Source organism: Methylobacterium terrae, from assembly GCF_003173755.1.
In the GTDB taxonomy this organism is placed as follows: Bacteria; Pseudomonadota; Alphaproteobacteria; order Rhizobiales; family Beijerinckiaceae; genus Methylobacterium; species Methylobacterium terrae.
Window position 1 is genome coordinate 2,294,552 of sequence record NZ_CP029553.1, and the last position, 109,894, is coordinate 2,404,445.

Here is a 109,894-nt window from a genome sequence, read left to right on the forward strand (position 1 = left end):
CGCGGGCGTGGCGCGGGCCTCCGAGGACACGGGCGCGGCCGCGCATCAGGTTCTCGCCTCGGCCTCGGAGCTGTCGCGCCAGTCCGAGCACCTCTCGGCGGAGGTCCACCGCTTCCTCGCCACCGTCCGGGCCGCGTGAACGGCACGCGCGGGTTTCGGAGGCTCACGGGCTGGAGAGCCTCCGAACGGCCCTCACGCCCCGATCAGATCGCGGATGCGGGCCGCCAGCATGTCCACCGCGAAGGGCTTCGTCAGCACCGCCATCCCCGGCTCGAGCTGGCCGTTGCTCAGGAGGGCGTTCTCGGCGAAGCCGGTGATGAACAGGACCTTGAGATCGGGGCGGGTCACCCGCGCCGCGTCCGCCATCTGGCGGCCGTTCAGGCCGCCGGGCAGGCCGACATCGGTGATCAGGAGGTCGATCCGGGCGTCGGATTGCAGGATATTCAGGCCGGCGCCGCCATCCGTCGCCTCGACGGCCGCGTAGCCGAGGTCGCCCAGGACGTCCGCGACCAGCATGCGCACGGTCGGCTCGTCGTCCACGACCAGCACGGTCTCGCCGGCCGCCGCGACGGGGTGCAGGCGGTTCTCCGCCGGGGTCTCGTCGGCCTCCGCCCGGCCGCGATGGCGCGGCAGGTAGATGCTGACGGTCGTGCCCTCGCCCTCCTCGGAGTGGATGCGCACCTGCCCGCCGGATTGCTTGGCGAAGCCGTAGATCATCGAGAGGCCGAGGCCCGTGCCCTGGCCGAGCGGCTTCGTCGTGAAGAACGGGTCGAACGCCTTGGCGATCACCTCCGGGGGCATCCCGGTGCCGGTGTCGGAGACCGCGAGCGACAGGTACTCGCCCTCCGGCATGTCCTGCCGCCGCGCCGCCTGGCCGTCGATCCGGCGGTTGCCGGTCTCGATCGTGATGCGGCCGCCGTCGGGCATCGCGTCGCGGGCGTTGATGCACAGGTTCAGCAGCGCGTTCTCGAGCTGCGAGGGGTCGACGAGGGCCGGCCACAGGTCGGGCAGGAAGACGGTATCGATCCGGACGCTCGGCCCGACCGTGCGCTGGATCAGCTCGATCATGCCGCCCACCAGCGCGTTGACGTCGGTGGCCTTGGGATCGAGCGTCTGGCGGCGCGAGAAGGCGAGCAGGCGGTGGGTCAGCGCCGCCGCCCGCCGCGTCGCCCCTTGCGCCGCGACCATGTACTTCTCGACGTCCTGGAGGCGGCCCTGGCCGATGCGGGCGTTCATCAGCTCGAGCGAGCCCGAGATGCCGGCGAGCAGGTTGTTGAAGTCGTGGGCGAGGCCACCGGTGAGCTGGCCCACCGCCTCCATCTTCTGCGACTGGCGCAGCTGCTCCTCCGCCTGCATCAGATCGGCGGTCCGCTCCGTCACGCGCTGCTCCAGGGTGCCGTTCAGCGCGCGCAGCTGGGCGAGGGCGCGGTCGCGCTCCTGCTCGACGCTGCGGCGCTCCTCGACGTCGAGGAGGACGCCGGGGAAGCTCAGCGGCGCCCCGTCCGGGCCGCGATCGACGCGGCCGTTGGCCTCGATCCAGTAATAGTGCCCGTCCGCGCGGCGCACTCGGTACTGGTGGGCGTAGGCGCCGCCCCGCGCGATCACCTCGTCGATCGCCGCGGCGAGCCCGGCCTGGTCGTCGGGATGGACGGTCGCGACGATCTGGGCGAGCGGGATGCCGTCCCGGCCCAGCGCCGGGTCGAGGCCGAAGGCCCCGGCGAAGCCCTCGTCGACGGTGAACCGGTCGCCGGGGATGTCCCAGTGCCAGGTGCCGATGATCGCGCCGGCGGCGAGGGCGAGCTGCACCCGCTCCACGTTCTCGCGGGCGACCGCCTCGCTGGCGCGCAGGCGCTCCTCGGCGCTGCGCCGCGCGGTCACGTCGTTGAAGATGATGGCGATCTGCCGGTCGTCGGGCTCGCCGACCGGGACGGCCCGGACGTCGAACCAGCGCTTGAACGCCTCGGCATAGTTCTCGAAGTTCGTCGGCTCCCGGGTCTTGGCGACGCGCCCGTAGGTCTCGAACCAGAACCGCTCCAGGTCCGGGGCGAACTCGGTCACCCACTTGCCGCGCAGGTTGACGCCGGCCTCGCGCTCGAAGGCCGGGTTGGCCTCGAGGAAGCGGTAATCCACCGGCCGGTCGTCGGCGTCGAACTTGACCTCGACGATGGCGAAGGCCGCCTCGATCGTGTCGAGGATCGTCCGGAAGCGCTCCTCGCTCGCCCGCAGGGCGGTCTCCGCCGTGCGCAACCCGGTCATGTCGAGCATGGCGCCGATCATGCGCACGGCCCGGCCGCCGGCGTCCCGGATCACGTGGCCCCGGTCGAGCACCTCCGCGTAGGAGCCGTCCGCGCGGCGGAAGCGGTACTCGTCGGCCCAGGCCGCCTCGGCGCCGTCGATCACCGCGTGGATGGAGTGGTCGATGCGGGCCCTGTCGTCGGGGTGGATCTGGGCGATCCACCAGTCGCCGGTCGGCTCCACGCGGTCGAGGGCGTGCCCGTAGGCCCGGGTCAGCGCCTCGTTCCAGAGCACGCCGTTGGTGGTCAGGTCCCAGTCCCAGATCGCGTCGTTGGTCGCCCGGGCGGCGAGCCGGTAACGGGCCTCGGTCTCCTTGAGGGCGATGCCGGCCAGGTGCTCGCTGGTGCGGTCGCGCATGATCTTCACGAAGCCGGCATGCGCGCCCGCCTCGCCGCGCAGCGGCATCAGCTCGCCCGAGGCCCAGAACCGCCGGCCGCCCTCGCGCATGTGCCAGCGCTCGTCGGACGCGCGCCCCTCGCGCAGCGCCTGCCGCATCTCCCGGGCGGGGCGGTCCTCCGCCCGGTCCTCGGGCGTGAACAGACGCTCGGCGCTCCGGCCGCGCATCTCCGCGGCGGTCCAGCCCATCACGTGCTCCGCACCGGGATTCCAGTCGGTGATGATGCCGGCGGGATCGGTGACGATCATCGCGACGTCGACCGCGCTGTCGAAGATCGCCCGCTGGCGCGCCTCGCTGCGGGCCAGGGCCGCCCGGCTGGCCTCGAGGGCCGCCGCCAGATCCTGCGGAGCGTCGGACGCCTCGACCGCCCGGGGCCCGGGCTGCGCGGCGTCCGACGCCGCATCGATCCCGGCCGCCTCCAGGACCCCGCGCAGGCGCACGACTTCCGCTTCGAGCGCGTCGCGCGAAAGGGTTCTCAGCACGTCCCCGGACACTGGTCAGCCTTTCCTCAGGGGCACGCTTCTACCTGCAACCTCCAGCACGCACAATCAGATCGGACGAGCCCGGTATCCGGCGAAGTCGCTACCGCTTCGCCGGAACGGGCCGCAACATCACTCGTTTGGGGCCGGTTTCGATCGCCGCGCGATCGGCGGCCGTGCCGGATCGGACACAGGTCGCGCCACGGGTTCGCGGGGCGGGGCGGCACCCCCGCGGGCGGTCCGCGGCGTCTCGCCTCCCGGGTACGACGCGGGCCATCCGGCCTCCCGGACGCCCATCAACGCCGGCAGGCGGCCCTGTCGCGACCGGACCCGCCGGGCGTCAGCCCCGCGCCGTCCTCACGGCTGCCACTGCTCGAACGCTTCGCGCAGCACCTTCTCCCCGGCATTGCCCTTCTCGAAGGTCAGGATGGCCCGGTTGCCGTTGGCGTAGCGGATCGGCAGGTCGATCCAGTTGCGCTTGAGCAGGAGGTCGGTGTTGCGCTCGATGTCGGCCTTGAGGTTCGAGAGGCCGATCAGGAACAGGTTGTCGCGCACCGGGACCGGCAGGCCGGAGACCGGCGAGCCGCGGCCGGTCTCGTCGTCCTTGAACTGGATCAGGCCGACGTCGCGTACCGTGCGGTTCGGATCGGTCGAGGTGAAGGTGAGCTCGAGGATGTGCGAGGCCGGCAGCGTCGCGTCGGTGTTGCGGCGCAGGACCATGGCGAGGCTCAGGCCCGCATCGGGCACGTCGACGGTCGCCCGCACCACGGTCTGGAGCGGCTGGCCCTGGCCGGCATTGATCGCGTCGAGGCGCCAGACCACCCGGGCCTGCGTCGCCTTCGGGGCCGACCCTTGCGGGCCGTTCTCCTCGTAGAGCGTGCCGCGCTGGGCGACCGCGATGTCGGGCGTCGGCGAGGGACGGGCCGCGCCGCCCTGGGGTGCGGCGGCGGGCGCGGGCGCCGGGGCGGGGGCCTGCGGCGCCCGCTCGCCCCCGACCCGGTCGGCGAATTTCGAATCCTGGTTCTCGGCCGGCCGGTTGGGGCCGTTCTCGGCAAAGCCCGTCGGCAGGGCGGCCGGGTTGTCGCGCAGGGACCAGGCGGTGACCGCGATGGCGCCGACCACCGCCGCCAGGACCGCCGCCACGATGCCGTTGCGCACGAGGCGCGAGCGGTCGCGCTTTGGCGCCACCACGTCGAGGCGCGGGCGCTGCGGGGCGGCGAGGCCGGAATCCGGGTTCGCCGGCTCCTCGGCGGGCTCCGGGTTGCGCGGCCGGACCGGCGGCAGCTTCAGCTCGACCGGGGGACCGGCCTCGGGCAGGGCGTCGGCGTGGTGCGGGGCCGGCGCCTCGGGAGGCGACGGCTCGGGCAGGACGGCGACGGCGCGAGGCGGCGCCGGCGGCTCCTCCGGCGGCGTCTCCGGGACCGTGGGCGGCTCGGGCGGCTGCGGTGGTGCGGGTTCCGGCTCGGGCAACCCGCCATGCTCGATCTCGAGCCGGGCGATCGCCCGGTCGAGGGAGACGCGCTCCGCCTCGATGTCGGCTTCCGACAGGGGCGGGTCGAGGGAGCGGAGCTGGCCGATCAGCGCCGCGCGGGCGCGCTCGTAGACCGTGTGCCGCAGGTCGGGCGAGCGGTCGGGCAGGGCCTCGAGGGCGCGGGCGAGCAGGGGATAGTAATCGGCCATGGTCGCCGCATGCCTTGTCGTGCGGGGCGGCGGGCGTCAAGCTTCGCCCGCCGGGAACGCGGCGAAGTCCGCTCAATCCTCGAAGGGGTTGTGGACCAGGATGGTGTCGTCGCGCTCCGGCGAGGTCGAGAGCAGCGCGACCGGCGCGCCGATCAGCTCCTCGATGCGGCGCACGTACTTGATCGCCTGGGCCGGCAGGTCGGCCCAGGAGCGGCCGCCCGCCGTGGTCTCGCTCCAGCCCTCGAAGGCCTCGTAGATCGGCTCGACCCGGGCCTGCTCGGCCTGGCCCGCCGGCAGGTGGTCGATCTCGCGGCCGTCGAGGCGGTAGCCGGTGCAGATCTGGATCGTCTCGAAGCCGTCCAGGATGTCGAGCTTGGTGAGCGCGATGCCGTTGATGCCCGAGGTCCGCACGGTCTGGCGCACCAGGGCGGCGTCGAACCAGCCGCAGCGGCGCTTGCGCCCGGTGACGACGCCGAACTCGCGGCCGCGCTCGCCGATCCGCTCGCCGATCGCGTCGGTGAGCTCGGTCGGGAACGGCCCCTCGCCGACCCGGGTGGTGTAGGCCTTGACGATGCCGAGCACGTAGCCGATCGCCCCCGGGCCGAGGCCCGATCCCGTCGCTGCCTGCGAGGCCACGATGTTCGAGGACGTCACGTAGGGATAGGTGCCGTGGTCGACGTCGAGGAGCGCGCCCTGCGCGCCCTCGAACAGGATCCGCTTGCCGGAGCGGCGCGCGTCGTCGAGGAGCGACCACACGGTGTCGGCGAAGGGCAGGATCTTCGGCGCGATGGCGAGCAGCTCGGCCTTCAGCGTCGCGCCGTCGATCTCGTCGATGCCGAGGCCCCGGCGCAGGGCGTTGTGGTGGGCGAGGAGCCGCGAGATCTTGGCGTCGAGCATCTCGGCATTGGCGAGGTCGACGACCCGGATCGCCCGGCGGCCGACCTTGTCCTCGTAGGCCGGGCCGATGCCGCGCTTGGTGGTGCCGATCTTGAGCACCGCGTTCGAGGTCTCGCGGAAATGGTCGAGCTCGCGGTGCAGCGGCAGGATCAGCGTCGCGTTGTCGGCGATGCGCAGGTTCTCGGGCGTGATCGCCACGCCCTGCTGCCCGATCTTGGCGATCTCCTCGACGAGGTGCCAGGGATCGACCACGACGCCGTTGCCGATGACCGACAGCGTGCCGCCGCGCACCACGCCGGACGGCAGCAGCGACAGCTTGTAGGTCACGCCGTCGATGACGAGGGTGTGGCCGGCATTGTGCCCGCCCTGGAAGCGCACCACGACGTCGGCCTGCTCGGAGAGCCAGTCGACGATCTTGCCCTTGCCCTCGTCGCCCCACTGGGCGCCCACGACGACGACGTTCGCCATATCACAAATACCCGTCCCTGCCCGCCGCGCGAAAAGCCCCGGCGCGTGCAAGGCGCGGGGCTGATCGGCTTGCGGATGGTGTCACGCGTGTGCGCTCTTCGGCGATCCCGGCCGGGAAATCAAGCGACGGCCGGTGGATGCGCCCCGCGCAGCGTGCTTGGTACGCTATTTGGCCTGGGTGTTCGGGCCCTGGCCCGGCAGCTCGCCCGGCTTGATCACCGGGGTCGAGTTCGGGGTCGGGTCCGGCGGCCGCACCGCCATGTCCGGGGCGCCGGTGGCCGGCGGCTTGATCACGCCGTCCGATTGCTGGAGCTTGTCGCTCAGCGTCGAGCCGGTGGTGTCGGACTTGTCGGCGTTGGAGGTCGCGTCGCCGGGCCGGACCTTCTCGGGGATGGTCTGGTTCAGGGGCGGCAGGTTCGGGTCGCGGGTGCGGCCCTGCAGGGGCACCTCGGGCGACTGGGCGAGGGCGGCGGTGGCGCCGGCGACGATCGCCAGCACCGCCAGCCCGCCGCGCATCAGCTTGGTCATCGGGTTTCTCCTGAGGATGGAGTCTCCTCAGGGAAACCGGGCCGGCACGAGAGGGTTCCGGCCCCGCTTGGCTTTGCGACCGGTCCCACCCTGATCCGCTGTCGCGCTTCGTCTCCCGACGGCGACGCTCTAGGCGGCCGCTCGCTCCAGCGGCCGGATCTCATCCATCTCCTCACCGATCGCGTTGCGGGCCGTCAGAAGATCGAAGCGACTCTGAAGGTTCACCCACACCTGTGGGTCCATCCCGAAGTAGCGTCCGAGCCTCAAGGCCGTATCGGCGGTGATGCCGATCTCCTCGCGGGCGATGCGCTCGATCCGCGTGCGCGGCACGCGGCACGCCTTCGCGATCGCATACGCCGTCAAGTTCAGCGGAACCATGAATTCCTCCCGCAGCACCTCGCCCGGATGCATCGGTGGCAGGACGGTCTCGTTCTCTGTGCTCATAACCGTTTGGCTCCAAAGGAGTAGGGCGCTGCCCAGAACGGCGGTCGTCAGTGATAGTCCACGATCTCGACGTCTTCCGGTCCGGTCTCGGTCCAGCGGAAGCACAGCCGGAACTGGACGTTGATCCAGATGGCGCGCTGCCCGGCTCGCTCGCCAATCAACGGGTGCAACTTGTCGCCCGGCGGGGCCTTCAAGGCGTCGAGCGAGGTCGCCGCGTCGAGATAATTGAGCTTGCGCCGGGCCGTCTTGAGAATGGCAGCCGGGATGCCCTTTGGGCTTCGCCCCTCGAAGACGTCCCGGGTCCAGCTATCGGCAAAGCTGCGGATCACGATACGACGCCCTCGCCGACGAATGATATCGCAAAGTGATACGTTCTGGTCAAGGAGAAGGTATCGCTAGGCGATACCAACAGCGTCGCCGCTCGCACCTGTGCGTGCCGCACGTCATAGAAATGCCCGAGGATGTCCCGGGCATTCCGGAGGCGGATCAGACCCGATCCGCTGGCCGGCCGTCGAAGGCCGTTGGAACGATGCTCAGCCGGCCTTCGCCATGTCGAGGTAGAGGTCGCGCAGGCGCCGGGTCATCGGCCCGGGCTGGCCGCCGCCGACGCGGGTCCCGTCGATCTCGACCACCGGCATCACGAAGGCGGAGGCCGAGGTGAAGAACGCCTCGGCGGCGGAAAGCGCCTCCTCGACCGTGAAGGCGCGCTCCTCGACCGTGAGCCCGTTCTCCTCGGCGAGCCGCATCACCGCCCGGCGGGTGATGCCGGGCAGGAGCGCCGTCGAGAGCGGGCGGGTGACGATGCGGCCATCCTCGGTGATGATGAAGGCGGTGGACGAGCCGCCCTCGGTCACGAAGCCGTCCTCGTGCATCCAGGCTTCCGCGACGCCGGCGGCCGCGGCCTGCTGCTTGGCCAGCACCTGGGCGAGCAGCGCCACCGACTTGATGTCGCGGCGCTTCCAGCGCAGGTCCTCGACGGTGATGACCTTGGCGCCGCGCTCGGCGAGCGGGTTCGCCGAGACGTTCTTGGCTTGGGTGAACATCACCACGGTCGGCGGCGTGCCCTCGGGCGGGAAGGCGAAGTCGCGCTCGGCGACGCCGCGGGTCACCTCCATGTAGACGAGGCCTTCCCGCAAGGCGTTCCGGGTGACCAGCTCCTCTTCCAGGTGAGTCCACTCGGCGATGGTGTGGGGGTTGCGGATGCCGATCTCGCCGAGCGAGCGGTCGAGCCGGGCGAGGTGGGCCTCGTTGTCGACGAGACGCCCTTCCAGCACCGCGCTCACCTCGTAGATCCCGTCGGCGAACAGGAACCCGCGGTCCATGATCGGGATCGTCGCCTCCTCGAAGGGCACGAAGCGGCCGTTGACGTAGACGATGCGGGACATGCGGGTCTTCCTCTCGCGGGACCGGGTTCCCCGGCCGTTCACGAACAAGCCGCCCTTGAAGCACCAGCCGGAGCCCGGCGGCAAGCGCGATTCCGGCCGCCCCGCCTTGCACGATTCGTGCACGCGAGCCGCGCGCGCGGCGGTTGCGCGGGCTGCCGGCCACGACCTATCGTCCGCCGGACACGAGAGGAAACGACATGCGGCTCACCCCCGACGCGAAGGGCGTCTTCCCCATCGCCCCGACCCCCTTCCACCCGGACGGCCGCATCGACGAGGCCTCGGTCGACAGGATGACCGATTTCTACGGCGAGATCGGCGCGACCGGCCTGACCGTCCTCGGCATCATGGGCGAGGCCCCGAAGCTCGACGGCGCGGAAGCCGTCGCCGTGGCGTCCCGGGTGATCCGGCGTACCAGGCTTCCCGTCGTCATCGGCGTCTCGGCCCCGGGCTTCGCCGCCATGGGCTCGCTCACCCGCGCGGTGATGGATGCGGGCGCGGCGGCCGTGATGATCGCGCCCCCGCCGTCCCTGCGCACCGACGACCAGATCGTCGGCTACTACGCCCAGGCCGCCGAGGTGATCGGCCCCGACGTGCCGTTCGTGATCCAGGACTATCCGCTCACCTTGAGCGTGGTGATGACGCCCGACGTGATCCGCCGCATCGTCACCGACAACCCGAACTGCGTGATGCTCAAGCACGAGGACTGGCCGGGGCTCGAGAAGATCTCGACGCTCCGCGCCTTCCAGCGCGACGGCTCGCTGCGGCCGATCTCGATCCTGTGCGGCAATGGCGGCCTGTTCCTCGACTTCGAGTGCGAGCGCGGCGCCGACGGCGCCAATACGGGCTACGCCTTTCCGGAGATGCTCGTCGACGTCGTGCGCCTGAGCGCGGCCGGCGAGCGCGAGCGGGCCCACGACGTCTTCGACGCCCACCTGCCGCTCCTGCGCTACGAGCAGCAGCCGGGCCTCGGCCTCGCGGTGCGCAAATACGTGATGATGCGCCGCGGCATCCTGGCCTCGGACGCCCAGCGCAAGCCGGGGGCCGGATTGTCGGCGACGGCGAAGGCCGAGGTGGATTTCCTGCTGGAGCGGCTGGGGCGGCACGATCCGCGGGCGCGGGTCTGACGCTGGCCTCAGGCAGCGTCCTCGAGGTGGATGCGCAGGACGGAGCCCGCGGCGGTCGCGATATTGACCCGTGCATCGAGCGAGACCGTGTCGAGCTTGCCGCGCATCCAGTCGTTGAGCCGCGGGCGTGTCAGGTTCAGGCGGGCTGCCGCCTGAACCTGGGGCAGCGCCCAGCTGCGGATCCGCTCGCGGATCTGAAGCAGCAGGTCTGCCCGGGCGGTCATGTTCGCGGCCTCCACAGGGTCGTCGGCCAGGGCGTCGAAGGCGCTCGCGAAGGCTTCCGTGGTCATCGATGTGCCTGCCTAGCCTTGAGTGCTAGGTTAGGCGGACTCGTTCGATTAAAAAACTGGCTCCGAAATCCTGTTCACTCTTCTCATCCTGAGGTGTTGGTCGATTGAAGATCGACTGATCTCTAAGTGGGCTCCAGATGCGTGCGTGATTTCTGGAGTTCTCCTTCGAGGCCGGCCGATCTTCGATCGGCCGGCACCTCAGGATGAGGTCGTGGATGGACTATGCTGCGTCGCGGTACGGAGCTTCAGCTCTCCGAACCGAACACCCGCCGGAAGATCGTGTCGACGTGCTTCAAGTGGTAGCCGAGGTCGAAGCACTCGGCGATCGCCTCGGGCTTCAATGCGGCGGTGACTTCCTGGTCGGCCTGGAGCAGGGTGAGGAAGTCGCCCTCGCCGCGCCAGACCGGCATCGCGTTGCGCTGGACGAGGCGGTAGGCGTCCTCGCGCGATACGCCGGCCTGGGTCAGGGCCAGCAGCACCCGCTGCGAGTGGACGAGGCCGCCGAGCCGGTCGAGGTTGCGCTGCATCTGCTCGGGGTAGACCAGCAGCTTGTCGACCACGCCGGTGAGGCGGGCGAGCGCGAAGTCGAGGGTCACGGTGGCGTCCGGGCCGATCATCCGCTCGACCGAGGAGTGCGAGATGTCGCGCTCGTGCCAGAGCGCCACGTTCTCCATCGCCGGCAGCGCGTAGGCGCGGACCATGCGGGCCAAGCCCGTCAGGTTCTCGGTCAGGACCGGGTTGCGCTTGTGCGGCATCGCCGAGGAGCCCTTCTGGCCCTCGGAGAAATACTCTTCCGCCTCCAGCACCTCGGTGCGCTGGAGGTGGCGCACCTCGATCGCGAGGCGCTCGATCGACGAGGCGACGACGCCGAGCACCGCGAAGAACATCGCGTGGCGGTCGCGCGGGATCACCTGGGTCGAGACCGGCTCGGGCGTCAGGCCCATCTTCTCGGCGACGTATTCCTCGACCCGCGGGTCGATGTTGGCGAAGGTGCCGACGGCGCCAGAGATGGCGCAGGTCGCGATCTCGGCTCGTGCCGCGACGAGGCGGGCGCGGTTGCGCTCGAACTCGGCATAGGCCTGGGCGAGCTTGAGCCCGAAGGTGACCGGCTCGGCGTGGATGCCGTGCGAGCGGCCGATGGTCGGGGTGAGCTTGTGCTCGAAGGCCCGGCGCTTGAGCGCGGCCAGAAGCCCGTCGATGTCGGCGATGAGCAGGTCGGCGGCGCGGGCGAGCTGCACGTTGAGGCAGGTGTCGAGCACGTCCGACGAGGTCATGCCCTGGTGGACGAAGCGCGCCTCGGGCCCGACGATCTCGGCGAGGTGGGTCAGGAACGCGATCACGTCGTGCTTGGTGACGCGCTCGATCTCGTCGATGCGCGCGACGTCGAACACCGCGTCGCGGCCCTTCTCCCACACCTTGGCGGCGGCCTCCTTCGGCACCACGCCGATCTCGGCGAGCGCGGTCGTGGCGTGGGCCTCGATCTCGAACCAGATCCGGAAACGCGCTTCCGGCGACCAGATCGCCGTCATCTCGGGCCGGCTGTAGCGGGGGATCATCGTCGGGGCTCCTGGCTCACGGGCGGGATTGGGATGCCGCGACGGCTATGGGATGCGGGGCGAGAAGGCAAGGAAGGGCAGGGGAGAGCCGGAGGGCCATGCCGGCCGCCCGGCCTGCGCGGGCTCGCCTTGCCGCGATCATCCACCGGCATCGTTTCGGCGTCGATCACCCGGACGCACACTCGCGATCCGCCGCCGCGCTCAACTTTCGGCTGCGTTCGATAAAATTTTAGCCGGGCGGTCAGGCCGGTCTCAAGTCGCGGGCAGCACTCTGACGGCGTCGTCCAGCGGGGCGCGCGTTGAGTGGGATCGGGGCTCGAGATGGTTGATCGTCTGTCGTTCGGTGCGGGTTCGCTGCGCAAGATCGTGATCGCGGCCGCGGCGGCCTTGCCGTTGATCGGCCTGCAGGCTCCCGCGCAGGCGGGCGACGGCGGGGCCATCGCGGCGGGCATCATCGGCGGGCTGGCCCTGGGCGGACTTGCCGCCGCGGCCGCGGCGCAGCCGCGCTACGCCTATCCCTACCCGGCCTACGGCTACCCGGCCTACGGCTATCGCCGGGTCTACTACGCGCCGGCCCGGGATTGCTGGATGCAGCGCCGGCGGGCCCGCGACGATTTCGGCAACGTCTATTACCGCCGCGTGCGCGTCTGCGGCTGAGGTCGCCGGGGCGCGCCCGAGGCGCGTCCCGCGCGGGAGGGCAGGCTCCTGATGCGGGTCAGAACCGCATCGTCAGCCCTCCGTTCACCGCGTAGCCGTCCCCGCCGGTGCGCGCGAAGGTGGTGCCGCCGGTGAGCGTCAGGCTCATCCCCGGCGTCACGTCGGCGGAGAGGCCCGCCTCGACGAGGCCGTAGGTGCCCCGCGCCCCGCGGCCGAGCGGGGTCAGGATCGGCAGCAGCGGCGTCGAGGTGAGCGAGGTGACGAGCGTGCGGCCGCCGTCGAGGAATTCGTGCTCGGCCGTCACGTTGACGAAGGCCCGCACCGGCAGGCCGACCAGGCTGAAGGGCGCGGCGCGAAGCTGGACGCCCGCCCTGCCGACGAGCGACTCGAGGCTGGTGGCGCCGACGGCTTGCGTCAGCACGGGGTCGCCCCGCTCGGTATAGGCGCCGACCCGGGTGGTGGCGTAGGTGAGGCCGACGATCGGCCCGAGGCGCACGGGCCCGAACGTGTCGAACAGGTAGCCGGCCTTCGCCGCCACCGCGACGCTGTCGCCGCCGGTCGCGCCGTTCAGCGGATCGATCACGCCGGGGCGGGTCACGGAGTAGTCGTGGCGGCCATAGGCCAGCACCGCGTCGGCGAACAGGTTCTGGCCCGTGAACGAGCCGTAGGCGGCAAAGCCGTAGCTGTCGACGTCGATCGAGCCGGCGCCCCCGCGAAGGTTGGCGTGCGGGTTGGCGTAGTTGAAGGCCAAGCCGAAGCGCACGCCCGGCATCGGCGTGGCCTCGAGGCCGATCGTGCCGCTCGGGCTGTCGTAGTCGTAGCCGGTGGCGAAGCCCCGGGTCGCCCGGCTGCCGCCGGCGTAGCCCCCCTGGCCCCACACGATGAGCGGGCTCGCGGGCGCCCCGAGCGGCGCGACGCCGCTGGTCCCGAGCGCGGCGGTCGTCTCGCCCGGAGCGGGGGCGAAGAGCCGGTAGGCGTCGAGGCGCTGGAGCAGGGCGCCGGCGAAGCTGGTGGTGCCGATTTGGCCGAGCTCGGCCTGGGCGGCGATGCCGTTCGGCGCGGCGAGGGCGTTCGCCATGTAGCGCGACAGGACGAGGTAGCCGCCCTCGGTCAGGTGCACCCCGTCGAGGGAGAGGTAGGTGTTCTGCACCGCCTTCGGCGCACCGATGCAGGCGGCGACGAGCGCGCACGGCGTGCTGGTGTTGGTGAATCCGTAGCGGCCCGGATCGGCGATGATGCGCTGGAAGATCTGGCCGTTGTCGAGGAGGAAGATCCGGGTGCCGGCGGCCGCGTAGGGCGCGAGGCCGGCCTGGAGCCCGTCGAAATAGGTGCGCGCGAACAGGTCGGCGGCGGCGGCGTTGCCGGAGGCCGCCACCCGCGGCAGGCCGTTCAGGGTGGTGAAGCCGTTGAACACGATCGTGCCCGCGCCGGCGCCGACGAGCTGCCCGACGCTGCCGACGGCGTTCGCCGCCGAGACCCGGCCGAGGAGCGGCGCCTGGGCGGCGGTGAGCCCGGAGAGCGCCGCGCCGATGCCGTCGTTGCCGCCGATGTTGACCGCGACGAGGTTGCCGGGGCCGAGGCGCTGGCCGCTCGCCAGGAACGCCGCAACCTCCTGGGTCAGGCCCGGCAGCAGGGCCGAACCGACATTGCCGGTGCCGGTCTGGGCGCCGCCGACGGCGTAGTTCGCGACCGCCGCATCGGGCAGGCCGTAGATCGCCTGCAGGCCGTCGACGAAGTTGGCGCCGTTGGAGTAGCGGCCGTTCACGTAGGGAAAGCCGAGGGGCCGGCCGGTGAGGCGCACCACGTTGCCGGTATCGGCGTAGCTGTCGCCGAAGACCGTGAGCCCGGTCACCCCTTGCGCGGCCGCGCCCTGGATGCCCGCCAGCGCCGTGCCGGCGAGCCACGCCGCGGCCATGCCCGCCCGGAGGCGCCCGATTCCCTTGCCCATCTCACGCATCCCCCGAGGAGCCGGCGGCATTGGGCTGCCGCTTCGTCGCCATGATTGGGGCAGAGCGGGGGCGGCCCGGTCAAGGTTCGGGCGGCCGAGTTACGAAGGCGAAAAGGCGAGAGGCCCGGCCTGTGGCCGGGCGGCGACAGGCGCGGGGCCGCCTCAGGCCTCCTCCACCCGGGCCCAGCCGTTCGGCATCAGCCGCTCCTGGGGGGTGAACTTGGCCTTGTACTGCATCTTGCGCGAGCCCTCGACCCAGTAGCCGAGGTAGAGGTAGGGCAGGCCGAGACCCCGGGCGCGCTCGATGTGGTCGAGGATCATGAAGGTGCCGAGCGAGCGGTCGGCCTCCGCCGGGTCGTAGAACGAGTAGACCATCGACAGCCCGTCGGCGAGCACGTCGGTGAGGCAGACGGCGACGGGCGCGCCGGTGCCGCGGCCGTTGATCGCGGTGTCGGGCCCGCGCCGGCGGTAGACCACCAGGTGGGTCTCGACGTGGCTGTCCTCGACCATCATGGCGTAGTCGAGCACCGTCATGTCGACCATGCCGCCGTCGCCGTGGCGGGCGTCGAGGTAGCGGCGGAACAGCGCGTACTGCTCCGAGGCCGGGCGGTTGGCCTGGGCCTGCCCGACGAGGTCGCGGTTGCGCTTGATCACCCGGCGCTGGCTGTCGCTGGGCTTGAAGTCGTCCACCACCACCCGGACCGAGATGCAGGCCCGGCAGGTCTCGCAGGCCGGCCGGTAGGCGATGGTCTGCGAGCGACGAAACCCCCCTTGCGTGAGGATCTCGTTGAGGTCGCGGGCGCGCCGGCCGACGAGGTGCGTGAAGACCTTCCGCTCCTGCTGCCCGGGCAGGTACGGGCAGGGCGAGGGCGCCGTGAGGTAGAACTGCGGTGCGTCCCGCGGATGGCTCGTCACGCTTCGTCGTGCTCGCAGGCAGGGGGCCGACGGAACGCCGCCGGGACGGACAGGATAGCACCGGCGCCGCCGGCCTCAACAGGGTCGGGCGGCGGCGACGACGAATCCCGCCGAATTAAGCGCGGCGGGGCGCCGAAGGTTGCACCCTCACGCGTCGCGCACCACCGCGAGGTCGATGACGAGGTCGTGGCCCATCCGCCGGTCGGAGCGGAGCACGCCGATGCCGATGTCGAGGAGCCAGAGCAGGAAGGTCGAGAGCGCGAGGTAGAACAGCAGCGCGTGCACCGAGGCGGTGATCCAGTCCACGGGTCCGCCGGTCGTCGCCCGCACCGCCCGCAACGACATGAGCCGCATGCCGAGCGTGCTCTGGCGCGGCCCGCCGACCGTGATCGCGCTGTAGAGGATGCCGCTCGCCGGCAGGACGGCGTAGAGCACCCAGCCCACCCCGAAGGTGATGACCCCGAGGAACGAGATCGCGAGCCACAAGAGGCAGCTGAAGCCGAAGATGAACACGATGTCGAGCAGGTAGGCCATGAACCGCCGCGACAACGAGCCGTGCGCCACCAGCACCGGCGGCCCGGCCCAGCCGGGACCGGACGGGGGCGCGTAGCCCTGCTGGTAGGAGTTGCCAGGATGGGGCCCGCCATAGGGACCGCCTTGCCAGGAATTCGCCATCGCTTCGTCTCCACCGCCTCGCCACCCGATAAGGTGGGCGTGGCGGCAGGCCGTCTCAAGGGTGACGATGCGCGGGATCGCGCCCGGGAGGCGCGATCTCGCACCTGCGTCATCCCGCATCCGTTCGGCAATCCGGTCGCGGCGTGCCGCTGCGCACATTGCTGTAGAGTTAGCGGGATTAAATTAAATTATACTTGATGTGTGTGACCGCACATCAGTCTAACTCACCGTCATCTAGGTTCTCGACATGGCAATTGGCAGGTCCCGCCGCACGGGACGCTCGCCGCAGATCGAGGATCGACCCATGAGGACGCACCATCTCGCCACGCTCGTCGCCGCCACCCTGGCGCTCCCCCTGCTCGCGGCGGGCGCCGCCCGGGCCGATGGCGGCGGCGGCGGGCGCATGCCGGCCGGAGGCGGGCACATGAGCAGCTACGTCAACGATCCCTACCACGATCCGCGCTCCGCCTACTCGCAGCGGCGCGGCACCGGGCAGCTGCTCGGCGCGCCGATGATGGCCGATCCGGGATCCCGTCTGCTGCCGCGCGGGGCCGGGGTGCCGGCCTGGGCGGTGCAGCCCGGGCGCCGGTGACGGGAGCGGTGCCGGCCTCCGCAGGAGGGCGGGCCCCCGGAGAGACGAGGAGCGCGAGAGGGGATTCCATGCCTCTCTCCGCATCGCCGGAAGCAGGATCGCGCTGCATCCTACGTCGTCCAGCCGCCCTGTCATCCATGGACATCCGACAATAACGACGTCCTTCGACCGGCGTTGTCGTGAGCGACCTTGCGCAATGGAGGCGGCATTGACATTCGATAACTAACAGAAATCTCAGAACAATCATCGGGCCGCGAGCACGGCTGCTGAAACTCGGGGAGGAAGGCATGGAGATGCCGCATTCGAAGGCCCGGCGACGGGATCGCCGGACGGGCGCGAGCGTCGGTCCCTCCGGCCCGCCGGGGAAGGATGCTCGTCGCGGCGGGGCCCGCGAGGGTCGACGGCGGATCCTCGCGGTCGCCTGCCTCGCTTCAGCGATGCCGTTCGCGGGCTCCGGACCGGCGCTCGCGGGATCCGCCGCCCAGCCCGGGCAATCGGTCGGCCTGCCGGTCGGCGCGCAGATCCCGCACGGCCTCTACCTGATCACCGCGTCGAATTTCGGCGTGCGCGACACCGCCCCCGGCGTGACGCCCCTCAACGTCAACACGATGACCCTGGCCTGGGCGACCCCGTGGGACCTGCTGGGCGGCCGGGTGCAGCTCTTCGCCGGATTCCCGTACTCGGCGGTCGGCCCCCAGAACAGCGACTGGCAGAGCGGCTTCGGCCAGCCGCTCCTCGCCGGCCAGCTCGCCTGGGATCTCGGCAACGATTTCGGCTTCAGCTACCTGCTCGGCGGCTACTTCCCGAGCCAGACGGGCTTCACGACGCAGGTCCCGTCCCTGACGCACCGCTTCGCGCTGAGCTACGTCGGCAACGACTGGAACCTGACCGGCCACCTGTTCTACGGCCACTTCCTCGGCGACCGGCCGCCGCCCGGTGTCGCGACCTATCCCGACTACATGAACCTCGACCTGACCGCGACGAAGAAGTTCGGCAAGTGGCAGGTCGGCGCGGTCGCCTTCGCCTCGACCGACCTGCCGACCGGCGTCGCGGGCGACCGCGCGCAGGGGCAGATCGCCGTCGGGGGGCTCGTCGGGTACAATTTCGGCCCGGTGAACCTCCAGGCCTTCGTCACCCGCGACGTGATCGACCGCAACTACGGCGGCCGCGACACGAGGGCGTGGCTCAGGGCCGTGATCCCGCTCTACCAGGACAAGCAGGAGGCCGCGCCCGGCCGCACCCTGGTGACGCGCGAGCAGTCGCGCTGAACGGCCGGTCCGCGGCGGCGGGGTCACCCCCCCGTCGCCGCGTTCCCGTGCGGCCCGATGCGGCGCGGCTCCAGCCCCTCCTCGCGCAGGGTGTCGAGGATCTCGGCGGTGTGGCCGGGGCCGCGGGTCTCGATCGTCACGTCGATCGAGACGCTCTTGGCCGGCACGTCGAGGTGCAGGCGGCCGTGCGAGACCTCCAGGATGTTGGCCCCCAGCTCGCCGAGGCGCCCGGCCACCCGGCCGAGCACGCCGGGCCGGTCGCTCGCGGTCATCCGGAACGAGATGATGCGGTCCTCGCGCTCCAGTTCGCGCACCATCACCGAGGCCAGCAGCCGCGCGTCGATGTTGCCGCCGCACAGCACGAGGCCCACCGTGCGGCCGGAAAACAGGTCGGGCCGGGCGAGGAGCGCCGCGAGGCCGGCCGCGCCTGCGCCCTCGGCGAGGCTGCGCTGGAGCGTGGCGTAGTCGTGCACCGCCCGCTCGATCTGCGGCTCGTCGACGAGGACGATCTCGCGCACGAGGTCGCGGATGATCGGCAGGGTCAGGCGGCCGACGGTCTTGACCGCGATGCCCTCGGCCAGCGTCGGGCCGCCGATCGGCCGGTCCACGCCGTCGATGGCGTTGAGGAACGAGGGGTAGAGCGCGGCCTCGACGCCGTACAGCGCCACCCGCGGCCGCAGGCTCGCGCCGATCGCGATGCCGCTCATCAGCCCGCCGCCGCCGATCGGCACCACCAGGCCGTCGAGGTCGGGGGCGTCCTCCAGCATCTCGAGGGCGATGGTGCCCTGGCCGGCCATCACCAGGGGGTCGTCGTAGGGGTGGACCAGGACGTATCCGTGCGCCTCGACGAGGCGATCGACGGCGGCGGCGGACTCGACCAGGGTCTCGCCCTCCAGGACCACGGTGGCGCCGTGGGCGCGGGTGTTCTCGACCTTCACCAGCGGGGTCGTCGCCGGCATCACGATGGTGGCCGGGATGCCGAGGCGGCGGGCGTGGTAGGCCACCGCCTGAGCGTGGTTGCCGGCCGACATCGCCACCACGCCGCGGCGGCGCTCGGAGGGGTCGAGCGCGCTCAGGTGGTTGACCGCGCCGCGCTCCTTGAAGGCCCCGGTCGCCTGCATGTTCTCGTGCTTGACCAGCACCCGCGCCCCGGTGAGCTCGGAGAGGCGCGGCGCCGGCACGAGCGGCGTGCGCAGCACGTGGCCGCGGATGGTGTGGGAGGCCCGGACGACGTCGTCCGGGGTGATGGCGTAGGGCTGGCTCACGCGCGGGCTCTCCGGGGCTGCGGCACCATAGAGGCCGCCCCGCCTCGCGTCAGCCCGCCCCCGGCTCGGCGAGCGCCGCGTCCGGCGTGTCGAGGTAGTAGTGCTTGAGCAGGTAGAGCGCCGCGCCGCCGATCGGGCCGCGGTCGCTCGTCAGCCCCGAGAGGTCGGTGCGGCTCATCCCCGAGAACTCGCAGACCGCGTAGCGCGGCAGCGGGGTGCGGCCCTCGCGCTCCTGCGCGAAGTCGATGCGGATGCTGCGTTCCTGCGGCCCGGAGCCCGTGCGCAGGACCGTGATGCGGGCGCCCGCCGGCACCAGGGTCGGCAGGGCGCGGCGGCAGGTGCGGGCCTGCTCGGGATCGGGGCGGCCCGCGCAGGCGCCGAGGCTCGCGAGGGCGGCGAGGGCGGCGAGCCTCGCCCTCGATCCCGGTCTCAACCTTGCCGCAGCCGCTCGGCGACCCGCGGGGCGAAGTAGGTGAAGATGCCGTCGGCGCCGGCGCGCTTGAAGGCGGCCAGGCTCTCCATCATGGCGCGCTCGCCGTCGAGCCAGCCGTTCTGGGCCGCCGCCGCGATCATCGCGTACTCGCCCGAGACCTGGTAGGCGAAGGTGGGCACGGAGAACGTCTCCTTCACCCGGCGGATCACGTCGAGGTAGGGCATCCCGGGCTTGACCATCACCGAGTCGGCCCCCTCGTCGAGGTCGAGGGCGACCTCGCGCAGGGCCTCGTCGGTGTTGCCGGCATCCATCTGGTAGGTGCGCTTGTCGCCGACCAGCGTCGCGCTGGTGCCGATCGCGTCGCGGAACGGGCCGTAGAAGGCGCTGGCGTACTTCGCCGCGTAGGTCATGATCTGCACGTCGCGGTGCCCGGCCCGGTCGAGCCCGGCCCGGATCGCGCCGACCCGCCCGTCCATCATGTCGGAGGGGGCGATGATGTCGGTGCCGGCCTCGGCCTGGATCAGGCTCTGCTCGACGAGCAGCGCCACCGTCTCGTCGTTGACGATGACCCCGTCCTCCAGGAGGCCGTCATGGCCGTGGCTGGTATAGGGGTCGAGGGCGACGTCGGTGATGATGCCGATCTCCGGCACCGCCTTCTTCACCGCCCTGACGGCGCGGCAGACCAGGTTGTTACGGTTCAAGGCCTCGGAGCCGGTCGCGTCGCGCAGCGACGGCTCGACGAAGGGGAAGAACGAGATGGCGGGGATGCGCAAGGAGGCCGCCCGCTCGGCCGCCCGCACCGCCTCGTCGACCGAGAGGCGCTCGACGCCCGGCATCGAGGCGACCGGCTCGCGCCGGCCCTCGCCCTCGATCAGGAAGATCGGCCAGATCAGGTCGTCGACGGTCAGCGTCGTCTCGCGCACCAGGCGGCGCGACCACTCGGCCTTGCGGTTGCGCCGCGGGCGCTGGGTCAGCGCCAGAGAGGCCGGCTCGGTCCGGGCGGCTTCCCGGGCGAGCGGCCGGGGCATCGGCTGGATCTGCGACATCCGGGGTCGGGCCTCCTCGTGGCCCGCTCCGCGCCGGGCCTGGTTCACGTCGAATTCGTCCAATCCGCAGGTAGCACGTTCCGGCAGGCGCCAGAACCCGGGCGGAGGTGCAGAGAAGGGCCGCGGGCGCATGGCAGGGCCGCGGCGGCGCCCGCGCCGGTGATGCAGGTTTGTCTGGGAAAAGAAGAGGCTCAAGTTTCCCCTCTCCCCGCGGGCGGGGAGAGGCCTGAGCTCCGAAGGGGCTCAGGGAGCCCACAGGGCGAGGGTGAGGGGGTGTTTCCGGAGGAGCCTCACGCGTCGAGACCCCCTCACCCTCGCTCCGGCTGCGCCTCCGCTTGCTGCATCTCCTGAACGGAGACGCAGCCCTCTCCCCGCCCGCGGGGAGAGGAGATTAACCCGCGCCCTTCTTTTTCCCCTGACATCCCGTGCCGTTGACGCGGCAGGCCGCACCCGGTTAACCGCCCTTAACCGGGAGGGTGCATCATGAGCGACGCGGGCGTGACGGCGAACGACGCGGTTCTGTGCGAGCGGCGGGGCGCGGCCGGGCTCATCACCCTGAACCGGCCAAAGGCGCTCAACGCCCTCAACCTCGAGATGGTGCGCGCCCTGCGCGGGGCCCTCGACGCCTGGGCGGCGGATCCGGCGGTGACCCGGGTGGTGGTGCAGGGCGCCGGCGAGCGCGCCTTCTGCGCCGGCGGCGACATCCGCCGCATCCACGAGGAGGGCAGCGCCGGGCATTACGCCGAGGCCGAGACCTTCTTTCGCGAGGAATACGAGCTCAACGCGCTGATCCAGCGCTACCCCAAGCCCTACGTCGCATTGATCGACGGCATCGTGATGGGGGGCGGCGTCGGCGTGTCGCTGCACGGCTCGCACCGGGTCGCGGCGGAGCGCACGGCCTTCGCGATGCCCGAGACGGGAATCGGCTTCTTTCCCGATGTCGGCGCCACCTACGCCCTGCCGCGGCTGCCGGGCTTCGTCGGCACCTATCTCGCGCTCACCGGCGAGCGGATCGGCCAGGGCGACGTCCTCGCCTTCGGGCTCGCCACCCACGCCGCGCCCGCCGCGCGCTTCCCCGAGATCCGCGACGCGCTCGCCGAGGGCGGCCCGGTCGAGGCGGCGCTCAGGTCGGGCGAGCGGCCGGCTCCGGGCCCGCTCCACGCCGAGCGGGCGGTGATCGACGCCTGCTTCTCGGCCGACAGCGTGCCCGAGGTGCTGGCGCGCCTCGACGCCGACGGCTCCGCGTTCGCGAACAAGACCGCCGCGACGATCCGCACCCGCTCGCCCACCAGCCTGACCCTGGCGCTCGCCCAGATGCGCCGCGGTGCCTCGCTGTCCTTCCCCGAGGCGATGCGCCTCGAGTACCGCATCCTGTGCCGGATCCTGCGCGGCCACGACTTCTACGAGGGCGTGCGCTCGGTGCTGATCGACCGCGACGGAAAGCCGGACTGGCGGCCCGCCACCCTGGAGGCGGTCGCGATGGCCGACGTCGAGGCGCATTGTGCGCCGATGGCCGGCGAGCCGAGCTTCACTTAGGCCATGCGCTCCCTCAGCAAGGTCCGGGGCACGCCCCGGCGGGCGGTCCCCGAGGAAGCGGCCGACCGCATCGAGCGCCGGGCCCCGCGGCCCGAGACGCGCTGGGACGTGGTGCTGGTGTGGCTGATGCGGGTCGTCGCCGTGGTCTGGATGGTCAAGGGCCTGAGCGCCTGGGCCGAGATCCTCGGCGCCCGCCCCAACGCCGCGCCGTTCGAGACCGCGCCGATCGGCCGGCAGGCGGTGATCGTCTATTTCGGCGTCATCAACCTGCTGGCGGCGGTGGGCCTGTGGCTCGCCACCGCCTGGGGCGGGGTGGTCTGGCTGCTCGCCGCCACCTCGGCGATCGTGCTCGCGCTCCTGACGCCGCAGCTCCTGCCGATGTCGCTCCCGAGCCTCGCCTTCGACGGCATGATCATCCTGGTCTACTTCACCGTCTCTTGGCTGGCCTCGCGCGAACTACGCTGATCCTCAACCTTTCTCGAAAGTGAACGATTGGGTTCATCTTCGGTTTACCGACAGAGGTAAATCGAGAATTTATCCTGTCGTTTAAACTCACATTCACGGGGCGCGCCTAATTTGAACTCATAAGCGGAGCGGGACGAAACCGCCGAGCACCCCCGTACAGAGTGAGGCGTTCCGATGAAGACCCAGGCGACGAAGGTGGCGCAGACGATCTCCGCTCCCGAGACCGAGACCGCCGTGCGCCCCCACTACCTCGAGGCCCTCCACCTGGTCGAGCGGCTGCACCGCCGGCTCCTCGACGTGATCAAGGACGAGTTCGAGCGCCGTGGCCGCGAGGACGTCAACAGCGTCCAGGCGCTGCTGCTCTACAACATCGGCGACAAGGAGCTGACCGCGAGCGAGCTGCGCACCCGCGGCTACTACCTCGGCTCGAACGTCTCGTACAACGTCAAGAAGCTGGTCGAGACCGGCTACCTGCACCACGCCCGCTCGAAGACCGACCGCCGCTCGGTCCGCATCAGCCTCACCGACAAGGGCCACGAGGTGCACGAGATCGTCCGCGGGCTCTACGAGAAGCACGCCAAGACGATCCAGCCGATCGGCGGCATCTCGGAGGACGATTTCGGCCGCCTCAACCAGGCGCTCGCCCGCCTCGAGCGCTTCTGGACCGACCAGATCCGCTACCGGCTATGAGGCGAGGACGCGCTCCCGGACCGACCGGATCCGCACCTGCCTCGCAAGGGTCAAATCCCATCGCCCGAGTGATCGCGCGACCAAAATTGAGATCCACCGCATCATCCCCGGGGCCGCGAGAGCGGTGCCCCGGGATCGTCCGTTGGTTCGGTGACGGGGCGGGCGTTCATGCCGCCGGAGCGCGTCCGGCAGGTTCCGCGACGCGGACCGGTAGAGGGTCGAAACGAGCCTCGATCGTCAGCCCCGATACGAGGGCCTCGGCAGGGCAGGGCGAGCCCGGTCGCGGCCGTTCCGCCATCCGCGCTCGACGCCCGCCCTAGTTCAGCAGAGCCCGGCTGCGGCTGTCCCGCGCCCGCACGGACGCCATCGGCAGGCGCAGGACGCGGCGCTGGTGCTGGTCCTCGACCCGGACGGCGCTGCGGGTCCAATCGCAGGCGACCTCGCGATCGTCGAGCAGGCCGGCCGCGAGCTTGGCCGCCACTTCCAGCGCGTCGGCCAGGCTCGACAGCTCGACCCCCTCGGGGTCGATGATCAGGCGGCGTCCCGACTGGAAGTGGAAATAGTAGACGGTCATCACGGGCCCGGCGGCGATTCGTCAGGTTCTATGACACAGAATCGGATCGAGGGCGAACCCTCCCGCATCAAACCTGGAGATCCCGCGCATCTTCAGAGATGTGGAGGCCGCTCCGGGTTTGTAAGATCTTGAAATAATTCCTCTGACCGAGATCGACGACTTTGCGTCATTTTCGAGTGCGGCTTTCGGACCGGCCAAATAAGAAAGCCGCCCGAAGGCGGCTCTCCAACGTCCGTCGAGGTCGCCGGCAGGTCAGGCCCGCAGGCGCGTCCGGACCTCGCCGAGGCTGCGGCGGACCAGATCCTGGGCGGCGTCGCCGCTGACCTTCTCCCGCAGGATCGTCTCCGAGACGCGCACGGCGGCTTCCGCTGCGGCGGCCCGGACCTCGGCGGCGGCCTGCGCCTCGGCCTGGGCGATCTTCGTCTCCGCCGCCTTGGTGCGGCGGGCGACGAACTCGTTCAGGCGGGCATGGCCCTCGGCCGCGGCGGCCTCGGCCTCGGCGCGGGCATTGGCGACGATCTCGGCGGCCTCGCGCTCGGCCTCCGAGCGGCGGCGCTGGTAGTCCGCCAGCACGGCCTGGGCCTCCTCGCGCAGGCGACGGGCCTCGTCGAGCTCCTTGCGCACGCGCTCGCCGCGCTTGTCGAGCCCGCCGATGATCTGGTCGAACAGACCCATCTTCCAGGCGATGCCGCAGAACACCACGAAGGCGACCGCGACCCAGAACTCCGCATCGAACAGCATGATGGTGATCTCCTGCGGGCTCAGTGCGCGGCCTGGGGCCGCGACGCGGCCGTGCGGTCGTAGGCCGCCTCGACGGCGCCGCGCTCCGGCGCCTGGCCGGTGAGGCGCTCGACGATGGCGGTCGCGGCGTCGGCGGCCACCTCGCGCACGCTGCTCATCGCGGTCGCGGTGCGGGTGCGGATCTGCCCCTCGGCCTCGGCGAGCTTGGTCGCGAGGTCGGCCTCGAGGGACTTGCGGCGGGTCTCGGCCTCGGAGGCGAGCTGCTCGCGGGTGGTCTGGGCGATGCCCTTGGCCTTGTCCTGGGCGTCCTTGAGCGCGCGCTCGTAGGTGTCGCGGGCGCTGTCGGCCTCGGCCTTGGCGCGGGCGGCCTGGTCGAGGTCGCCGGAGAGGCGGGACTGCCGGTCGTGCAGGATGCCGGCGATCTGCGGCAGCGCGATCTTCGACATCAGGTAGTAGAGCAGGCCGAAGGCGAGCGCGAGCCAGAGGATCTGCGCGACGAACGTGCTGCTCTCGAACGGCGGGAAGCCGCCGCCATGCTCGGAGGCCGGCTCGTGAATCATCCCCTCCTTCAAGGGGGCGGGTGCGTGTGGCTGCGCCATGGTGTCGTCCGGGTGTGGGGGAGACGAAGCGCTCCCGCCGAGCGCTCGGCCGGGCCGGCCGTCGCGCCGCCACGCCTCGCGGGCGGCGGCTGCACGAAGTGGTGTCGGGTGCCCCTAACGCACGCGCACCGGAGCCTCGTGTGAAGGCCCGGTGCGCGGGTGGACCACCTCGTTTCGGTAATCCTCGCCGGGATTAGACGGCGAACAGCAGCAGCAGCGCGACGAGCAGCGAGAAGATGCCCAGCGCCTCGGTCAGCGCGAAGCCGAGGAGCAGGTTGGCGCGCTGGCTGTCGGCCGCGGAGGGGTTGCGCAGGGCGCCGGCGAAGAACTGGCCGAACAGGTTGCCGAGGCCCACGGCGGCGCCCGCCATGCCGAGGCAGGCGAGGCCGGCGCCGATGTACTTCGCAGCAACGGGATCCATCGTGATGCTCCTAAGGTCGTCTAGTCGTCTGGCGGGGATATCCGGCCGCGACACGGCGAACCGGGGTGGGAAGCTCTGGGGCTATCGCGGGCGGGGGAGGGGCCTCGCAGGAGGCCCCGTCCCTCTAGTGGCCCGGATGCAGGGCGTCGCTGAGGTAGATCGAGGTCAGCGTCGCGAAGACGTAGGCCTGCAGCACCGCGACCAGCATCTCGAGGGCCGTGACGGCGACCGAGAGGGCGAGGGGCAGGGGCGAGAGGATGCCCCAGACGCCGGCGGCGAGCAGGGCCGGGACGAAGCCCGCGAAGATCTTCAGCGCGATGTGGCCCGCCAGCATGTTGGCGAAGAGACGGACCGAGAGGCTGATCGGACGCGAGATGAACGACACGACCTCGATCACCACGATCAGCGGCTTGAGCCAGCCCGGCACGCCGGGGGGCACGAACAGGCCGAGGAAGTGGGTGCCGTGGGCCATGAAGCCGTAGATCACCACGGTCAGGATCACCACCAGCGCCAGCATGAAGGTGACGATGATGTGGCTGGTCACCGCGAACGCGTAGGGGATCATCCCGAACAGGTTCAAGAGCAGGATGAACATGAACAGGGAGAAGACCAGCGGCACGAAGCGCTCGCTGCCGTGGCCGGCCGACTGGTGCACGGTCTGGCCGATGAACTCGTAGAACACCTCGGCCAGGGACTGCGCCCGGCCCGGCACCACCGCGCGGCTCTTCGTGGCCCAGATCGTCAGGAGCGCGATGAGCCCCACGGCCAGGAACATGTACAGCGCCGACTGGGTGAAGGCGATGTTCTGGTGGCCGATATGCCCGAACGAAACCAGCGGCTTCAGCTCGAACTGGTGGATCGGATCCATCTTGACGGCCATGCCGGTCCCGCCCCCTCGTGTGTCGCCGCCGCGGGCTTCTCCCGCCGCGCTGCCAATCCGTGCAGGCGGATGCACGGCATCCACCGGATGATCAAGACCCTGGCGGGCCTTTCTTCGTGTCCACGCTCGGAAAAAATCCGGAAACGCGCATCACGTTGTAAATTCCGGCCGCGAAGCCCAGGACGAGCAGGACGATCAGGCCCCAGGGCTTGGTGCCCAGGAGACGATCGCAGCCCCAGCCGAGGAGGCCGCCCGCCAGCACGCCGGCCACGAATTCCGTGGACAGCCGCATGGCGACGCCGAGGGACGAAGGCCCGCCGCTCCCTTGACGCGACGAAGGATCGGGAGACGCCGCGGGGCGCTTCCGGTCGATCTGCATCTCGAGACGCTTGAGCCTCGCGGAGAGGTCGTCGTCGGGGGAGGAACCCTCACCGGTGCCGTCCTTCCCTCGCGGGTCGTTGCCGCTCATGGCGAAACCTCGCGCGTGAAGGACGAGGAGATCCGGTCCGGCTACCCCCGTCGAGCGGGCGCACCATAGTTTCGCCCACCTTGGGTGTCAAGGCACCCCGAAGCGGCGGTAAGTCATTGGACTTTCGACTGATTTCGCACTGCACGCGCCGCCGCGGTCAAACCGTCTCGGCCAGCCGCTCGGCGGTCGCGAGATCGACCGAGACGAGCTGCGACACGCCCCGCTCGGCCATGGTCACGCCGAACAGACGGTCCATCCGCGCCATGGTGATCGGGTTGTGGGTGATGACGATGAAGCGGGTGTCGGTGTCGCGCGCCATCGCCGAGAGCAGGTCGCAGTAGCGCTCGACGTTGGCGTCGTCGAGGGGCGCGTCGACCTCGTCGAGGACGCAGACCGGCGACGGGTTGGTGAGGAACACCGCGAAGATCAGGGCGGTCGCCGTGAGCGCCTGCTCTCCCCCTGACAGCAGGGTCATCGTCTGCGGCTTCTTGCCCGGCGGCCGGGCCAGGATGTCGAGGCCGGCTTCCAGGGGATCGTCCGAATCGACGAGCGTCAGTTCCGCGGTGCCGCCGTTGAACAGGGTGGTGAACAGCCGCTCGAAATGCCCGTTCACCGCCGTGAAGGCGGCGAGCAGGCGCTCGCGCCCCTCGCGGTTGAGGCTCTGGATCGCGCCGCGCAGGCGCCGGATCGCCTCGATCAGCTCGTCGCGCTCAGCACCCAGCTCGTCCCGCCGCCCTTCGGTCTCGCGCAGTTCCTCCTCGGCCCGCAGGTTCACGGCGCCGAGCCGGTCGCGGTCTGCCTTGAGCGCGGCGGCCCTCGCCTCGACCGAGGTCACGTCCGGCAGGGGATCGCCGGGCGTCGCTCCGGCGAGGGCATGGAGGCCTTCCGGCGTCGTCTCGAGGGTGTCGGCGATGGCGCGCACGACCTCGGCGAGGCGCCGCTCCAGCGCCTCGTGGGCGGCCGCCGCCGCGCCCCGCGTCTCGCGGGCGCCCGCGAAGGCGTCGAGGGCCCGGCGCGCCCGCTCCTCGGCCTCGGCCAGCGTCCTCTCTCCGGCGGCCAGGCGCCCGCCGGCCCGCGCGCGGGCCGCGCCGGCCTCCTCGGTCGCCGCGTCCAGCCGGCGGCGCTCCTCGGCGTAGGTCTCCGGCGCCTCGGCCAGCTCGGCCTGCTCCTCCTCGGCCGCCGCCAGGCGGTCCCCGAGTTCCTCCAGCACGGCATCGGCCCGCTCGGCCCGCTCCTGCCAGCGCGCCCGGTCGGCGTTGAGCGCCGCGCGGCGGGAAGCGGCCTCCTCGGCGGCGCGGGCGAGCGCGAGCCGCGCGGCCCGGGCCTCGGCGGCGGCGAGCCTGTGCGCCTCGGCCTCGCGGCGGGCGGCCTCGACGCGGGCGCTCAGGTCCTCGGGCTCGTCGAGGGCGGCCAGCGCCTCCTCCGCCGCCTCGGCCGGGCCGCCGCCTCCTCGGCGTCGGCGGCGACGCGATCCCGCGCCTCGGCGAGGGCGGCCCGGCGGGCGGCGGCCTCGGCCTCCCGGCGCTCGGCATGGGTCAGGGTCTCGCGGGCGCCGTCGAGGGTGCGCCGGGCGAGGCGCGCGCCCTCGACGGCGCGCAGCTCCGCGGCGGCGGCCTCCCGGGCCCGGGCCTGGAGGGCCTCGTAGGTCTCCCGCGCCGTTTCCGCCTGCTCCCGGGCGAGGGCGGCCGCCTCGTGCAGCGTCTCCAGCCGGTTGCGCTCGGAGAGCCGTCGCGCCGCCGGACGCGGCGCCTCCGCGGCGGCGGTGAAGCCGTCCCAGCGGAAGAGGTCGCCGCGCTGCGTGACGAGGCGCTGGCCCGGCTGCAGCCGGGCGCGCAGGGCGACCGCCTCGTCCTGAGCCACCACCCCGACCTGGCGCAGGCGGCGGGCGAGGGCCGGCGCGCCGGAGACCAGCGTGGCGAGCGGCCGGGCGCCGTCCGGCAGGGCCGGATCGGTGCCGGGATCGGGGGTGAGCGCCCAGTGGGTCGGGGCTTCCGGGTCGGTCGCGGCCTCGAGGTCGTCGCCGAGGGCCGCCGCCAGGGCGGCCTCGTAGCCCGGCGCGACGGCGAGCGCGTCGAGGACCGGGGGAAAGCGCGCCTCCGCCGCCGGCGCCACCAGGCGGGCGAGGGTGCGGGCCTCGGTGTCGAGCCGTGCGGCCTCGCGCTCCGCCGCCGCCAGGACCGGCCGGCCCCGCGCCTCCGCCTCGCGCGCCTCGGCGACGGCATCGCGGGCGGCGCTCGCCTCCGCCTCGGCGCCCTCGGCCGCCTCCTTGGCCTCGTCGTAGGCCTCCCGCAGGGCGGCGAGCCGCTCGGTCTCGCCCCCGCCGGCAGCGCTCGCCTCCCGGGCGAGGCGGGCCTGCTCGGCGGCGAGCCGCCCGGCCCGGGCGCGCTCGTCGGCGGCCGCGCGGACCAGGGTGGCGCGCCGTGCGGCGTCCTCGGCCTGCGCACCTTGCGCGGCGGAGAGCGCCGTCTCGGCGGCCGCGAGGCGGGCATCGGCCGCGGCGGCGAGCGCGTCGGCCTCCTCCCGGGCCGCTTGTCCCTCCTCGGCGTCGCTCAGCGCCGCCGCCTCGCCGTCGAGGCGCTCCAGGGTGGTGCGCGCATCGTCCCGCGAGGCGGCCTCGCGGGCCAGGTCCCGGCGCAGGTCGGCGATCCGGCGGCCGAGGTCGCGCAGGCGCTCGACGCTGCGGCGCTCCTGCGCCTCGAGCTGCGCCGCCGCCAGGGTCAGGCGCTGCAACTCCTCGGCAGCAATGGCTTGCGCCTCGCGCAGGCGCGGCAGGGCGGCGGCGGCCAACCCTTGCGCGGTCGCCGATTCGACCTGCTCTGCCTGCGCCGCCGCCAGCCGGTCGAGGGCCTGGGCGAGCGCGCCCTGCGCCGCCATCACCTCGCGGCGGGCATTCGTGTGGCCGATGAGCAGCAGCAGCGCCTCGTGCCGGCGGATCTCGGCGGCGATCGCCCGGTAGCGCTGGGCCGAGCGGGCCTGGCGGCGCAGCGAATCGACGCCCGCGGTGATCGCCGTCAGCACGTCCTCGACGCGGGCGAGGTTGTCCTCCGCCGCCCGCAGCCGCAACTCGGCCTCGTGCCGGCGGGCATGCAGCCCGCCGATGCCGGCGGCGTCCTCCAGGATGCGGCGGCGCGCCTGGGGCTTGGCCGCGATCAGCTCCGCCACCTGGCCCTGGCGCACCATGGCGGGGGAGCGCGCGCCGGTCGCGGCGTCGGCGAACATCAGCTGCACGTCCCGCGCCCGGACCTCGCGGCCGTTGACCCGGTAGGTCGAGCCGGCGCCCCGGTCGATGCGGCGCGACACTTCCAGCGCGTCGGCGGCGTTGAAGGCGGCGGGCGCGGTGCGGGCGCTGTTGTCGAGCGCCAGCGTCACCTCGGCGTGCGAGCGCCCGGCCCGCCCGCCGGAGCCCGAGAAGATCACGTCGTCCATGCCGGAGGCCCGCATGCTCTTGTGCGAGCTCTCCCCCATCACCCAGCGCAGGGCCTCGACGAGGTTCGACTTGCCGCAGCCGTTCGGCCCGATCACCCCGGTCAGCCCGGGCTCGATCAGGAACTCGCTCGGCTCGACGAAGGTCTTGAAGCCGACGATGCGCAGGCGCGTGAATTTCATGAGGGGGCGCGGTGCGCGGGTCGTGTGGGTTGCCTCTCCCCGCGGGCGGGGAGAGGGCTGTGTTCCCGTTCAGGGAACGCAGCGAGGCGGCAGCCGACGGTGAGGGGGAGTGTCCGGAGGAGCCTCATCCGGAAACACCTCCTCACCCTCGCCCTGCGGGCTTGCTGCGCCGACGACGAGGTCGCCGCAGCCCTCTCCCCGCCCGCGGGGAGAGGGGGAGGCCCGTGTCCTACTTGAACTCGCGTGAATGCATGGTCGTGGGAGGAGGACGCAGACGCCCCGCCCTCACGCCCCGACGATCGGCTTGATCACCTTCTCCATGCCCTCGATCGTCATCTCGCCCTGGTACTTCTGGCCGTTGATGAAGAAGGTCGGCGTGGCGTTGACCTTGAAGGTCGTCATCGCCTTCTCCTTCACGGCGTTGACCGCGTCGTAGAGCTTCTGGTCCTTCAGGGTCGCCTCGAACTTCTCCTTCGAGAAGCCGGCCTGGCGCATCATCTGCTCGAGGGCGTCGAGGGGCTTCGGCACGAAGGCCCAGTTCGGCTGCTGGTCGAACAGCATGTCGGTGATCGGGTAGTAGCGCGCCGCGTTGTCGGCCCGGGCCAGCATGAAGGCCGCGGTGGCGAGGGGGTCGAGGGGGAACTCGCGCAGGGTGAAGCGCACCTTGCCGGTATCGATCCAGCGCTCCTTGAGCTTCGGCCACGTCTCCTTGTGGAAGGCGGCGCAGTGCGAGCAGGTCATCGAGGCGTACTCGATGACGGTGCAGCGGGCGTTGTCGGGCCCGAGCCAGACGTCGCCGAGGGGGCCGGGCTGCATCAGGCCGTCGACCACCGGACCTTGGGCCAAGGCCGCCTGGCTGAAGGCGGAGAACGGCAGGGCCGGGGCGAGCAGGGCCGCGCCGAGGGCCGAGCCGGTGAGTGTCAGGGCCTCGCGACGGGTGAGCATGGCAGGCGTCCTCGTGAGCGGTTGCGGAGGGTCCGCATTCGTCAGTGCGGTAGAATCCCGGCCGCCTCGTGGCAAGCAGCCGGCGCATCAACAGCCCGCGACGCTTCCGCTTCGCTGGTGCCGTCGCATGCCGCGACGGCGTCCGGCGCATGGGCGCCGGCGCCCGCCCCGTCGGGCTCGCGGCCGACGCGCGGGCCGTCGCGCTCAGCGCGCGCGCTGCGCGCCCAGGACCGCGAGGCCGAGCCGGTCGAGGGCGTCGCGGAGCGCTGCCTCGCTCACCGTGGAGACGGCCAGCGCGACCTCGCCCCGGCGCACCGGGTCGAGGGGCGGGGGGGCGGCCTTGCGGCGCTGGGCCTGGGCGACCCGGTCCTGGCGCATGCGGATCTTGCCGACGCAGGCCCAGCCGTAATGGCGGTTGATGCGCTCGATCACCAGCGGCACCAGGTGCTGGAGTTCGAGGGCGAAGGCGCCCTCGACCCGTACCGTCAGGGTGCCGGGCTCCGGCCGCTGCTCGCGCGATGCCCCGCGCCGGCGCGGCCATTCGAGCTTCTCCGGCTGGCAGGCCTTCGCGAGGCGCTCGCCGACGATCTCGGCCCAAGAGGCCAGGATGTCGGTCGAGGCGAAGCCCTGGGCCGCGAAGACGGGGCCGAGGGACCGCTCGATCAGCTCGCTCAAGGGTTTGGGCCGCGCCATCGCCCGTCCGTCCTGAAGAATCGCCGTGTCCGGCGTGAAGCCCCGACAGGTAGAGCCTCCGCGTGAGGGAATGCTTAACCCTCGCACCCCGCGCCCGCCAGGACGATCCGCCCGGCCCGGTTGTCCGCGATCACGGCCCGCGAAATCCCGCTCCCGCCGCCGCGGAAAACCGGGTAAGGCGGACCGCATGGTAGCGCCCGCCGCGTCGCACTCAAGGCCGGATGCCGCCGACCTCCTGGTCTGGTACGACCGCCATCGCCGCGCGCTGCCCTGGCGCGCGCTGCCCGGCGTCGCGCCCGATCCGTACCGGGTCTGGCTGTCCGAGATCATGCTGCAGCAGACCACCGTCGCTGCGGTGAAGCCCTACTTCGCCCGCTTCCTGGAGCGCTTCCCGACGATCGAGGCCCTGGCGGCGGCCCCGGAAGAAGCCGTGATGGGAGCCTGGGCGGGGTTGGGCTACTATTCCCGCGCCCGCAACCTGCATGCCTGCGCGCGTGCGGTGGCGGAGGCCGGCCGCTTTCCCGACACGGTGGAGGGCCTGAGGAAGCTGCCCGGCATCGGCGCCTACACGGCCGGCGCCATCGCGGCGATCGCCTTCGACCGGCCGGCGGCGGCGGTGGACGGCAACGTCGAGCGGGTGGTGTCGCGCCTCTACGCGATCGAGACCCCGATCCCGGCCTCGCGCCCCGAGATCCGCCGCCTCGCGGAAAGCCTGGTGCCGCAAGAGCGCCCGGGCGACTTCGCGCAAGCCGTGATGGACCTCGGCGCCACGCTCTGCACCCCGAAGCGGCCGGCCTGCGCGCTCTGCCCCTGGATGCAGCCCTGCCGCGCCCGGGCCGAGGGCCTGCAGGAGACCTTTCCGCGTAAGGTGAAGAAGGTGGCGGGCGCGCTCCGCCGCGGCGCCGCCTTCGTGGTGCTGCGGGCCGGCGACGACGCCCTGCTGCTGCGCACCCGGCCGCCGGAAGGCCTCCTCGGCTCGATGGCCGAGCCGCCGACGAGCGAGTGGCGGGCCGATTACGACCCCGCGCAGGCCCTCCTCGACGCCCCCCTCGACGCGCGCTGGAAGCGGCTGCCCGGGATCGTGCGCCACGTCTTCACGCATTTCCCGCTCGAACTGACGGTCTTCCTCGCCCGGGTCGGCGCCGGCACGCCGGCGCCGGAGGGCATGCGCTTCACGCCCCGCGCCGGCCTCGAGGCCGAGCCGCTGCCCGGGGCGATGAAGAAGGTGCTGGCCCACGCCCTGGAGCAGAAGCTGGCGGCGCCCCCGCCCGCGCCGCGTCCTCCGCCGGAGCCCGACCTCGCGACGCTCCCCGAGCCCGAGCCGACGCCGCGGCGGGCGCCGCTGCCGAAGGTGCTGTCGCGCCGCCCGGCCTCGGCCGCCCCGGTGGTCAGGGCGCGAGATCGGCCGAAGACGCGGTGAAGCGGTATCCGGTGGTGGGGCGTCAGCGCCACGCCCCGGCCCTGGTGCCGGCTCCGCGAACTTGCTCTACCTCGTGGCTCGCGTGGCGCTCGCGCGGCGCGGACACCGTACGAGAGGGAGATCGCCACCGATGCTGAAGCTTGTCGCGACGATCGCGTTCGTCCTGTCGGCGACGGCCGCGCAGGCGGTCGAGTACCGCTGGACCGACGGCTTCGGGCAAGGGACCCTGGAGGCGAAGATCGTCAGCCGGTCCAAGGACGAATTGCTCATCTATTGCGGGTCGGGCCAGGAGGCGCGCCCGGTCGGGATGTTCTTCACGATCGGCGGCAAGCAGTACCGCAGGAGTGAGAGGACGTACGTCCAGTTCGTGGTCGATGGAAAGAACCACCCCTTCGAGTTCGCCGAGACCCGCTACGATGCGTCCGGACGGGGATTCTACGGCAACTTGTCGCGGTTCGTCGCCGCTCTCGCTCGATCGAAATCGCAGACGTTCCTCTTCGAAGTTCCGGAAGAGAACATCTCGCGATCCCTGTCCCTGTTGAATGCCGCCGACGCCCTCGGCCGGTCGCCCGATTCCATCATCGACGGTTGCAAGTAGGAGGGCGAGGCGCCGGCACCGGGGTTCCGCGATCGGTCCCCGCCGTGCCGGCGCCGGTGTCGTTCAGGCGCCGGCGGCGAGCCAGTTCTTGAAGCGGCGGGCGAAGTCGTGGGCCGTGCGGTCGAACAGGTCGTCCATGCCGCCGGCGGTGAGCGCGCCGTCCACCACCACGCCGAGCACACCCTGGCCTGCGATCTGCATACCGTAGTCGCCGGAATAGACCGTCAGAACGGCGCCGGTGCGGGCATCGACGATCTCGATGGTCGCGCGAATCGTCGGATGGCCGCTTCCGATGACGCGGAGCACCGCGGAAGGGATGTCGACCCGGAGCAGGGTGACGACGAGGCGGGTCGGCCGCGTGCCCTCGGGCCGGGAGGCCAGCGCTCGCTCCAGGGCCGTCTCAAGGCGCTGCCCCGCCCTGTCGCGGATGGCGGCCCGAGCCTCCGGCGTCTGCACCAGCGCCGGATTGGTCAGCGACAGGTTGCGGCTGCGCAGATATTCGTCCTCGCCCTCGCTCCAGTTGAGCGTGGCGCCGGCGGTGCGCACCTCGATCCCGGTGAAACGCAGCTGCGCCGTATCGGCCAGTGACAGGCGGTTCGGCGCCACGGTATTGCACGCGGCCACGCACAGGCTCGCCACCACGGCGAGCACCCACGACCATCGACCCATCGTCGGACCCTGCTCCCTTCTCGCGCCGCCTCGCGCGGTCGCGGAGAACAAGAAGTTTCTGACGTTGGGTCAATCGGCAAGCGAAGTGTGTCGCACGTGTTGATCCGAGACGCGCCCGTGGCCGGCAGGCCACGGGTGCGTCCCGGCAACTCCGCCGGTCAGGCGGCCGAGCCCATCCCGGCCCGCATCGTGCCGCGGAAGTCGTCGATGCAGACGAGGCGTCCGCCGCGCTCGGCGTGCCAGAAGGTCCAGCCGTTGCAGGCCGGCAGGCCCTGGACGAGGGCGCCGATCTTGTGGATCGAGCCCGAGGCGGGGCCGACGCCCAGCGTGCCGTCCGGGCGGACCAGGGCCTTGTGGCGCCGCCGCTCGTCGGTGAGCGTCTCGCCGGCCCGGACGTGGCCGGCCTCGAGCAGGCTCAAGAAAGGCACCCGCGGCTCGGCGCGCTTCGTCGGTGCGGTGAGGAGGGCGGCGCGCGACAGGGGCTCGATGCCGGCGATGCGCTCGCGGGCGGCCGCCGCATAGGCCGGCTCCTGCTCGATGCCGATGAAGTGCCGGCCCAGCCGCTTGGCGACCGCGCCGGTGGTGCCGGTGCCGAAGAACGGGTCGAGCACCACGTCGCCGGGATTGGACGACGACAGGATGGTGCGGGCCAGCAGCGCCTCGGGCTTCTGGGTCGGGTGCAGTTTCCGCCCGTCGTCGCCCTTCAGCCGCTCGTCGCCGGTGCAGAGCGGGATAAACCAGTCCGAGCGCATCTGCAGGTCGTCGTTGCCGCCCTTCAGCGCCTCGTAATGGAAGGTGTAGCCCTTCTGCTCGCTGCGCGAGGCCCAGATCAGGGTCTCGTGGGCGTTGGTGAAGCGCTTGCCGCGGAAGTTCGGCATCGGGTTGGCCTTGCGCCACACGATGTCGTTCAGGATCCAGAAACCAAGATCCTGCAACGCGCTCCCGACGCGGAAGATGTTGTGGTACGACCCGATCACCCAGAGGGTGGCGGTCGGCTTCATCACCCGGCGGCAGGCGGAAAGCCAAGCGCGGGTGAAGGTGTCGTAGGCCTCGAAGCTGGCGAACTGATCCCAGTCGTCGTCGACGGCGTCGACGGTGCTCTGGTCCGGGCGAAGCAGGGCGCCGGCACCGAGCTGGAGGTTGTAGGGCGGATCCGCGAAGACCAGGTCGACGCTGGCCGGCGGCAGCCGCTCGAGGGCGGTGAGGCAATCCCCGAGGATGACCTCGTCCAGGGGAAGGCGCTGTGCGGGGGTAACGAGACCCATCCGCGGCGCCGACACCACTCGCCCGGTACGCGAGACTTGATTCCGGGCGGCGGTGCCGGCGACCGCGGTACGCGGGGAAGCCATGGCAAACACCGGTTACGCGACTGACCACCAGACATTGCGGCGGCTACGGTAAAGGTCACGTTTCCCGCAGACACGGATTGCGTCTCGAAATGGGGCTGCACTTCTTGCCTAGTCGTCGGGCGGGCGGGAAAATCCGTTAACGAACGGCTACGGATCGCGGGTGCGATGGGCCTTCATCGTTCCATGGTCGCCGTCGCGGGCATCCGCCCCCAGGGCAACGCCGCCTCCGTAGATACCCCCCTTACCCCCGTCCTGCCGGCTTGCCGCGCCCTCTGAACGAGGACCCGGCCCTCTCCCCGCCCGCGGGAAGAGGGAGGTTCCCGCGCTTCACCCTTTCCCCGGGCGGCCTTGCGCGAAAGCGGGGAGGGGAGGACCGCGCGAACCCCCGCCACAGCGTCAACGCCCCGCTCCGACATAGGCCCCCTCGGGCCCGTCGGCCGGCCCCCGCCGCATCTCGCGAATGCTGAAAACCCCGAGTGCAGCCGCTCGCCGCCGCAAGTCGCCAGTAAGATTTCGACCTGCCCGATGACTTGCAAGATCAATCCTTAACGATCTGCAAGATATCGGACAGGATTGCGGCACGATCTGCCGCAAATCGGGTGGTCATATTTTTGTCCTGTTTGGTCTCGATTGGCTGTGTCGTCAGCAACCACCAAGGACAGTGGAATGAACAGCGCCAAGCCTGCGCAGCGGTCGATCGCGGCCAAGATCCCGGCCAAGATCCCGGCTCCCGTCACGGCGCTCCTCGGTGGGCTCGCCCTCGCGGGGTTCGGGAGCCTCGCGATGGTGTCGACGGCGCAGGCGCAGAGCGGCAAGGCCTCCTGGTACGCGTCCGGCCACCGCACCGCGAGCGGCGAGCGCTTCAACCCGAACGGCCTCACCGCGGCGCATCGCAGCCTGCCCTTCGGCACCCGGGTGCGGGTGACGAACGAGTCCAACGGCCGCTCGGTGGTGGTGCGGATCAACGACCGCGGGCCGTTCGCCCATGGCCGCATCATCGACCTCGCCCGCGGTGCGGGTCGGGCGATCGGCATGAACGGCGTCGCCCGGGTCGCCGTGGCGGTGGTGGACTGATCGGCGCGAGCGGCGTTGCCGTTGGGCGACGCCTCCCCACATCAGGCTCATCGTGCGAGCGGAGCGTGATGATGGCAAAGCCCCTGGTTGTCGTGATTCCCCATCAGCTCGGCCGGGCCGAGGCCCGCCGCCGGCTCGAGAACGGGATCGGCCAGGCCAAGGAGATGCTGCAGAAGGCGGGTCTCAGCATGGCCGACGCGACCTGGACCGGCGACCGGCTCTCGTTCCTCGTCGCCGCCATGAACCAGCGGGTCGACGGCGACATCGACGTCGAGGACGACGCGGTCCGGGTCGAGGTGCGGATGCCGCTCCTGCTCTCGATCTTCGCCCACAAGATCCAGCAGATCGTCAGCCAGAACGGCACCAAGCTGCTGACCAAGGGGTAGGCCCGACGCTGCGGAACCGCGGCCGGGCGCCCCGGTTTGGATTCGACGGAAGAGAGGAGCGCTCGATGTCGAATCCCGGCCCGATCCCGGACCAGCCCTACGATCCCGTACCGCCCACCCCCGGCCCCGACACGCCGAGCCCCGGCGCGCCCGACATGCCGAGCGAGGCCCCGGGCGACCGGCCGGTCGAGATCCCGGTGAACGATCCGGGCAATTCCCCGGCGGTCACCCCCGACCCCTCGCCGACCGGCCCCGCCAACCCGACGATGTGAGGGCGAGGGCAGCATCCGGTCGCACCGTGACCGATGCTGCTCCCGGTCTCCTCCGCTGCGTGTTCCGCCGAACCGGAGGACGGTTCGGCGGAACACGGGTCACCGCCCCGCGGCGTAGCCCTGCATGCCGCGGGGATTGGCGGCGGCCCTGAGGCGGCGCCCGTCGCGACTCGCCGCCGTCAGGCGCCCCTCCGACCAGTCCGACCCGATCTCGACGACGTGGCCGCGCCGGCGCAACTCGGCGATCGTGCCTGCGCTGATCCGGTTCTCCACCACGACCACGCCCGGCCGCGCGGTGCGGGGCCAGAACGACGACGGGAAGTGCTCGGTGTGCCAGGCCGGCGCGTCGATCGCCGCCTGCAGGTTCATGCCGGCATGGACGTGGCGCAGGAAAAATTGCGGGATCCACTGGTCCTGCTGGTCGCCGCCCGGCGAACCCCAGGCGAGGTAGGGCTGGCCGTCGCGAAGGGCCATGGTCGGCGACAGGGTCGAGCGCGGGCGCTTGCCGGGCGCGAGCGCCGCCGGATGGGCCTCGTCGAGCACGAACATCTGCGCCCGCGTGCCGAGGCAGAAGCCGAGGGCCGGGATCACCGGCGAGGATTGCAGCCAGCCGCCGGACGGCGTCGCGGCGATCATGTTGCCGTGCCGGTCGATGATGTCGAAATGCACGGTGTCGCCCCGCACGACGCCGGAGCGGGCGTCGTCCGGCGGGACGGTCGCCTCGATCTTGCCCACCGTCGGCTCCCCGGCGCCGGACGCGCCCACCGCCGTGCGGGCGCCGCTGCTCACCCGGGCGTCGAGCGCCTTGCCGAAACCCGGGATCGTGCCCGGCCGCTGTTCCAGCGAGGCGGTGTCGCCGACGAGCGCGCGGCGCTCGGCGTTGTAGGCGTCCGACAGCAGGGTCTCCACCGGCACGGCGACGAAGGCGGGATCGCCGTAGAACGTGTCGCGGTCGGCAAAGGCCAGCTTGGCGCACTCGACCTGGAGGTGGATGAAGTCGGGCCCGGCCGGATCGAGACGGTCGAGGTCGAAGCCCTTGAGAAGGGCGAGCTGCTGCAGGGTCGCCAGCCCCTGCGTCCAGGGGCCCGCCTTCAGCACGGTGTAGCGGCCGTACTCGTACCCGACCGGGGCCTCGACGCTCGCCTGCCAGGCCGCCATGTCGGCCCCGGTGAGGAGGCCGCGGTGGGGCGTCCCCGTCACGTCCATCACCGGCTCGCCCCGGCAGAAGGCGTCGATCGCCTCGGCGACGAAGCCCTGCGACCAGATCCGGCGGGCGCGCTCGATCTCCTGCTCGCGCGTGCCGCCGGCGGCCTCGCGCACGATGCGGGCATAGGTCTCGGCGAGAGCCGGATTGGTGAACAGCGTGCCGGGAGCGGGCACCCCGCCGTCCTTGAGGTAGGTCGCCGCCGAGCTCGGCCAGTGCTCGCGGAACAGCCCCTCGACGGTGGCGATGGTGGCCGAGACCCGCTCGACCAGCGGGAAGCCGTCGCGGGCGTACCCGATCGCCGCCTCCAGCACGTCGGCGAGCCGCCAGGTGCCGTGGTCGCGCAGGATCAGCATGTAGGCGTCGAAGGTGCCGGGCACGCACGGCGCCAGGAGCCCGGTGCCCGGCACGAGGTCGAGCCCGAGATCGTCGCGCAGATGCGCGATGGTGGCGGCCTGCGGCGCCGGGCCCTGCCCGCACACCACCTGCGGGTGCCCGACCCGGACGTCGTGCAGGATCACCGGCACGTCGCCGCCCGGCCCGTTGAGGTGCGGCTCGACCACCTGCAGCACGAAGGCGGTGGCGACCCCGGCATCGAAGGCGTTGCCGCCCCGCTCCAGCACGCCCATGCCGACCGCGGTGGCGATCCAGTGGGTCGAGGCCACGACCCCGAAGGTGCCGTCGATCTCGGGGCGCGTGGTGAAGGGGTCGGGGGTGACGAAGCTCATCGGAGGTCCTCTTCCGGGCGGCTCCGGCGCTGGGTCTCGCGGCACCGGGGCAGCAATACTAGGCTCTAACCCGTCGCGGGAACGATGCAATCCGTCGGGGCCGGCGATGCGGACTTGCGCCTTGCCGAGGCTGACGCCTACGGCATCGTCTCGCGCAACACCGCAGTCATCCGGGTCTGCCAGCCCGGGCTCGCCTTTCCGCCGGCCCTGCCGTATCCCCCCGCCCATGGCCGCTCCTCCGCTCCTCACCCTCCAGGGCATCGCGCTCACCTTCGGCGGCACTCCGCTGCTCGCCGGCGCCGACCTGTCGCTCGCCCCCGGCGACCGCACCTGCCTCGTCGGCCGCAACGGCTCGGGCAAGTCGACCCTGCTCAAGGTCGCCGCCGGGCTGGTCGAGCCCGACCGGGGCGTGCGCTTCCTCCAGCCCGGCACGACCGTCCGCTACCTCGCCCAGGAGCCCGACTTCTCGGGGCACGCCACCACCCTGTCCTTCGTCGAGGCCGGGATGGGGCCGGGCGACGAAGTGTACCGGGCGCGCTACCTGCTCGAGAGCCTGGGGATGACCGGCGAGGAGGATCCGAGCCGGCTGTCGGGGGGCGAATCGCGCCGCGCGGCGCTCGCCCAGGCGCTGGCGCCCGAGCCCGACATCCTGCTCCTCGACGAGCCGACGAACCACCTCGACCTGCCGGCGATCGAGTGGCTCGAGGCCGAGCTGAAGGGCAGCCGCTCGGCGCTCGTGCTGATCAGCCACGACCGGCGCTTCCTCGAGGCGCTGTCGCGCTCGACCGTCTGGCTCGACCGCGGCACGACGCGGCGCCTCGAGCAGGGCTTCTCCGCCTTCGAGGGCTGGCGCGACCAGGTGTTCGAGGAGGAGGAGCGCGACCGTCACAAGCTCGACCGCAAGATCGCCGCGGAAGAGGATTGGCTGCGCTACGGCGTGACCGCGCGGCGCAAGCGCAACGTCAAGCGGCTCGCGGGCCTGCACGACCTGCGCCGCCAGGCCCGCGAGCATCGCGGCCCGGTCGGCGCCGCCACCCTGACGGTGAGCGAGGCCGAGGCCTCCGGCGCCCTGGTGGTCGAGGCCCGCGACGTCGCCAAATCGTATGGAAGCCGTCCGATCGTGCGCGACCTGTCCCTGCGCATCGCGCGCCGCGACCGCCTCGGCATCGTCGGCGCCAACGGCACCGGCAAGACCACGCTGGTCAACCTCCTCACCGGCCGCCTCCCGCCCGATTCGGGGGAGGTGAAGGTCGGGGCCAACGTCACCCTCAACCTCCTCGACCAGCGCCGCAGCGCGCTCGATCCCGAGCGCACCGTCGCGGACGTGCTGACCGGCGGGGGCAGCGACACCGTCCAGGTCGGCGGCCAGAGCCGCCACGTCGTCGGCTACATGAAGGACTTCCTGTTCTCGCCCGAGCAGGCGCGCACGCCGGTCCGCGTGCTCTCGGGCGGCGAGCGCAACCGGCTCCTGCTCGCCCGCGCCCTCGCGGAGGCCGGCAACCTCCTGGTGCTCGACGAGCCGACCAACGACCTCGACCTCGAGACCCTCGACCTCCTCCAGGAGATGCTCGGCGAGTATTCCGGAACCCTGATCCTGGTCAGCCACGATCGCGACTTCCTCGACCGCGTCGTCGACACCGTGCTGGTCTCGGAAGGGGAGGGGCGCTGGGTCGCCTATGCGGGCGGCTACAGCGACATGGTCGCCCAGCGCGGCGCCGGGGTGCAGGCGCGCGGCGTCGTGACGGCCAAGGGCGGCGGCAAGGACGAGGCCGCCAAGGAGGCCGCCAAGGAGGCCTCGAAGCCCGCCCCGGGCCGCCCGGCCGCCAAGCGCCGCCTCGGCTTCAACGAGCAGCACGAGCTCAAGACCCTGCCGACCCGCATGGCGGCGCTCGAGGGCAACCGGGCCAAGCTGCAGGCCGCCCTCGACGATCCGGCGCTCTACGCCCGCGATCCCGCCCGCTTCGAGGCGATCTCCCGCACCCTGGCGACGACCGAGGCCGACCTCGCCGCCGCGGAGGAGCGCTGGCTCGAGCTCGAGATGATGCGCGAGGAGCTCGAGGGTTGATTCGCCGCCTCGGCCGGAGGCCGGGCCGGGCCGGGCGGGGCGCCGCGACGGACCGGCGCCCCTCGAAGCGACGACAGGTAGACGCACGCGAGAAACAGTTCTCGGGCGCCAAGCCTTCCGATTTAGCTGACCCGCGTAAGCTTTCGTGGCGTCCGTGCAACATTCCGGTCGAAACCCGGCAACTCGGCGGTTCCGGATGCGGATGCCGGTTGATCCCCATCGGCGCCTCGCACATGGTGCCTCTGCACCGGGGACAACCCGGTGGGGTCCGGATGACATCCCTTCAGGGAGCGCCGGGCCGCAAGGGGATAAGAGTGGCGTGGTTCGGCTCCAGTAGGATCGTCGGGACACAGTCGTTCACCCCCAGGGTCTCGAAACTTTGGAGGTCTCGATGAAGCTCGTGAAGAGCCTTCTGCTGGGTTCGGCCGCCGGCCTGACCGTTGTTGCTGGTGCCCAGGCTGCCGATCTGCCGATCAAGAAGGCGGCGCCTGTTGAATTCGTTCGTGTCTGCTCGGCCTACGGCGCCGGCTTCTTCTTCGTCCCGGGCACCGACACCTGCCTGCGCGTCTCCGGCCGCGCCCGCTTCGAGGCCGGCTACTCGCAGGGCTATCAGCGCGGCGGCAACAACGGCGACCTGATGGGCTACCGCGGCCTCGGCCGCCTCAACCTCGACGCCCGCACGCAGACCGCCTACGGCACGCTGCGCGCCTTCGTCCGGTTCGAGCTCGCCTCCCGCACCGGCGCCTACCTGAACTCGGGCACGCAGCAGCGCATCGCCAACGCCTTCCCGGCGCTCGGCGTCGACACGTTCGGCCGCGCCCAGCAATACGTGAACGTCGACAAGGCCTTCATCCAGTTCGCCGGCCTCACCGCCGGTCGCGCGGCCTCGTTCTACGACTTCTACGCCCACGACTTCGAGATCATCGGCACCTCGCTCGGTTCCGACGTCGCCTCGACCAACCTGCTCGCCTACACGGCCACCTTCGGCCAGGGCTTCTCGGCGACGATCTCGATCGAAGATCCGACGTTCCGCAAGAACCCGCTGTTCGGCACCGCCACCGCCGGCAACGCGGCGAGCCAGTTCGCGGTCTTCACCGCCGCGGCCGCCAACCTGAGCCCGGTCATCGCCACCACCGCGGGCGGCGTGCCGATCGGCGAGGCGTTCTACGACCTGCGCCAGACCAACCGCATGCCCGACTTCGTCGGCGCGCTGCGCTACGACGCCGCCTGGGGCTCGGCCCAGCTGTCGGCCGCCGTGCACGAGCTGAACGCCCAGAACGCCACGAGCGTGCTGACCTTCGGCGGCGCCACGATCCCGGCCGGCACCGTCGTCACGCCCCGCGTCAACTCCGAGTACGGCTGGGCCGTGCAGGGCGGTCTGAAGTTCAACCTGCCCTTCATCGCTCCGGGCGATGCCCTGTACCTGCAGGGTTCGTACGGCGAAGGCGCCCAGATCTACACGGGTTACTCCCAGTACATCGGCACCTACACCGCCAGCGCCGGCAACACCCAGGGCTCGCCCTTCGCGACCTACTTCACCGACGCCGCCGTCAACCCGGTGACGGGCAAGATGGAGCTGTCGACCAGCTGGACGGTCGTCGGGTCGTACCTGCACTACTGGACCCCGGAAGTGCGCTCGGCGATCATCGGCAGCTACGGCGAGATGAGCTTCGGCCGCACCAGCCGCAACCTGCTCGGCGCGCTGAACTTCAACGGCCTCGGCAACCCGGTCAACAGCCCCGGCGCCTTCGCCTACAGCGCCGCCCTGCGCGACACCAGCCAGGTCGTAGCCGGCGCGAGCATCATCTGGTCGCCGGTCAAGGATCTCGATATCGGCGTCGAGGGTCTCTACAACCGCGTCGACCTCAAGGGCGGCCGCGTGGTCGACCAGAACAAGGCTCCGGGCCAGGTCCCGGTCGGCCTGAACGGTGCCGGCCTGCCGACCAACGCCGCCGGCGCGGTGCTGCCGACCACCAACTTCGCGGACACGTTCCAGGTCCGCATGCGCGTCCAGCGCGACTTCTAAGTCGCGGGTGCGGCCCCCTCGGGGGCCGCCGATGGACGGTCCTTCGGGGTCCCGGCGCGAGCCGGGGCCCTTTTTTCGTGGTGCAGCCGACGGCGTGTCGCGCCTTGCTGATGCCGGAAACCGGCGCCAGGGTGGCGGACACGCGCGAGGTTCAGGCCGCGCGTCACCTTTTCCGCGACGAGGTCCCTGGTGGCGATTCGCTCGATCGGCTGGCTCGCCGGCCTCCCCCTCCTGGCCGGCGCCTTCGTCGCCGCGACCGGCTGGGCCGAGCCGCGGCTCGAGGCCGCCCTGGAGGCGCCCGCCGGGGCCGTCGCGGCGGGCACCGGCCGCGACGGGGCCGAGCCGTGGCTGCGGGTCGAGGCCCGGGGCCGCGACCTCCTGGCGGGCGGCGAGGCGCCGGGGCAGGACGCCCTCGACGAGGCCCGCGCGGCGCTCAGCGCCCTCCCGGGCCATCGCCGGGTCGTCGACCGGCTCGGCCTCGTCGCGCCGGTCTCTCCCTTCACCTGGGCGGTCGTCCATCGCAGCGCCGACCGCCTCGACCTGATCGGGCACCGCCCGGCCGAGACCGGCCGCGCCGCCCTCGGCACGACGCTCGGCGCCGGGCTGCCCGCCGAGCTCGTCCTGCGCGACGCGACCCGGGCCGCCCGCGGCGCGCCGGAGGGGTTCTCCGAGGCCGCCCGCTTCCTCGTCGGGGTCGCCCGGCACCTGAAGCCCGGTGCCAGCGCGGCGATGAGCGACCGGATCCTCTCCGTCCGCGGCGAGGCGGCGGGCGTCGAGGCCTATGCCGGCCTCAGGGCCGACCTCGCCCGCCCGCCCGCGGGGTTCACGATCGGCGAGGTCGGGGTCGAGCCGGCCCTGGTCTCGCCCTTCGCCTGGTCGGCGAGCCGGGGCCCGGACGGCATCCGCCTCGACGGCTACACCGTGTCGGAGCGAGACCGGGCCGCGATCCTGGCCGCGGCGCGGCTCGCCGCCGACGGCGCCCCCGTGGTCGACGCGATGCGCACCGCCCGCGGCCTGCCTCCCGGGATCGACGCACGGGCGCTCGTCGACCGCGCCTTCGCGGCCCTGGCGCTGGTGCGGGAGGGGAGCGTCTCCCTCGACGGAGCGGCGCTGTCGATCCGGGGCTCGGCCGTCGACGCCCAGGCCGTGCGCGAGGCCGAGGCGCTGGTCGCCGCCCTGCCGCCGGGCGTCTCGCGCGGCGCATTCGACCTGACGGCGAGCCGGGTCTCGCCCTACCTGGTCACGGTCCGGCGCGGGCCCGACGCCTTCACCCTCACCGGCCACCTGCCGGATGCCGAGGCGCGCGGCGCGATCCGCGCCGCCTTGCGGCCCTACCTCTACGGCGAGCGGGTGATCGACCGCACGCGCCTCGCCGACGGTGCCCCGCCGGCCCTCCTCGAAGGTCTGACCGCGGGCATCGGGGCGCTCGGCCAGCTCGCCGAGGGGGAGGTCACGGTGCGCGACCAGAGCCTGCGCATCGCCGGGGACGGGCTCTACCCCGAGAGCGCCCGCCGGGTCGCCGCGGAAGCGGCGCGCCTCGCCCCGGCCGGCTGGCGGAGCGAGGTCGCGGTCGGGGCCCGCAGCGCGGGCCCGGTGCGGGACCCGGCGGCCTGCCGCGACACCTTCGCAGGCCTGGCGCGCGAGCCGAGCCTGCGCTTCGATCCCGGCAGCGCCGAGCTGAAGCCGGCCTTCTACCCCGTCCTCGACGAGGTCGCGGGCCTCGCCCGTGCCTGCCCGGGGGCCCGGATCGACGTGGCCGGCCACGACGACCCGCCCGGCACCGTCGTGCCGCAAGCCCCCAAGGAGGCCTCCACGCCCAAGGAAGCCTCCGCGCCCAAGGACGCGCCGAAAGGCAAGGCCGGGCTGAAGCCCGGCCGGCAGGCCGAGAAGCCCGCCGAGAAGTCCCCGGAGAAACCCTCCATGCCCGATCCCGGCCTGCCGCAGCGGCGGGCCGCCGCGATCGTCGATTACCTGCTCAAGGCCGGCATCCCGGCCGACCGGATCGCCGCCGCGCCCTCCGAGACCCCCGGCGACCGCCGGGCGGTCGCCTTCGGCTTGCGCTCCTGAGGGACGTCTCGACGTGCTGCTCCTCGCCTCCGTCGCCTGGCCGGGCATCCTCGCGGGCCTCCTGATCGGCGCCGGCACCGGATGGTGGGCCGGCCCACCCGCGACCCGGGGACCGCGCCTCGCCGCCGCCCTCGTCGCGCTCCTGGCGCTCGCCGCCGCGGCGGCGGCGCTCGCCGGCCTCGTCCCCGGACCGCTCGCGGTGCCGGGGCGGGACGGCTTCCGCGTCGAGATCGCGTCCCTGATGCTGGCGGCCTACCTCGCCGGCTGCGTCCTCGGGGCGCTGCTGCCGCGGCGGGCGTGAGACGTCAGGCCGGCTCCGGCAGCCGGGCGAGCCGGAGGGCGACCAGGAAGGCGGCGAGGTACAGGGCGCCGACGAAGCCGACGACGCCGTGCCAGCCGGCATGGGCGAAGAACCAGCCCCCGGCGGTGCCGGCCACCGACGAGCCGAGATAGTACAGGCACAGGTAGGTCGACGAGGCCTGTGCCCGGTGGTGCAGGGCCCGGCGCCCGACCCATCCGCTCGCCACCGAGTGGGCGCCGAAGAACCCGATCGTCGCCACCACGATGCCGGCGACGATGAGGCCTAGGCTCTCCGCCGCCGTCAGGGCGATGCCAGCGAGCCCGACCGCGATGGCGAGCCACAGCACCCGGCGCCGGCCGAGAAGCCCCGCGGCGTGCCCGACCAGGGTCGAGGAGGCCGTGCCGGCGAGGTAGACGACGAAGATCGCCGCGACGGCGCTCTGGCTCAGGGAATAGGGCGGGGCGAGCAGCCGGAAGCCGACGTAGTTGTAGAGCGTGACGAAGCCGCCCATCAGCAGGAAGGCCTCCGCGTAGAGCCAGGGCAGCCCGGCATCGCGCCAATGGCCGAGGAAGGTGCCGGGCACCGCCCGCCACGGCAGCGGGCGGGCGAGGAAGCGCGACGAGGCCGGCAGGAAGCGCCAGAACGCCAGCGCCGCCGCGAGCGCCAGGAGCCCGAGCACCGCGAGGGCGACGCGCCAGCCGTAATGGTCGGTGAGCACGCCGCTCAAGAGGCGCCCGGTCATGCCGCCGAGCGAGTTGCCGCTGACGAGGAGCCCCATGGCGAGGCCGATCGCCCGGCCGTGCATCTCCTCGGCGAGGTAGGCCATCGCCACCGCCGGCACGCCGCTCATGGCGAGGCCGGCGAGCGCCCGCACGGCGAGGAAGCTCGACCAGGTCGGCATGCAGGCGGCGACGAGGGTGAGGAGCGCCGAGGCGAGGAGCGAGGCCAGCATCACCGGCTTGCGGCCCCAGACCTCCGACAGCGGCGAGACGACGAGCATCGCCACCGCCAGGAGCCCGGTCGCGAGCGACAGGGACAGGCTGCTCGCCGCCGGCGTGACGCCGAACACCTCGGCGAAGACCGGCAGCAGCGGCTGCACCGCGTAGAGCACCGCGAAGGTGGAGAAGCCGGCCGCGGCGAGCGCCAGGGCGCTGCGCCGGAAGGCCGGGGTCCCGATCTCGATGCCGCCGCTCTCCATCCGCCGGTCCCCCGCGCTCACGAGGTCCCGCAGGTGCCGGAGGCGCGCCGGCCGGTCAACGGCCGGGCCGCCCCGCGCGGGGCGGCCCGGGGCAGGTCAGCGCTGCTGCGGCGTCTGCGGCTGCTGGGCCTGCTGCTGGATCAGCGGGGTGATGCGGCGCACGGTGACGCGGCGGTTCTCCCGCGAGGGGCCTTGCGTGTTCACCTTCAGGTACTGCTCGCCGTAGCCCTGGGTCGTCAGGTTCTCCGGCGGCACCTTGAAGTCGCGGGTCAGCACCTCCGCCACCGACTGGGCGCGCCGGTCGGAGAGCGAGAGGTTGTCGACGTCGCTGCCGACCGCGTCGGTGTAGCCCTCGATCAGGAATACCTCCTGCGGGTTGTTCTGGACCGCCTGGTTGATCGCCGCCGCGATGGTGGCGAGGCGGCGGGCCTGGTCGGGCGAGACCTCCCACGAGCCGGTGTCGAAGGTGATCGTGTCGATGTCGACGCTGCGCATCCGGGCGCGCAGGGTCGGGCTGTAGCGCACCTGGTCGAGGGTGTAGCGCCGCTCGACGGGTGCGACCGGCGGGGCGGTGAGCGCCTCGTAGATCGCGCCCTCGTCGGCGCGGTCGGCCTCGACTACGTAGCGGTCGCGGGGGATACGGATGTCGGGCGGGGGCAGCACCACCACGTCCTGCTGGAACGACCGCGGCGGGCCGCCATAGGCGTTGTCGATCAGAACCACCTCGCGTCCGTCCGGCCCGCGGCGGTAGCGCCGCAGCAGCCGGCCGTCGTCGTCCACCACCGTGAAGACCTGGTAGCCGCCGGGGCGGTCGATGATCGTCACGGTGTCGCGGCCGCGGCGCTCGACGCGGGCGTCGCGGTCGAGCAGGCGGAAGCGCTCGGTCTCGTCGTGGCGCAGGTAGTAGCGGTCGTCGTCGCGCACGATCACCCGGCCGGGCTCGCGGATGATCAGCCGCCCGCCCTCGTTGAACTCGCGCCGGGCGCGGCGCACGTCCTCGTAGCTGCGCACGTCGACGTCGCTGCGCCGGAAGCCGCCCGGCACGTAGTCCGGTGCGTCGCGACGGTAGCCGCCGGGCAGGTCGCCGCGGTCGTCGAAGCCGCGGCGATCGCTGCCCCGGCGATCGAAGTCGCGGCGGTCGTCGTCGCGCCGGTCGGGATCGCGGCGATCCGGGTCGCGCCGGTCGAAGTCACGCCCGTCGCGGCGATCGAGGTCGCGCCGGTCCTGGTCACGCCGGTCCTGATCGCGCGGATCGCGGCGGTCGAGGTCGCGGCCGTCACGGCCGTCGGGTCCGGCCCCGCCGGGCACGAAGGGACGGCCGGGCACGCCGGGCTGCTGGTTCGGCGGGAGCGGTGCACCGGTGGGGCCGGCGCCTGGCGCGTCGGGCCGGCCCGGTCCGCGACCGGGCTGGGTCTCGCCGGCCGGCGGGCGATTCAGCTCGCCGGGGGCGACAGCCGGCGGGGTCGGCCGGCCCGGGGCAGGGGGCTGACCCGGTGTCGGAGCCTGTCCCGGTGCGGGGGGCTGTCCGGGGCCGCGCTGGGCCGGACCGCCCGGCGCGTCGGGACCGCGGCGCTCCTCGCGCGGCTCGGGCCGCGCGTCGGGGGTCGGGCGTTCGCGCGGGTCGGGGCGCCCGGCCGGACCGCGGTCCTGCGGCTGCGGACGGCCGGGCTCCTCGCCGCGACGGTCCGGGCGGTCGGGCCGGGCATCCGGGGCCGGGCGCTCGCGCTGGTCGGGCCGTCCTGCGGGCCCACGATCCTGCGGCGGCGGTGTGCGGCCGGGCTCCTCGCCGCGCGGAGCGCGGGGCTCCGGCCGCTGCTGCGGCTCCTGGCGCTCCTGACGCTCACGCGGTTCCTGGCGCTCGCGCGGTTCCTGCCGGTCCGGACGTCCCTGCGGGCCGCGTTCCTGCGGGTCGGGCCGCTCTTGGCGCTGCCGCGGCTCGGGGCGTTCGCGAGGCTCCTGCCTCTCGCGAGGTTCCTGCCTCTCGCGGGGCTCCGGCCGCTCGCGGGGCTCTGGCCGCTCGCGTTGCGGCTCGGGGCGTTCCTGGCGAGGCTCGGGCCGCTCGCGCGGCTCGGGCCGGGGCGCGGCGCGCTCCGGCCGAGGCTCGGGCCGTTCCTGCCGGGGTTCGGGACGTTCCTGCCGGGGCTCGGGCCTCTCGCGCGGCCCGCCGCCGCCGGGACCGCCCCGTTCGCCGCCCGGTCCACCCGGACCGCCGCGCTCGCCGCCCGGTCCCGGCCCGCCGGGGCCGCCCCGCTCTCCCGGTCCGCCCTGGGCGAGCCGGATCACGTCGTCACCCCGCGCCGCCACCTGGCTCGCAAGAAGGGGCTGGAGCAGCAGCGCCGGCAGGATCGTGCCGGTCAGCAGCAGCGCGCGGGCAGAGCGCATCAGGGAACCTCTCGTCCGTCGTCGGTCCCTTCGAACAGCGTGACGGCGAGTTGGTTCCCCAAAACGGTCCCTTGGGTCAGCCGCGGTCGCCCGGTCTCGCGAGGTCCTACGGCGTCGCGACCGGGGCGGCGCCGGGGGCCGGGACGGCGGTCACCGCGGCCTGGGGTCCGTCCGCCTTCGCGGTGAGCGGCACCGGGATCAGGTTGGGGGCGATGATCCGCACGGCGGGGCGCTCGTCGGGGCCCGCCGGGCGGGCGGCCTCGGCGGCCTCCTCCTCGACCCGGGTCGCCGCGGTGGCGGCCAGCGTCGCCGCGGCCCGGTCGGCGCGGCCGACCAGGGTCAGGCGCACCTTCGGCCGCGACATCGCCTCGGCCTGGGCCGGGGTGACGAAGATGTCGCCCTTGTGGCGCACCAGCATGCTCTCGGCCTTGACCAGGGCCTGGGCCCAGGTCTGCGTCCCCTTGCACGAGCAGTTCGGGACGAACGCCTTCTGGAACTTGAACGCGTTCGGCAGGGCCGAATAGGCGCGCTTGGACTGGACCGCCGCGGCCTGGGTCAGGCCGTTGTCGGAGGGCGGCATCGAGTAGGCGGCGGCCTCGGCGCCGGGGCAGAGCGCCTGGCACATCTCGTCGGCGCCCTCGCGCCCGTCGGGGAGGTTCGGCATCGGGAAGTAGGCGCCGTCGCACATCCGCACGCAGATCACCTGCGAGCCGCCGCGGCCGAACCCGTCGGCCGGCTTGGATTGCAGCGCGGCGGGGCTCGGCAGGCCGGTGCAGGCGTCCTTCACCGCGGCGATGAGCTGCTCGCGCCGCGCGGTCGAGACCTCCCGGGCCCCGGAGCCGTAGCCGGCGTTGAGGGCGCGGATGCGCTGCTCGACCTGGGCGCATTGCGGCGGCCGCATGTCGAAGAACAGGAAGCGCCCGCCCTCGCAGCCGATCGACTGGCGATAGGCGACGAGCTGCTGGATCTCCTCGATCTGGCCGCGGTTCGAGTCCCGCTGCAGGCCGGCGAGCTCGGCGCGGAAGCGCTGGCAGGCGGCCGCGTTGGGCTCGGCCAGGGCAGCCTGGCACAAGGAAAGGGTCGCAAGGACGCCGGCGATGAGCCGGACCGTGAGGCGGAGCAGCGGCATGGCGTTCGGGGGACCGACCGGTATGCGGGGACGACCGCCCGGGGGGGCGGCGGACGAGAACGAGCTGCCCCGCGCGCGGAAGCGCTAAGCGTGGCTGGGCGGGACCGGATCGTTCTAGCCGCCCTCGCCGCCGCGCGACAGCCTCCCTACATACGTTAACCTTGATTGCGGAGAGGTTGACGCGATGGTGTGGCGGCGGAGTCTCACGGTGCTCTGGGCGGGGGTATGCCTCGGGGCAGCCACCGGCGCAGGCCTCGCGCAGGAGCCGGACCGGATCTTCGACAAGTCCACGGTCTGGCGGCCGCTGACCCCCAACGACAAGCTCGTGGTCTACGGCATCGACGACCCGGACGTGGCCGGCGTCGCCTGCCACTACACCCAGCCCGAGAAGGGTGGCATCAAGGGCACGCTCGGCCTCGCCGAGGAGGTCTCGGACATCTCGCTCTCCTGCCGCCAGGTCGGGCCGGTCAAGTTCAAGGGCAAGATCAAGCAGGGCGAGGTCGTGTTCAGCGAGCGCCGCTCGCTGATCTTCAAGAGCATGCAGATCGTGCGCGGCTGCGACGCCAAGCGCAACACCCTGATCTACATGGTCTACTCCGACAAGGTGGTGCAGGGTTCGCCGAAGAACTCGACCTCGACGGTGCCGCTGATGCCCTGGGGCACCGAGCCGCCGCCGAAATGCGGCGACTTCATGGGTTGAGCCCGCATCGTCGATCGACACCGCGACATCGGGGGCCTGCGCCGGCGCGGGCCCCGTTTTCATGCCCGACGATCCGCCCGGATGCTCGCGGCCCACCGCCTCGACCGCTGTGGCCCGCCGGCCCGCCCTTCGTCGAAATCCTGACGGCGCCGGGGCCCATTAACGATCCGGTAACCACGATGCGCGCTTCATGGCGTTCGGTAACAACTCGTCAACCGCCGTGACCAGCATCAGCCTCACACGCCCCTCCCTCCCGCTGCGCGGCCGCTCCTTCCGGGCGCTCGTGCTCGCGCCGGAGACGCCGCTCGGCGACTGGTTCTCGCACCTGGACACCCTGGTGCAGCGCTCGCCGACGCTCTTCTCCGAGCGCCCCGTGATCCTGGACGTCTCGGGCCTGGCCAAGCCCCCGCGGGGAGACCTCTCCCCCCGGGGAGACGCGGCCGGACCCGGGGCGGCCGAGCCCGCCGAGGACCGCGACGATGAATCGGCGGCGACGCCGGACATCGCCGGCCTCGTCGACGAGCTCAAGCAGCGCGGCATCCGCATCATGGGCGTCGAGAAGGCCGAGCCGGCCTGGCTCGGCCCGGCGCTGCCGCCGCTCCTCAGCGGCGGCCGCCCGGCCGAGATGGCGGCCCCGGCCGAGGACGCTCCGAAGCCCGAGGCTACCAAAGCGCCCGAGCCCAAGGCGCCCGAGCCGCCCTGCAAGCCGAACTCCCTCGTCCTCGAGACGCCGCTGCGCTCCGGCCAGTCGGTCTATCATCCCGAGGGCGACGTGACGGTGATGGGCTCGGTGGCCTCCGGCGCCGAGATCCTGGCCGGCGGCTCGATCCACGTCTACGGGGCCCTGCGCGGCCGCGCCATCGCGGGGGCGGGCGGCAACCCCCGGGCCCGCATCTGCTGCCGCAAGTTCGAGCCCGAGCTGATCGGCATCGACGGCCTGTTCCGCACCGCCGACACCACCGACCCGAAGCTGCGCAAGAAGGCGGTCCAGGTCTGGCTCGAGGGCGAGACCCTCCGGATGGCCGCCCTGGACTGACCGCGACACGAGACGACCGGGCGGGGGCCGCGGGCGATGCCGCCCCGACCCGCCCGGCGGAACGACGACCGAACAACCCCGCACGCGCGCGGGCCGGACCACGATCCGGACGCCGCCTCATCCCGACCGCTCTGGGGGGAGCATCAGAATGGCCAAGATCATAGTGGTGACGTCCGGCAAGGGCGGCGTGGGCAAGACCACCACGACGGCGGCGCTCGGCGCCGCCCTCGCCCAGACCGGCCAGAACGTCTGCGTCGTCGACTTCGACGTCGGCCTGCGCAACCTCGACCTCATCATGGGGGCCGAGCGCCGCGTCGTCTACGACCTCATCAACGTGGTCCAGGGCGACGCCAAGCTCCCCCAGGCCCTCATCCGCGACAAGCGCCTCGACACCCTCTCGCTGCTTCCCGCCTCGCAGACCCGCGACAAGGACGCGCTCACCGACGACGGCGTCGCCCGGGTGATCGGGGAACTCCGCGAGAAGTTCGACTGGGTGATCTGCGACAGCCCGGCCGGCATCGAGCGCGGCGCGACGCTGGCCATGCGCCACGCCGACATCGCGGTGGTGGTGACGAACCCCGAAGTGTCCTCGGTGCGCGATTCCGACCGGATCATCGGCCTGCTCGATTCGAAGACCGAGCGCGCCGAGAAGGGCGAGCGGCTCGACAAGCACCTGATCCTCACCCGCTACGACCCCGGCCGGGCCGAGCGCGGCGAGATGCTGAAGATCGACGACGTCCTGGAGATTCTGTCGATCCCGCTGCTGGGCGTGATCCCGGAGAGCGAGGAGGTACTGAAGGCCTCGAACCTCGGCAGCCCGGTGACGCTGAACGCGCCCCAGAGCGCCCCGGCCCGGGCCTACGCGGACGCCGTGCGCCGCCTCAAGGGCGAGACCGTCGAGATGGTCGTGCCGTCCGAGCGGCGGTCGATCCTGGGCAAGCTGTTCACCCGGAGGGCGGCATGAACCTGCTGAGCTTCCTGTCGCGGCGCGGGACGGCGCCGGTGGCGCGCGAGCGCCTGCAGATCCTGCTGGCGCACGAGCGCACCGCCTTCGGCAACTCGGACCTGGTGGCGACCCTGCGCGAGGAGATCCTGGCGGTGATCGCCAAGCACGTCGCGATCGACCAGGACAAGGTGAAGATCACCATGGAGCGGGGCAACTCCGTCTCCACCCTGGAGATCGACGTCGAGCTGCCGAAGACGCTCCACCGCGCGGCCTGAGCGGCCGCGCGTCTCCGCCACCGTCTCTTAGCGCGACCTCTTGCGCTCTCGTCCCGCCCGGGCGATTCAAGCGTATCGGGGCCGGACGGAGCGTGCTGTTGGCGGACGCCTTCCCACTGCAGGACAAGCTGGCCCTGGTCACCGGGGCCGGCAGCGGCATCGGCGCGGCGCTGAGCCTCGGCCTCGCCCGACGGGGCGCCCGCCTCGTCCTCGTCGACCGCGACCCCGAGGGGATCGCCCGCACCGAGGCGGCCGTGCGGGCCCTCGGGCGCGAGGTCGGCACCCACCTCCTCGACCTGACCGACGTCGACGGCATCGCGGCCCTGCCCGGGGCGGTCGCCTCCCGGCACGGGCCGCTCGATCTCCTGATCAACAATGCCGGCGTGGCGCTGGCCGGCCGGTTCGCCGACGTCGAGCTCGCCGATTTCGACTGGCTGATGGACGTGAACTTCCGCGCCGTGGTGCGGATGACCCACGCCTTCCTGCCCGTCCTCGAGGGCCGGCCGGCGGCGCAGATCGTCAACCTGTCGAGCCTCTACGGCATCGTCGCCCCGCCGGGCCAGGCCGCCTACGCGGCGAGCAAGTTCGCGGTGCGCGGCTTCTCCGAGGCGCTGCGGCACGAATATGCCGGCACGAATCTCGGCATCAGCGTGGTGCATCCGGGGGGGGTGGCCACCGCCATCGCCCGCAGCGCCCGGGCCGGACCGCGCCTCGATCCCGCCGAGGTCGCCAGGGGCAAGGACGCCGCCGAGCGCTTCCTGCGCCTGTCGCCCGAGGCGGCGGCGACGCGCATCCTGCACGGCATCGCCCGGCGCGAGCCCCGCATCATCGTCGGCCGCGACGCCGCCCAGGTGGCGCTGATCCAGCGCCTGATGCCGGTGCGCTACTGGTCGCTGCTCGCCCGCGCCATGGAGCGAACCACATGACGAGCCTGCGCGCCCATGTCTTCAACTGGATCATCCGTTGGCAGGTGCGGCCGAAGATCGCCCGGGCCGGCGGCGACGTCGCGGCGATCCGGCGGGTCATGAACCAGGCGAGCTTCCCCGATCTCCCCGGCCTCGACTTCCGCGCGGGCGAGGTCGGGGGGGTGCCCGGCGAGTGGGTCGCGCGCCCGGACCTGGCGCCGGACGCCCCGCGCCTGCTCTACCTGCACGGCGGCGGCTTCATCGCCTGCTCGCCCCGCACCCACCGGCCCCTCACCGGCGGCTTCGCCGCGCGGGGCTTGCGGGTCTTCTGCCCCGATTACCGCCTCGCCCCCGAGCACCCGTTCCCGGCGGCCCTCGACGACGCCGTCGCCTGCTGGTCCGCCTTCGCGGCGGCGGGGCCGGCCGGCGTCGCGGGCGATTCCGCCGGCGGCAACCTGGCGCTGGCGCTGATGCTGCGGGCGCGCCGGGACGGGCTGCCGCTCCCCGACGCCGCAGTGCTGTTCTCGCCCTCGACCGACATGCTGGGCCGGGGCGACTCGATGCGCACCAATGCCCGCCGCGACGCGATGTTCGAGCCCGACAAGCTCCAGCACCTCGTCGACCTCTACCTCGCCGGGCACGACCCCGAGGACCCGCTCGCCTCGCCGGTCAACGGCGATCCCGCCGGCCTGCCGCCGCTGCTGTTCCACGTCGGGGCCCGGGAGGTCCTGCGCGACGATTCCGTCCGATTCGCCGAGAAGGCGAGGCGGGCGGGCGTCGACGCCACCGTGAAGGTCTGGCCGGTGGTGCCCCACGTCTGGCAGCTCGCCCACGGGTTCCTGCCGGAGGGGCGCCGCTCCCTGTCCGAGGCCGCCGCCTTCCTGAAGGCGCATGCCGGGGTGCCGGAGGCGGTCCGGTGACGCAGGACGCGGATCCGCAACGGGCGCCCTGGCCGGACGAGCCCCTCGACCTCCTGGTGATCGGAGCCGGCTTCTCCGGCCTCGCCATGGCGATCCGCGCCCGGCAATCCGGGATCGGGAGCCTGTTCGTGGTCGAGAAGGCCGACGCGGTCGGCGGCACCTGGCACGAGAACACCTATCCGGGCGCCGCCTGCGACATCCCGGCCCATCTCTACGCGCTGTCCTTCGCCCCGAAGACCGACTGGAGCCGGACCTATGCCGGCCAGCCCGAGATCGCCGCCTACCTGCGCGAGCTGGTCGAGCGGTTCGGCTTGGGGAACCACCTCTCCCTCTCCACCACCGTCACCGGCGCGGTCTGGGACGGGACGCGGGCCCTGTGGCGGGTCGAGACCGATCGCGGCCCGCTGGAGGCCCGGGTGCTGGTCTCCGGCATGGGAGCCCTCCATCACCCCGCGATCCCGGCGATTCCCGGCCTGTACACCTTCCTGGGCGCGCTGTTTCACACCTCGTCCTGGAATCACGGCGTCGCGCTCGCGGGCAAGCGCGTCGGGATCGTCGGCACGGGGGCGAGCGCGATCCAGGTCGTGCCGGCCATCGCCCCGGAGGTCGGGCGGCTCGTGCTGTTCCAGCGCACGCCGCCCTGGGTGATGCCGCGCAACGACCGGCCGATCGGCCGGCGGATGCAGGCGCTCCTGCGCCGCCTGCCGCCGGCCCGCCGCGCCCTGCGGAGCGTCCAGTTCTGGGTGCGGGAGGCCCGCGCCGCCCTCGGCTTCATCCGGGTCTCGCGGCTCACCCGCCTCGCCGAGGCCGCGAGCCGGCACCACCTGCGCCGGCAGATCGCCGATCCGGCCTTGCGCGCCAGGCTCGCCCCGCCCTACCGCCTCGGCTGCAAGCGGGTGCTGATCTCCGACGACTACTACCCGGCCCTGACCCGGCCGAACGTGACGCTGGAGACCGGCACCATCCGGACCGTCACGCCCGACGGCGTGACGATGACGGATGGGCGCCACCATCCCCTCGACGTGCTGGTGCTGGCCACCGGCTTCGACGTCACCGCCTCGCTCGCCCGGGTGCCGGTGGTCGGCCGCGACGGGCTGATCCTGGCGCGGGCCTGGGGCGAGCGGGTGGCGGCGCATCGCGGGATCGCGCTCGCCGGCTTCCCGAACTTCTTCATGCTGCTCGGCCCCAATACGGGACTGGGCCACAACTCCGTGGTGCTGATGATCGAGGCGCAGGTCGAGTACGTGCTCGCCTGCCTCGCCGAGATGAGGACGCGCGACCTCGCGGCGATCGAGCCGACGCCCGAGGCGCAGGCGCGCGACCTCGCCGCCCTCGAGGCGCGGCTCGCGGGCAGCATCTGGCAGCAGGGCGGCTGCGCCTCCTGGTACCAGGATGCGCACGGGCGCAACGTCGCGCTCTGGCCCGGCACCGTCGTCGCCTACCGGCGGGCGATGCGGGCGCCGGATTGGGACGAATTCGTCCTCACCCCGGCGGGTGGCCGGGCGGGCGGCGCGCAAGAGGCGTGAATCGCATCGCTGCGCTGCGGCGATAGCGCTTTGCGCCCGTCACACACGCGTGCTATCGGCCGGTGCCAACTCAAGCCAGGCACGACGCCCGGCGCGACGCCGATCCGGCGGCTTCCCCACGGGCGCCGCACGCACCAGGAGTTGGTTCATGGCCCGCATCAGTACCGATACGATCATCGAGGGCCTGACCTTCGACGACGTCCTGCTCCGTCCCGCCGCCTCCTCGGTGATGCCGGCCGAGGTGAGCCTGGGCACGCGGCTCACCCGCACGATCAAGCTCAACATGCCGATCATCGCCTCGGCGATGGACACGGTGACCGAGGCCCGGATGGCCATCGCGATGGCGCAGAACGGCGGCCTCGGGGTGATCCACCGCAACCTCGAGCCGCCGGAGCAGGCCGAGCAGGTCCGCCTCGTCAAGAAGTACGAGTCCGGCATGGTGCTCAACCCGATCACCATCCACCCGGACGAGACCCTGGCCGACGCCTACGGGCTGATGCGCCACCACGGCATCTCGGGCATCCCGGTGGTCGAGCGCGGCCCCAACGGCTCGCGCGGCAAGCTCGTCGGCATCCTGACCAACCGCGACACGCGCTTCGCCACCGACCAGAGCCAGCCGATCTCCGAGCTGATGACCCGCGACCGGCTGATCACCGTGCGCGAGGGCGTGACCCAGGACGAGGCCAAGCGCCTGCTGCACCAGTTCCGCATCGAGAAGCTGCTCGTCGTCGACGACCACTACCGCTGCATCGGCCTCATCACCGTCAAGGACATCGAGAAGCAGGTCGCCTACCCGAACGCCGTCAAGGACGAGCAGGGCCGCCTGCGGGTCGCCGCCGCGACCACGACGGGGGAGGGCGGCTTCGAGCGGGCCGAGCGCCTGATCGATGCCGGCTGCGACGTGATCGTGGTCGACACCGCCCACGGCCACTCGGCCAAGGTGCTGGAGAGCGTGCGCCGGGTGAAGACCCTGTCGAACGCCGTGCAGGTCATCGCCGGCAACGTCGCGACGCGCGAGGGCGCCCAGGCGCTGATCGATGCCGGCGCGGACGCGATCAAGGTCGGCATCGGCCCGGGCTCGATCTGCACCACCCGCATCGTCGCCGGCGTCGGCGTGCCCCAGCTCACCGCCATCATGGAGGCGGTCGAGGCCGGCAACCAGGCCGACGTGCCGGTGATCGCCGACGGCGGCATCAAGTACTCGGGCGACCTCGCCAAGGCGATCGCCGCCGGGGCCTCGGTGGCGATGCTGGGCTCGCTCCTCGCTGGCACCGACGAGGCGCCGGGCGAGGTGTTCCTGTACCAGGGCCGCTCGTACAAGAGCTACCGCGGCATGGGCTCGGTCGGCGCCATGGCGCGCGGCTCGGCCGACCGCTACTTCCAGGCCGAGGTCAGCGACACCCACAAGCTCGTCCCCGAGGGCATCGAGGGCCAGGTTCCCTACAAGGGCCCGGTCGCGGCGGTGCTGCACCAGCTCGCCGGCGGGCTTCGCGCCGCCATGGGCTATGTCGGCGCCCCGTCGATCCCGGAGATGCAGGAGAAGGCGCAGTTCATCCGCATCACCAATGCGGGCCTGCGCGAGAGCCACGTCCACGACGTGACGATCACCCGGGAGAGCCCGAACTATCCGGGGCGGGTCTGAGAACCGGGTCGCCTCACGGGCAGGCGGCCCGAATTTCGTCGAATGGGCCGGCTGCATCGGCCGGCCCAACCCATCATCCCACCTTCCACCTCATCCTGAGGTGCCGGAGCGAAGCGGAGGCCTCGAAAGGAGGGCTCCAGGGATCGCAGAGAGTTCCGGAGCCCTCCTTCGAGGCTGCGCGATCTTCGATCGCCCAGCACCTCGGGATGAGGTCGCGAGTAGGATGACGGCCGGCCCCCGGGGACGGATGAGCGTTCCGCTCAGCCCCCCTGCGATCCGCCCGGCGCCGATCCCAGCCTCTTCGCCAGGCGCTCGATCCGCTCGGCGGTGCGCTGGACGGTCTCGGCCAGGCGCGCCTCGGCGCCCTCGCGCTCGGCGGTGCCGGCCTGGGTCGAGTCCCGCAGGGCCGCGGTCTCGCGCTCCATCGCCTCCATCCGGCGCCTGGTCTCGGCGAGCTCGTCCGCGAGGGTCAGCGCCGCCATCACGTGCAGGCGCATGTCGCCGATCTCGCCGAAGGCCTTGCGCATGTCGCCGATGCGGGCGTCGAAGCTCGCGGCCAGCCCCTCGAGGTGGCTCTCCTCGCCCTCGCCGCAGGCCATGCGGTAGGTCTTGCCGGCGATGGTGACCGTCACTTGAGGCATCGCCCCCTCCTCGAACGCATGAAACGCCAGTCCAGGGACTTCAGCCCTCGCCCCGCTCGCCCGAGCGGCCGAGCACGTCCTCGACGGTGCCGATGGCCCGGCCGAGGCGGTGGTCGACGTCCTCGGTCACCGCCTGCATCTCGGACAGGCGCGCCGTCGCCCCGTCGAGCTCCGCGGCCAGGCGGGCCCGGTCGTCGCGCATGATCTCCAGCTCGGTCTCGAGGTCGCTGTGGCTGCGCTCCGCGTCGAGCCGGCGCGCCACCGCGGATTCGAGCAGGGCCACCGAGGCTTCGAGGCGGCGCAGCGCTTCCTCCACCGCTGCGGTCATGCTCACCTCCGAGAATACGCCGACCACGAGAAACGCCGACTGAGAACGCGGGAATACGTGGCGGAAACCCTAAAGGCCAGGACCGCGCCTCGCAATCGCCGTGCCGGCGGACGGTGGTGACGTGCTGGGGAGTGCGGGGACGATTCAGGCCGCCGCCGCCACCTCGAGCCGGTTCCGCCCGCCCGCCTTGGCGCGGTAGAGCGCGCGGTCGGCGGCCGAGAGCAGGACCGAGAGGTCGTCGAGGCCGGGCCGCGCCGCCGCGAGGCCGACGCTGACGGTCGCGGCGATGCCGGGCCCCTCGCCCTGCGCCGCCGCGACCGCGAAGCGGCGGGCGATCTCCTCGCCCGTCCGCCGCGCCGCGGCGATGTCGAGCCCCGGCAGCAGGGCGGCGAACTCCTCGCCGCCGAGCCGGGCGACCAGGGCGTCCGGCCCGGCGATCCGGCGAGCGGTGTCGGCGAACAGCCGCAGCACCCCGTCGCCGGCGGCGTGGCCGTGGCGGTCGTTGATCGACTTGAAGTGGTCGAGGTCGAAGGCGAGCAGGGCCGCCGGGCGGTCCGGGGCCCGGTCCCGGAGCAGCCGCGCGCCCTCCTCGAAGAAGCCGTGTCGGTTGGAGAGGCCGGTGAGGTAGTCGGTGCGCGAGGCCGCCAGGGCGTCCGCCTGCGCCTCCTCGCGCACCAGCGCGATCAAGCCCATCGGCATCGCGACCGAGTAGAGCACGCCCTCGTACATCGTGATCTTGCCGAACAGCGGCAGCAGCGCCTCGCCGTAGGCCGCGACGAGGATCGGGGCGAGGAGCGCGCGCGCCAGGTAGAATACGCCGTGCCCGGCCGCGATCGCGACGACGACCGGCCGCGAGCGCAGGTTCCGGGCGGTGCGGCTGCGCAGGAGCGCCCGGGCCGTGAGCCCGCTGGCGAGCGCGATCGGGGCCGAGGCGACGTAGACCCAGAAGGCCTGCGGGTAGCGGACGCCGAGGGTCAGCCAGAGGAGGCCCAGCAGGGCGAGGAGCGCGGCCGGGAGCCGGAGCCCGACCCGACCGTCGAGCCGGGCGACGCCGTGCAGGACCATCAGGTAGCCCGTGACGAACAGGAGGTTGGCAACCCCCCAGCCGGCAAAGCCCGGGAAATGCGCGCGGTTCATCGCCACGAGGCAGCCCGCCGCGAAGGCCAGGTAGGCGCCGGCCCAGATCCCGAGTTCGCGCGCCCGCCGGGGATGGGCCTGGCGCTCCCACACCGTCATCGCGACGGCCACCAGCAGCGTCCCGACGGTGAGGTAATAGAGGGTGGGAAGATCGATCTGCATCGTTGTCGTCACCTGCGCCGATCGATCTACGGGCGATCAAGCGCAATTTTGGTTACAGATCCGATGGTCTCTCACCCGACACGTCGCCATGGTTAAGGCGCGGCTGACCGGTTCTCGACGATTCGACGACCCCGCGAGGGCGCCGGGCCCGGGGAGACGACCCTGCCTTCCGCCCCGGGCGACCGGGTTTTCCCCAAGCTGGCCCCCGGGTTTGACACGCCCCGGTGCCATGTTAGGAAGCCGGCGCCCCGCCAGGCGGCCGTCGCCGGCGGACAGACGGAATACGAGCTGCCGTGACGCCTCCCGTGCCCCCCGCCAGCGCCGTCCCCGAAGGGACGGCCGGCGCGTCCGGGGCGGCGAGCGCAGCGAGGGCCCCCGGCCCGATCCGACCCTCCTCGATCATCCCCGACACGCGCCGCGCCGGCCCATCCCGCGCGGCCCGCCTCGCCGCGGGGCCCAGCCGCCCCGGCTCCCTCCGCCCCGCAACCCCCGAACACCCATTCCCCAAGGGAGAGAACACATGACGGTCAAGGTCGCCATCAACGGCTTCGGACGCATCGGCCGCAACGTCCTGCGCGCCATCAAGGAGGCCGGCCGCACCGACATCGAGGTCGTGGCCATCAACGATCTCGGCCCGGTCGAGACCAACGCCCACCTGCTGCGCTTCGATTCGGTCCACGGCAAGTTCCCCGGCACCGTCTCGGTCGAGGGCGACCACATCGTGGTCGACGGCCAGCGCATCCGGGTCACCGCGATCAAGAACCCGGCCGAGCTGCCCCACCGCGAGCTCGGCGTCGACATCGCGATGGAGTGCACCGGCATCTTCACCTCGAAGGACAAGGCCAAGCTCCACCTCGAGGCCGGCGCCAAGCGCGTCCTCGTGTCCGCTCCCGCGGACGGCGCCGACCTCACGGTCGTCTACGGCGTGAACCACGACAAGCTGACGGCCGACCACCTGGTGGTCTCCAATGCCTCGTGCACCACCAACTGCCTCGCCCCGGTCGCCAAGGTGCTCAACGACGCCGTCGGCATCGAGCGCGGCTTCATGACCACGATCCACTCCTACACCAACGACCAGCCGTCGCTGGACCAGATGCACAAGGACCTCTACCGGGCCCGCGCCGCGGCCCTGTCGATGATCCCGACCACCACCGGCGCCGCCAAGGCCGTCGGCCTGGTGCTCCCGGAGCTGAACGGCCGTCTCGACGGCACCTCGATCCGCGTGCCGACCCCGAACGTCTCGGTCGTCGACTTCAAGTTCAATTCCAAGCGCGCCACCTCGGTCGCCGAGATCAACGAGGCGATCAAGGCGGCGGCGAACGGCCCGCTCAAGGGCGTGCTCGGCTTCACCGAGGCCCCGAACGTCTCGATCGACTTCAACCACGATCCCCACTCCTCGACCTTCCACATCGACCAGACCAAGGTCATGGACGGCACCTTCGTGCGCGTGCTGACCTGGTACGACAACGAGTGGGGCTTCTCGAACCGCATGGCCGACACCGCCATCGCGATGGCGAAGCTCATCTGACGCGGCAGACGCGACCGGCCGGCCCCTCCCGGGGGCCGGCCTTCGTTTTCGGGGCGGGCCCGTTGCGGGACCGCCCCCGCTCACCTCCAGGATTCGCCCCCGAGGATCCGCCGATGACCGACGCCGCGCCCTCCACACGCCCCGCGAACGCCGCCGACGCCGCCCTGCTGCAGGGGCAGACCCCGACCGCCGCGCCGCCGAACGCGGCGACCGCCGTCCCGGCTCCCGTCCCGCCGAATCCCGTCCCTCCCGGGGGTCCCGCCCAGCCCGATGCCCCCGCCCGGGTCGCCGTCGCGCTGCCCAGCCAGGTGGCGGACCAGCTCGCCCGCATCGAGGACAAGGCCTCGCGGATCGAGGACAAGTACGCCCGCTCCGAGGCGCTGCTCGGCCGGGTCGAGGACCGCGTCGAGGCGGCCGGCGCCCGCATGAACGAGGCCGCCCGCCAGTCCGATCTCGCGGCCCTGCGCTCCGAGGTCCGGGCCCTGTCCGAGCGCACCCGCGGCCTGCCCGGCCTCGGCGCGCTGATGCTGACCGCCTTGGTCACCGCGTTGCTGACGGTGGCGCTGACCCTGGTGGCGCAGCGCCTCAACCTCCAGGGCCTGATCCCGCTGCGCTGATTTCCGCGCGCCGATACCCCGCCATTCCCAGCTTGCAAGGTGCCCCCGCCGATGACCCGTTTCCGTACCCTCGACGATGCCGGCGACCTGAAGGGCAAGCGCGTCCTCGTGCGCGTCGATTTCAACGTGCCGATGGACCAGGGCCGCGTCACCGACGCCACCCGCATCAAGCGCGTGCTGCCGACCCTCACCGAACTCGTCGAGGCCGGCGCCAAGGTGATCCTGCTCGCGCATTTCGGCCGCCCGAAGGGCAAGCCGGTCGCCGCCGAATCCCTGCGCCCGATCGCCGAGGCCACCGCCAAGGAACTCGGCCGCCCGGTCGCCTTCGCGGAGGATTGCATCGGCGAGACCGCCGCCGCCGCCGTGGCGGCGCTGAAGGACGGCGACGTCCTGATGCTGGAGAACACCCGCTTCCACGCCGGCGAGGAGAAGAACGACAAGGCCTTCGTCGAGGCTTTGGCCGCGAACGGCGACGTCTACGTCAACGAGGCCTTCTCGGCCGCCCACCGGGCGCACGCCTCGACCGAAGGCCTCGCCCACGTGCTGCCGGCCTATGCCGGGCGCCTGATGCAGGCCGAGCTCGACGCGCTCACCAAGGGCCTCGAGGCCCCGGCCCGGCCGGTGGTGGCGATCGTCGGCGGCTCCAAGGTCTCGACCAAGATCGACCTCCTGAAGAACCTCGTCGCCAAGGTCGACGCCCTGGTGATCGGCGGCGGCATGGCCAACACCTTCCTGCACGCCGCCGGCCTCGGCGTCGGCAAGTCGCTCTGCGAGCGCGACCTCGCCGGCACCGCGCAGGCGATCATCGAGGCGGCGCGGGAGAAGAACTGCGCAATCATCCTGCCGGTCGACGGCGTGGTGGCCGAGGAGTTCAAGGCCGGCGCGCCCCACCACACCTACGGGGTCGACGCGATTCCCGACAACGGCATGATCCTCGACATCGGGGGCCTGTCGGTCGACCGGATCTCGGCGGCGATCGACGATGCCAGGACCCTGGTGTGGAACGGCCCCGTCGGCGCCTTCGAGATCGCGCCCTTCGACCAGGGCACGGTGGCGGCGGCCCGCCACGCGGCTTCCCGCACCAAGGCCGGCAAGCTCGTCTCGGTGGCGGGCGGCGGCGACACGGTGGCGGCGTTGAACCATGCCGGCGTGTCGGAGGACTTCACCTACATCTCGACCGCCGGCGGCGCCTTCCTCGAGTGGCTCGAGGGCAAGCCGCTCCCGGGCGTCGACGCGCTGCGCCAAAAAGCTTGAGGGTTCCATTCAGGTCGGCAGGGTTATGACGCCCGCCGGCCCTTCCGCTATCATGCGGCAACACTGACGATCCCGGAGGATTTCGACATGGCGCGCATCACGCTCAGGCAGCTCCTCGACCACGCCGCCGAGCACGGCTACGGGGTGCCGGCCTTCAACATCAACAACATGGAACAGGGCCTCGCCATCATGGCGGCGGCCGACGCCACCGACTCGCCGGTGATCCTGCAGGCGAGCCGCGGCGCGCGCGCCTACGCCAACGACGTGGTGCTGGCCAAGCTGATCGACGGCCTCGTCGAGATCTATCCCCACATCCCGGTCTGCATGCACCTCGACCACGGGAACAACGAGGCGACCTGCGCCACCGCGATCCAGTACGGCTTCACCTCGGTGATGATGGACGGATCGCTTAAAAGCGACGGCAAGACCCCGGCAGACTACACCTACAACGTCGAGATCACCCGCAAGGTGACCGAGATGGCGCACTGGGCCGGCTGCTCGGTCGAGGGCGAGCTCGGCGTGCTCGGCTCGCTCGAGAGCGGCGAGGGCGAGGCCGAGGACGGCCACGGCGCCGAGGGCGTCCTGTCGCACGACCAGCTCCTGACCGACCCGGCCGAGGCGGAAAAGTTCGTGGCGGCCACCAAGGTCGACGCGCTGGCCGTCGCCATGGGCACCTCGCACGGCGCCTACAAGTTCACCCGCAAGCCCGACGGCGCGGTGCTGGCGATGAACGTGATCGAGGAGATCCACCGCCGCCTGCCCAACACCCACCTGGTGATGCACGGCTCCTCGTCGGTCCCGCAGGACCTGCAGGACATCATCAACCAGTACGGCGGCGAGATGAAGCCGACCTGGGGCGTGCCGGTCGAGGAGATCCAGCGCGGCATCAAGCACGGCGTGCGCAAGATCAACATCGACACCGACAACCGGATGGCGATGACCGGCCAGATCCGCAAGATCCTGCAGGAGAACAAGGCCGAGTTCGACCCGCGCAAGTACCTGAAGCCGGCGATGGACGCGATGACGAAGCTGTGCAAGCAGCGCTTCGAGGAGTTCGGCACGGCCGGCCACGCCGGCAAGATCCGTCCGGTCGCCCTCTCCGAAATGGCCAAGCGCTACGCCGCCGGCAAGCTCGACCCGTCCTTCGCCCCGTCGAAGGCCGCCGCCGAGTAAGGCGGACCGGCGCGGAGACTCGTTTTCCGCGCCGCATTGCTGCCCATCATCCGATGCAGCAGGGCGGGCGGCCGAAGGGCCGTCCGCCTCGCACTTTTTTCGCCCGTGCGTTTCCCGCCCCGATACAGGCTCGCTCGAAGACCCCGATGGCCGAACCCCAGACCCGCCTGATCCTCCTCACGGCCCCCGAGGCCGGACCGGACCTCGGCCAGCGTCTCGCGCGCGCGGTCAAGGCCGGCGACGTCGCCGCGGTGATCCTGCGGCTGCCGCCCGGCGACGAGCGCGCGCTGGTCAACGCCGTCAAGGCGGTGGCGCCCGCGGTGCAGGAGGCCGGCGCAGCCCTGGTGCTCGCCGGGGGCGGCACCACCGACCTCGCCACCGTGGCCTCCCGCAGCGGCGCCGACGGCGTCCACGTGCCGGCGAATTACGGCGCGGAGGACGTCGCGGAGGCGGAGGCTCCCTCCGGGGCCGACGACGAGGAAGAGGACGAGGACGCGGGCGACAGCCCGCTGCGCTCCTTGCGCGAGCGCCTGCGCGACGGCCGCATCCTGGGTGTCGGGCGCCTGCGCACCAAGCACGCCGCCATGGAGGCCGGCGAGTCCGGCGCCGACTACGTCCTGTTCGGTGACGAGGCGAAGCTTCCCCACGACGACCTCGTGGCGCGGCTGACCTGGTGGGTCGAGATCTTCGAGACGCCCTGCATCGCGCTCGCCCGCGACCTCGCGGCGGTGCCCGATCTCGTCGCGACGGGGGCCGAGTTCATCGGCCTCGACCCCGCGCTCTGGGCGGGGGAGGGCGGCGAGGCCGCGGTGGCCGAGGCCCAGAGGATGATCCAGGACCGTCCGGCCGGGGAGGGGTGAGGATGCGCAAAGCCCGCCTCGCGATCCTGGCGCTCGCCGGAGCGTCGAGCCTCGCGGCCGGCCCGGTCTCGGCCAGATCCGCACCGGCGACCCCCGCGCCGGCGACGCCGATCACGCCCGCGCCGACCCTGCCGGGCGTCCAGACCTTCGGCGCGCCCAACAAGACCCTGCCGGGCGCCGCCTCGCTGCCGCCGGCGCCCTCCAAGGACCCGAACGCCGACCTCGCCTACGGGGCCTACCAGCGCGGCTTCTACGTCACGGCGTTCAAGGAGGCGACGAAGCGCCTCGAGACCAACAAGACCGATTTTCCCGCCATGACCCTGCTGGCGGAACTCTACAGCCAGGGCCTCGGCGTGCGCCAGGATCCCAAGAGGGCGGCCGAGTGGTACCGGCTGGCGGCCAATCTCGGCGATCCCCACGCCGCGGCGACCCTCGGCATGATGCAGATCGAAGGGCGGGGCGTGCCCAAGGACCAGGCGGCCGGTCGCGCCCTCCTGGAGAAGGCCGCCGCCCGGGCCGACGCCACCGCGAGCTACAATCTCGCCCTGATCCTGCTCGGCACCGGCGTGCCGACGGATCTCGCCCGGGCCGCCGACCTCCTGCGCCAGGCCGCCCACCAGGAGCTCGCCCCGGCCCAGCACGCGCTCGGCGTGCTCTACCTCCAGGGCCGCGGTCTGGCGAAGGACCCGGCCAAGGCGGCCGACTGGTTCCGCCGCGCGGCCGATAACGGCGACCTCGCCGGCGAGGTCGAGTACTCGATCCTCTTGTTCAACGGCGAGGGCGTCGCGAAGGACGAGGCCCGCGCCGCCCGCTACTTCCGCCACGCCGCCTTCCGGGGCAACGCGGTGGCGCAGAACCGCGTCGCCCGCCTCTACGCCAGCGGCCGCGGCGTCGCGAAGAACCTCGTCGAGGCCGCGGCCTGGGACATGGCCGCCCGGGCGCAGGGGCTCTCCGACGCCTGGCTGACCCAGGCGGTGGCCGGGCTCAGCCCGGATGAGAAGGCGCGGGCGGAGCGGCTGGCGGCGGACCGGGCGGGGCCGTGACGCGGCGCGGCTCGACGAGGAGGCCGTGCCGTCCATCCTCTCCGGACGCCCTTGCCTCTCCGGACGCTCTTGCCGCTTCGGACCTCCGTGCGCCCGCGCTCGGGACCGGGCCCGTCGGAGGGTGCCCCGCCCGTCGATCGACCGGTGGGGACCGCCGCGCATGAAGACCATCACGTCGATCCCGAACCGCCTCGTCAGCGCGATCAGGCGGTCGTTCCGGCAGTTCCTGTCGCTGCCGCTCGCGACGGTGGTCGGGTTCGTCGCCCTGAGCGCCCTGATCTACCGCGCGGACGGGGCCTGGTCCGGCGGCGGGTCGCCGGCCGGCTTCCGCTGGCTCGGCGCGCTGATGGGGGACCGTGCGGCCCTGGCGAGCCTGCTCGCGACCGTCGCGTCGAGCATCGTCACGGTCACCTCCATCACCTTCTCGCTCCTGCTCCTCGCCGTGCAACAGGGGGCGAGCGCCCTGACCGCGCAGGTCACCGACCAGTTCATGGCGCGTAGGACCAACCAGTTCTACTTCGGCTATTTCGTCGGCCTCTCGGTCTTCGTGCTGATCACCCTCGTCACCAATACGGATTTCCATCGGCCGGTCTTCGCGGCGACGCTCAGCCTGGCGCTCACGACCCTGGCCCTCTGCCTGATCATCGTGATGATCTACAACACGATCGACCAGATGCGTCCGGAGCAGATCATCCAGTTCATCCACGACAGGGTGCTGGAGGCCCGCGGCGCGGATCTCGGCTTGGTGGCGGCGACACGGCGGGAGACGCGGCCCGGCTGGATCGACCACGCGCCGGTCCGCTCGCGGGAGAGCGGATACGTCGTCGGCCTCGATCTTGCCCGCCTCGCCGGGGCCTTGGAGCGGCACGGGCGGGGCGACGTCGAGATCGAGGTTCTCCTCACGCTCGGGACGTACCGCGCCGTGGGCGATCCGGTGTTCCGGGTGCGGTCCAGGCCCGGCGCGGTCCTGACCGAGGCGGCATGCGCGCGCATCGCTGGCGCGGCTCTGGCGGCCTTCGCCTACGACGACGGACGCGATCTCCAGAACAATCCGGCTTACGGCCTGCACCAGCTCTCGACCATCGCCTGGACCTCGGTCTCGACCTCGAAGTCCAACCCCAATCCCGGCCTGGCGGTCATCCAGGCCCTGCGGGACATCATCGCGCAGTGGAGCCTGGACGAGGTCGAGGTCCGGGGCGATGCCGAATCCTGCATCGTCTACCGGGATGCGGCGCCGACCCTCGCGACCGACGTGCTGGAGGCCGTGATCGTGGTCGCGTCGGAATCGATCCAGTCCCAGACCCTGGCCGGGGCGGTCGAGACGCTCGCGCTCCTCCTGCGCCACGTCGAGAGGCCGACGGCGGAGAGGCTGGCCGACGTCGCGAACCGCACGCTGTCGAGCCTCGGCGAGCACGTTCTGACCCGGCAGCTCGAAGCCGCCCTCGCGGACCTGGTGCCGGCCCTGCGCGACCGAGGCTTCGTCGCCGTCGCCGATGCGGTGTCCGAAGCGTCGGCCGCGCTCGCGGCCAGCCTGGGGAAGCTGAACTCGCGCTCGACCCGGGTGCCCGGAGCGGGGGCGTAGCCGAAAGATCGAGGCGGGCGACCGCCCGCCCCACATCCCATCAGGACGACATCGTGCGCTCGGCCTCGCCGTCCTCGCCGAAGCCGAGCTCGTCGAACACCGCCGCGGCGGCGCGGATCATCGCCTGCACGGAGGGCAGGTCGCGGATCTGCGGGCTCGCGCTGTGCTGCAGGTCGAGGATGCCGGCAGCCAGCCGCAGGGCTTGGATCTCGGCCCGGGCGGCCTGGGAGAGGTCGGACGACGACTGGGGATTGTGGAAAGCGGGCGCCATGGTGCGTGCCTGGTGGGATGCGGAATGGGTTCGGGCAGGGGCCGGCGCGCCTCCGGCGCGGGACCGAACGGATCGGGATGCGCCGGGGATCACGACCAATGCCCTTCATCGGCGGCATTGATGCCGGTGGGCGGGTAGGTGCGCCCGACATGGCCCAGCGCGAGCCGGATCAGGTCGAGGGCGACCGGGTCCTCGCACGCCGCCGCGTGGCGGTAGGCCTCGATCAGGTGCTCGGCCAGGCAATCGGCCGGTGCGCGCGTCCCCGACGGCCGCAGGTGGCGGGAGCCTTGGCGGGCCACCTGGCGGGCCGCCTGGCGGGCGATCGGGGCGAAGGGGCGAATGTCGTCGTGCTGCGCCATCGCTGCGGCCTCAGGCTGTCAGGTCGCGACCGGACCGGGCGCGGTCCGATGGGCGGGGGCGGGCGAGGACGGAGGCGACGATGCCGTAGGCCGCGCGGGTCTCAGCCAGCGCCTCCTCGGTCGCCGCGACCGTGACGGCGCAGAGCGAGACGCCGGCGTAGTCGACCGGCAGGCCCAGCGGCCGCGGGCGCCACCCGAACTCCGCCATCTGGGGGATCCAGTAGGTCTCGGCGACGAGGTTGAGGTGCGGGATGCCCTGATCGAGGCAGTGCTCGATCAGGCCCGCCGCCACGATCCCGGCCGCCCGCGACATCGGCCGCTCCTCGCGGTAGCGCGCGGAGGCGAAGAACCGGGTGCATTCCCAGGCACCGGGCCCGCGCGAGAAGCCGCGGATGTCGGCGAGGTGGGGGAAGATCTCGCTCAGGAGCGTCGGCCGGTCGGAGGGCAGGAGCCGGGTGCCGCCCGCCACGCGCCCGTCGCCGTCGATCGCCAGGAGGTAGCGCGTCGCCTCGGTGTCGAACCGGTCGCGCCCGGCGGCGTCGACGGCCCGCAGCGCCCGGCAGCGGCACGCCTCGTAGGCGTCGCGCCGCAGGGCGTGATGCTGCGCCAGCGCGTCCGCGTAGGCGCCACGGCTCGCCCGGTCGATGACGTGGAGGCGGATCATGCGCTGACGTCCCTCGGTCCGGCCTCATAAGGCCCGATGAGGGAGCGTCCCGGTATCCCCGAAAACCGGTAGGGCGAAGGAGACTTTCGGGCGGTCCGGGCTGGAGTCGGTGCTAGAGGGTGATCTCGCGCAGGCGCAGGGCCTCGATCACCGTATGGGTGGTGTTGCGGGTGCCGATCTTGGTGCGGGCGTTGCGCAGGTGGGTCGCGACGGTCTCGACCGAGACGCCGAGGAGGTCGGCGGTCTCCTCGCGGGTGCGGCCCTGCGCGGCGAAGGACAGCACGTCCCGCTCGCGCCCGCTCAGGAGACGGCCGGCCGGCTTGCGCCGCTGCACGGTGGTGCGGGCCGCCGCCGACCAGGCGTAGAGCCCGAGCAGGTGGACGGCGCGGCGCACCCGGGGCGGCAGCTCGACCCGCTCCCCGGCCATCGAGATCCCGCCCTGGAAGCCCTGGGCGTCGTGGATCGGCACGCAGTAGCCCGCGCCCATGCCGTGCTCGCGCGCCTCCTCCATCACCCGGCGGGCCCGGGGGTCTGCGTCGAGCGCGTCCGGCACCTCGTTCCACGCGAAGGGCTCGGTGGTGCGCAGGCAGTGCCGCACCACCGGGTCGTGGCGGTAATGGCCGACCCGGTCGTAATGCGACAGCCACCCCTCCGGCCAGACGCTGAGCAGCAGGTTGGGGCCGATCCGCTCGCCCGGCTGCGGCAACCGGGTGATCGCGAAGTAGGAGAATCCGCAGCGCGCCACGAGCTCGAAGATCGTCTTCTGCACGTCGAGCGGGTCCGAGAGGCCGTCGAGGCCGTCGATCAGGTCGAATGCTTGACGAATGAACGCGTCATCGGCGTCCGACATGACCCACCCCTGAACCCGACGCCACCCTCGCGCGAAGCGAGCCCGCCCCTGTCGCCATGGCCGCCGGCCCGTACGAGTATTAGAATCCCGCCGGCAAAGATCAATGCGGCCGGCGCGCTCCCCCGCCAGAGGCGCCCCCGGCGTTGCCTCAAGGCCCGTTCCGCACTATCGGGTGCCTGAACAAGCCCTCCGCTGCCGAAGGTCTGGCCGATGAAAGCGCGCGTCACCGTCACCCTGAAGACCGGCGTCCTCGACCCTCAGGGCAAGGCGATCGAGGGCGCGCTGCGCTCGCTCGGAATCTCCGGCATCGCCGGCGTGCGCCAGGGCAAGTTCTTCGAGGTCGAGGTCGACGCCGCCGACGAGGCGTCCGCCGAGGCGACCGTGAAGGCCGCCTGCGACCGGCTGCTCGCCAACACCGTGGTCGAGAACTACCGCGTCGAGATCGCCCGATGAAGGCCGCGATCGTCGTCTTCCCGGGCTCGAACCGCGACGCCGACGTCGCCCGGGCCCTGCGGCTCGCCGGCGCCGAGGTGACCCCGGTGTGGCACACCGAGACCGAACTCCCCGCCGGCACCGACCTCGCGGTCCTGCCCGGGGGCTTCTCCTACGGCGACTACCTGCGCTGCGGCGCCATCGCGGGCCGGGCCCACGCCATGGACGCGGTGCGGGCGCACGCCGCCGGGGCGGCCTGGTGCTCGGCATCTGCAACGGCTTCCAGATCCTGTGCGAGTCCGGCCTCCTGCCGGGCGTGCTGATGCGCAACGTCAACCGCCGCTTCCTCTGCCACCGGCAGACCCTGCGGGTCGAGCGCGCCGACACCGCCTTCACCCGGGCCTACGCGCAGCACCAGGTGATCGACGTCTGCATCGCCCACGGCGAGGGCAACTACTTCGCCGATCCCGAGACGCTCGCGCGGATCGAGGGCGAGGGCCGGGTGGCGTTCCGCTACTGCGACGCGGCCGGGGGGCTCACGGTCGATGCCAACCGCAACGGCTCGCTCAACGCGATCGCCGGCATCTACTCCGAGGCCCGCAACGTGCTCGGGCTGATGCCGCACCCGGAGAACTTCGTGGAAGGCCTCGTCGGCGGCACCGACGGGCGCGGGCTGTTCGAGAGCCTGGCCAAGGCGGCCTGAGGAGGGCCGCCCCAAGCATCGCGAGATCTCGGGAGGCGGGCCCGCAAGGCCCGCCTTCTCTTCGTTCAATGCCCCTCGAACTCGATCAGGGTGCGTACCGGCAGGTCGAGGGCGCGCAGGCGGTCGGCGCCGCCGAGCTCCGGCAGGTCGATGACGAAGCAGGCCGCCACCACCTCGGCGCCGATCCGGCGCAGCAGTTCCACCGCCGCCGTGGCGGTGCCGCCGGTGGCGATCAGGTCGTCGACGAGGATCACCCGGTCGCCGGGCTTCACCGCGTCGGAATGGATCTCCATCTCGTCGGTACCATACTCGAGCGCGTAGGCGATCGAGACCGTCGTGTGGGGCAGCTTGCCCTTCTTGCGGATCGGCACGAAGCCCGACGAGAGCTGGTGGGCGACCGCGCCGCCGAGGATGAAGCCCCGCGCCTCGATGCCGGCGACCTGGTCGATCCGGCCGCCCGCGAAGGGATGCACCAGTTCGTCCACGGCGCGCCGGAAGGCGCGGGCGTCGCCGAGCAGGGTGGTGATGTCGCGAAACACGATGCCGGGCTTCGGATAGTCCGGGATCGAGCGGATCGCGTCCTTGAGGGCGGACAGGGTGCGCGGGTCCATGCGGGGGCCTTCGGGGTTCGGGAAATCGGCGGGGCGGAAGGCCCGGGCCGGCCGGTGACCGGACCGGGCGGGCGCGGTCAGCCGCCGACCTTGCGCAGGATGGCGACCAGCTCGCGCTGCAGCACCTCGTTGCCGCAGGCGACCGAGCGGGCGGCCATCGGATCGGCGCCGCCGTCGGCGCTGCTGGCGAAGCCCCCAGCCTCGCGCACCAGGAGCAGGCCCGCGGCCATGTCCCAGGTCTGGAGGTCGCGCTCCCAGTACAGGTCGGCGCGGCCGCAGGCGACCGCCGCGAGGTCGAGCGCCGCCGAGCCGGTCTGGCGCACGCCGCCGGTCACCGCCATCACGGCGGCCAGCTCCTTGAGCAGGCGCGGATGGCTGCCGCGGCCGAGATAGGGCGAGCCGTAGAGCGCCAGGCTGTCGGCGAGGTCCTGCCGGCCGGCGACCCGCAGGCGCTTGTTGTTGAGGAAGGCGCCCTTGCCGCGCTCGGCGAGGTACAGCTCGTCCTTGATCGGCTCGTAGATCACCGCCGCGACGATCGTGCCCTCGCGCTCGAGGCCGACCGAGATGCAGAAATGCGGCACGCCGTGCAGGAAGTTGGTGGTCCCGTCGAGGGGATCGACGTGCCAGGTATGAGTTTTGTCCTGGCCCTCGATGATCCCGCTCTCCTCCATGACGAGGCCGTAGCCCGGCCGCGCCTTCATCAGGGCCTCGCGCAGGGTCGCCTCGGCCTTGCGGTCGGCCGCGGTGACGAAGTCGCCCGGTCCCTTGCGCGAGACCTGCAGGTTCTCGATCTCGCCGAAGTCGCGCTTGAGCCCGCGCGCCGCCTTGCGCACGGCGTCGACCATCACGGTCATCAGGGGGGAGACGATCATCGGGCAGCGGCTCCCGGGTTGCAGGTCGGGGTCATGGTGGGTCCTGAAGTGGCGGGCGCGGGCGCCCAGCGGGACGGATTGAAACGGAAGAGCGGCCCATACCTCGCCGGCGCGGGCCGCGTCACTGGTGGTTGGCTCTAAGCCCCATCGCGCGGCGTGTCACATCGGTTCGGGCAAGAAAATGCGTCCGCGGGCCGGATCGGGGCGGGCGAGGGGATGCGGAGAGCGACGGCGCGGCGGCGAACCCGTCCAGATGCGGCCGGTTGTGCTCTCGGCCCTGTGATATACTCCGAGGGAGCATGTTGGAGCTCGAGACCCCGATCCGCCCGCCCCCCGAGGACCGGCAGCCCCCGGAAACCGCCCCCGGCAAACGATCCGGCCTCCTGCGCCTCGTCGGCGGCGGGGTCATCACCGGGGCGGCGGACGACGACCCGTCGGCGATCGGCACCTATGCCGGCGCCGGGGCGAAGTTCGGCCTCGGCTTCCTATGGATCGCCCCGGTCCTGCTGCCGATGATGATGGTGGTGGTCTACGTCTCGGCGAAGCTCGGCCAGGTCTACGGCAAGGGCCTGTTCGCGGCGGTGCGCGACCGCTACCCGCGCCGGGTCCTCTACCCGGTCGTGCTCGGCGCCTTCCTGGGCAACGTCATCGAGGCGGCGGCCAATCTCGGCGGCATCGGCGCCGCCCTCGCCCTGCTGGTGCCGCTGCCGGTGCCGGTGATCGTCACCGCCGCTGCGGCGGTGATCCTGGCCTTCCAGATCCTCGGCTCCTACGCGCTCTTGCGCCGCCTGTTCCGCTGGCTGGCGCTGGCCTTGTTCGCCTACGTCGCCGCCGCGATCCTGGCCCGGCCCGACCCGGCGGAGGTCCTCACCCGCACCCTCGTGCCGAGCCTGACGCTGGACAGAGACGCGCTCATGATGATCGTCGCCTGCATCGGTACCTCGCTCTCGGCCTACATCTACACCTGGCAGTCGAACCAGGAGGTCGAGGAGGAGATCGGCCAGGGCCGCCACAGCTTACGCCAGCGCAAGGGCGCGACCGATTCCGAGCTGCGGCGCACCCGGCGCGAGGTGATCACCGGGATGCTGTTCTCGAACCTGATCCTCTACTTCATCATCCTGTCGACCGGCGCGACCCTGCACCCGGCCGGCCAGACCGCGATCGACAGCGCCGCCCAGGCGGCCTCCGCCCTCGAACCTCTGGCCGGCTCCGGTGCCAAGGTGCTGTTCGCGCTCGGCGTCGTCGGCGTCGGCTTCCTGGCGGTGCCGGTGATGACGACGGGGGCCGCCTACGACCTCGTGCAGGGCCTCGGCCGCGAGGGCAGCCTGCACGCGCGGCCCTCCGAGGCGAAGCTGTTCTACGGCACCATCGCGGCGGTGACCGCGGTGGCGGTGGGCCTCAATTTCCTCGGCTTCAACCCGATGCGGGCGCTGGTCTGGTCCGGGGTGGTGCAGGGCTTCTCGGTGCCGCCGCTGCTCCTGCTGATGATGCTGATGACGAACGACCGCCGGATGATGGGCGAGCGGGTCAACGGCCGGCTGGTCAATGTTTTCGGCTGGGCGACGGTGGCAGTCACCTTCGCGGCGACCGCCTGCCTCGTCGGCAGCTGGATCATCGCCTGAGTTCACCGATGAGCGCCGCGGCGTCGCCGCCCTGGAGCAGCGGCACCAGGGCCCGCACCCGCTCCGGCGGCAGATCCCACCAGGCGGTCTCGACGAGGCCTGCGACCGTCTCCGGCGGGAAGCGGTGCCGGGTCACCCGGGCCGGGTTGCCGGCGACGATGGCGTAGGCCGGCACGTCGCGGGTCACCACCGCGCGGGCCGCCACCACGGCGCCGGGACCGATGGTCACCCCCGACAGGACCAGGCAGCCCGATCCCAGCCACACGTCGGCGCCGATCGCCACGTCGCCGCGGGAGGCATGGTACCCCTCCGGCGCGTCGAGGTCCGGCCAGAGGCCCTTCATCGCGGCGAACGGGTAGGTCGAGACCCAGTCGGTGCGGTGGTTGCCGCCGAGCAGGATCTCGACCTTGTCGGCGATCGAGCAGTACGGGCCGATCGCAAGTTTCGCCCCGGATTCCGGGAAGCGGATTTTCGGCCTGCCGTAGGAGTACGGCCCGATCCGGAAGCCGTAGCGGGATACGAGCTTGGCGAGGTGCAGGCGGGTCTCGTTGTGAGGGTTGCGCCCCTGCCGCAGGCGGTGCAGGAAACCCTTCACCCGCGGGCTCCTTGGCGAGTCGCGGAGGGGATGGCGGGCCCGATCTTTCGGGCAATCCGGGGAGACAGCGCGGTGAGCAGCAACATTTCGGACGATCTGAAGAGCGGCGCGCTGTTCTACCACCGTCATCCGAGGCCCGGGAAGCTGGAGATCCAGCCGACGAAGCCGCTCGGCAACCAGCGCGACCTCGCGCTCGCCTACTCCCCCGGCGTCGCCGCCGCCTGCGAGGCGATCGCCGCCGATCCCGAGGAGGCCGCGACCCTGACGGCGCGCCAGAACCTCGTCGCGGTGGTGTCGAACGGCACCGCGGTGCTCGGCCTCGGCGATATCGGCCCGCTCGCCTCCAAGCCCGTGATGGAGGGCAAGGCGGTCCTGTTCAAGAAGTTCGCCGGCATCGACGTCTTCGACATCGAGCTCGCCGAGAAGAACGTCGACAAGCTCGTCGACGTGGTGGCGGCCCTGGAGCCGACCTTCGGCGGCATCAACCTCGAGGACATCAAGGCGCCGGAGTGCTTCGAGGTCGAGGAGCGCTGCCGGGCCCGGATGAACATCCCGGTCTTCCACGACGACCAGCACGGCACGGCGATCATCGTCGCGGCCGCCGTCCTCAACGGCCTCGAATTCGCCGGCAAGGCCATCGCCGACGTCAAGATCGTCACCTCGGGCGCGGGTGCGGCGGCGCTCGCCTGCCTCAACCAGCTCGTCTCGCTCGGCGCGCGGCGCGAGAACATCTTCGTCACCGACATCGAGGGTGTGGTCTATACGGGCCGTGACAAGCTCATGGACCGCTGGAAGGCGGCCTACGCCCAGGACACCCAGGCCCGCACGCTCGCCGAGGTGATCCCCGGCGCCGACGTGTTCCTCGGCCTCTCGGCCGGCGGCGTGCTGAAGCCCGAGATGCTCGAGCGGATGGCCGAGAAGCCGCTGATCATGGCGCTCGCCAACCCCTATCCGGAGATCATGCCGAACCTCGCCGAGGAGAAGCGGCCGGACGCGATGATCTGCACCGGGCGGTCGGACTTCCCGAACCAGGTCAACAACGTCCTGTGCTTCCCCTACATCTTCCGGGGCGCGCTCGACGTCGGGGCGACCACGATCAACGAGGAGATGAAGGCGGCGGCCGTGAAGGCGATCGCCGGGCTCGCCCGCGAGACCCCGTCCGACGTCGTCGCCCGCGCCTATGGCGGCGAGGCGCGGCCCTTCGGTCCGCACTCCCTGATCCCGAGCCCGTTCGACCCGCGCCTGATCCTGCGCATCGCGCCCGCCGTCGCGAAGGCCGCGATGGATTCCGGCGTCGCCAAGCGCCCGCTGCCGGACGTGCAGGCCTACGCCGAGTCCCTCGACCGGTTCGTGCACCGCTCCGGCTTCATCATGAAGCCGGTCTTCACCAAGGCCAAGGAGGATCCGCGCCGGGTCGTCTACGCCGAGGGCGAGGACGAGCGGGTGCTGCGCGCCGTCCAGGCGATCGTCGAGGAGGGGCTGGCCAAGCCCATCCTGATCGGCCGGCCGAGCGTGATCGAGACCCGCCTGAAGCGCTTCGGCCTCGCGATCCAGCCGGGCCGCGACTTCGAGCTGATCAATCCCGACGACGATCCGCGCTACCGCACCTACGTCCAGACCTACATGGACCTCGCCGGCCGCCGCGGCATCACGCCGGACGCCGCGCGGACGCTCGTGCGCACCAACAACGCGGTGATCGGCGCGCTCGCCGTCCGCCGCGGCGAGGCCGACGCGCTGATCTGCGGCCTCGAAGGCCGCTTCGAGAGCAAGCTGCGGGTGATCCGCGACATCATCGGGCTCGCGCCGGGCGCCCGCGACTTCGCGGCGCTCAGCCTCATCGTCACCTCGAAGGGCGCCTACTTCCTCGCCGACACCCACGTCCGGCCCGATCCGAGCGCCGAGGAGATCGCCGACGTCGCCATCGCCTGCGGCGACACCGCCCGCCGCTTCGGCCTGACGCCGAAGATCGCGCTCGTCAGCCACGCCGATTTCGGCTCGTTCGACACCGCGTCGGCCCGCAAGATGCGCCAGGCGCTCCACCTCGTGCGCGAGCGTGCCCCCGACCTCGAGGTCGACGGCGAGATGGCGGCCGACACCGCCCTGTCGCAGGCGATCCGCGACAAGGTGCTGCCGGGCTCGCGCCTCAAGGGCGAGGCCAACGTGCTGATCATGCCGAACCTGGATGCGGCGAACATCGCCTTCCAGTTCTCGAAGACGCTGGCCGACGCCCTGCCGGTGGGCCCGCTGCTGCTTGGGCCCGCGCAGCCCGCCCACATCCTCACCCCGTCGGTGACGGCGCGCGGCATCGTCAACATCACGGCCGCCGCCGTGGTCGAGGCGCAGGGCAGCGAAGGCGTGGCGGTCGAGGCCGACAGCACGGCGGAAGCGGGGACGCCGCTGACCTCGGCGTAGTGAAGGCAGAAGAGCCCGGCGACACGCTCGCCGGGCTCTTCTCCTCTCGCGAACCCCGTGTCCCAACCCGATCGGCTCGATCGAATGCAGGCCGACCGGGAGCGAAAATATGACGCAGGGTCATGTCCTCCGAACCGGCCATCCTGTCGCATAATTGGTTTATTTGCCGCCTTATCAGATCTAAACGCCGTTCTACGACGCAGAGGAATAGAAACGTTCATTGATGATTTTATCGAGCTTTTTATTATTTACGAAACACATGGACGTTCTCGTTCGCGGTACCAGCTTGAGCGGGATAGGAAATATTCATGTTTGCATGGCGATTTATCGTCGAGGCAAGATCGAGCGCCGACGAACGCCAACGCGACAGGGCCGCCCCACCACGGGAGCGGGGACAAGGCAGCCACTGCACGCAGCGCTCCCGGCCATCATCCAAACCGAGACGCGCGCCGCATGGACACCATCTACCTGATCTCCAAACTCATGGTGGGTGTCGTCGTCGCTCTGGCAATCGTGCCGCTCCGGGATGTCGCGCGCTTGGCAAACACCCCGGCGGTGAAGCGGGGCTGGCACGCCCTCAACGCGGGATGCGTGATCTGCATCGTCCTCCTGGTGATCCTCACCATGTCGATGCCGCCCAAGACGCTCGACCTCAACACCGTGGTCGAGCTCATCATGTACTTCGTCGGTGCCGCAGTCATCGCCGCCTTCGCCCACCTGGCGCGCCGGACGGGGCTGGACCTCATCCGGCTCGCGCCGTTCGAGGTGCAGGCCTTCACCGACGGGCTGACCGGGCTCGGCAATCGCCGCCTGTTCACGGAGCGCCTGGACGAGGAGATCGCGCGCGCCCGGGATACCGGCCTGCCCCTGTCCCTGATCGTGCTCGACATCGATCACTTCAAGCGGGTCAACGACACCTACGGGCACGCGATCGGGGATGTGGTGCTGAAGCACGTCGCGAACGCCGTGATGGCCGGAATGCGCAACGCCGACACGGTGTGCCGGATCGGCGGCGAGGAGATCGCGGCGATCATGCCGAGAATCGATCCCGCGCAGGCGGCGGCGATGGCCGACGCTCTGCGTGTCGCGATCGGTGCGACGGCCGTGCCGGTCGGCGACGGCCGCACCATCGCCGCGACCGTCAGCCTCGGCTTCGCCACGTGGAAGCCCGGGGAGGACGGCGACGACCTGTTCGGCCGCGCCGATGCCGCGCTCTACGCCGCGAAGCACGCCGGTCGCGACCGCATCAGTCTCGCGGCGTGACGGCACGCAGGAAGACATGCCGTCCTGGCACGACGGCGCGAAGTCCGGGGTCGGAGCGCGATCACGTGGTGGCGACAGCGACGCCCCTCCTCAGGGTATCTCCCTGAGCAAGGACGGTTTGCCGGAGCCGTGCCGGCTATCGGCAGCGTCCGGGCTCCACTCGCGCGGTCGCGGATTGGCGATGAGACGATCCAACCCTGCGAGGGGGCTGGAAGCGGGCTGCTTCGAGTGATCCGGTCGCGCCTCCCGGGGAAGATCCCGTCCCCCGGTTCCCGCCTCACCCCCGCGGCTTCGGCGCCGCCTTGCCCGCCTGCCCGGCCGGCTGCGAGCACCCCGCCTGCTTGCCCTTGGCGCTGTCGTCCTTGCCGCCCGGCACGAACATCGCGGAGACGCGCCCGCCGGCCACCGGGTCCATGTTCGCCCGGCCGGTATTCATGTCGTAGACGAGGCGCGAGCCGCGGGTGACGTTCTGGCACTGGCTCAGGACCACGTTGCCGGTCAGCACGACCCGGTTCGCCACCCGGTCGAACACGGCGTTGTCGCCGCTCGCCACCTGATCCTTGGAGACCACCGTGACCGGGCCGGCGCAGACCACCTGGCGGATCGCGCTGCCGTCGGTCGGGTCGGAGGACTTTTCGGATTTCGCCTCCGCCTTGGGCTCGGGCTTCGCCTCGACCTTCACGGCCTTCTCGACGGGTCTGGCCTCCGCCGGCTGGGCGATGGAGGCTTTCGCGTCGGGCTTCACCTCGGACGCCTTGGCCTCGGCTCCCTTCGCCTTCGCCTCTTTTTCCTTCCGCTGGTAGTGCACGGTCATGCTGGAGCAGCGGATGGTGCTCTCGCCCTGCACCGCCACGACGTTGCCGGCGAACACCGCCTTGTTCTCGCGGTCGAACACGTCGAGCCGGTCGGCGTCGATCTTGATCGGCTCCTTGCCGCCGCCGCTGCCGAAGGCGCCGAAGCCGGAGCCGGCTTCCTTCTTCTTGGCGGCGGGCGCCGCGGGCGTTTCCGCTCGCGGGCCGGAGGGGAAGGCGAGGGCCGCGAGGGTGAGGCAGCCGAGCGCCGCGAGGGCCGGGAGACGGGGCACGGGCTCAATCGTCCTTGATCTGGGCCTCGGTGGTCCGCAGCGGCGGATCCTGCTCCGAGGATTCCTGCGAGGGGGCGTGATTGGAGAAGACCGCCTTGACGTTGCCGACGAACGAGATGGTCTTGCCGTTCTCGGTCACGTCGAGGCCGTCGGCCTTGATCGAGCCGGTCGGCATCGTGACGGTGACCGCCTCGCGCGAGTGCATCGTGCCGGCCTTGAAGTCGACATGGGCCGAGGTGAGGCGCGCCTCCTGGCCCTTGTCGGTCCAGAGGCGGATGTGCTGGCTCAGCTCCAGCGCCTCCTTCTGGGTGTCGAAGATCCCGGCCGCCGCCTCGATATGGGCGAGCCCGCCCGATTCGTCGGTGGTGAGGCGCCCGAGCATGCTCTGCAGCTCGATGACGAAGGGCTTCCGCACGTCCTGCAGCGCGGCTTTCGCCGTGACGACGTAGGGCCGGTTGTCCTTCGAGCGGTAGCCCGAGAGGCGCGGGCTCTCCATCGTCACCTTCGAGCCGGACACGCCGATCGAGCCGAGGCTGACCGAGACGCCGAGATCGGCGAAGGGGTTGAGCCAGGTGCCGACCACGACGGCGAGCCCGGCAGCAGCAGCCCCGAGGGGAATCGCGCGCCGCAGCCAGCGCACCTGGGCGCTGTGCCGGCGCGCCCGGGCATGCGCGCGCAGCCGCCGGGGATCGAGGCCCGGGGACGGGATCGCGTCGAGCGAGGAAGCTTGCAGCAAGGTCGTGGCCACCTGCATCGTGTCGACATCCGACGCGGGACGCGCGGGACGTAAGCCCCCATGCCCCGACGCGGTGTCGAAGTTATGGCCGCCAGGTTAACAGAACGGCCAGGCTTCCGTCTCGCGCCAAGCTTCGCCTTGGAGCAGGCTCCGCCTTGGATCACGCTTCGCCTGGCGCCTCAGCTATGCGCGAAGATGTCGGTCTCGTCCCATTCGAGCAGGTCGAGGCGGGACCGCGTCGGCAGGAAGTCGAAGCAGGCCTGCGCCATCGCGCTGCGCTCCTCGCGGGCGAGCATCACGTCGAGCCGCTCGCGCAGGGCGTGGAGGTGGAGCACGTCGGAGGCCGCGTAGTCGATCTGCGCCTGGGTCAGGGTGTCGGCGCCCCAATCCGAGGATTGCTGCTGCTTCGACAGGTCGACGCCGACCAATTCGCGCACCAGGTCCTTCAGGCCGTGCCGGTCGGTGTAGGTGCGGGCGAGCCGCGAGGCGATCTTGGTGCAGTAGACCGGCCCCGGCATCACGCCGAGCCGATGGTAGAGCACCGCGAGGTCGAAGCGGGCGTAGTGGAAGATCTTGGTGACTGCCGGGTCGGCGAGCACGCGCTTGAGCACCACCGGCTCGGGGCCGACCCGCGGGATCTGCACCAGGTCGGCCTCGCCGTCGCCGCGGGAGATCTGCACCACGCAGAGCCGGTCGCGGTGGGGCTGGAGGCCGAGGGTCTCGGTGTCGATCGCGATGGCCGGGCCCGGAACGTAATCGTCGGGCAGGTCGCCGCGGTGCAGGCGGTGGGGCATGGAGGGGGTGTCCGGGGCAGCGTCGTCGTCGTGGCTGCCCCGGCGCCTACCATCACGCCCCCGGGCCGGCAAGAACGCCGGCAAGAACGCCCGCAAGGATGCGCCCGAGGAGGGATGCGGTCAGCTCTTCTGGCGGGCGATGACCTTGTCCTTGATGTCGTCGTAGACGTTCGACGGGACGATCTTCTTCGACAGCAGCTCGTCCTTGCCGCGATAGGGCCGGCCCTTGACGATCGCCTCCGAGCGCGCGGCGCCGATGCCTTTCAGGGTCTCGAGCTCCTGCTTCGAGGCGCTGTTGAGGTCGATGAGCGCGGGCTTGCCCGCGGGCGCCGCTTGCGCCGCGGGGGCGGCCTTCGGTGCCTCGGGCGCCTTCGGGGCGGTGGGAGCCGCGGGGGGAGGGGCCGTGGGCGCCGGGGCCGGCCGCGTCGTCGGGGTCGAGGTCGCGGGGGTCTGGGCCAGGGCGGGCGCCTGGATCAGGGCAGGGCTTGCGGCCAGAAGGCTTGCGCCGAGCAGGGCGGTCAGCGCCAGGGCGCGGGTCAGGCGGGGAAGACGGGTCATCGGGAAAGCTCCGATCGTGCCGCCCCCGGGCTCCCAGCGCTTTGGGTTTCCGGAGCGGCAGGGCCCATCATGCGACCTTCGCCGTTGAACGGCAGCTTAATGGGTGTATGACGGGCCGAGCGGTCTCGGGGGTCAGCGGGTTTTCTGGGCCTGTCCCCTAGCCAGGGCGGCGCGTCTCCTCTATAGACCCCGCTCCGATCAGGATCGCGACGCGCGCGGCGGCTCCACCGAGGGGCCCCTACGCGCCTGTTTTGTTGCACGGGAAGTAGTTCCAATGGCCGTTCCGAAGCGAAAGACCTCTCCGTCGCGGCGCGGCATGCGCCGCTCCGCCGACGCCCTCAAGGCCCCGACCTACGTCGAGGACAAGGATTCCGGCGAGCTGCGCCGCCCGCACCACATCGACCTGAAGACCGGCATGTATCGCGGTCGCCAGGTCCTGAAGGTCAAGTCCGACGCGTGATCCGGCGTGGCGGCGCATCCGCGCCGCCGATGACCGGCACGAGATGACGGCGCCCCTTCGCGGGCGCCGTTCTCGTATCGGGGCCGCCCCCGCCGTGCCAGGGTGGGGCCCAGGAGGACACCCATGTCGTTCGACCGTTCCCGCCGCGGTACCGATCCCCGGCAGGCCGCCGAGGCCGCTTTCCGCGCCGTGACCCGCAAGACCCCCGAGGGTCCCGCCCCCGACGCCAAGCCGGCCGCCAAGGCGGGCACCGGCAAGACTCTCGGCGTCAAGACCGCGGTGCCGGGCGTGCGCGAGACCGTGTCCCTGCGCCTCGACCGCGACGTGCTCGACCACTTCCAGGAGGAGGGACCGGGCTGGCAGGAGCGCATCAACGCCGCCCTGCGCAAGGCCGCGGGGCTCTGATTGACTTGCCGCTGGTTCGCTTGCCTGTGAACCGCTCGGTTCCGATGCGGCTCTGCCTCGTCGCGCTTCCGCTGCTGCTCGCCGCCCCGGCGCAGGCGCAGGGCGGGCAGGTGACCAACCCGTTCGCGTCGAACTATCCCTCGGTGCCGATCCGCGAACGAGTCGTCCCTCGGGGCGTCAGCGCAGGAATTGCCCGAAGGCCCGCGGCCCGTCCGCGGTCTTCACCGTCGCGGTCACCGTCAGGGCCACGGCATCGATCACCGTGAGGGTGTTCGATTCCCAGTTCGCCACGTAGACGCGCTTGCCGTCCGGGCTCGCCTGGATGCCCTCCGGATACTCGCCGACCTCGAGGCGCGGTCCCGGCGCCAGGGTCGCGGCGTCGAAGGTGCTGACCGTGCCGCCGTACTGGTCGGTGACGAAGGCGCGGCCGCCCGCCAGCGCCACCGCGTAGGGCCGCTCGCCGACCTTGACCCGGCCGATTTCCCGGTGCGCCGCGATGTCGACCACCGAGACGTCGTTCGAGCCGACATTGGCGGAGTAGGCCCGCTTGCCCTCGGCGTCGATCGTGACCCCGAACGGCCGCGTGCCGACCGGGATCGCCGCGACTCGCCGGCGCGTCGCGGTATCGACGAGCGACAGGGCGTCGTCGTCCCGGTCGGCCGCGAGGAGGAACCTGCCGTCCGGCGTCACCGCGATGCCCGACGGCGAGGTGCCGACGGCGATCTCGGCCGCCACCGCCAGGGTCCTCGGATCGACCTCCCACAGCCGCCTGGCGTACCAGTCGGCGACGTAGACGGCCCCGCTCACCGGGTTCACCCCGACCCCGAGGGGCCCGCCGCCGAGCGGCACCGTCCGGGCGACCCGCCGCGCGGCGGCGTCGATCACCACGAGCGCCTTGCCCTCCGGCGCGGTGACGTAGACGAAGCGCCGGTCCGGCGACAGGGCGATGCCGGCCGGCGCTCCCGGTACGGGAATCGTCGCCACCACCTTGAGCGCGTCGAGGTCGACCACGTCGACCACCTCGGCGTTCTGGGCGGTGAGGAACGCCTCCGCCGCCCGCGAGGGGACCGGCGCGAGGCCGATCCCCGGAACCCCGACCGCACCGAGCAGGCAGAGCCCGGCGAGGCGCCGGGCCAAGCTCGAGCGACCTCGCATCGGCAAGCCGATGCGTGGATCGCTCGAGGCCTTCCTGCGACGCAGGTTCTTGTCGGAAAACCGCACGACGCTTTTCCGGAACCTGCCCGAGTTCACGAGCTGCCCTTCTCGAGCTTCGCCTTCAGGTTGTCGAGGCCGCTGCGGTAGAGTTCCTTGACCGCCTTGATCGCCGCCTCGTCGCTCAAGTCGGGCGGCGGATCGTTGTTCATGTAGCCACGGTAGAACGCGCCGTCCCACACCACCTCCGACGCCTTGCCGCCGTCGGCCGGCTCGACCTTGATCGTCGATGAGTAGTTGTTGACCGGCAGCACCTTCACGTCGACCTTGTTGATCCGGTACGACAGGCTCTTCTGCTCGGCCGAGTACTTGTAGAGTTCCTCGTCGACGGTGGCGCCGCCCTTCAGGGTGAGGATGCGGGTGGCCTTGACCTCGTTGCCGCCCTTGCCCTCGGTCTTCTCGACCGGCGGCAGCCAGCTCATGTCCTGGAAGTTGCCGACCACGGCCCAGACCTTGTCGGGCGCGGCGTTGATCGTGACCTTCTCCTCGACCTTCTTGCGGGTCGGGCCGTGGGCCTGGGCGGCGGGGGCCGCCGCGAGGGCGGCGAGCAGGGCCGCCGCGAGGATGCGCTTCATCGGATCTCTCCTTCTCACGCGTGTCTCACGCGTCATCCACCGCGAGGGATGCGACGGCCGCCTCGGGCAGGGCGGCCGCGACCTTCGCGGCGATCCAGTTCCAGGCCTCGCGCTCGGCGGGCCCGGCCGTCTTCTCGACGGCGATGCGGTGGTGGCGCAGCTCGGCCAGCACCGTCTCGGGATCCAGCATGTGCAGGCGCGTCGACAGGATCGCCGCCTCCAGCACCGCGTTGACCGCCCGGTTGTGGCCGAGGAAGGGGCGGTGCGATTCGGCGTGCACCACCCGGCCGCGGAAGCGCGGCCGGACGGGATCGTCGCGCACCTCCACCACCTGCAATTCCATGTGGCCGTAGGCGTCGGCCAGACGCGGCACGGGAATCGTGCGGCACGGCACGCTCGCCCAGTCGCGGCGCCCGGTGACGCAGCCGGCGATCACCCGGACGTCCGCCGGCGCGGCCGCGGCGAAGAACGGCGTCGCTTCGAGGTTGGCGATGGTGGGCGAGGGTCGGAACGGCGCCACCCAGTAGTCGTCGTCCTCCCGGATCAGCCCGAACGGCACCAGGTGCAGCGCCCCGTCGGGGGAGGCTGTCGTCACGATGGTCTCGAGAATCAGGGGCACGGCTCTAAGGCTTCCCGCTGTGGCGCGTGTGGCCCGGGGCCTTGAAGCGGGTGGTGTCCTCGACCTCGTCATCCATGGCGCAGCCCCAGTCCAGCGGCTCGTCCTGCACGTAGCGCTTGCCGAGGCGCCAGGCGAGTTCCGCCTTGGTCAATTCACCGCCGAGGTAGAAGGCGTGGGCGCCGTCCCCCTCGACGCCGAGATCGGGGAAGAACGCCATCGCGTCGCGGCCGGTCTTGTGGATGTCGCGGTTGTAGACGTGCACCCCGTCCTCGGCGATCGCCACGCGGTAATTGGGGTCGCGCACCTCGGCGGCGAGACCCGCGATCTCGTCGGGCGTCTGGGTGTAGGGGCGCTTGTCGTGGAGGGCGAGCAGCGCGCGGCCGTAGCCTTTGGGGAGGGCGGCGTCGGCCTTCGCCGCGTACATCACCCGGCGGGCGGCGTCGTGCTCCTCGACCGTGCGGCGGGTGTGGTTCGAGACCTGCACGATCAGCACGTTGCCGATCGCCAGTTCCGAGCACACCCCCATCAGCAGGGCCGTCACCCCGAGGCTGTCGGCCTCGGTGAGCTCGGTCAGGTTGCCGGTCCCCATCATCATGGCGATGTCGGGGTGGCGCCGCCGGGTCTCGTGGTAGCGCACCAGCGAGGCGGCGAAGCCGAAATGGATCGGCTCGAGGATCGGGTCGGCGATGAACGGCCGGCCCGCCCGCTGCATCCTGTCGATCGCCCGGTCGAGGGACGGCAGGTCCTCGGGCCGCATCGGCACCAGCACCGGCACCGCGTCGGTCTCGAAGGCGAGGTCGAGGGTCTCCTCGTTGAGGCTCAGCAGGAAGTCGGCCCCCGCCTGCGCGCCCTGGCGCAGCTCGTCGGCCGAGAACGAATCGACGCTGACCCGCAGGCCCTCGGACTTGAGCAGCCGCACGGTCTCGCCGAGGTGGGGAAAGGGCGTGTCCGGCAGGCCGCCGAGGTCGATCACGTCGGCCCCGCGCCGGGCGAGGTCCTTGCCCCGTTCCAGGATCTCGTCCGGCGTGAGCCGCGACGCGTCGACGATCTCGGAGAAGATTCGCACGTCGTGGCGCGACAGGTCGACCGTCCGCCCGGCAAGCCCGAGGAAGACCGGCAGGTCGACGATCTCGTCCGGCCCGCGCTCCACCGGCAGGCCGAAATGCGCCGCCAGCACCGCCGGGTCGGCCCGGCAGCGCCCGGGCAGGATGACCCGCGTCGCGCCCCCCGGCATCGTGACCCGGCGCCGGATGATCTCCTCGGTCATCAGCGCCGCGACCTTCACGCCGGCATCCGCGATGGTCCAGGCGAAGCGCTCCGACGGCAGGCTCGCCGCGATCTTCTCCAGCCGCGCCTTGGCGAGGCGCCCCGTGACGAAGACGAGGTGCTCCCTCACGCGGCGCGCTCCGCGATGCCGGGGCGGCACGTCCGGTCCCCGCCCGGTCCCCGCACGACGATCGCGCCGGAATAGCGGGCCGCGAAGCTGGGCAAGGCGGCGTCGACGAGGCCGGCCCGGGCGAGCTCCGCCGGCCCGGCCCCCGGGACCGGGTCGGTGGACTTCACCAGGAGGCAGGTCCGCGCGCCGAGGCGAACTGCGAGCCAGAGCGCCAGGCTGTCCGAGGTGACGTCCCAGGTCTCGGGGATCTCCGGCCGGCCGGCCTTCAGCGCCGACGGATCCCAGACCGGCACGCGGCCGGAGGCGAGCGTTCCCGCGGGATCCTCCGTCACCGTCAGGCGCGGCTCGAGGGCGGACAGGACCCGCGCCATGCCCGCCATGGCGTCGAGGGCGAGGCGATGGGCGAGGGAATCGGGATAGCCGAGGGCGGCTTGCGTCGCCCGCACGGCGTCGGCGAGCGCGCCGCCGCCCGGCACGATCACCACCAGCCCGTCGGCACCGTCCGCGAGCCCGCCGAGCACCCGGCAAAGCCGGGCCCGATCGGCCACGAGGCTGCCGCCGACCTTCACGACGCTGAGAGCGTGGCTCATGCTGCACGTCCTGCGGGAGCAGGGCTTCCGATGAAAAGGCGCGGGATCGCCTCGAGAGGGGATCCCGCGCCATATCTTGGTTCGGATCCGTCCGCGGCCAGCCCCGCCTTCATGGACACGATCACGCCGCCTCGATGCAGGGCGCGACCGCGCCGAGGCGCTGGGCGGCCTCGGCGATCCTCTGCGGATCGAGACGCCCCGTCCGGTCGGCGGCGGCGCACAACCCGCCGCGAAAGCCGAGATAGCCCGGCCCCAGCGCCGCCAGAACCGGGATGTCGTCGAGGGCGAGCGAACCGGCGAGGCCCGAGAGCAGGCCGTGCGCCCGGCAGGCTCGCGCGAAGCCGGCGAGCCGCGCGAGGGGCAGGTGGTCGGTGAGCCGGCGCCCGTCCTTCGTCCGCGTGTCGATCATCGCGCCGGAGAAGCCGGCGGCGGCGAGCGCCGGCACGTCGGCGCCGTCCGGCCCGTCCTCGGCGAACAGGACCGCGATCACCGAGGGAGCGGCGGGCAGGCGTAGAGAGGCGGCGTCGCGCCCGGGCGCCCAGGCGATCTTGAGGTAGTGGACCCCGGTGCCGGCGAGCGCCGCGAGGCAGGCCGACGCCTCGTCGGCATCCCGCGGCTCGCCCGCCACCGCGCTCGTCGGCCGGTCGCCGGCGGCGGCCGCGATCGCCCGCACGGCGTCGGCGGAGAGCGCCCCGAGGGCGCCGCGGCCGGGATCCTTGCCGTCGATCAGGTCGGCGCCGTGATCGCGGGCCAAAGCCGCCTCGGCGGCGTCGCGGACGCTGACGAGGAGGCGGATGCGGGGAGGGGAGGTCTCGGGCACGGGGATCAGGACCGGTTCGGCAGCGGCTCGGCGAAGAGGCGGTTCTTCACCAGGGAGCGCACGCCGTGGAGCCAGGTGTCGTCGGTGTCGCCCTGGATCACCACCTGGCCGCCGCGCAGCACCTTGCCGCTCTCCGCTTCCGTGATGGTGATGTTGAGGCTCAGCACCTGCGGGGCGCTGCGCTGGACGTAGCCGTAGACGACGAGGTCCGCCCCCGCCGCCCTGGCGATCGTCTCCGCGCAGCCCTCGCACTTGTAGAACGGCGCGTCGCGCCGGATCGCGGCGGCCTGGGGGGCAAGATCCACGGGATCGAGCCCGCGATCCGTCACCGCCCGGCGCAGCGCCTCGCTGGCGAGCCCCAGGCGCCGCGCATCCTCCGGCCGCACGGGGCGCGGCCCGATCGTGCCGGGCTCGGCGAGCTCGATCCCGAACACCGCCGCCTTGGTCACCCCGGCCCTCTCCGGCGCGGCGGCGGCGGGCAGGCCGACGAGCAGGGCCGCGAGGGCGGGAAGGGCGCGCAGAACCAGCATGCCTCGACCCTCGCATGCCGGAGCGGGCCGGCGCAACGCGGTCGCCGATCGCGCCGCGTCGGACTTTTCGGGGGAGGCGCGGGTCTTAGGGAATCCTCATCGATGAGGCGTTGAGGACGTTCGAGAATCCAGGGTAGCGTGCCGCCCGCATGGCACAGTTCCGCACGGCCACCCTCGCCGCCCTCGGCCTCCTCGCCTCGCTGGCAGGCCCGCCGGCCGCCCTCGCGCAGCAGGCGCCCGCCGCGCCCGCGGCGGCGCCTCAGGCCGCCGAGATCCGCATCGGCCTGATCTACCGGCCGGTCCCGGCGCCGTCCTCCTACGACGCCCAGGCCGCGCCAGAGGACGAGGGGCTGGCCGGCGCGAAGCTCGCGATCCAGGACAACACCACGACCGGCCGCTTCGTGCGCCAGAGCTACGCCCTCGACGCGGTGGCCCTCGGCACGGCGGCTCCCGGCGAGACGCCGCCGCAGAGCCCGGTCGAGGCCGCCCGCGGCCTCGTCGCGAAGGGCCTGCGCTTCATCGTGCTGGCGCTCCCCGCCGACGAGGTGCTGGCGGTGGCCGACGCGCTCAAGGGATCGGGCACCGTCCTGTTCAACGCCGCCGCCCCCGACGACCGCCTGCGCGGCGCCGATTGCCGGTCGGACGTCTTCCACGTCGCCCCTAGCCGGGCGATGCAGACCGATGCGCTCGCGCAGTTCCTCGCCTTCATGCGCTGGCGCAAGCTCTTCCTGATCACCGGCCCGCAGGACGGCGACAAGCTGTGGGCCGAGGCGCTGAAGCGCTCGGCCAAGAAGTTCGGATTGCAGGTCTCGGCGGAGCGGCCCTGGACCTTCGGGCCCCTGGCGCGCGCCCGCGGCGACACCCCGACCCGGGCCGAAGCCCTCGTCTTCACCCGCGGCCTCGACTACGACGTCGCCGTGGTGGCGGACGAGGCGGGCGATTTCGGCGATTACGTGCCGTTCCACACCGTCGATCCGCGGCCCGTGGTCGGCACCCAGGGGCTCGTCCCGACGACCTGGCACCCGACGCTCGAGGTCTGGGGCGCCGCCCAGGCCCAGAACCGCTTCCGCCGCCTCGCCGGCCGGCTGATGCGCCCCCTCGATTACCAGGTCTGGGCCTCGGTCCGCGCGGTCGGCGAGGCCGCGTTCCAGAAGAGGACGGTCGACCCGGCGGCGCTCGCGGCCGCCATCGCCGACCCCGCCTTCAGCCTGCCGGGCTACAAGGGCGTGGGCTTGAGCTTCCGCCCCTGGGACCACCAGCTGCGCCAGCCGATGCTGCTGGTGCAGCCCCAGGCGCTCGTGGCGGTGGCCCCCGAGCAGGGCTACCTGCACCAGCGCACGCCGCTCGACACGCTCGGCATCGACCTGCCGGAGACGCAGTGCAAGCTGACGAAGTCGTGACCCGGCCATAAGTCGGTCTCGCCCACGGCGTCGCGGCGGGCCAGGTAAGAGCGCGAACGGAACGTGCGCGAAGCGCGCGGCCGGAGGGAGGACGAATGAGCCGTCACCGGATCAGACCGGCGCAAGCCGCACTCGTCGCGGCCGCCCTCGCGGCGGCCGTTCCGGCCCAGGCCACCAAGGTTCAGGCCACCACGGTCTACGTCAGCAACGAGAAGGGCAACTCGGTCAGCGTCATCGACGTCGAGACCCTGAAGGTCACGGCGACCTGGCCGGTCGGGCGGCGGCCGCGGGGGATCACCGTGGGGAAGGACGGGAGCCTGCTCTACGTCTGCGCCAGCGACGACGACCGCATCGACGTGCTCGATACCAAGACCGGCAAGATCGTGCGCTCCCTGCGCTCGGGGCCGGACCCGGAGCAGTTCATCGCGCACCCGTCCGGCAACCCGCTCTACGTCGCCAACGAGGACGACAGCCAGGTCACGGTGCTCGACATCGAGAAGAACAAGGTGGTGGCCGAGGTGCCGGTCGGCGTCGAGCCGGAGGGCATGGGATTGAGCCCGGACGGGTCGATCCTGGTCAACACCTCCGAGACCACCAACATGGCCCACTTCATCGACACCAAGACCTTCCAGGTGATCGACAACGTGCTGGTCGATGCCCGGCCCCGCTTCGCCGAGTTCAGCCAGGACGGCCAGTGGCTGTGGGTCTCGGCCGAGGTCGGCGGCACCGTCTCGGTGATCGACGTCGGAACCCGCAAGGTGGTGAAGAAGATCACCTTCAAGATCCCGGGCGTCACCGACGAGCAGATCCAGCCGGTCGGCGTCCGCCTGACCCGGGACGGGACCAAGGCCTTCATCGCGCTCGGGCCGGCCAACCGGGTCGCGGTGGTCGATGCCAAGACCTACGAGGTCCAGAAATACCTGCCCGTCGGCCAGCGGGTGTGGCAGCTCGCCTTCACGCCGGACCAGAAGCTGCTGTTCTCCACCAACGGCACCTCGAACGACGTCTCGGTGATCGACGTCGAGGCGTTGCGGGTGACGAAGAGCATTCCCGTCGGCCTGCTCCCCTGGGGCGTTGCGGTCTCGCCGCAGTAGTTTCCCCACCGCGCCGAAACGATTGTGGCGCGGGATCCCCTCTCCCGAGTGGGAGAGGGGTAGGGGCGATCGAAGATCGCGCGAGGGTGCTACGGTTCTGCAGAAGGCGCTGACTGTCCCGCTACCAGCACGAAACTTTCCGCTTCATACGGAACCGTATCACCCTCACCCCCGGCCCCTCTCCCACTCGGGAGAGGGGGGAGAGTCCCACTTCCCACCCGGATCATCCATGCGCGCCCTTCTCACCGCCGCCCTCACCGCGAGCCTCCTCGCCATCCCCGCCTTTGCCCACGACCTCACCAAGGGCCGCACCGACCTGCCCGAACTGTTCCTCGGTGCCGAGGACAACGACTACGCGGTGCCGGTGAAGGACATCGAGATGGAGGCCGGCAAGTCCTACCGCCTGCGCATCACCGCCAAGGGGCAGAAGGAATACAAGTTCTTCGCCAGCGAGTTCTTCCGCGGCGTGTGGATGAACCAGATCGTCATCAACCACCTCGAGGTGCACATGGCCGGGCCGCCGCACCACCTCGAATTCGACGACCAGGGCACGATCGCGGTCGAGTTCGTCACGGTGCGGGCCGGCGAGTTCCCGTGGTCGGTCCAGGGGCTGGAGAGCCGGGGCATGACCGGGCGCTTCATCGTGAAGTGACAGGGGTTTGCGGGCCGCCCCCGCGCGGCCTACATCGCCCTCAAAGAACCGGAGGAACCCCACGGATGCGCTCGTGCCTCGCCGCCCTCATCCTGCTGACGGCGCTCCCCGCCCGCGCCGACGACGCGGCGTCGTGCCGGGACGGCATCGCGACGATCAAGGCCGAGCTGGCGAAGTCTCCGCCCGAAGCGGTCGCGCGGACGCTCAGGAAGGAGCTGCGCGTCGCCGAGCGGGAACTCGGCGAGAAGGAGTACGACGAGTGCCTCGACGCGGTGCGGGACGCCCGCCGGGCGCTCGGCCGATGAGCGCGGCCCTCGCGGTCGAGGCAGTCAGCCATCGCTTCGGCGCCCGGACGGCGCTCGACGACGTGTCGTTCGAGGTGCCCCGGAGCGCGTTCGTGGCCCTGCTCGGGCCGAACGGGGCCGGCAAGACCACGCTGTTCTCGGTGGTGACGCGGCTCTATGCCAGCCAGGCCGGCCGGGTCGCGCTGCTCGGGCACGACCTTGCCCAAGAGCCGTCCCGGGCGCTCGCCCGGCTCGGGGTGGTGTTCCAGGCCCGCACCCTCGACACCGACCTGACGGTGCGCCAGAACCTGCTCTACCACGCAGCCCTCCACGGCATCCCCCGCAAGGCGGCGCTCCAGCGGATCGAGACGCTTCTGACCCGCATCGGCCTCCTGGAGCGGCGCGACGACAAGATCCGCACCCTGTCGGGCGGCCAGTCGCGGCGGATCGAGATCGCCCGGGCGCTGATCCACGCCCCCGACCTTCTGCTCCTCGACGAGCCGACCGTCGGCCTCGACCTCGACTCCCGTGCCGACATCGTCGCCATCGTGCGGGCCCTGGTGCGGGAGGAGGGGCTGTCGGTGCTCTGGGCGACCCACATCTTCGACGAGATCGAGGCCGAAGACCGGGTCGTGGTGCTGCATCGCGGCCGCATCGTCGCCCGCGGCCTCGCCGGAGCGTTGAGCGAGCCCTCGGGCTCCCTCGAGACCGCGTTCCGCCAGATGACGGCCGAGCGCGGGGACACGCCGAGGAGGGTCGCATGAGCGCCGGGACGACCCTCAGCCCGGTCCGCGGCCGGCTCGATGCCGGCGGCTACCTCATCGCCCTGTCGGGCATCGTGCGCCGGGAGCTCCTGCGTTTCTTCAACCAGAAGGAGCGGTTCTTCTCCGCGCTCGTGCGGCCGCTGGTCTGGCTGTTCATCTTCGCGGCGGGCTTTCGCAACACGCTCGGCCTGTCGATCACGCCGCCCTACGAGACCTACGTGCTCTACGAGGTCTACGTCGTGCCCGGCCTCGCGGTGATGATCCAGCTGTTCAACGGCATGCAATCCTCGCTGTCGATGGTCTACGACCGCGAGGTCGGCTCGATGCGGGTGCTGCTCACGAGCCCCTATCCGCGCTGGAGCCTGCTCTTCGCCAAGCTCGTCGCCGGCGTGATCGTCTCGCTGATCCAGGCCTACGTGTTCCTCGCCGTGGCGAGCTTCTTCGAGACCGACATCCCGTGGACCGGCTACCTCTACGCCCTGCCGGCCTTCCTCGCCGCCGGGCTGATGCTCGGCGCCATCGGGCTGTTCCTGTCGTCGCTGGTGCGTCAGCTCGAGAACTTCGCCAGCGTGATGAACTTCGTGATCTTCCCGATGTTCTTCGCCTCCTCGGCGCTCTACCCGCTATGGCGGATCAACGAATCGAGCGCGACGCTGTACTGGATCTGCCAGGTCAACCCGTTCACCCACGCCGTCGAGCTGGTGCGCTTCGCGCTCTACGGCGCCTTCAACCCGGTCTCCTGCGCCGTCGTGGTCGGGACCGGGCTCGCGTTCTTCGTCATGGCGGTGGCCGCCTACGATCCCGGCCGCGGGCTGCTCGCCCGGCGCGGCGGCCCGGCCGGGGAGGCGGGATGACCGCCCTCACTCGAGAGATGCCCACGATGCTCCGCTCCCTCCTCGCCACGCTCCTGATCCTCGGCGCCGCCCCGGCCCTCGCCCAGCCGCGGCCCGATCCCGACTGGCCCTGCGCCCAGCGCAAGGTCTCGACGCTCGGCCCCGGCGCGGTCTGGACCGGGCCCGACCCGACCCAGGCATTGGCCGAGTGGGGCAACGACACCGACGCGGCCCTGCTGGCTCAAAAAATCGCGTCGCGCCGGCTGCCGCTGGAGGAGGTCGACGGCCTCCTCGACGGTTTCGCGGGGAAGCTCGACAAGGCGGAGAAGGACGCCCGCCTGACCCGGGTCTTCGCCGGCGTGTTCGAGGTGCTGAACGGCGAGCGCGACAAGGTGGTGGCCGGCATCGGCCGCTACGCCCGCGGCCAGCGTGTGATGGCCGAGCGCATCCGCGACGAGGCCGGGCGGATCAGCGAGGTCAAGACCGCGCCGGACGTGCCCGAAACCAAGGAACTCGCCGAGCTCGAGGCGCGCTTCAACTGGGACAAGCGCATCTTCCAGGAGCGCAGCCAGTCGCTGACCTATGTCTGCGAGGTGCCGACCCTGCTGGAGCAGCGGCTGGGAGCGATCGCGAAGAAGATTCAGGAGCGGTTGTAAGATTTCTATGCTGAGCACGGCGCAAAGGGAGACTGTCTCATCCCACCCATAACCTCATCCTGAGGTTATGGGTGGGTTCGTGTGTCGGATGTTCGAGCCGGCTTGTGCCCGCTTCACCCCACCGGCGTGAACAGCTCGCCCTTGCCCAGGGTCGCGAGATCCCCTGAATACCGCCGCTGAGGCGCCCGCAGGAGCGCCGCCGCCTCCGGCGCCAAGGCCTGGAGCGAGGTCGCCAGCAGCTTCAGGACGACCAGATCCTGCCGCCCGGTCTCGACGAACGTCGGCAGCAGGGCGCCGTGGCGGGCGGCGACCAGGGTGCCGCGGCGCATGCCGTAGCCGGGATGGTCGCCGATCGCCTCGGCGACGATCGTGCCGGCGATCATCCGGGAGCCCGCATGGGCGCCGGCCTCCTTCACCACGATCAGCCCGGCGCGCATCCGGTCGCCGATCCGGTCGCCGGCGGTGCCGCCGATCATCAGGGTGGCGCCGTCGAGGCCGGCCGCCGCGCCGTGGAGGGCGCCGCCGGCGCTCTCGGCGGCATTTCCCGAAATGCGGATCGTGCCGCCCTTGGCCGCCGTGCCGGCGAAGGGGCCGGCGGAGCCGCTGACGGCGAGGGTCCCGCCCGTCATGCCGGCGCCGAGGCGCTGGCCGACATCGCCCTCGACGACGATGCGCCCGGCATCGAGCCCGGCCCCGACCCGATCGAGGCGGCTCGTGGCGCCGACGATCCGCACCTCGTCGGACCCGTCGAGGGCGATGGAAAAGCAGTCGCCGAGGGTCAGGCCGCGCCGGCCGGTCCCGATCGGGAGGCGGGCGGCCTCCGCCTCCGACAGGCCCGCGAGGGCAGCCGGAGTGAGGCCGGCGAGGTCCAGGCGCTCGGGCGCCTCGCGCAAGGTGAGGGTGCTCATGCGGCCTCCCCGATGAGGTCGCGAAGGTGGAAGTGGTGGCGGCCGAGATTGCCGCCGTAATTGCCCGCCGTGACCGCGACGAGGCCGAGATCGGCTCCGGCCCTGGTCGAGGCGTGGAGCGCCGCCCGCATCGCGGCCGCGACGCTGCCCGCCGAGAGCCCGTCGATGACGATCTCCAGCACCACGTCGACCTCCGGCGGCAGGGCCGAGCCGGCGCGGCCCTTGAGCGTCGGGCAGTAGGCGTCGTTCGTCGAGGCCATCATGCCCTTGGTGCGCGCCCCGACCTTGGAGCCCGAGCGCACCACGCCGCCCGGGAAGGGCAGGATCACGTCCGGGACTTTGCGCGCCGCCGCGACCGCGATCTCGGCCACCCGCAGGGTGTCGGAAAAGCGCCGGCCGAGGAACAGCAGGTTGCCGCCGCCGACCGCGCCCTGAACCGTCGGCACGGAATGCTCGCACAGGAACTCGCCGTCCATCACCGGCGTGCGCCAGTAGCGCCTCCCTTCGACGCGCTTGGCGGTGGAAAAGCCGTCGCCGAAGTAGCGGATCGCGCCGCCGAGCTTGAGCGCCTTGCCCGCGGCGGGGTCGTCCCAGGCGATCCCGGCGAAGACCGCGCTGCCCGGCGAGGTCAGCACGCATTGCCCGACCCGGCGCAGCAGCTGGTCCTTCAGGCCGCCGGCATCGAAGCCGAACAGCAGAACCCGCACGCCGGGGCGCCCGTCCGGGGTCTCGTCGGGCGAGAGCACGGCGTCGATGCCGGCCTCGGCGCCGCAGCCGATCACCGAGGTGGCGAAGCCCGTCATCGTGGTCGCGGCGATCATCGCCCATTCGGGCGTCTCGGCGGTCAGCACCAGGGCGGTGGCCGCCATGTCGAAGGCCTCCGCGAAGGTGTCCTCGACCCGGATGCCGTGGAGAATCAGGTCCGGCATGAGATCGCCTCGAACACCTCACGCTCGGGGAAGGCCGCGTCCGGCACGGTGAAGCTCGACAGCCCGGCGCCGAAGCGGCCCTGGAGGTAGGAATCGGTCCGCCGCGCCATGCCGGCATCGGCCTCGACGGAGAGACTCAGCGTTCGGCCGCGGGTCCACGAGACGACCTCGCCGTCCTCGACGATCACCGCGCCGTCCTTCAGGACCCGGTGGGCGCGGGCGAACATCGCGGTCCGGTCCGGCTGGTCGCGGTAGACCGCGATGTCGGCCCGCGCGCCGGGGCGCAGGTGGCCGCGATCGGTGAGGCCGAGCAGCTTCGCCGGCCCCGAGCGGGTGAGCTGCGCCACTTCCGAGAGGGTGTATTCGCGCTCGATGCCTGAGAGGCCGGAGCGCTCGGCCGCGACCTTCGGGTGCGCGGCGACCTCCCGGTCCCGCGCCTCCTTGTCCATCAGGAGATGGAGGATGCGCGGATAGGCGGTGAACGGCCCGCCATTGGGATGGTCGGTGGTCAGGATGGTGCGCTCCGGGTTGGGCGAGAGCAGCATCATCTCGAGCCCGATGGCGAATTGCAGCGACGAGGTCGGGCCGCGGTCGCGGTAGCGGAACGGCACGATGCCGCCGCCCTCGGCGTCGCCGGCATTGACGATCCACTTGCGCGGGCTCGCCGCCTTGCGGCCGGAGAACTGGCGCAGGATGTCGAGCGAGATCGTCGCAGTCTGGCCGAACACCACCTGGCCGATATCGAGGGTGGCGTTGGGGTGGCGCGCCAGCGCCTCGGCGATCCGCGGCGCGGCCGACATGAAGCCGCCGGTCAGCGGGTTGTCCTTGTCGACCGCCGCGTAGGCGTAGAACTGGGCGTGGGCGAAGTGGATGCGCCGGCCCTCCGCCGCCTCCAGCGTCTCGATCAGGCTGTCGTCGGCCCCCGGCAGGCCGAGATTGCTGCAATGGACGTGGAGCGGGTGCGGGACCTTCAGCGCCTCGACGGCGTCGAGGAGCCCGTCGAGGATCTTTCGCGATGTCAGCCCGTAGGCCGGCACCTCGTCGTCGAGGGAGAAGCGGACCGCCCCGTCCTTGAAGGCGTCGGCGCCGCCGGCATTGATGACCTTGACGCCGAGCGCCCGCGAGGTCGCGACGTTGAGCGCCACGAGGTCGCGGACCGCGTCCGCGCTCTCGCGGTCGCGCAGGAGTTGCAGCAGCTGGTCGTCGTTGCCCATCACGCAGAGACCGCCCCGGTCGAGGAGCGGGATCTCGGCGAGTTCGAGCTGGGTCGCCAGCGCGTTGACCGGCGGCATCGCCGGCTCGACCGCCGTGGTGTAGCCCATCCGGGCGTACAGCATCCCGACGTCGCGGCCCGACCCGTGCGGGTTCGGCGCGTCGGGCTCGGAGACGCCCAGTTCCGGCAGCAGCAGGCGCGCCAGCACCACGTTGCCGCCGGCGATGTGCGAGTGGACCTCGACGCCGCCCGCCATCACCACGCAATCGGCGGCGTCGATGGTGCGGTCGGGGGCGCGGTCGGAGGGGGCGACGACGCGGCCGTCCTCGATCCAGACGTCACCGATGGCGTCGCGCGAGGCGGTCGGATCGACCACCCGGCCGCCGGCGATGCGGGTCAGCATGAGGCGGAGCGCTCCGGTTGCGGGGCAGGGGAGGAGGAAATTCGGGCCTCGAGGTCGGCGAGGATCGCGGCGGCGGACGGCACCTCCGGCGCTGCCGCGTGCCGGGGCTCCTGCCAGGCGATGGTGGCGCGGCGCGGGTGCCAGAGCGCGGCGCCGAAGGCCTCGCCCGGGACGCCGACGCCGATCACCACCCTGGCCTCGTCCCCCCGGGGAGACCCGAGAAGCGCCGCGGTCGGCACGCTGCGGGTCCAGGCGGGGAGCGGGGCCGGCAGGGAGGCGAGCCAGAGCGCGGCGTCGATCTCGCCGGCCTCGGCCTGGCGCGCGGCGTCGAAGCGCCAGGGATCGTGCTCCGGGCGGCCGCGGCCGAAGCCGACCCGCGGCCCCTGGCCGGTGCTCCAGGCCGCGACCTGCGCCACCGCCCGGCCCTGATGGGGGTCGCCCAGCGGCAGCGCGAAGCAGCGGGTGACCTCGTTGAGGTCCTTGACGAGGCCGTTCAGCATCTCGGCCCCGAGGGCGCCGAGTTCGGCGGGGTCGTAGACCACCGCGCCGTAGAGCGCCTCGCGCAGGCGCGACGCGAGGTCGGCGAGCGGGTGGGGACCGGCGATCCGGCCGGCGACGAGGCCGCGCAGGAGGCCGATCGCCGCCGCGAGCCCGGCCTCGTCCGCCGGATAGGCGACGTGCCGGACGCCGCCGTCGCCTGCCCCCCCGAGGGCGACGAGCGCCCGGGGACGACCCGCCGCCCGGCCGCGCACGGGTGCCTCCGTCGACAAGTCCTGCGCCAGGTCCTGGACGAGGCCCGAGGCCCAGGGGGAGGCCCCGACGACCAGCACCAAGTCGGCCCGGCCCCGCGCCTCGGCCGCGGTGGTGGTCATCGCGCCGCCCGAGGCCAGCGCCCCGAGATCGGCGTAGAGGCCCGGGCCCGCGACGGGATCGAGCGAGGCGCCGATCGCGCGGGCGAGGTCGAACGCCGCCTGCAAGGCCGCCGCCTCCGCGCAGAGCCCGGCGATCACCGGACCGCGCGCCCCCGCGAGCAGCGAGGCCGCTGCCGCCATCGCCTCGTCGCGCTCCACCGCCTGCCCGTCGATCCAGGCCGTCATCCGCCCTCGCTGGTTCCTGCCGCGCGTGTTCCTGCCGCGCGTGGCGCGCCGCTTTCGGTCCGGGACGGTCGCATCCGGGCCCCCGCGCAGGCAAGTCCCCCGAAAGTCCGGCTTCCGGGGGGCGGCGCCCGGGCAAATATCCGCCGGGCCCGAGTTGCCCAGCCGGCGGCCGGTGTGGGACAGTCCGGCCCGGTCGGACGGCTCCCGCGGGGGCCGCGGCGGCAGGGCTTGAGGAAGCGAGGCCGGTTTGGCGCACGAGGTGGGGACGGCGCGGGCGACGGTGCGGGTGCGCGCCCCGGCCCGGCTGCATTTCGGCTTCCTCGACCTGCATGGCGGGCTCGGCCGGCGCTTCGGCAGCGTCGGGCTCGGCCTCGACGCGCCCGGCATCGACCTCACCGCCTCCCGCGCCGACGGCCTCACGGTCACGGGCGGCGACGGCCCCGGCATCGCGGCCGAATGCGAGCGGGTGCGCACCTACGCGGCCCTCGCCGCCCGCCATCTCGGCGTGCCGGAGGCCGGCGCCTTCCATCTCGCGGAGGTCATCCCGGCCCATGCGGGCTTCGGCTCGGGCACGCAGCTCGCCCTCTCGGTCGCCGCGGCGCTCGCCGCGCTCCACGGCGCGCCCTTCGCGCCGGCGGCCTTCGCCGACGCCCTCGACCGCGGCAACCGCTCCGGCGTGGGGCTCGCCGCCTTCGTCACCGGCGGCCTGATCGTCGATGGCGGCCGCGACGACACCGATGCCGCCCCGCCGGTGATCGCCCGGCTGCCCTTCCCGGAGGCGTGGCGGGTGGTGCTGCTGCTCGATTCCGGCCGCACCGGCGTGCACGGCGCCGAGGAGCGCCGCGCCTTCCGGGAGCTGCCGCGCTTTCCCGCGGCGGAGGCCGCCGAGATCTGCCGCACGGTGCTGATGCAGGTGCTGCCGGCGGCCGCGACCGCGGACCTGCCGCGCTTCGGCGCCGGCATCACCGGGATCCAGCGCCGGATCGGCGACTACTTCGCCCCCCACCAGGGCGGGCGCTACGCCAGCGCCGCGGTGGCGGCGGCGCTCGCCGACGTCGAGGCCGCCGGCATCGCCGGCTTCGGCCAGAGCTCCTGGGGGCCGACCGGCTTCGCCCTCGCCCGCGACCAGGACGAGGCCGAGGCGCTGGTCGCGTCCTTGCGCGCCCGCCACCCGGACCTCGCCTGCCGCATCGCCCGCGGGCGCAACCGCGGGGCGGAGATCGGCTGAAACGCCGGCCGCCCGATTCGCACTAATGGACAGAGCACAGCCGGGACCGGCCGGCCTACAAGCGGCGCGGCGGCCGCCGCTCGTCGCGAGGCGAGCCGCGCCCGCGCCGTCGCTACCCTGGAGGAGGTCCGAATGGCCCGCTCGATCCTGCACATGCTGACGCCGCTCAAGCACATGAGCCCGTTCGACGTGAACATGGCGGTGGATGCGGGGTTCGAGGTCGTCTCGACCTATACGGGGGTGGAGCCCGGCGAGGTCGTGCCGCTGGTCCAGGACTCGATCTTCTCCCGCGCGCCGCAGGACGGCATCCGCACGGCGATCTTCATCGGCGGCAAGAACGCCGAGGCCGCCCTCGACATGGTGGATGCCGCGACCGGCGCCTTCGTGCCGCCCTTCGCCAACCACGTCTTCGCCGATCCGGCGGGCTCCTTCTCACCACCGGTGCCGCCATGGTGGCCTGCGCGCGGCGCGCCCTGAAGGAGACGTTCGGCGAGGCGCTGACGGGCAAGCGCGTCGCGATCTTCGGCGGCACCGGGGTCGTCGCCTATTGCGCGGCGGTGATCGCCGCGCAGGAGGGCGCGCACCCGGTCATCGTGGGCTACGACGGTCGCGAGCGGGTGGCGGCGATCGCGCGAGGCATGGGGGCGCGGTTCGGCGTCGCCGTCGAGGCCGCCGACGGCGCGACCCCGGAAGGGCGCCTTGCCGCCGCTCAGGGTGCCGAGGTGATCCTGTCCGCCGCCGCCGCGGGCGTGCAGGTGCTGAGCGCCGACGACCTGACCCGGGCCTCCCGCCTCCTCGTCGCCGCGGACGTCAACGCGGTGCCGCCGGCCGGCATCGCGGGGATCGACGTCCACGCCGACGCCGTGCCCCTGCCGAGCGGGCGGGGTGTCGGCATCGGGGCGCTCGCGATCGGCAACGTGAAGTACGGGACCCAGGCCGGCCTGTTCCGGCGCCTGCTCCAGGCCGACCAGCCCCTCGCCCTCGATTTCCGCGAGGCCTACCGCCTCGCCGTCGAGCTCACCGACCGCGCGGCCGCGGCGTGACGGCCGCGGCGGTCCTGATCGCGGCGCAGTCGGGCCGGGCGCTCGCCGCCGCGGCGCGGCGCGCCGGCTACCGCCCCTTCGTCGCCGACCTGTTCGGCGACGAGGATACCCGCGCGCTCGCCGCCGGCTACCGCCGCGTGCCCGGCCGCCTCGGCGCCGGGCCGGGGCCCCAGGGCGTCGAGGCGGCGCTCGCCGCGCTGGCGGCGGAGGCGGGCGACGCGATCGGCCTCGTCCTCGGCTCCGGCTTCGAGGGCGCGCCGGGGCTGATGCGGCGGCTCGCCGGGCGCCATGCCCTCCTCGGAGCCTCGCCCACGGCGGTCGCAGGCCTGAAGGACCCGGGCCGCTTCGCGGCCCTGTGCCGGCGCCTCGCCATTCCGCATCCCGAGATCGCGCCGGCGCCGGTCCCCGATCCGGAGGGCTGGCTGATCAAGCGGCGCGGCGCCTCGGGCGGCGGCCACATCCGCCCGGCGGGTCCGGGGCGGCTGCCCCCCGGCGCCTACCTCCAGCGCCGCGTGCCGGGAACGCCGCGCTCGCTCAACGCGCTCGCGGACGGGCGTGGGATCTCGATCCTGGCGGTGACCGAGCAATGGGCGGCGCCGGGGCCGGGCCGCCCGTTTCGCTATGCCGGCGCCGCCGGGCCGTCCGGCCTGCCGCCCGGGGTGCGCGAGGCGGCCGGGCAGGCGCTGGCCGCCCTCGTGGCGGCGACGGGCCTCCGCGGCCTCGTCAGCGCCGACCTGCTGGTCGAGGGCGAGGCCTGGTGGCTGCTCGAGATCAATCCCCGGCCCGGCGCAACCCTCGACCTGCTCGACCGCGGGCCGGCTCCCCTCTTCGAGGCCCATCTCGCGGCCGCCCGCGGCCGGCTGCCCGAGCATCGCCCGAGCCTCCAGGGTGCCGCCGCGACCGAGATCCTGTACGCCGATGCGCCGATCCCCGCCGTGCCGCCCCTCGACTGGCCCGACTGGGCGATGGACCGCCCGCCGGCCGGCAGCCGCGTCGAGAGGGGAGCGCCGATCTGCACGGTGATCGCCGAGGGGGCGGATGCGGGGGAGGCGCGGCGTGCGGTCGCTTTACGGGGCGCGGCGCTGCGGGCGCGGCTGGAGGAGCCGGCCGATGCTGGATTGGCTTTCGCCTCCCACCGCTCCATCCTCGAAGGACGAACGCGGGATCCCTCCCCCGAACGGGAGAGGGGTGAGGGTGGAGACGGTGCCGAACTGAACCCACGCCGTTGAACCGACGGCACGACGCCCAGCGCTTCACGCCGAAGCGCCACACCCTCGCCCCTGCCCCTCTCGGGAGAGGGGATCCCGCGCTTCATTCCTCACACAACGGGGCCCGCGAAGACCCCGATCGATCTGACCGGCCGTCCCGGGGCGCCATCCGCCTCGCTCCGGCCCGAGGGAGTGACACCATGAGTTCGACCCCCGCTACCGTCGCCCGCCCGAGCGTCAACGCCCTCGCCGCCCCCCTGGTCGAGGCGCTCGCCGCCGAGGCCGCGCGGCTGCGGCTCGCCGTGAGCCAAGCGCCGGACGGGCCGCGGCTGATCGATGCCGGGGCGGGCGTTCGCGGCTCGATCGAGGCCGGGCGGCGCATCGCCGAGATCTGCCTCGGCGGCCTCGGCACCGTGACGATCGCGCCCGCAGGTCCCCTCGAGGCCTGGCCGTTCACGCTCACCGTGCACAGCACCGATCCGGTGCTCGCCTGCCTCGGCAGCCAGTATGCCGGCTGGAGCCTCGCCGACGAGGAGGGGGATTCGGGCTTCTTCGCCCTCGGCTCCGGCCCCGGCCGGGCGGCGGCGGCGGTCGAGCACCTGTTCGAGGAACTGGCCTACCGCGATCCCGCCGGCCGCATCGCGCTCGTGCTCGAATCGGGGGGCCCGCCGCCGGCCTCGGTCGTCGCCAAGGTGGCGAAGGCCGCGGGCGTGGCGCCCTCCGACGTGACCTTCGTGTACGCCCCGACCCAGAGCCTCGCCGGCGCGACCCAGGTGGTCGCCCGGGTGCTGGAGGTGGCGCTCCACAAGGCGCACTCGGTCGGGTTCGACCTCGACGCCGTCGTCGACGGGATCGGCGCCGCGCCGTTGAGCCCGCCGCATCCGGACTTCATCCAGGCGATGGGCCGCACCAACGACGCCATCATCTACGGCGGGCGGGTGCAGCTCTTCGTCGAGGCCGACGATGCCGACGCCAAGGGGCTGGCCGAGGCGCTGCCGAGCACCACCTCGCGCGACCACGGCGCGCCCTTCGCGGAGATCTTCGCCCGCTTCAACGGCGACTTCTACGCCATCGACAAGCACCTGTTCAGCCCCGCCGAGGTGGTGGTGACCTCGCTGCGCTCCGGCGCCAGCCACCGCGCCGGCCGGCTGGTGCCGGAGCTGGTGGTGCGCTCATTCGCGTAGGGGCCGGGCCATGCGGATCGGGCTCGCGGCCGATAACGGCGCCTGGCACAAGGCGAAACTCCTCGCCGCCCTCGGTGATCTCGGCGCCGCGCCCGTGCTGTTCTCGCTCGCCGACGTCACGGTCGAGACCGGGCACGCCGAGCCGCTGCGGGTGCCGGGCTTTCCCGGCGCCTTGCCGGACGGGGTGCTGCTTCGCACCATCGCGGGCGGCACCTTCGAGGCCACCACGATGCGGCTCGGCGCCCTCCACGCGCTCGAGGCCGCCGGCACCGTGGTGTGGAACGGGCCGCAGGCCATCGAGCGCTCGGTCGACAAGGCGATGACGAGCCTGCTGCTCGCCCGCCACCGCATCCCGACGCCGGAGACCTTCGCGCTCTCGCGCCGGGAGGCCGCCGCGGCGGTCGTGGCCCGCGAGGCGGCGCCCGGCCGCCCGCTGGTGCTGAAACCCCTGTTCGGCTCGCAAGGCGAAGGGCTCCAGCTGATCTCGCGACCCGAGGAGCTGCCGCCCGAGGAACTGGTCGGACGGGTCTACTACCTCCAGCGCTACGTCGCCCGGCGCGACGGGGCGTGGCGGGATTACCGCGTCTTCGTCTGCGCCGGCCGGACGGTCGCCGCGATGATCCGCGAGGGCGACGGCTGGATCACCAACGTCCATCGCGGCGGCCGGCCGCTGCCGTGGCGCCCGCCGGCCCGGGCCGCGGAACTGGCCGAGGCCGCCGCCGCGGCGGTCGGCTGCGGCTATACCGGCATCGACCTCGTCGAGGACGGCGAGGGCGGCTTCCAGGTGCTCGAGGTCAACAGCATGCCGGCCTGGTCGGGCCTGCAGCAGGTGACGGAGGTCGACATCGCCCGGGAGGTCGCCGCCGGCTTCCTGGCGGCCGTGCGGGCGGGCCGCGCGCCCGGCCTCGCCGCCGTCGGGGCGGCGCGATGACCCCGCTCGCCCCGGCGGCGATCGCGGCGGCCTACCTGGCGGCGTGCCGGGCGGAGCTCGCGGCGATCAAGCCCGGCAACGTCCACGTCCACGCCGCCGGGCACCGGATGTCGGTGGCGGATTTCGAGGCGAGCGCGGTGCTCTCCGCGCCCCATGTCGCGGCGTCCGGTGCCCGGGTCGGGGCGCGGGCGGAAGGCGCGGTCGCCGCCACACGGGCCGGGATCGGCCAGAACACCAATCTCGGCATCGTGCTGCTCTGCGCGGCCCTCGCCGCCGCGGCCGAGCGGCCCGGCCCCCTGCGCGCCGGCCTCGCCGCGGTGCTGGCCGACCTCGATGCGGGCGATGCGGCCGGGGTCTACGCGGCGATCCGGCTCGCCGATCCGGGCGGCCTCGGCCGGGCCGAGCGCCACGACGTGACCGCGGACGGCCCGGTGCCGCCGCTGCTCGCCGCGATGGCGGAGGCCGCGGGGCGCGACCGCATCGCGCGGGCCTACGTGACGGGCTTCGAGGACCTGTTCGAGACCGGGCTGCCGGCGCTCGCGGCGGCGCGCGCGGCGGGCCTGTCCGAGCCCTGGACCACCACGGCGGTGCACCTCGCCTTCCTCACCGGCTTTCCCGACAGCCACCTCGCCCGCAAGTTCGGGCCCGAGGCGGCCGAGCGGGTGCGGGCGGAGGCCGAGGCCGCCCTGCGCGGGCTCGCCCTCGGCGAGGGCGCGCTGGGCCCGTTGATGGCCCACGACGCGGCGCTCAAGGCGGCGGGCCTCAACCCGGGGACCAGCGCCGACCTCACGGTCGCGACCCTGTTCCTCGACGCCCTCTGCCGGGAGAAGGCGGGAGATGCGATCGCGCCGGCCGCAAGCTGCCAATAAGTCCTAGTCCCGGCGCGGCTTTCCGGGACGCTTCGGGCCCGACATGGCCCAATGTACCGGCTTGCCCGGCTTGTTCACCGATCAGCGGCGCTGTAGTGTCCGCCCGCTATCCGGACAACCGGTTCGGCTTCCCGCTGAACGCCGACAGCAAGGATAGCGGAGCACGGCCGCATTGCTCGAGCGGCCGGCTAACCTTATCGACACCTGGGAGAACCCCCACATGGCGACGATCAATAAGGTGATGGTGGGCGAGGCCCTCGTCGGTGACGGCAACGAGGTAGCGCATATCGACCTCATCATCGGCCCGCGCGGCAGCGCCGCCGAGACGGCGTTCTGCAACAGCCTGACCAACAACAAGCACGGCTTCACCAGCCTGCTCGCGGTGGTCGCGCCGAACCTGCCGTGCAAGCCGAACACCCTGCTGTTCAACAAGGTCACCATCAACGACGCCCGCCAGGCCGTCCAGATGTTCGGCCCCGCCCAGCACGCCGTCGCCAAGGCGGTGCAGGATTGCGTCGCCGAGGGCATCATCCCGGCGAACGAGGCCGACGACCTCTACATCCTGGTCGGCGTGTTCATCCACTGGGAAGCCGCGGACGACGCCAAGATCGAGAAGTACAACTACGAGGCCACGAAGCTGTCGATCGAGCGCGCCATCAAGGGCACGCCGACCGCCGCCGAGGTCACGCAGCAGTACAAGACCGCCCAGCACCCCTTCGCGGCGAACGTCGCTTAGACAGGAAACCGTCCGGAACAGCCAGCGGCACCTCCCCCGCCGCCCCCGCCGCCTCCGCCGCAGGGACTGTTCCAGCGACTGGCCTCCATCTTCCTCGGACGCTGAGCGTAGGATCGGGAGGGCCCCCACCGGGCCCTCCCTTCTCGTTTGGGGGCTTCGACGGTCCTGGCGGTCGTCACGCCCGCAGCCGCCCGTCATGGATCGCGCTCGCGACCAGCACCCCGTCGGCGCCCGCCGCCTCCAGCGCCGGCAGGTCCTCCGGCCCGCGCAGGCCCCCGGCGGCGTAGAAGGCGGTGTGCGGCGCGCGCGCCTTGAGGGCGCGAAGGCCCGCGAGGTCCGGCCCGGCGCCGCTGCCGACCCGCGCCAGCGTCATCACGATCACCTCCGGCGGCCAGGCCGAGGCGTCCTCGTGCAGCTCCGCCGGTCCCATGGCCGACCCGTCGCGGCTGTCGAGGGAGAGCACCGCGCGGGCGCCGATCCGGCGCACCAGGCCGGCATCGGCCTGGCTCTCGCTGCCGAGGACCGGCCGGCCGAGGCCCGCCGCCAGGAAGGCCTCGACGCCCGCCTCGGTCGCGAAGCCGGCATCGACCCACAGCTCCACCCCGGGGCACGCCGCCGCGATCGCCCGCAGGGCGTCGAGGTCGGGCGGGGTGCCGTCGACGATCGCGTCGAGGTCGGCGACGTAGAGCCGGCGCGCCGGCCAGGCCGCGAGGAGGCCGCGCGCCACGTCGGCGGGGGCGGGGGTACCCGAGAGCGGCGTGACGATCGGGGCGTAGTGCGCGCGGTCGCCGGCCCGGGCCCGCACCACGACGCCGCCGCGCAGGTCGAGGACCGGCACCACCTCGGTCCGGGTTGCGGAAGGGGCGCCGCTCATGCGAGCCGAACCCGATGCAGGCAGATCGAGACCCGACCGTGACCCATCCCCATCCCTCCGTTTCGTTTCCTCGGGTCATCGGCTGGGACCTCGGCGGGGTCCATGTCAAGGCGGCCCTGGTCGAGGAGGCTCGCGGACAGGCTCGGGTGCGGGCGGTGGTGCAGGCGCCGTGCCCGCTCTGGAACGGCCTGCCGGCCCTCGACGCCACCGCCGCGGCCCTGCCGGACTGGACCCGCGCGCCCGCCCGCCACGTCGTGACGATGACGGGCGAACTGACCGACTGCTTCGCCGACCGCGCCGACGGCGTGGCGCAGCTCGCCGCCTGGGCGGCCGCGCACCTCGCCGGCGAGGTCGCGATCTATGCCGGGCGCGCCGGACTCGTCGCGCCGGAGAGCGCCGCCGAGGCCGCGCCGGACGTCGCCAGCGCCAATTGGCACGCCACCGCCGCCCTGGTCGGGACCCTGCGGCCGGACGCGCTCCTCGTCGATATCGGCTCGACCACCGCCGACCTGATCCCGGTCGTCGACGGGCGGCCCCGCGCGATCGGCTACAGCGACGCCGAGCGGCTGGAGACGGGGGAACTCGTCTATACCGGCGTGGTGCGCACGCCGCTCCTCGCGCTCGCGCAGGCCGCGCCGTTCCGCGGCCGGCGCACGGCGCTGATGGCCGAGTGCTTCGCCACCACGGCCGATGCCTACCGGCTGCTCGGGCTGCTGCCCGAGGCCGAGGACCAGCAGGACGCCGCCGACCTCAAGGGCAAGTCGGTGCGCGAGACCGAGATCCGCCTCGCCCGGATGATCGGCCGCGACCGCCACGAGGGCGGACGCGCCGACTGGGCGCGCCTCGCCGGCTTCTTTGCGGAGGCGCAAAGCCGTCTCCTGCACGACGCCGCCGGCCTGATCCTGTCCCGCGGCGAGCTTCCGGACGACGCGCCCGTGGTGGTCTGCGGCGCCGGCCGCTTCGTCGCCGCCGGGCTCGCCGCCCGGCTCGGGCGCCGGGCCGAGGATCTGGCGGACCTGGTCGCGCCCCGCCTCGCCCCCGAGGCCGCCGCGTTCGCGTCGACCTGCGGCCCGGCCCTGGCGGTAGCGCTCCTGGCGGCGGAAGGCTGACCCGTCGCTCAGATCCGCCGCGCGAGGGAGGCGCCGAGGCCGTCGTCGACGGCCGACCGCGCGCCGAGCCACGGCATGCTGATCGGGCTGTCGACGAGCAGCAGCAGGGTCCGGCGCAGCAGCTGGTCCTGGGTCTCGGGCCCGCCGACCGGCCCGAGCCCGACGCCGTTGAGCCGGTCGTCGAGTTCCCGGGTGGTGCCGAGGAAGCCCATGTGCCAGCCGGCGAAGCGACGCTCGGCGGCGAAGTCCATCTCGATCACCGCGAGCGTGTGGTGGCGCCGGTCGGCCAGGATCGCCTCGAAGATCGGCTGGACCCCGGATTGCGGGCCCTCCAGCACCTGGAAGAAGCCGACCCCGGTATAGACCAGCACCCCGGAGACGTCCGCCGCCCGGTTGCGCGTCCGGGCGGTGGCGATGAGGTCGGCGACGTGGCCGTGCCCGAGCATCACCTCGGTCGGATGCGCGGCCTTGCTCTTGTAGACGATGCGGAAGATGTCCTTGGACATCCGATTCTCCGGGGCGGCGATCCGGCCTGCATAGGCCGACCGGAGTGGATCGCGATAGCGCCCTGATGCAACCGCAAGAACTTTTATGTCACCCGCGCCACTCAGGATAGAATTCCTGCCCCGGATCAGCTGCGCCAGCGCAGCTCCCGGGGCTCGAGCGGGTTGACGAAGGCGGCGCCGGCCTCGCGGGCGCGCAGGAACTCGCGCTTGAGGCTGAAGTACCATTGCGACTGCACGTCGCTCTCGCCCATCAGCACCATCGCGGGCTTCCGGTCGAGGCCGCGCTGGGCGATCTGGAGCACGTCCCGGTCCTGGCCGAGGAACTGGCGCATCAGCGGCCGGGCGACCGGCTTGAGCAGGTTGAGGGCCGGGATGTTCCAGTACATCGCGTTGATGAGCGCGGTGCGCCCGTTCGCCAGCGGCGAGGCGAAGGTGT

108 protein-coding genes and 4 pseudogenes (2 of these 112 cut by a window edge) are annotated in these 109,894 nt (G+C 72.5%); 54 read left to right on the plus strand and 58 right to left on the minus strand.

Annotation, left to right across the window (positions count from 1 at the left end; translation table 11 throughout):
- Positions 1-139, plus strand: a pseudogene (locus DK419_RS10270) (methyl-accepting chemotaxis protein) (it extends 1,548 nt beyond the left edge of the window).
- 53 nt (positions 140-192) lie between these two features.
- Here the strand turns inward: DK419_RS10270 and DK419_RS10275 are convergent.
- The 7 genes from DK419_RS10275 to DK419_RS10305 form a co-directional block, all read right to left on the minus strand.
- The gene (locus DK419_RS10275) at positions 193-3,174 is read right to left on the minus strand and encodes a PAS domain-containing hybrid sensor histidine kinase/response regulator (protein ID WP_245442894.1); all 2,982 of its coding nucleotides are present in this window, start codon (positions 3,172-3,174) and stop codon (positions 193-195) included.
- A 354-nt stretch (positions 3,175-3,528) separates the two neighbouring features.
- A complete protein-coding gene (locus DK419_RS10280) occupies positions 3,529-4,851 on the minus strand; it encodes a histidine kinase (RefSeq protein WP_109958994.1) in 1,323 nt (440 codons plus the stop codon).
- Positions 4,852-4,923: 72 nt separating this feature from the next.
- Positions 4,924-6,216, minus strand: a complete 1,293-nt coding sequence (locus DK419_RS10285) for an adenylosuccinate synthase (protein WP_109958995.1) — start codon at positions 6,214-6,216, stop codon at positions 4,924-4,926.
- Positions 6,217-6,381: 165 nt separating this feature from the next.
- Positions 6,382-6,744: a hypothetical protein gene (locus DK419_RS10290; RefSeq protein WP_109958996.1), complete on the minus strand. Its 363-nt coding sequence runs from the start codon at positions 6,742-6,744 to the stop codon at positions 6,382-6,384.
- Positions 6,745-6,873: 129 nt separating this feature from the next.
- Positions 6,874-7,188 (minus strand): HigA family addiction module antitoxin, encoded by a 315-nt coding sequence (locus DK419_RS10295; protein WP_109958997.1) that lies wholly within the window; start codon positions 7,186-7,188, stop codon positions 6,874-6,876.
- A 47-nt stretch (positions 7,189-7,235) separates the two neighbouring features.
- Positions 7,236-7,517 (minus strand): type II toxin-antitoxin system RelE/ParE family toxin, encoded by a 282-nt coding sequence (locus DK419_RS10300; protein WP_109958998.1) that lies wholly within the window; start codon positions 7,515-7,517, stop codon positions 7,236-7,238.
- 204 nt (positions 7,518-7,721) lie between these two features.
- Positions 7,722-8,573, minus strand: a complete 852-nt coding sequence (locus tag DK419_RS10305; RefSeq protein WP_109958999.1) for a D-amino-acid transaminase — start codon at positions 8,571-8,573, stop codon at positions 7,722-7,724.
- 197 nt (positions 8,574-8,770) lie between these two features.
- Between DK419_RS10305 and DK419_RS10310 the strand changes: the two genes are divergently transcribed.
- Complete coding sequence (locus DK419_RS10310) at positions 8,771-9,697, plus strand: dihydrodipicolinate synthase family protein (protein ID WP_109959000.1); 927 nt, start codon at positions 8,771-8,773, stop codon at positions 9,695-9,697.
- 8 nt (positions 9,698-9,705) lie between these two features.
- On the opposite strand, the gene DK419_RS10315 is transcribed toward DK419_RS10310, so the two are convergent.
- Together DK419_RS10315 and purB are read right to left on the minus strand one after the other, a co-directional pair.
- Positions 9,706-9,987, minus strand: coding sequence for a helix-turn-helix domain-containing protein (locus DK419_RS10315; RefSeq protein ID WP_109959001.1), 282 nt, complete (start codon positions 9,985-9,987; stop codon positions 9,706-9,708).
- A gap of 245 nt (positions 9,988-10,232) precedes the next feature.
- Positions 10,233-11,543 carry an adenylosuccinate lyase gene (gene purB, locus DK419_RS10320; protein ID WP_109959002.1) on the minus strand — a complete coding sequence of 437 codons (1,311 nt, stop codon included), beginning with the start codon at positions 11,541-11,543 and terminating at the stop codon, positions 10,233-10,235.
- Positions 11,544-11,864: 321 nt separating this feature from the next.
- Here purB and DK419_RS10325 point away from each other — a divergent pair, with 321 nt between their 5' ends.
- The gene (locus DK419_RS10325; protein ID WP_245442895.1) at positions 11,865-12,200 is read left to right on the plus strand and encodes a hypothetical protein; all 336 of its coding nucleotides are present in this window, start codon (positions 11,865-11,867) and stop codon (positions 12,198-12,200) included.
- 58 nt (positions 12,201-12,258) lie between these two features.
- On the opposite strand, the gene DK419_RS10330 is transcribed toward DK419_RS10325, so the two are convergent.
- From DK419_RS10330 to DK419_RS10340, 3 genes are all read right to left on the minus strand, one after another.
- The gene (locus tag DK419_RS10330; protein ID WP_109959003.1) at positions 12,259-14,148 is read right to left on the minus strand and encodes an autotransporter domain-containing protein; all 1,890 of its coding nucleotides are present in this window, start codon (positions 14,146-14,148) and stop codon (positions 12,259-12,261) included.
- A 162-nt stretch (positions 14,149-14,310) separates the two neighbouring features.
- Complete coding sequence (locus tag DK419_RS10335; RefSeq protein WP_109959004.1) at positions 14,311-15,063, minus strand: arginyltransferase; 753 nt, start codon at positions 15,061-15,063, stop codon at positions 14,311-14,313.
- Positions 15,064-15,210: 147 nt separating this feature from the next.
- On the minus strand, positions 15,211-15,738 hold the full coding sequence (locus DK419_RS10340) for an RDD family protein (RefSeq protein ID WP_109959005.1): 528 nt from the start codon (positions 15,736-15,738) through the stop codon (positions 15,211-15,213).
- A gap of 304 nt (positions 15,739-16,042) precedes the next feature.
- Here DK419_RS10340 and DK419_RS10345 point away from each other — a divergent pair, with 304 nt between their 5' ends.
- Both DK419_RS10345 and DK419_RS10350 read left to right on the plus strand, forming a co-directional pair.
- The gene (locus DK419_RS10345; RefSeq protein WP_109959006.1) at positions 16,043-16,330 is read left to right on the plus strand and encodes a hypothetical protein; all 288 of its coding nucleotides are present in this window, start codon (positions 16,043-16,045) and stop codon (positions 16,328-16,330) included.
- A gap of 437 nt (positions 16,331-16,767) precedes the next feature.
- The gene (locus DK419_RS10350; protein ID WP_208642301.1) at positions 16,768-17,598 is read left to right on the plus strand and encodes a transporter; all 831 of its coding nucleotides are present in this window, start codon (positions 16,768-16,770) and stop codon (positions 17,596-17,598) included.
- 23 nt (positions 17,599-17,621) lie between these two features.
- Here the strand turns inward: DK419_RS10350 and DK419_RS10355 are convergent, their stop codons facing one another.
- From DK419_RS10355 to hemB, 3 genes are read right to left on the minus strand one after another with little or no spacing between them, the layout of a single operon-like run.
- The gene (locus DK419_RS10355) at positions 17,622-18,863 is read right to left on the minus strand and encodes a threonine ammonia-lyase (protein ID WP_109959007.1); all 1,242 of its coding nucleotides are present in this window, start codon (positions 18,861-18,863) and stop codon (positions 17,622-17,624) included.
- Positions 18,864-18,912: 49 nt separating this feature from the next.
- The gene (locus DK419_RS10360) at positions 18,913-19,296 is read right to left on the minus strand and encodes a hypothetical protein (protein ID WP_109959008.1); all 384 of its coding nucleotides are present in this window, start codon (positions 19,294-19,296) and stop codon (positions 18,913-18,915) included.
- Positions 19,293-20,342 (minus strand): porphobilinogen synthase, encoded by a 1,050-nt coding sequence (gene hemB / locus DK419_RS10365; protein WP_109962231.1) that lies wholly within the window; start codon positions 20,340-20,342, stop codon positions 19,293-19,295. Before hemB ends, DK419_RS10360 begins: the two co-directional genes overlap by 4 nt.
- Positions 20,343-20,825: 483 nt before the next feature.
- Between hemB and DK419_RS10370 the strand changes: the two genes are divergently transcribed.
- From DK419_RS10370 to ldtR, 3 genes are all read left to right on the plus strand, one after another.
- Entirely contained in the window at positions 20,826-21,878 is a 1,053-nt protein-coding gene (locus DK419_RS10370; protein WP_109959009.1) for an enoyl-CoA hydratase/isomerase family protein, read from the plus strand.
- 3 nt (positions 21,879-21,881) lie between these two features.
- A complete protein-coding gene (locus tag DK419_RS10375) occupies positions 21,882-22,343 on the plus strand; it encodes a DUF6163 family protein (protein WP_109959010.1) in 462 nt (153 codons plus the stop codon).
- A 174-nt stretch (positions 22,344-22,517) separates the two neighbouring features.
- Positions 22,518-23,033 carry a transcriptional regulator LdtR gene (gene ldtR / locus DK419_RS10380; RefSeq protein WP_109959011.1) on the plus strand — a complete coding sequence of 172 codons (516 nt, stop codon included), beginning with the start codon at positions 22,518-22,520 and terminating at the stop codon, positions 23,031-23,033.
- 316 nt (positions 23,034-23,349) lie between these two features.
- Here ldtR and DK419_RS10385 read toward each other — a convergent pair whose 3' ends face one another.
- The 9 genes and pseudogenes from DK419_RS10385 to DK419_RS10430 all read right to left on the minus strand — a co-directional run bounded on the left by DK419_RS10385 (position 23,350) and on the right by DK419_RS10430 (position 31,961).
- Complete coding sequence (locus DK419_RS10385) at positions 23,350-23,607, minus strand: DUF6894 family protein (RefSeq protein ID WP_109959012.1); 258 nt, start codon at positions 23,605-23,607, stop codon at positions 23,350-23,352.
- A gap of 252 nt (positions 23,608-23,859) precedes the next feature.
- Positions 23,860-24,345, minus strand: a complete 486-nt coding sequence (locus tag DK419_RS10390; RefSeq protein WP_245443001.1) for a F0F1 ATP synthase subunit B family protein — start codon at positions 24,343-24,345, stop codon at positions 23,860-23,862.
- 23 nt (positions 24,346-24,368) lie between these two features.
- Positions 24,369-24,947: a F0F1 ATP synthase subunit B family protein gene (locus DK419_RS10395; protein ID WP_109959014.1), complete on the minus strand. Its 579-nt coding sequence runs from the start codon at positions 24,945-24,947 to the stop codon at positions 24,369-24,371.
- Between the two features lie 193 nt (positions 24,948-25,140).
- Entirely contained in the window at positions 25,141-25,368 is a 228-nt protein-coding gene (locus DK419_RS10400) for a F0F1 ATP synthase subunit C (RefSeq protein WP_012336551.1), read from the minus strand.
- Between the two features lie 124 nt (positions 25,369-25,492).
- The gene (locus tag DK419_RS10405; protein ID WP_109959015.1) at positions 25,493-26,248 is read right to left on the minus strand and encodes a F0F1 ATP synthase subunit A; all 756 of its coding nucleotides are present in this window, start codon (positions 26,246-26,248) and stop codon (positions 25,493-25,495) included.
- Positions 26,249-26,339: 91 nt separating this feature from the next.
- Positions 26,340-26,717, minus strand: a complete 378-nt coding sequence (locus tag DK419_RS10410; protein ID WP_109959016.1) for an AtpZ/AtpI family protein — start codon at positions 26,715-26,717, stop codon at positions 26,340-26,342.
- 157 nt (positions 26,718-26,874) lie between these two features.
- Positions 26,875-30,323, minus strand: a pseudogene (locus tag DK419_RS10415) (chromosome segregation SMC family protein).
- Positions 30,324-30,608: 285 nt separating this feature from the next.
- The gene (locus tag DK419_RS10425; protein ID WP_109959018.1) at positions 30,609-31,268 is read right to left on the minus strand and encodes a DsbA family protein; all 660 of its coding nucleotides are present in this window, start codon (positions 31,266-31,268) and stop codon (positions 30,609-30,611) included.
- A gap of 204 nt (positions 31,269-31,472) precedes the next feature.
- Entirely contained in the window at positions 31,473-31,961 is a 489-nt protein-coding gene (locus DK419_RS10430; RefSeq protein WP_109959019.1) for a DUF721 domain-containing protein, read from the minus strand.
- Positions 31,962-32,148: 187 nt separating this feature from the next.
- Here DK419_RS10430 and mutY point away from each other — a divergent pair, with 187 nt between their 5' ends.
- On the plus strand, positions 32,149-33,381 hold the full coding sequence (gene mutY / locus DK419_RS10435) for an A/G-specific adenine glycosylase (RefSeq protein ID WP_109959020.1): 1,233 nt from the start codon (positions 32,149-32,151) through the stop codon (positions 33,379-33,381).
- Between the two features lie 130 nt (positions 33,382-33,511).
- The gene (locus tag DK419_RS10440; protein WP_109959021.1) at positions 33,512-33,979 is read left to right on the plus strand and encodes a hypothetical protein; all 468 of its coding nucleotides are present in this window, start codon (positions 33,512-33,514) and stop codon (positions 33,977-33,979) included.
- A 63-nt stretch (positions 33,980-34,042) separates the two neighbouring features.
- Here DK419_RS10440 and DK419_RS10445 read toward each other — a convergent pair whose 3' ends face one another.
- Both DK419_RS10445 and DK419_RS10450 read right to left on the minus strand, forming a co-directional pair.
- Positions 34,043-34,630: a hypothetical protein gene (locus DK419_RS10445; protein WP_109959022.1), complete on the minus strand. Its 588-nt coding sequence runs from the start codon at positions 34,628-34,630 to the stop codon at positions 34,043-34,045.
- Positions 34,631-34,806: 176 nt separating this feature from the next.
- A complete protein-coding gene (locus tag DK419_RS10450) occupies positions 34,807-35,997 on the minus strand; it encodes a site-specific DNA-methyltransferase (RefSeq protein ID WP_109959023.1) in 1,191 nt (396 codons plus the stop codon).
- 783 nt (positions 35,998-36,780) lie between these two features.
- On the opposite strand from DK419_RS10450, the gene DK419_RS10455 reads away from it, so the two are divergent.
- From DK419_RS10455 to DK419_RS10465, 3 genes are all read left to right on the plus strand, one after another.
- Positions 36,781-37,071, plus strand: coding sequence for a septal ring lytic transglycosylase RlpA family protein (locus tag DK419_RS10455; RefSeq protein ID WP_109962232.1), 291 nt, complete (start codon positions 36,781-36,783; stop codon positions 37,069-37,071).
- Positions 37,072-37,142: 71 nt separating this feature from the next.
- On the plus strand, positions 37,143-37,457 hold the full coding sequence (locus DK419_RS10460; protein ID WP_109962233.1) for a polyhydroxyalkanoic acid system family protein: 315 nt from the start codon (positions 37,143-37,145) through the stop codon (positions 37,455-37,457).
- Between the two features lie 65 nt (positions 37,458-37,522).
- Positions 37,523-37,729 (plus strand): hypothetical protein, encoded by a 207-nt coding sequence (locus DK419_RS10465; RefSeq protein WP_109959024.1) that lies wholly within the window; start codon positions 37,523-37,525, stop codon positions 37,727-37,729.
- A 99-nt stretch (positions 37,730-37,828) separates the two neighbouring features.
- Here the strand turns inward: DK419_RS10465 and DK419_RS10470 are convergent, their stop codons facing one another.
- Positions 37,829-39,661 (minus strand): gamma-glutamyltransferase family protein, encoded by a 1,833-nt coding sequence (locus tag DK419_RS10470; protein WP_109959025.1) that lies wholly within the window; start codon positions 39,659-39,661, stop codon positions 37,829-37,831.
- Positions 39,662-39,887: 226 nt separating this feature from the next.
- On the opposite strand from DK419_RS10470, the gene DK419_RS10475 reads away from it, so the two are divergent.
- From DK419_RS10475 to DK419_RS10490, 4 genes are all read left to right on the plus strand, one after another.
- Entirely contained in the window at positions 39,888-41,726 is a 1,839-nt protein-coding gene (locus DK419_RS10475; RefSeq protein WP_109959026.1) for an ABC-F family ATP-binding cassette domain-containing protein, read from the plus strand.
- 391 nt (positions 41,727-42,117) lie between these two features.
- Entirely contained in the window at positions 42,118-43,752 is a 1,635-nt protein-coding gene (locus DK419_RS10480) for a porin (protein ID WP_109959027.1), read from the plus strand.
- Positions 43,753-43,941: 189 nt separating this feature from the next.
- Positions 43,942-45,819: an OmpA family protein gene (locus tag DK419_RS10485; protein ID WP_109959028.1), complete on the plus strand. Its 1,878-nt coding sequence runs from the start codon at positions 43,942-43,944 to the stop codon at positions 45,817-45,819.
- A gap of 13 nt (positions 45,820-45,832) precedes the next feature.
- Complete coding sequence (locus tag DK419_RS10490) at positions 45,833-46,120, plus strand: hypothetical protein (protein ID WP_109959029.1); 288 nt, start codon at positions 45,833-45,835, stop codon at positions 46,118-46,120.
- Positions 46,121-46,124: 4 nt separating this feature from the next.
- On the opposite strand, the gene DK419_RS10495 is transcribed toward DK419_RS10490, so the two are convergent.
- From DK419_RS10495 to DK419_RS10505, 3 genes are all read right to left on the minus strand, one after another.
- A complete protein-coding gene (locus tag DK419_RS10495; protein ID WP_109959030.1) occupies positions 46,125-47,318 on the minus strand; it encodes an MFS transporter in 1,194 nt (397 codons plus the stop codon).
- A gap of 96 nt (positions 47,319-47,414) precedes the next feature.
- Positions 47,415-49,700: an OmpA family protein gene (locus tag DK419_RS10500; RefSeq protein ID WP_109959031.1), complete on the minus strand. Its 2,286-nt coding sequence runs from the start codon at positions 49,698-49,700 to the stop codon at positions 47,415-47,417.
- A 106-nt stretch (positions 49,701-49,806) separates the two neighbouring features.
- Positions 49,807-50,829: a DUF2865 domain-containing protein gene (locus DK419_RS10505; RefSeq protein WP_109959032.1), complete on the minus strand. Its 1,023-nt coding sequence runs from the start codon at positions 50,827-50,829 to the stop codon at positions 49,807-49,809.
- Between the two features lie 184 nt (positions 50,830-51,013).
- On the opposite strand from DK419_RS10505, the gene DK419_RS10510 reads away from it, so the two are divergent.
- From DK419_RS10510 to guaB, 8 genes are all read left to right on the plus strand, one after another.
- Entirely contained in the window at positions 51,014-51,529 is a 516-nt protein-coding gene (locus DK419_RS10510) for a CreA family protein (protein ID WP_109959033.1), read from the plus strand.
- A gap of 190 nt (positions 51,530-51,719) precedes the next feature.
- The gene (minC, locus tag DK419_RS10515) at positions 51,720-52,565 is read left to right on the plus strand and encodes a septum site-determining protein MinC (RefSeq protein ID WP_208642302.1); all 846 of its coding nucleotides are present in this window, start codon (positions 51,720-51,722) and stop codon (positions 52,563-52,565) included.
- A gap of 148 nt (positions 52,566-52,713) precedes the next feature.
- Complete coding sequence (minD, locus tag DK419_RS10520; RefSeq protein ID WP_109959034.1) at positions 52,714-53,529, plus strand: septum site-determining protein MinD; 816 nt, start codon at positions 52,714-52,716, stop codon at positions 53,527-53,529.
- A complete protein-coding gene (minE, locus tag DK419_RS10525) occupies positions 53,526-53,786 on the plus strand; it encodes a cell division topological specificity factor MinE (RefSeq protein WP_048436217.1) in 261 nt (86 codons plus the stop codon). Before minD ends, minE begins: the two co-directional genes overlap by 4 nt.
- A 98-nt stretch (positions 53,787-53,884) precedes the next feature.
- Positions 53,885-54,712 (plus strand): SDR family NAD(P)-dependent oxidoreductase, encoded by an 828-nt coding sequence (locus tag DK419_RS10530; RefSeq protein ID WP_109959035.1) that lies wholly within the window; start codon positions 53,885-53,887, stop codon positions 54,710-54,712.
- Positions 54,709-55,611: an alpha/beta hydrolase gene (locus DK419_RS10535; protein ID WP_109959036.1), complete on the plus strand. Its 903-nt coding sequence runs from the start codon at positions 54,709-54,711 to the stop codon at positions 55,609-55,611. Before DK419_RS10530 ends, DK419_RS10535 begins: the two co-directional genes overlap by 4 nt.
- Positions 55,608-57,137 carry a flavin-containing monooxygenase gene (locus tag DK419_RS10540; RefSeq protein ID WP_245442897.1) on the plus strand — a complete coding sequence of 510 codons (1,530 nt, stop codon included), beginning with the start codon at positions 55,608-55,610 and terminating at the stop codon, positions 57,135-57,137. The genes DK419_RS10535 and DK419_RS10540 overlap by 4 nt, the downstream gene beginning before the upstream one ends.
- A gap of 148 nt (positions 57,138-57,285) precedes the next feature.
- Positions 57,286-58,779: an IMP dehydrogenase gene (gene guaB, locus DK419_RS10545; protein ID WP_109959037.1), complete on the plus strand. Its 1,494-nt coding sequence runs from the start codon at positions 57,286-57,288 to the stop codon at positions 58,777-58,779.
- A gap of 260 nt (positions 58,780-59,039) precedes the next feature.
- Here guaB and DK419_RS10550 read toward each other — a convergent pair whose 3' ends face one another.
- The 3 genes from DK419_RS10550 to DK419_RS10560 all read right to left on the minus strand — a co-directional run bounded on the left by DK419_RS10550 (position 59,040) and on the right by DK419_RS10560 (position 61,047).
- On the minus strand, positions 59,040-59,420 hold the full coding sequence (locus DK419_RS10550) for a cell division protein ZapA (protein WP_109959038.1): 381 nt from the start codon (positions 59,418-59,420) through the stop codon (positions 59,040-59,042).
- Positions 59,421-59,460: 40 nt separating this feature from the next.
- Positions 59,461-59,748: a DUF4164 domain-containing protein gene (locus tag DK419_RS10555; protein ID WP_109959039.1), complete on the minus strand. Its 288-nt coding sequence runs from the start codon at positions 59,746-59,748 to the stop codon at positions 59,461-59,463.
- 144 nt (positions 59,749-59,892) lie between these two features.
- Positions 59,893-61,047, minus strand: coding sequence for a GGDEF domain-containing protein (locus tag DK419_RS10560; protein ID WP_109959040.1), 1,155 nt, complete (start codon positions 61,045-61,047; stop codon positions 59,893-59,895).
- 520 nt (positions 61,048-61,567) lie between these two features.
- Here DK419_RS10560 and gap point away from each other — a divergent pair.
- From gap to DK419_RS10595, 7 genes are all read left to right on the plus strand, one after another.
- Complete coding sequence (gene gap, locus DK419_RS10565) at positions 61,568-62,575, plus strand: type I glyceraldehyde-3-phosphate dehydrogenase (protein WP_109959041.1); 1,008 nt, start codon at positions 61,568-61,570, stop codon at positions 62,573-62,575.
- Positions 62,576-62,688: 113 nt separating this feature from the next.
- Positions 62,689-63,192: a hypothetical protein gene (locus DK419_RS10570; RefSeq protein WP_245442898.1), complete on the plus strand. Its 504-nt coding sequence runs from the start codon at positions 62,689-62,691 to the stop codon at positions 63,190-63,192.
- A 51-nt stretch (positions 63,193-63,243) separates the two neighbouring features.
- A complete protein-coding gene (locus tag DK419_RS10575) occupies positions 63,244-64,446 on the plus strand; it encodes a phosphoglycerate kinase (RefSeq protein WP_109962237.1) in 1,203 nt (400 codons plus the stop codon).
- Positions 64,447-64,533: 87 nt separating this feature from the next.
- Positions 64,534-65,619, plus strand: a complete 1,086-nt coding sequence (gene fba, locus DK419_RS10580; RefSeq protein WP_109959042.1) for a class II fructose-bisphosphate aldolase — start codon at positions 64,534-64,536, stop codon at positions 65,617-65,619.
- A gap of 146 nt (positions 65,620-65,765) precedes the next feature.
- Positions 65,766-66,479 (plus strand): thiamine phosphate synthase, encoded by a 714-nt coding sequence (locus DK419_RS10585; RefSeq protein ID WP_109959043.1) that lies wholly within the window; start codon positions 65,766-65,768, stop codon positions 66,477-66,479.
- Between the two features lie 2 nt (positions 66,480-66,481).
- Positions 66,482-67,522: a tetratricopeptide repeat protein gene (locus DK419_RS10590; protein WP_109959044.1), complete on the plus strand. Its 1,041-nt coding sequence runs from the start codon at positions 66,482-66,484 to the stop codon at positions 67,520-67,522.
- Positions 67,523-67,682: 160 nt separating this feature from the next.
- Complete coding sequence (locus DK419_RS10595; protein ID WP_162561190.1) at positions 67,683-69,104, plus strand: DUF2254 family protein; 1,422 nt, start codon at positions 67,683-67,685, stop codon at positions 69,102-69,104.
- Between the two features lie 40 nt (positions 69,105-69,144).
- Here DK419_RS10595 and DK419_RS10600 read toward each other — a convergent pair whose 3' ends face one another.
- The 4 genes from DK419_RS10600 to DK419_RS10615 all read right to left on the minus strand — a co-directional run bounded on the left by DK419_RS10600 (position 69,145) and on the right by DK419_RS10615 (position 71,248).
- Positions 69,145-69,375 carry a hypothetical protein gene (locus tag DK419_RS10600; RefSeq protein ID WP_109959046.1) on the minus strand — a complete coding sequence of 77 codons (231 nt, stop codon included), beginning with the start codon at positions 69,373-69,375 and terminating at the stop codon, positions 69,145-69,147.
- Between the two features lie 89 nt (positions 69,376-69,464).
- Complete coding sequence (locus DK419_RS10605; RefSeq protein WP_109959047.1) at positions 69,465-69,734, minus strand: hypothetical protein; 270 nt, start codon at positions 69,732-69,734, stop codon at positions 69,465-69,467.
- A gap of 10 nt (positions 69,735-69,744) precedes the next feature.
- Positions 69,745-70,398, minus strand: coding sequence for an acyl-homoserine-lactone synthase (locus DK419_RS10610; RefSeq protein WP_109959048.1), 654 nt, complete (start codon positions 70,396-70,398; stop codon positions 69,745-69,747).
- Positions 70,399-70,510: 112 nt separating this feature from the next.
- On the minus strand, positions 70,511-71,248 hold the full coding sequence (locus DK419_RS10615) for a helix-turn-helix transcriptional regulator (RefSeq protein ID WP_109959049.1): 738 nt from the start codon (positions 71,246-71,248) through the stop codon (positions 70,511-70,513).
- 210 nt (positions 71,249-71,458) lie between these two features.
- Here DK419_RS10615 and purS point away from each other — a divergent pair, with 210 nt between their 5' ends.
- Together purS and purQ are read left to right on the plus strand one after the other, a co-directional pair.
- Positions 71,459-71,701, plus strand: a complete 243-nt coding sequence (purS, locus tag DK419_RS10620; protein WP_109959050.1) for a phosphoribosylformylglycinamidine synthase subunit PurS — start codon at positions 71,459-71,461, stop codon at positions 71,699-71,701.
- A pseudogene (gene purQ, locus DK419_RS10625) lies at positions 71,698-72,383 on the plus strand (phosphoribosylformylglycinamidine synthase subunit PurQ). The gene purS and the pseudogene purQ overlap by 4 nt, the downstream one beginning before the upstream one ends.
- A 65-nt stretch (positions 72,384-72,448) precedes the next feature.
- Here purQ and DK419_RS10630 read toward each other — a convergent pair.
- Positions 72,449-72,994, minus strand: a complete 546-nt coding sequence (locus DK419_RS10630; RefSeq protein ID WP_109959051.1) for an adenine phosphoribosyltransferase — start codon at positions 72,992-72,994, stop codon at positions 72,449-72,451.
- Between the two features lie 77 nt (positions 72,995-73,071).
- Positions 73,072-73,866, minus strand: coding sequence for an inositol monophosphatase family protein (locus DK419_RS10635; protein ID WP_109959052.1), 795 nt, complete (start codon positions 73,864-73,866; stop codon positions 73,072-73,074).
- 299 nt (positions 73,867-74,165) lie between these two features.
- Between DK419_RS10635 and DK419_RS10640 the strand changes: the two genes are divergently transcribed.
- On the plus strand, positions 74,166-75,488 hold the full coding sequence (locus tag DK419_RS10640) for an NRAMP family divalent metal transporter (RefSeq protein ID WP_109959053.1): 1,323 nt from the start codon (positions 74,166-74,168) through the stop codon (positions 75,486-75,488).
- Here DK419_RS10640 and DK419_RS10645 read toward each other — a convergent pair.
- Complete coding sequence (locus tag DK419_RS10645; RefSeq protein WP_109962238.1) at positions 75,478-76,071, minus strand: CatB-related O-acetyltransferase; 594 nt, start codon at positions 76,069-76,071, stop codon at positions 75,478-75,480. The two genes, DK419_RS10640 and DK419_RS10645, sit on opposite strands and share 11 nt — an antisense overlap.
- A gap of 84 nt (positions 76,072-76,155) precedes the next feature.
- Between DK419_RS10645 and DK419_RS10650 the strand changes: the two genes are divergently transcribed.
- Positions 76,156-78,495: an NADP-dependent malic enzyme gene (locus DK419_RS10650; RefSeq protein ID WP_109959054.1), complete on the plus strand. Its 2,340-nt coding sequence runs from the start codon at positions 76,156-76,158 to the stop codon at positions 78,493-78,495.
- Positions 78,496-78,948: 453 nt separating this feature from the next.
- Positions 78,949-79,758: a GGDEF domain-containing protein gene (locus tag DK419_RS10655; protein ID WP_162561191.1), complete on the plus strand. Its 810-nt coding sequence runs from the start codon at positions 78,949-78,951 to the stop codon at positions 79,756-79,758.
- Between the two features lie 277 nt (positions 79,759-80,035).
- Here the strand turns inward: DK419_RS10655 and DK419_RS10660 are convergent, their stop codons facing one another.
- From DK419_RS10660 to DK419_RS10675, 4 genes are all read right to left on the minus strand, one after another.
- Complete coding sequence (locus DK419_RS10660) at positions 80,036-80,842, minus strand: LptA/OstA family protein (RefSeq protein ID WP_109959056.1); 807 nt, start codon at positions 80,840-80,842, stop codon at positions 80,036-80,038.
- 4 nt (positions 80,843-80,846) lie between these two features.
- The gene (gene lptC, locus DK419_RS10665) at positions 80,847-81,596 is read right to left on the minus strand and encodes an LPS export ABC transporter periplasmic protein LptC (protein ID WP_109959057.1); all 750 of its coding nucleotides are present in this window, start codon (positions 81,594-81,596) and stop codon (positions 80,847-80,849) included.
- A 161-nt stretch (positions 81,597-81,757) separates the two neighbouring features.
- Positions 81,758-82,372, minus strand: coding sequence for a ribonuclease D (locus DK419_RS10670; RefSeq protein ID WP_109959058.1), 615 nt, complete (start codon positions 82,370-82,372; stop codon positions 81,758-81,760).
- A gap of 120 nt (positions 82,373-82,492) precedes the next feature.
- Positions 82,493-82,930 carry a ComEA family DNA-binding protein gene (locus tag DK419_RS10675; RefSeq protein WP_109959059.1) on the minus strand — a complete coding sequence of 146 codons (438 nt, stop codon included), beginning with the start codon at positions 82,928-82,930 and terminating at the stop codon, positions 82,493-82,495.
- Positions 82,931-83,204: 274 nt separating this feature from the next.
- On the opposite strand from DK419_RS10675, the gene rpmF reads away from it, so the two are divergent.
- Positions 83,205-83,390, plus strand: a complete 186-nt coding sequence (gene rpmF, locus DK419_RS10680; RefSeq protein ID WP_048425702.1) for a 50S ribosomal protein L32 — start codon at positions 83,205-83,207, stop codon at positions 83,388-83,390.
- A gap of 123 nt (positions 83,391-83,513) precedes the next feature.
- Positions 83,514-83,795, plus strand: coding sequence for a BrnA antitoxin family protein (locus DK419_RS10685; RefSeq protein ID WP_109959060.1), 282 nt, complete (start codon positions 83,514-83,516; stop codon positions 83,793-83,795).
- A gap of 177 nt (positions 83,796-83,972) precedes the next feature.
- On the opposite strand, the gene DK419_RS10690 is transcribed toward DK419_RS10685, so the two are convergent.
- The 7 genes from DK419_RS10690 to DK419_RS10720 form a co-directional block, all read right to left on the minus strand.
- Positions 83,973-84,932: a YVTN family beta-propeller repeat protein gene (locus DK419_RS10690; protein ID WP_425352648.1), complete on the minus strand. Its 960-nt coding sequence runs from the start codon at positions 84,930-84,932 to the stop codon at positions 83,973-83,975.
- A 110-nt stretch (positions 84,933-85,042) separates the two neighbouring features.
- Positions 85,043-85,582 (minus strand): SRPBCC family protein, encoded by a 540-nt coding sequence (locus tag DK419_RS10695; RefSeq protein WP_109959061.1) that lies wholly within the window; start codon positions 85,580-85,582, stop codon positions 85,043-85,045.
- Positions 85,583-85,607: 25 nt separating this feature from the next.
- Entirely contained in the window at positions 85,608-86,201 is a 594-nt protein-coding gene (locus DK419_RS10700; RefSeq protein WP_109959062.1) for a DUF447 domain-containing protein, read from the minus strand.
- A gap of 4 nt (positions 86,202-86,205) precedes the next feature.
- Positions 86,206-87,597, minus strand: coding sequence for a DUF6513 domain-containing protein (locus DK419_RS10705; protein WP_109959063.1), 1,392 nt, complete (start codon positions 87,595-87,597; stop codon positions 86,206-86,208).
- Complete coding sequence (locus DK419_RS10710; protein ID WP_109959064.1) at positions 87,594-88,187, minus strand: amino acid kinase family protein; 594 nt, start codon at positions 88,185-88,187, stop codon at positions 87,594-87,596. The genes DK419_RS10705 and DK419_RS10710 overlap by 4 nt, the downstream gene beginning before the upstream one ends.
- A 121-nt stretch (positions 88,188-88,308) precedes the next feature.
- Positions 88,309-89,016 (minus strand): (5-formylfuran-3-yl)methyl phosphate synthase, encoded by a 708-nt coding sequence (locus tag DK419_RS10715; protein ID WP_425352666.1) that lies wholly within the window; start codon positions 89,014-89,016, stop codon positions 88,309-88,311.
- On the minus strand, positions 89,013-89,537 hold the full coding sequence (locus DK419_RS10720) for a DUF3280 domain-containing protein (protein WP_109959065.1): 525 nt from the start codon (positions 89,535-89,537) through the stop codon (positions 89,013-89,015). The genes DK419_RS10715 and DK419_RS10720 overlap by 4 nt, the downstream gene beginning before the upstream one ends.
- Positions 89,538-89,686: 149 nt before the next feature.
- On the opposite strand from DK419_RS10720, the gene DK419_RS10725 reads away from it, so the two are divergent.
- The 7 genes from DK419_RS10725 to DK419_RS10755 all read left to right on the plus strand — a co-directional run bounded on the left by DK419_RS10725 (position 89,687) and on the right by DK419_RS10755 (position 95,220).
- Positions 89,687-90,937, plus strand: coding sequence for an ABC transporter substrate-binding protein (locus DK419_RS10725; RefSeq protein WP_109959066.1), 1,251 nt, complete (start codon positions 89,687-89,689; stop codon positions 90,935-90,937).
- Between the two features lie 95 nt (positions 90,938-91,032).
- Positions 91,033-92,031 carry a YVTN family beta-propeller repeat protein gene (locus DK419_RS10730; RefSeq protein ID WP_109959067.1) on the plus strand — a complete coding sequence of 333 codons (999 nt, stop codon included), beginning with the start codon at positions 91,033-91,035 and terminating at the stop codon, positions 92,029-92,031.
- A 229-nt stretch (positions 92,032-92,260) separates the two neighbouring features.
- Positions 92,261-92,683 carry a cupredoxin domain-containing protein gene (locus tag DK419_RS10735; protein WP_109959068.1) on the plus strand — a complete coding sequence of 141 codons (423 nt, stop codon included), beginning with the start codon at positions 92,261-92,263 and terminating at the stop codon, positions 92,681-92,683.
- Between the two features lie 65 nt (positions 92,684-92,748).
- Entirely contained in the window at positions 92,749-92,988 is a 240-nt protein-coding gene (locus tag DK419_RS10740) for a hypothetical protein (protein ID WP_109959069.1), read from the plus strand.
- The gene (locus DK419_RS10745; RefSeq protein WP_109959070.1) at positions 92,985-93,731 is read left to right on the plus strand and encodes an ABC transporter ATP-binding protein; all 747 of its coding nucleotides are present in this window, start codon (positions 92,985-92,987) and stop codon (positions 93,729-93,731) included. The genes DK419_RS10740 and DK419_RS10745 overlap by 4 nt, the downstream gene beginning before the upstream one ends.
- Complete coding sequence (locus tag DK419_RS10750) at positions 93,728-94,585, plus strand: ABC transporter permease (RefSeq protein ID WP_109959071.1); 858 nt, start codon at positions 93,728-93,730, stop codon at positions 94,583-94,585. Before DK419_RS10745 ends, DK419_RS10750 begins: the two co-directional genes overlap by 4 nt.
- A 26-nt stretch (positions 94,586-94,611) precedes the next feature.
- The gene (locus tag DK419_RS10755) at positions 94,612-95,220 is read left to right on the plus strand and encodes a hypothetical protein (protein ID WP_109962241.1); all 609 of its coding nucleotides are present in this window, start codon (positions 94,612-94,614) and stop codon (positions 95,218-95,220) included.
- A 113-nt stretch (positions 95,221-95,333) separates the two neighbouring features.
- Here the strand turns inward: DK419_RS10755 and DK419_RS10760 are convergent, their stop codons facing one another.
- The 4 genes from DK419_RS10760 to DK419_RS10775 are packed head-to-tail and all read right to left on the minus strand — an operon-like array spanning position 95,334 to position 99,770.
- Positions 95,334-96,128, minus strand: a complete 795-nt coding sequence (locus DK419_RS10760; RefSeq protein WP_109959072.1) for a formylmethanofuran dehydrogenase subunit C — start codon at positions 96,126-96,128, stop codon at positions 95,334-95,336.
- Entirely contained in the window at positions 96,125-97,057 is a 933-nt protein-coding gene (gene fhcD, locus DK419_RS10765) for a formylmethanofuran--tetrahydromethanopterin N-formyltransferase (protein WP_109959073.1), read from the minus strand. The genes DK419_RS10760 and fhcD overlap by 4 nt, the downstream gene beginning before the upstream one ends.
- Entirely contained in the window at positions 97,045-98,673 is a 1,629-nt protein-coding gene (locus DK419_RS10770; RefSeq protein ID WP_109959074.1) for a formylmethanofuran dehydrogenase subunit A, read from the minus strand. Before DK419_RS10770 ends, fhcD begins: the two co-directional genes overlap by 13 nt.
- Positions 98,667-99,770: a molybdopterin-binding domain-containing protein gene (locus DK419_RS10775; RefSeq protein ID WP_109959075.1), complete on the minus strand. Its 1,104-nt coding sequence runs from the start codon at positions 99,768-99,770 to the stop codon at positions 98,667-98,669. Before DK419_RS10775 ends, DK419_RS10770 begins: the two co-directional genes overlap by 7 nt.
- Before the next feature lie 247 nt (positions 99,771-100,017).
- Between DK419_RS10775 and DK419_RS10780 the strand changes: the two genes are divergently transcribed.
- The 7 genes and pseudogenes from DK419_RS10780 (at position 100,018) to fae (ending at position 106,969) form a co-directional block, all read left to right on the plus strand.
- A complete protein-coding gene (locus DK419_RS10780) occupies positions 100,018-100,998 on the plus strand; it encodes a beta-ribofuranosylaminobenzene 5'-phosphate synthase family protein (RefSeq protein ID WP_109959076.1) in 981 nt (326 codons plus the stop codon).
- A gap of 132 nt (positions 100,999-101,130) precedes the next feature.
- A pseudogene (locus DK419_RS10785) lies at positions 101,131-102,041 on the plus strand (NAD(P)-dependent methylenetetrahydromethanopterin dehydrogenase).
- On the plus strand, positions 102,038-103,270 hold the full coding sequence (locus DK419_RS10790; protein ID WP_109959077.1) for an ATP-grasp domain-containing protein: 1,233 nt from the start codon (positions 102,038-102,040) through the stop codon (positions 103,268-103,270). Before DK419_RS10785 ends, DK419_RS10790 begins: the two are co-directional and overlap by 4 nt.
- Before the next feature lie 179 nt (positions 103,271-103,449).
- Positions 103,450-104,433, plus strand: a complete 984-nt coding sequence (mch, locus tag DK419_RS10795) for a methenyltetrahydromethanopterin cyclohydrolase (protein ID WP_109959078.1) — start codon at positions 103,450-103,452, stop codon at positions 104,431-104,433.
- A gap of 10 nt (positions 104,434-104,443) precedes the next feature.
- A complete protein-coding gene (locus tag DK419_RS10800; protein WP_109959079.1) occupies positions 104,444-105,364 on the plus strand; it encodes an ATP-grasp domain-containing protein in 921 nt (306 codons plus the stop codon).
- Positions 105,361-106,233, plus strand: coding sequence for a triphosphoribosyl-dephospho-CoA synthase (locus tag DK419_RS10805; protein WP_109959080.1), 873 nt, complete (start codon positions 105,361-105,363; stop codon positions 106,231-106,233). Before DK419_RS10800 ends, DK419_RS10805 begins: the two co-directional genes overlap by 4 nt.
- Before the next feature lie 220 nt (positions 106,234-106,453).
- A complete protein-coding gene (gene fae / locus DK419_RS10810; RefSeq protein WP_048436284.1) occupies positions 106,454-106,969 on the plus strand; it encodes a formaldehyde-activating enzyme in 516 nt (171 codons plus the stop codon).
- 175 nt (positions 106,970-107,144) lie between these two features.
- Here fae and DK419_RS10815 read toward each other — a convergent pair whose 3' ends face one another.
- The gene (locus DK419_RS10815; RefSeq protein WP_109959081.1) at positions 107,145-107,843 is read right to left on the minus strand and encodes a HisA/HisF-related TIM barrel protein; all 699 of its coding nucleotides are present in this window, start codon (positions 107,841-107,843) and stop codon (positions 107,145-107,147) included.
- 14 nt (positions 107,844-107,857) lie between these two features.
- Between DK419_RS10815 and DK419_RS10820 the strand changes: the two genes are divergently transcribed.
- A complete protein-coding gene (locus DK419_RS10820) occupies positions 107,858-108,952 on the plus strand; it encodes a hydantoinase/oxoprolinase family protein (RefSeq protein ID WP_109959082.1) in 1,095 nt (364 codons plus the stop codon).
- 8 nt (positions 108,953-108,960) lie between these two features.
- On the opposite strand, the gene DK419_RS10825 is transcribed toward DK419_RS10820, so the two are convergent.
- Both DK419_RS10825 and DK419_RS10830 read right to left on the minus strand, forming a co-directional pair.
- Positions 108,961-109,458 carry a BLUF domain-containing protein gene (locus DK419_RS10825; protein ID WP_162561192.1) on the minus strand — a complete coding sequence of 166 codons (498 nt, stop codon included), beginning with the start codon at positions 109,456-109,458 and terminating at the stop codon, positions 108,961-108,963.
- A gap of 125 nt (positions 109,459-109,583) precedes the next feature.
- Positions 109,584-109,894, minus strand: partial view of an aromatic ring-hydroxylating oxygenase subunit alpha gene (locus tag DK419_RS10830; RefSeq protein WP_109959084.1) — the final stretch only. It continues 754 nt past the right edge of the window; the window shows 311 of its 1,065 coding nt (coding positions 755-1,065); its start codon lies beyond the right edge, outside the window; its stop codon occupies positions 109,584-109,586.

What these genes read in the sequence shown, in the direction of transcription:
- DK419_RS10280 (WP_109958994.1), bottom strand. Translation starts at nt 4,851, where the DNA reads ATGGCCGATTACTATCCCCTGCTCGCCCGCGCCCTCGAGGCCCTGCCC.
- DK419_RS10285 (WP_109958995.1), bottom strand. Translation starts at nt 6,216, where the DNA reads ATGGCGAACGTCGTCGTCGTGGGCGCCCAGTGGGGCGACGAGGGCAAG.
- DK419_RS10290 (WP_109958996.1), bottom strand. Translation starts at nt 6,744, where the DNA reads ATGACCAAGCTGATGCGCGGCGGGCTGGCGGTGCTGGCGATCGTCGCC.
- DK419_RS10295 (WP_109958997.1), bottom strand. Translation starts at nt 7,188, where the DNA reads ATGAGCACAGAGAACGAGACCGTCCTGCCACCGATGCATCCGGGCGAG.
- DK419_RS10305 (WP_109958999.1), bottom strand. Translation starts at nt 8,573, where the DNA reads ATGTCCCGCATCGTCTACGTCAACGGCCGCTTCGTGCCCTTCGAGGAG.
- DK419_RS10310 (WP_109959000.1), top strand. Translation starts at nt 8,771, where the DNA reads ATGCGGCTCACCCCCGACGCGAAGGGCGTCTTCCCCATCGCCCCGACC.
- DK419_RS10315 (WP_109959001.1), bottom strand. Translation starts at nt 9,987, where the DNA reads ATGACCACGGAAGCCTTCGCGAGCGCCTTCGACGCCCTGGCCGACGAC.
- purB (WP_109959002.1), bottom strand. Translation starts at nt 11,543, where the DNA reads ATGATCCCCCGCTACAGCCGGCCCGAGATGACGGCGATCTGGTCGCCG.
- DK419_RS10325 (WP_245442895.1), top strand. Translation starts at nt 11,865, where the DNA reads ATGGTTGATCGTCTGTCGTTCGGTGCGGGTTCGCTGCGCAAGATCGTG.
- DK419_RS10330 (WP_109959003.1), bottom strand. Translation starts at nt 14,148, where the DNA reads ATGGGCAAGGGAATCGGGCGCCTCCGGGCGGGCATGGCCGCGGCGTGG.
- DK419_RS10340 (WP_109959005.1), bottom strand. Translation starts at nt 15,738, where the DNA reads ATGGCGAATTCCTGGCAAGGCGGTCCCTATGGCGGGCCCCATCCTGGC.
- DK419_RS10345 (WP_109959006.1), top strand. Translation starts at nt 16,043, where the DNA reads ATGAGGACGCACCATCTCGCCACGCTCGTCGCCGCCACCCTGGCGCTC.
- DK419_RS10350 (WP_208642301.1), top strand. Translation starts at nt 16,768, where the DNA reads ATGCCGTTCGCGGGCTCCGGACCGGCGCTCGCGGGATCCGCCGCCCAG.
- hemB (WP_109962231.1), bottom strand. Translation starts at nt 20,342, where the DNA reads ATGTCGCAGATCCAGCCGATGCCCCGGCCGCTCGCCCGGGAAGCCGCC.
- DK419_RS10370 (WP_109959009.1), top strand. Translation starts at nt 20,826, where the DNA reads ATGAGCGACGCGGGCGTGACGGCGAACGACGCGGTTCTGTGCGAGCGG.
- DK419_RS10375 (WP_109959010.1), top strand. Translation starts at nt 21,882, where the DNA reads ATGCGCTCCCTCAGCAAGGTCCGGGGCACGCCCCGGCGGGCGGTCCCC.
- ldtR (WP_109959011.1), top strand. Translation starts at nt 22,518, where the DNA reads ATGAAGACCCAGGCGACGAAGGTGGCGCAGACGATCTCCGCTCCCGAG.
- DK419_RS10385 (WP_109959012.1), bottom strand. Translation starts at nt 23,607, where the DNA reads ATGACCGTCTACTATTTCCACTTCCAGTCGGGACGCCGCCTGATCATC.
- DK419_RS10395 (WP_109959014.1), bottom strand. Translation starts at nt 24,947, where the DNA reads ATGGCGCAGCCACACGCACCCGCCCCCTTGAAGGAGGGGATGATTCAC.
- DK419_RS10400 (WP_012336551.1), bottom strand. Translation starts at nt 25,368, where the DNA reads ATGGATCCCGTTGCTGCGAAGTACATCGGCGCCGGCCTCGCCTGCCTC.
- DK419_RS10405 (WP_109959015.1), bottom strand. Translation starts at nt 26,248, where the DNA reads ATGGCCGTCAAGATGGATCCGATCCACCAGTTCGAGCTGAAGCCGCTG.
- DK419_RS10410 (WP_109959016.1), bottom strand. Translation starts at nt 26,717, where the DNA reads ATGAGCGGCAACGACCCGCGAGGGAAGGACGGCACCGGTGAGGGTTCC.
- DK419_RS10425 (WP_109959018.1), bottom strand. Translation starts at nt 31,268, where the DNA reads ATGCTCACCCGTCGCGAGGCCCTGACACTCACCGGCTCGGCCCTCGGC.
- DK419_RS10430 (WP_109959019.1), bottom strand. Translation starts at nt 31,961, where the DNA reads ATGGCGCGGCCCAAACCCTTGAGCGAGCTGATCGAGCGGTCCCTCGGC.
- mutY (WP_109959020.1), top strand. Translation starts at nt 32,149, where the DNA reads ATGGTAGCGCCCGCCGCGTCGCACTCAAGGCCGGATGCCGCCGACCTC.
- DK419_RS10440 (WP_109959021.1), top strand. Translation starts at nt 33,512, where the DNA reads ATGCTGAAGCTTGTCGCGACGATCGCGTTCGTCCTGTCGGCGACGGCC.
- DK419_RS10450 (WP_109959023.1), bottom strand. Translation starts at nt 35,997, where the DNA reads ATGGCTTCCCCGCGTACCGCGGTCGCCGGCACCGCCGCCCGGAATCAA.
- DK419_RS10455 (WP_109962232.1), top strand. Translation starts at nt 36,781, where the DNA reads ATGGTGTCGACGGCGCAGGCGCAGAGCGGCAAGGCCTCCTGGTACGCG.
- DK419_RS10460 (WP_109962233.1), top strand. Translation starts at nt 37,143, where the DNA reads ATGGCAAAGCCCCTGGTTGTCGTGATTCCCCATCAGCTCGGCCGGGCC.
- DK419_RS10465 (WP_109959024.1), top strand. Translation starts at nt 37,523, where the DNA reads ATGTCGAATCCCGGCCCGATCCCGGACCAGCCCTACGATCCCGTACCG.
- DK419_RS10470 (WP_109959025.1), bottom strand. Translation starts at nt 39,661, where the DNA reads ATGAGCTTCGTCACCCCCGACCCCTTCACCACGCGCCCCGAGATCGAC.
- DK419_RS10475 (WP_109959026.1), top strand. Translation starts at nt 39,888, where the DNA reads ATGGCCGCTCCTCCGCTCCTCACCCTCCAGGGCATCGCGCTCACCTTC.
- DK419_RS10480 (WP_109959027.1), top strand. Translation starts at nt 42,118, where the DNA reads ATGAAGCTCGTGAAGAGCCTTCTGCTGGGTTCGGCCGCCGGCCTGACC.
- DK419_RS10495 (WP_109959030.1), bottom strand. Translation starts at nt 47,318, where the DNA reads ATGGAGAGCGGCGGCATCGAGATCGGGACCCCGGCCTTCCGGCGCAGC.
- DK419_RS10500 (WP_109959031.1), bottom strand. Translation starts at nt 49,700, where the DNA reads ATGCGCTCTGCCCGCGCGCTGCTGCTGACCGGCACGATCCTGCCGGCG.
- DK419_RS10505 (WP_109959032.1), bottom strand. Translation starts at nt 50,829, where the DNA reads ATGCCGCTGCTCCGCCTCACGGTCCGGCTCATCGCCGGCGTCCTTGCG.
- DK419_RS10510 (WP_109959033.1), top strand. Translation starts at nt 51,014, where the DNA reads ATGGTGTGGCGGCGGAGTCTCACGGTGCTCTGGGCGGGGGTATGCCTC.
- minC (WP_208642302.1), top strand. Translation starts at nt 51,720, where the DNA reads ATGGCGTTCGGTAACAACTCGTCAACCGCCGTGACCAGCATCAGCCTC.
- minD (WP_109959034.1), top strand. Translation starts at nt 52,714, where the DNA reads ATGGCCAAGATCATAGTGGTGACGTCCGGCAAGGGCGGCGTGGGCAAG.
- minE (WP_048436217.1), top strand. Translation starts at nt 53,526, where the DNA reads ATGAACCTGCTGAGCTTCCTGTCGCGGCGCGGGACGGCGCCGGTGGCG.
- DK419_RS10535 (WP_109959036.1), top strand. Translation starts at nt 54,709, where the DNA reads ATGACGAGCCTGCGCGCCCATGTCTTCAACTGGATCATCCGTTGGCAG.
- guaB (WP_109959037.1), top strand. Translation starts at nt 57,286, where the DNA reads ATGGCCCGCATCAGTACCGATACGATCATCGAGGGCCTGACCTTCGAC.
- DK419_RS10550 (WP_109959038.1), bottom strand. Translation starts at nt 59,420, where the DNA reads ATGCCTCAAGTGACGGTCACCATCGCCGGCAAGACCTACCGCATGGCC.
- DK419_RS10555 (WP_109959039.1), bottom strand. Translation starts at nt 59,748, where the DNA reads ATGACCGCAGCGGTGGAGGAAGCGCTGCGCCGCCTCGAAGCCTCGGTG.
- DK419_RS10560 (WP_109959040.1), bottom strand. Translation starts at nt 61,047, where the DNA reads ATGCAGATCGATCTTCCCACCCTCTATTACCTCACCGTCGGGACGCTG.
- gap (WP_109959041.1), top strand. Translation starts at nt 61,568, where the DNA reads ATGACGGTCAAGGTCGCCATCAACGGCTTCGGACGCATCGGCCGCAAC.
- DK419_RS10570 (WP_245442898.1), top strand. Translation starts at nt 62,689, where the DNA reads ATGACCGACGCCGCGCCCTCCACACGCCCCGCGAACGCCGCCGACGCC.
- DK419_RS10575 (WP_109962237.1), top strand. Translation starts at nt 63,244, where the DNA reads ATGACCCGTTTCCGTACCCTCGACGATGCCGGCGACCTGAAGGGCAAG.
- fba (WP_109959042.1), top strand. Translation starts at nt 64,534, where the DNA reads ATGGCGCGCATCACGCTCAGGCAGCTCCTCGACCACGCCGCCGAGCAC.
- DK419_RS10585 (WP_109959043.1), top strand. Translation starts at nt 65,766, where the DNA reads ATGGCCGAACCCCAGACCCGCCTGATCCTCCTCACGGCCCCCGAGGCC.
- DK419_RS10590 (WP_109959044.1), top strand. Translation starts at nt 66,482, where the DNA reads ATGCGCAAAGCCCGCCTCGCGATCCTGGCGCTCGCCGGAGCGTCGAGC.
- DK419_RS10595 (WP_162561190.1), top strand. Translation starts at nt 67,683, where the DNA reads ATGAAGACCATCACGTCGATCCCGAACCGCCTCGTCAGCGCGATCAGG.
- DK419_RS10600 (WP_109959046.1), bottom strand. Translation starts at nt 69,375, where the DNA reads ATGGCGCCCGCTTTCCACAATCCCCAGTCGTCGTCCGACCTCTCCCAG.
- DK419_RS10605 (WP_109959047.1), bottom strand. Translation starts at nt 69,734, where the DNA reads ATGGCGCAGCACGACGACATTCGCCCCTTCGCCCCGATCGCCCGCCAG.
- DK419_RS10610 (WP_109959048.1), bottom strand. Translation starts at nt 70,398, where the DNA reads ATGATCCGCCTCCACGTCATCGACCGGGCGAGCCGTGGCGCCTACGCG.
- DK419_RS10615 (WP_109959049.1), bottom strand. Translation starts at nt 71,248, where the DNA reads ATGTCGGACGCCGATGACGCGTTCATTCGTCAAGCATTCGACCTGATC.
- purS (WP_109959050.1), top strand. Translation starts at nt 71,459, where the DNA reads ATGAAAGCGCGCGTCACCGTCACCCTGAAGACCGGCGTCCTCGACCCT.
- DK419_RS10630 (WP_109959051.1), bottom strand. Translation starts at nt 72,994, where the DNA reads ATGGACCCGCGCACCCTGTCCGCCCTCAAGGACGCGATCCGCTCGATC.
- DK419_RS10635 (WP_109959052.1), bottom strand. Translation starts at nt 73,866, where the DNA reads ATGATCGTCTCCCCCCTGATGACCGTGATGGTCGACGCCGTGCGCAAG.
- DK419_RS10640 (WP_109959053.1), top strand. Translation starts at nt 74,166, where the DNA reads ATGTTGGAGCTCGAGACCCCGATCCGCCCGCCCCCCGAGGACCGGCAG.
- DK419_RS10655 (WP_162561191.1), top strand. Translation starts at nt 78,949, where the DNA reads ATGGACACCATCTACCTGATCTCCAAACTCATGGTGGGTGTCGTCGTC.
- lptC (WP_109959057.1), bottom strand. Translation starts at nt 81,596, where the DNA reads ATGCAGGTGGCCACGACCTTGCTGCAAGCTTCCTCGCTCGACGCGATC.
- DK419_RS10670 (WP_109959058.1), bottom strand. Translation starts at nt 82,372, where the DNA reads ATGCCCCACCGCCTGCACCGCGGCGACCTGCCCGACGATTACGTTCCG.
- DK419_RS10675 (WP_109959059.1), bottom strand. Translation starts at nt 82,930, where the DNA reads ATGACCCGTCTTCCCCGCCTGACCCGCGCCCTGGCGCTGACCGCCCTG.
- rpmF (WP_048425702.1), top strand. Translation starts at nt 83,205, where the DNA reads ATGGCCGTTCCGAAGCGAAAGACCTCTCCGTCGCGGCGCGGCATGCGC.
- DK419_RS10685 (WP_109959060.1), top strand. Translation starts at nt 83,514, where the DNA reads ATGTCGTTCGACCGTTCCCGCCGCGGTACCGATCCCCGGCAGGCCGCC.
- DK419_RS10695 (WP_109959061.1), bottom strand. Translation starts at nt 85,582, where the DNA reads ATGAAGCGCATCCTCGCGGCGGCCCTGCTCGCCGCCCTCGCGGCGGCC.
- DK419_RS10710 (WP_109959064.1), bottom strand. Translation starts at nt 88,187, where the DNA reads ATGAGCCACGCTCTCAGCGTCGTGAAGGTCGGCGGCAGCCTCGTGGCC.
- DK419_RS10720 (WP_109959065.1), bottom strand. Translation starts at nt 89,537, where the DNA reads ATGCTGGTTCTGCGCGCCCTTCCCGCCCTCGCGGCCCTGCTCGTCGGC.
- DK419_RS10725 (WP_109959066.1), top strand. Translation starts at nt 89,687, where the DNA reads ATGGCACAGTTCCGCACGGCCACCCTCGCCGCCCTCGGCCTCCTCGCC.
- DK419_RS10730 (WP_109959067.1), top strand. Translation starts at nt 91,033, where the DNA reads ATGAGCCGTCACCGGATCAGACCGGCGCAAGCCGCACTCGTCGCGGCC.
- DK419_RS10735 (WP_109959068.1), top strand. Translation starts at nt 92,261, where the DNA reads ATGCGCGCCCTTCTCACCGCCGCCCTCACCGCGAGCCTCCTCGCCATC.
- DK419_RS10740 (WP_109959069.1), top strand. Translation starts at nt 92,749, where the DNA reads ATGCGCTCGTGCCTCGCCGCCCTCATCCTGCTGACGGCGCTCCCCGCC.
- DK419_RS10745 (WP_109959070.1), top strand. Translation starts at nt 92,985, where the DNA reads ATGAGCGCGGCCCTCGCGGTCGAGGCAGTCAGCCATCGCTTCGGCGCC.
- DK419_RS10750 (WP_109959071.1), top strand. Translation starts at nt 93,728, where the DNA reads ATGAGCGCCGGGACGACCCTCAGCCCGGTCCGCGGCCGGCTCGATGCC.
- DK419_RS10755 (WP_109962241.1), top strand. Translation starts at nt 94,612, where the DNA reads ATGCTCCGCTCCCTCCTCGCCACGCTCCTGATCCTCGGCGCCGCCCCG.
- DK419_RS10760 (WP_109959072.1), bottom strand. Translation starts at nt 96,128, where the DNA reads ATGAGCACCCTCACCTTGCGCGAGGCGCCCGAGCGCCTGGACCTCGCC.
- fhcD (WP_109959073.1), bottom strand. Translation starts at nt 97,057, where the DNA reads ATGCCGGACCTGATTCTCCACGGCATCCGGGTCGAGGACACCTTCGCG.
- DK419_RS10770 (WP_109959074.1), bottom strand. Translation starts at nt 98,673, where the DNA reads ATGCTGACCCGCATCGCCGGCGGCCGGGTGGTCGATCCGACCGCCTCG.
- DK419_RS10775 (WP_109959075.1), bottom strand. Translation starts at nt 99,770, where the DNA reads ATGACGGCCTGGATCGACGGGCAGGCGGTGGAGCGCGACGAGGCGATG.
- mch (WP_109959078.1), top strand. Translation starts at nt 103,450, where the DNA reads ATGAGTTCGACCCCCGCTACCGTCGCCCGCCCGAGCGTCAACGCCCTC.
- DK419_RS10800 (WP_109959079.1), top strand. Translation starts at nt 104,444, where the DNA reads ATGCGGATCGGGCTCGCGGCCGATAACGGCGCCTGGCACAAGGCGAAA.
- DK419_RS10805 (WP_109959080.1), top strand. Translation starts at nt 105,361, where the DNA reads ATGACCCCGCTCGCCCCGGCGGCGATCGCGGCGGCCTACCTGGCGGCG.
- fae (WP_048436284.1), top strand. Translation starts at nt 106,454, where the DNA reads ATGGCGACGATCAATAAGGTGATGGTGGGCGAGGCCCTCGTCGGTGAC.
- DK419_RS10815 (WP_109959081.1), bottom strand. Translation starts at nt 107,843, where the DNA reads ATGAGCGGCGCCCCTTCCGCAACCCGGACCGAGGTGGTGCCGGTCCTC.
- DK419_RS10820 (WP_109959082.1), top strand. Translation starts at nt 107,858, where the DNA reads ATGCAGGCAGATCGAGACCCGACCGTGACCCATCCCCATCCCTCCGTT.
- DK419_RS10825 (WP_162561192.1), bottom strand. Translation starts at nt 109,458, where the DNA reads ATGTCCAAGGACATCTTCCGCATCGTCTACAAGAGCAAGGCCGCGCAT.